This window comes from Dactylosporangium sp. NPDC005555, from assembly GCF_040605635.1.
Taxonomy (GTDB): Bacteria; Actinomycetota; Actinomycetes; order Mycobacteriales; family Micromonosporaceae; genus Dactylosporangium.
The window spans coordinates 457,581-549,875 of record NZ_JBEXDG010000001.1 but is presented as its reverse complement, the minus strand read 5'-3'; the positions used below and the strand labels follow the sequence as shown (position 1 = coordinate 549,875).

Sequence of the window (92,295 nt, the reverse complement as noted above, 5' to 3'; positions counted from 1 at the left end):
CGCGGGTCAGTATGTGCGCAGCCAGGCCGGACGGGACGCCGACGTTGCTGAGCGGACCGGCCGCGACAAGATCGTGCAGCATGCCGCCGGCCGGAAGCTCCGGCCACGGCTGATCGATGTCACAATGCACCAACAACGAAGCTCCCCACACACGTACTGATCTTGGTCGACAGCATGTGTAACGGGAGCTTCGTTGCTGCGCAAGCCGCCACGCGGCATCGACAACCCTCGACGCAAATCCTTAACTCACCGGCATTGCGCCAGAGCAGCACAAACTCTTCCGGATCATGAAGAACCCCGCCGAAGCGGCGCAGACGACACCAGCGCCCGGTCGCCCGACCCAGAATCCGCGTGCGCCCTACCCACCAACCCGCCGCACGCCCGATGTGCACGCCACCGAGGCGGACGTGACCCCCTCCTGCGCGCCAGGACGGCGGCTCAGGGGGCGGCGCGGTCACCGCAACCACGCGACCCGCGCGCCTCGGGCGTCACCCGTGCTGGGTCGCTCTCGGTGCCTTTCCGGACGGTCCGTCCTGCGCTTGCCGCCCATCCCGGTGGGCCGGCATCGGGGAGCCGGCCGTTGACGGGAGGGCCGCGGCGATGCAGTCGAGGACGCGCCGGAGCCCGTGCCGGAACTGGTCGTCGCGACTCAGGTGCGGCTGGCGCGCCTCCATCACGATCTTGGTGAAGATCGGGTATTCGCCGCTTTTCACCAGCTGGTCGACATGCTGGTGGCTTCGCGCCATCCACTCCGACTCGCTGAGCCCGCTGCGGCGGAACTCCCTGGCCGAGCTGATCTCCTCGCGGACGGTGCCCTCGGTGTAGCTGCTCAGCATGGCCACCAGGCCGAGGTTCTCGTCGATGGAGACGAAGGCGTCGAGCACTCCCATCAGCCGCTCGATCAAGAGCAGTTGGTTGGGGCCGAAACTGGGCAGTGACCGCTGCACGGCGGCGATCCACGGGTGCCTCAGCCACATGGCCCGCAGTCCGTCGGCGTAGCGCGTCAGGTCCGCGCGCCAGTCGCCCGAGGGCATGCCCGTGACGTCGATCTCGCCCATCAGCCGGTCGGCCATGAGCTCGACCAGGTTGTCGCGGCTCGGGACGTACCGGTAGAGGGACATCGCGCCGGCGCCGATCGCGGCGGCGATCCGCCGCATGGTGGCGGCCTCCAGCCCCTCGGCGTCGGCGATCCGGATCGCCGCCTCGGTGATCTGCGCGCGGCTGTAGGCCGGCTTCGGCCCGTAGGCCGGGCGCTCGGGTCGCATCCAGATGTTCACGTACTCGGCGTCGGCCACCGTTCCACCCTCCTGGTTGCGTACATGGTACCCAGTCTCCTAGCATGACCGCGTACAACGTACCCAGTGGAGGGATCATGACGGATCCGATCGTGGTCGCCGAGGGGCTGCACAAGTCCTTCGGCGGCACCCGTGCGCTCCGAGGCCTGGACCTGAGCGTCCCGAGAGGGACGGTCTGCGGCGTGCTCGGGCCGAACGGCGCCGGGAAGACGACCGCGGTGCGCATCCTGGCGACCCTGTCCGATCCCGACGCCGGGCACGCCCGCATCGCCGGATACGACGTCGTCCGCGAGGCCGGCAAAGTGCGTGAGCGGATCGGGCTCGCGGGCCAGTCCGCCGCCGTGGACGAGAAGCTCACCGGGCGCGGCAACCTGCGCATGTTCGGGCGCCTCTACCACCTGCCCCGCCGCCAGGCGCACCGGCGGGCCGACGAGCTGCTCGACCGCTTCGGCCTGATGGACGCCGCCGACCGCCCGGTCGCCGGCTACTCCGGCGGCATGCGCCGCCGGCTCGACCTGATCACCAGTCTCATCCTGCGCCCCGAGGTGCTCTTCCTGGACGAGCCCACCACCGGCCTGGACCCGCGCAGCCGCGGCGAGATCTGGGACAGCGTCCGCGAGCTGGTGGCCGAGGGCACCACGGTGCTGCTCACCACGCAGTATCTGGACGAAGCCGACCATCTGGCCGACGACATCGCCGTCATCGACCACGGGCGGGTGATCGCCACCGGCACGCCCGACGAGCTGAAGGCCACGATCGGGGACCGCCTCGACGTCACCGTCGAGAACCCCGCCGCGATGCCCGCGGCGATGACCGTCCTGAGCACCCTCGCCGGCACCGACCCCACGCAGACGGGCGTCGACGGGCTCAGCGTCGTCCTGCCCGCCGGCGGCCTCCGGCTCGCCGACATCGTGCGCGGGTTCGACCACGCCGGGGTCGCCGCAGCCGACCTGCGGCTGCGCCGCCCCACCCTCGACGAGGTGTTCCTACGCCTCACCGACCGCCTCACCGACCGCGTCACCGACCGCGAGGAGCCCGTCCGATGACCGCCGTCACCTCACCGCTGCGTCGCCTGGGCTGGACGCTCACCGACGGGCTGACCCTCGTCGGTCGCGAGCTGGGACGGCTGCGGCAGGAGCCCGGGCAGATCGTCGCCGCGCTGGTCTTCCCGGTCATCATGGTGGTGCTGTTCGGGTACGTCTTCGGCAGCGCGATCCAGGTGCCGGACGGTGGCGACTACCGCGAGTACCTCATGCCCGGCCTGTTCACGATGGTGACCTTCATCGCCTGGTCGGGGGTCATGACGCGGATGGCCGGCGACGCCGCCCGTGGGGTGATGGACCGGTTCCGCTCCATGCCGATGGCGCGCCTGGCGGTGCCGTTCGGGCAGACCGGCGCCGACCTGCTGATCGGCCTGCTGATGCTGGCCGTCATGGTGGGCGCGGGCCTGCTGGTGGGCTGGCAGCCGCACCGCGGCCTGATCCCCACGGCCCAGGCGTTCGTGCTGATCGTCGTGCTGCGGTACGCCCTGAGCTGGGTGGGCGTATACGTGGGCCTGGCGGTGCGGAACGACCAGGTCGCCGACGCGTTGGTGCCCCTGGGCCTGCCGTTCACGATGCTGTCGAACGCGTTCGTCCCGACCGGCGGCATGCCCGGCTGGCTGCGCTTCCTGGCGGACTGGAACCCGGTGAGCGCGCTCACCGCCGCCTTACGGGACCTGTTCGGCAACCCGGGCGCCCCGTCCGGAGCCGTGGCCTGGCCACTCGCGCACCCGGTGACCGCCGTCCTGCTCTGGTCGGCCGCGCTGCTGGTGATCTTCGTCCCGCTGTCGTTCCGCGCCTACCTGCGCGGAGGACGTTGACCGCTCCAGGTCGAGCAACCAGCGGCGGGCTGCCGGTCAAAGCAGTCAGCGGCGGGTCCTGCCGGTCAAGCAACAAGCGGCGGGCCCGGCCGCGAAGAGCGAAATGCGACCGGGCCCGTATCGAACAGTGAGAACTACACCGGGGCGGTGAAGGTGTACGAGCCGGCCGGGAGCAGGTATGTGCCCGAGCCGGACGGCACGGCCTGGCCGGGTGCCAGGATCGAGCCGGGCTGCGAGGTCGGGACCTTCACCGTCGCCGAGGCGCCGGCCGGGACCGTCACCCGCAGGGTCAGGGCGCCGGCCGAGATCGACCAGTCGCTGACCGCCAGGCCGTACGGGGTCTCGTACGAGGACTTCGCCGAGGTCAGGCCGCCACCGGGCTGCGGGGCGACGAGCAGCGACGCGTAGCCCGGGGAGGCCGGGCCCAGGCCGCCGATCTGGCGGTACAGGAAGTCGCCGACGGAGCCGAGGCCGTAGTGGTTGAAGGAGTTCATCCCCGGGTCCTGGAAGGAGCCGTCGGTGCGGATGCCGTCCCAGCGCTCCCAGATGGTGGTGGCGCCGCGGCTGTTCATGTAACCCCAGCCGGGGTAGCCGGGCTGGAGCAGGATCTGGTACGCCGTGTCCGCGTGGCCCGTGTCGGCGAGGACCGGCAGGAGGTTCTCGACGCCGAGGAAGCCGACGGACAGGTGGCCGCCCGTGGAGGCGACCTTGGCGACCAGCCTGTCGGCGAGCTGAGACGTCCGGGAGGACGGCACGAGACCGAAGGCCAGGGCCAGGACGTAGCCGGTCTGGGTGTTGCCGGACACGGTCCCGTCGGCGGCCACGAAGCGGGCCGTGAAGGCCGCCCCGACCTGGTCGGCGAGGGTGCCGTAGGAGGCGGCCTGCGCGGTGCGGCCGGTGGCGGCGGCCATCCGCGACACCAGGCGGGCCGACCAGGCGAAGAACGCCGTCGATATGACGTCCTGCGCGGTGTTGTCGTTGACGTTGAGCCAGTCCCCGTACGTGGGCTGGTTGCGGATCAGGTCGCTGCCCGAGGTGGCGCGCAGGTAGTCGACCCAGCGGGCCATCGCGTCGAAGTGCTCGTCGACGACGCGGATGTCGCCGTGGCGCTGCCAGAGGGTGTAGGGGACGATGACGCCCGCGTCACCCCAGCCGGCGGTGCCGGCGCCGCAGCAGACGGCAGGTGCGACGTCGGTGAAGGCGCCGTCGGAGCGCTGGGCGTCGACCAGGTCGTCGGCGAACTTGTCGAGGAAGCCCTGGACGTCGACGTTGAAGGTGGACGTGGGTGCGAAGATCGCGATGTCGCCGGTCCAGCCGAGCCGCTCGTCGCGTTGCGGGCAGTCGGTCGGGATCGACAGCATGTTGGAGCGCTCGCCCCACAGGATGTTGTGCTGGAGCTGGTTGACCAGGGCGTTCGAGGTGGTGAGGGTGCCGAGCTGGGCGCCCGACGTCCATGCGGCGCGGCCGGTGACGGTGTCCGCGGTCGGGGTGAAGCCGGCGGGCAGCCCGGTCAGCTCGACGTAGCGGTACCCGTGCACCGTGAAGCGCGGCTCGTAGACCTCCGCGCCGCCGGTGCCGGCGAGGGTGAAGCGATCCGTGGCCTGGGCGGCGCGAAGGTTGGTCGTGTAGAGCTGACCGCCGGTGAGCACCTCGGCGTGCCGGATCTGGACGGTGGTGCCGGCGGGGCCGGTGACGGAGATCCGGTTCCAGCCGGTGAAGTTCTGCCCCATGTCGAAGATCCACACGCCCGGCGAGGGCTGGGTGACGGCGACGGGCCGGAACTGCTGCTGCACGCTCACGCCGTTGTCGACCTGCGAGACCAGGTTCGGCTTGGCGCCTGAGCGGACGGCCACCGGGGCCCAGGAGCTGTCGTCGAAGCCGAAGCCGTCCCAGTTCGCGACAGCGAGACGGGCGTCGTAGGTTTCGCCGTGGTACAGGTCGTCGGCGCGGATCGGCCCGCTGGTGACCTTCCAGGTGCTGTCTGTGCGCACCGTGGAGGAGGTGCCGTCCGTGTAGGTGACGACGAGCTGCGCGGAGTACCACGGCTGCGTGCCGTACTTCTGGCTGCCCGCGAAGCCGAGGCTGCCCGAGTACCAGCCGTTGCCCAGCCAGGCGCCGAGCGCGTTCGCACCCTGGCGGATCTGGCCGGTGACGTCGTACACCTTGTACTGGACGCGCTTGTTGTAGTCGGTCCAGCCGGGGGCGAGGACGTCGGTGCCGACGCGGGCGCCGTTGAGGCGGGTCTCGTGCAGGCCGAGCGCGGTGGTCAGCAGCCGCGCCGAGGCGACCGGCTTGCTCACCGTGAAGCCCTTGCGCAGCAGCGGCGCGGCCTTCGCGATCGACACGTTCGCGCCCCAGGGGCCGGTGCCGTAGGTGGTGACGGCGCGGGCCGCGGGCCAGGAGCTGTCGTTGAAGCCGGTCTGCTGCCAGCCGGCGGGTGCCGTGGTGGAGGACTTCCACGACGTGTCGGTCACCAGACTGAAGCCGGTCACCTTGGCGATCATGCCGGCCGGGGACTGCGTGGTGTTCTCCGAGGAGATGGCGATGGTGTTGGCACCGGCGACGAGCCGGCTGCGGATGTCGACCGCGGTCGCCTGCTGCCACGACTGGTACACCCGCGGCGACGTGCTGACCTGGACGCCGTTGACCCACACGTCGGCGGTGTCGTCGCCGGTGACGACCAGGGTCGCCGCGGCCGGGACGGAGCCGAGGGTGAACGTGCGCCGGAAGTACCGGGTCGCGGCCGGCACACCGGCGGCGGGGTCGCCCTCCGGGTACCAGATCCAGGTGGCGCCGGACAGGTCGGCGGTGACGGCGGTCTGGCCGATGAAGTCACCGGTCCACTCGGTCGCCGGGGTCCGCAGGCCGGTCTCGAACGACCAGGTGGGGCTCCACGCGCTGACCCGGCCCTGGGTGTCCCAGACGCGGACCTTCCACGTGTAGCGCTGCATCGACTGCAGGGCCGGGCCGTTGTAGACGATGTCGATCTGCTGGCCGGACGGGACCCGGCCGCTGTTCCAGACGCCGTCGACGGACAGCTCGTAGGCGGCCTGCCGCTGCTGCTGCGCGGTCGAGGTGAGCTTCCAGCCGAAGCGCGGCTTGGCCGCGTCGACGCCCAGCGGGTTGGGCCGGTGCTCGACGGTGCCGCTGGCGACGGCGAGCGGCGAGGGCGCGCCGGGGTCGGGCGCGACGACGTCGGCGTTCCACGGGCCGATGCCGTAGGCGCCGAGGTCGGCCGCGGCGGGCCAGCCGCCGTCGCCGAAGCCGGGCTGCTCCCAGCCGGTCGGCACGGTCTGGAACGCCTTCCAGCTGCCGTCGGTGACGAGGTCGGTGGTGCCGCCGGCGGTGACGACGTGCACCTTGCCGATCATGCCGGCCGGCCCGGCGGTGCTGTTGCGCGCCGCGATGGCGAGGGTGTTGGTGCCGCTGACCAGGGAAGACTGCAGATCGACATAGACGGCGCTCTTCCACGAGTCGGTGACCCGGGGGGAGGCGGCGACGGGCTTGCCGTTGAGCCACACGTCGACGGTGTCGTCGCCGGTGACGACGAGCTGCGCCTCGGAGACCGCGCCGGCGGCGACGGTGAAGGTCTTGCGGAAGTAGCGGTAGGCGGCGGGTGCGCTGGTGGCGGGGGACCCCTCCGGATACCAGACCCAGTGCGCCCCGGAGAGGCTGACGGGCGTGGCGGCCGCGGCCGGTGACGACGGTGCGGCGAGGAGTGCGGCGAGCAGGACGAGCGCGGTGGCGCCCGCGCGGCGTCTCTTCAGGCGCATGGCGGTGCTCCTGTCAAAGGGATGAAACGTTTCATTAAAACGTTTCATAGAGTTGTGATGCACTGACTGTACGTAGACCCTGGTCAATAAGCAACGCCCGGCCGCGCGACGAACCGCAAGATGAGGGAAGTGTGGAGGTGGGATGCCGGGAAAGCTGCTCGTCATCGGTGGCGCGGAGAGCCACGACCCCGGTGATGACGCCATCCTCGAACGGTTCGTGCTGCTCGCCGGCGGCCCCGCGGCGCACCTCGTGGTGATCGCGACCGCCAGCGAGTGCCCTGAGCAGCGCGAGAAGGAATACGCCGAGGTCTTCCACCGCCTCGGCGCGGGTCGCGTCACCCCGCTGCGCCTCGAGGACCGCGAGGACAGCAACGGCCTGCGCGCCGTCTCCGCGATCGAGCGCGCCACCGGCGTCTTCTTCACCGGCGGTGACCAGTTGCGGATCACCACCGTGGTCGGCGGGTCCAAGGTCGACACCGCGCTGCACGCCCGGCTCGCCGAGGGCATGATCCTCGCCGGCACGAGCGCCGGCGCCGCCATGATGTCCAGCACGATGATCCTGGGCGGGAGCATCGCGTCGGTGTCCACGGACAGCGTCCGCACCGGTCCCGGCATGGAGTTCCTGCCCGGCGTGCTGATCGACATGCACTTCGCCCAGCGCGGCCGCCTCAACCGGCTGCTCAGCGCCATCGCGATGTTCCCGCACGAGCTCGGTCTCGGCATCGACGAGAACACCGCGATCCTCGTCGACGGCGACGTGTTCGAGGTCCTCGGCGCCGGCACCGTCACCGTCATCGACGCGGGGCAGGCCCACACGATCAGCGCCACCCTGTCCGACGTCGGCGAGCCGATCGCCCTCTGCGGGGCTCAGCTGCACGTGCTCCCGGCGGGCTGGCGGTTCAACCTCACCGAGCGGGCGGCCATCAAGAGATCGGATCCAGATCATGCGTATTGAGAGCAGCCGGCGCCTGCGTGGCCCCAACCGCTATCTCGCGCGCCCCGTCCAGGTCACCCGGGTCCTGCTCGACGGACTGACCGAACGCGAGAGCAGCGACTACCCGGACTTCACCGAGCGGCTCCTGGCCGCGTTCCCCGGCCTCGCCGAGCACCACTGCGCGTTCGGCGAGCCCGGCGGCTTCGTCAAGCGGCTGCACGGCGGCACCTACTTCGGCCACACCGCCGAACACGTCGCGATCGAGCTCTCCCAGCGCATCGGCCGCGAGATCAACTTCGGCCGCACCGAAGGCACCGGCGTGCCCGGCGAATACGACGTCATCACCGAATGCCCCGTCGACGAGCCGGCGGACTCCGGTCTCGCCGAGGGCCTGTTGTCATTGGCGATCGCGGGTGTACTGGCGGCGCTGCACGACGAACCCGTCCGGGTCGAGCCCGGGCTGGAAGCGCTGCGCCGCACGTACGAGCGTGAGAAGAGCGGGCCGAGCACCGCCGCCATCGCCGACGCCGCCCGCGCCCGCGGCATCCCCGTCGAGCGGGTCGGCGAGCTCAGCCTGCTGCGCCTCGGCTACGGACGGCACCGCCGGCTGGTGTGGGCCGCGCTCACCGACCAGACCTCCGCGATCGGCGTCGACATCGCCTCCGACAAGGAGCTCACCCGGCGACTGCTCGACGAGGTGGGCGTCCCCGTCCCCAGCGGCGGCGCCGCGACGTCCCTGGCCGAGGCCCTGGACCTGTTCGCCGAGCTCGGCCCGCCCGTCGTCGTCAAGCCCCGGCAGGGGCGGCAGGGGATGCACGTGTTCCTCGGCGTCGACACCCCCGACGCGCTGCGCGCCGCCTACGAGGCCGCCACCGCCGACGGCGACGACGCCGTCGTCGAACGCGAACTGACCGGCCGCGACTACCGCGTCCTCACCGTCGGCGGGCAGGTCGTCGCCGCCGCCGAACGGATCGCCGCACACGTCGTCGGCGACGGCGCCACCGACGTCGCCGGGCTCATCGCCCGCGCCAACGAGGACCCGCGCCGCGGCGACGGCCACACCCGGGCGCTGACCCGGCTCACCATCGACGACGTCGCCCGCACCCTGCTGCGCAAGCAGGGCCTCGACGCCGGCTCGGTCCCCGCCGCCGGGCAGGTCGTGCGGCTGCGCGAGAACGCCAACCTCTCCACCGGCGGCACCAGCGTCGACGTCACCGAGCACGTCCACCCGTCCGTCGCCGACCTGTGCCGGCGGGTCGCCGCGATCGTCGGGCTCGACATCGCCGGGCTCGACCTGCGCCTGCCGTCGATCGCCGCGCCGCTGCCACCGACCGGCACCCTGTCCGGCAGCGGCGTCATCGAGGTCAACGCCGCGCCCGGGCTCCGGATGCACCTCGACCCCAGCGACGGCACCGCCCGCGACGTCGGCGCCGCGGTCGTGGACGCGCTGTACCCGGCCGGTTCACCGGCGAGAATCCCGATCGTCGCCATCACCGGCACCAACGGCAAGACCACCGTCGCCCGGCTCACCGCGCACCTGCTCGACGGCGCCGGCCTGCGCGTCGGCGTCACCACGACCGACGGCATCGCCATCGGCGGCCGGCTCGTCCAGCGCGCCGACGCCACCGGGCCGCGCTCCGCCCGCGTCGTGCTCAGCGACCCCACCGTCGACGCCGCCGTGCTCGAGACCGCCCGCGGCGGCATGCTCCGCCAGGGCCTCGGCTACGACTGGAGCGACGTCGGCGTGATCACCAATCTCGCCAGCGACCACCTCGGCCAGGACGGCATCGAGAGCATCGAGGACCTCGTCGACCTCAAATGCCTCATCGGCGAACGCGTCCGCGAGGGCGGCGCCGTCGTCCTCAACGCCGACGACCCGCGTAGCCGCGGCCTCGCCGCCTACCCCGATGGACGCTTCGCCGGCCGCGAGATCATCTGGTGCGGCCTCGACCCGCGCAACCCGCTGATCCGGCGGCACTGGGACACCGGCGGCCGCGCGTACCTCCTGGCGGACGGCTGGCTCGTCGAGCTCGCCGACCGCCGCTGGATCCCGATCCTCGCCGTCGGCGAGCTCGGCGGCGGTTTCGGCGGCGCCGCCCGGCACCTCGTCGCCAACGCGCTCGCCGCGACCGCCGCCGCCCGGGTCCTCGGCGTCGCTACCGCCCGGGTCGCCGAACGCCTCCGCAGCTTCACCGACAACCCCGGCCGCGGCATGCTGCTGCACGTCGGCGGCATCGACGTCCTCGTCGACTACGCGCACAACCCCGCCGCCATCAGCGCCATCGCCGACCTCGTCGAACGGCTCTGGGGCGCCGAGCACGCCGTCGCCGCCGTCACGCTGCCCGGCGACCGCCGCGACGACCTGCTCCGCGAGTCCGCCCGCGAGGTCGGCGCCCGCTTCGGCCGGGTCGTGATCTACGAGGACAGCGACCGCCGCGGCCGGGCACCCGGCGAGGTCCCGTCGCTCCTGCACGACGAGCTGACCGCCACCGCACCGTCGACGACCTGCACCGTGGTCCGCACCGTCGACGAGGCCGTCCCCGCCGCCCTGGCCATGGCGCAACCCGGGGACGTCGTGCTGCTGCTGTACGAGAAGATCGAACCGGTCCTCGCGCTCCTGCACACCCTCGGCGCCGAGGCCGCCCCCGATCAACACGTGTCGTTTCCGCTCATCGGGGCATCTGTATGACGTGGAGCGTTACCGGCTGATCGAGCAACTCGGCGTGGGCGGCATGTCCGTCGTCTGGCGCGCCCACGACGAGGTGCTGGGGCGCCCCGTCGCCGTCAAGCACCTCGCGGCCGCCGCCGACCCGCGGTCCCGCCGCCGGATCCAGGGCGAGGCCCGCGCCGCCGCGCTGCTCAGCCATCCGCACATCGCCGCCGTGTACGACTTCGGCCACACCGGCGACGGCGCGCCCTTCGTCGTCATGGAGCTCGTCGAGGGTTCATCGCTCGAGGAGCGGCTGCTGCGCACCGGCGGGCCGCTCGGCGTCACCGAATCGCTGCGGATCGCGGCGCAGCTCGCCTCCGCCCTCGCCGCCGTGCACGCCCGCGGCCTCGTCCACCACGACGTCAAACCCGCCAACGTCATGCTCACCGGCGGCGGTGCCAAGCTCGTCGACTTCGGCGTCAGCGCGCTCGCCGGCGCCGAGGACGGGGAGGTCGTCGGCACGCCCGCGTACCTCGCGCCGGAGCGCATCCGGGGCATCCCGCCGTCGTCCGCCACGGACGTGTACGCGCTCGGCCTCGTCCTGTACCGGATGCTCGCCGGCGCCCTGCCGTGGCCCGCGACCACGACCGAGGAGATGCTGCACGCGCACCGCAAGCTGCCGCCGGCGCCGCTGCCCGCCGGCCTGCACCTGCCCGCGGCGGTGGCCGACGCGCTGCGGCGCTGCCTGGCGAAGGCGCCCGGCAACCGTCCCGCCGCCGCGGATCTGGCCACGCTGCTGGGCGCCCCGACGCCGACCAGGCAGTTGTTCGCCGTGCCCCGGCTTCGGAAGGCCGCCGCCATGCCCCGGGTGCTGGAGGCCGCCGCCGGTGGGGCGGCCCGGCTGCGGGAGGTCACGGTCGGTGGGTCGGCCAAGCGGCGGGCGTCCGTCGCCGCGGCGGCCGTGCTGTTCGTCGGGCTGGGCGCCGCGGGGGCCGCCGCGCAGGTCCGCGAGCCGGTCGCCGCCTGGACCCCCGCCTCGGCACCCGTCACGTCCGACCCGCAGCCGTCCGGCCCGGCCACCGACCCGGCCACCGACCCCGTCGCCCCCGCCACCGATCCGGCCGCCCCGACGACCGGGACCGCCGCGACCGGGGTCAAGAAGCCTGGTGTCGCGGCGCCTCCCGCCGCTGAAGATCAGGGAGGCCCGAAGAACGGCAAAGGGAAAGGCAAGAGCAAGAAAAAGTAGTGGCTGAACCTTTTCGTTGCTTATGGCGTGCAACCTTCCCGACTGGTACACAAGTCTGATCTCGGTGATGCCCTATGGTGTCCGGGTCGAGGGATGGGAGAGGCCGTGCGCTTTGAAGTCAGCCGGGTCATGGACACCATCGAGCAACGGCTGACGACCGACGTCACGCTCGCCCAGGCTGTGGTCGACCTGGCCGACGTCGCCCGGTTCGTGGCCCTCGACGGCGGCCGCCCCATCAACCTGCTGCGCCTCGGCATGGTGGTCGACGCGCTCAGCCGGTACCTCATCGACGCCGGAGCGATGCTCTATCCCGTGGTCGGCCGTGAGGCCCTGTCGGAAGCGGCGCTCACGTCGAAGGAGCGCATGGTGCTCGGCCGGTGGGCCGACGACGGCCTCATCGAGGTCACGCCCGTCGTCGCCGACCGGCCAGTCGAGATCGCCGACTTCACCGGCCTGCCGCTGATCGTGGTCAGGGACCAGGCGCAGTTCGCCGCCCGCTTCCCGTGGCTCGTCGACAGCCCCGAGCGGGTCCTGCGCCTGACCCCCCGCGCGGGCGGCGCCGTGCTGACCCCCGCCGCCGAGCCGGTCCCGCCGAAAGACGGCAAGGAACGCCTGGTCGTGAAGGGCACCGCGACCCTGCCGATCATCCCGCTCGAGCCGGCCGGCACCGAGACCGCCGCCGCGGAACCCGCCGCTCCCACCGCTCCCGCCGACCAGGGGGCGGGCGCTTCCCCGGCCGACGGAACCCCCGCCGCGGAGACCTCCACTGCCGGAGCGCCGGACGCTGCTGCCTCGGCCCCTGAGCCTGCGGACGGCTCCGAAATTCCGGATTCGGCGGACAAGGTGGAGGACGCGACGGCCGTCAAACCGTCGCCGCGGCCCGCCAAGCCCGCCGCCGGCTCGGCCGGTGCCGCGACTTCCGCCGCGCAGGAGCGGGGCGGGCGGCCCGACGGGGTGCAGACGTTCACCGCCCGCGGTTCGCAGCGGGCCGGGCGCACCCGCGTGATGCGCCGCAGGTTCACCCGTGCGGAGCCCAGTGGCGTCGGCGCGGCCCTGATGGCCCGCGAGTGGCGCTGCGCCGAGCCCGAGTGCCCCGCGTTCGGCCGCTTCCGCCGCATCGGCCAGCCGGTCCCGCGGATGCGCGCCGGCGTCCCGGCCTGCCCTCGGCACGGTGAGGCCGTCAAGGACATCGGTCCCCGGCCGTCCGCGTTCGCGGTGTCGGTCGTCGTCGAGGACCTCGCGCGGCGGCGGTTCGTCGTCGGCGTCGACCGTCCCGTGGTGGTCGGCCGCGACCCCGCCGACCCCGACGACATCGCCGTCGGCCAGTGGCTGCACGAGGCCGCGGCCGCCTGGATCGCCAAGGAGCACGTGAAGCTCGAGGTCCGCGACGGCCGGCCCGTCGTCACCGACACGAGTGAAAACGGCACCCTGATCTGGAAGCGTTCGGCCCCCGACATCAAGGAGGAGACCGAGCGGATCTACCGGAAGTCGTACGAGCTGACCGGGTGGGACTCCGTGGAGCTGTACACCGGCGTCGAACTCATCGTGGGCGATCACCGCCTGCAGACGGTCGTCGGCTCCGAGCCGGCATCGGTCCTGCTCGACGCGCCGACGGTCGCGCTCCGGCTCGTCGACTGACAGCGCTCCGGCCGGTCGACAGCAGGCGCTCCGACTGGTCGATTGAGCGCGCCGATCCGTTGAGAGGATCGCGCAGTGGTGTGCGGTCCGTATATTGGCGCTGTGGACGCTCGAGGTTACCGGCTTGGCATCGACTTCGGCACCTCGAACACCGCAGCGGTGCTGGCCTGGCCTGACGGCCACGTCCGGCCGCTGCTCTTCGACGGTTCGCCGACCCTGCCCTCATCGGTCTATGCCGATCAAGCGGCGGGCCTGCTCGTGGGGCGCGACGCGATGCACGCCGCCCGGGTCAGCCCCGAGCGGTTCGAACCCAACCCCAAACGACGCATCGACGAGCCCGCCGTCCTGCTCGGCGAGGCCGAGGTGCCGACCGTCGAGCTGTTCGCGGCCGTGCTCGCCCGCGTCAACGGCGAGGCCAGGCGGGTCGCCGGCGGCCCGATCGGCCAGGTGACCATCACCTGCCCGGCCGCCTGGGCGCACACCCGCCGCGGGGTGCTGCTCGCCGCCGCCGAGCGGGCCGGCCTCGGCACCGTCAACCTCGTGCCCGAGCCCGTCGCCGCGGCGGAGGTGTTCCGCACCCTCGAAGGCACCGACGTCCGCCCCGGTTCGGCCTTCGTCGTCTACGACCTGGGCGCCGGCACGTTCGACGCGTCCGTGGTCCGGCACGGTCCCGGCACGTTCGAGGTCCTCGCCGCGGAAGGGCTCAGCACCAGCGGCGGTCTCGACATCGACGCGGCGATCGTCGGCTACCTCGGCGCCAGCCAGTCCTCCCGGGACCCCCAGTCGTGGAACCGGCTCGTCCACCCCACGACCAGCGCCGAACGCCGCGCCAACCGGCTGCTCTGGGACGACGTCCGGGCCGCCAAGGAGATGCTGTCCCGCACCTCGTCGACGATGATCCACATCCCGATGTACGACGAGGACGTCCCCCTCGGCCGCGACCAGTTCGAGCAGCTGGCCCGCCCGATCCTGGCCGCCACCGTCACCGCGACCCGGGCCGCCATCGCCGCGGCCCGGCTGACCCCGGCCGACATCGCCGGCGTGTTCCTCGTCGGCGGCGGCAGCCGGATCCCCCTCGTCGCGACCCTGCTGCACCAGGCCCTCGGCAAGGCCCCGACCGCGGTCGAGCAGCCCGAGATGGTGGTGGCGCAGGGCAGCCTCGGCGCACCCAGCCAGCCCGGACCGGCCGGCCAGGCGGTGGGCCCGGTCTCCGGGGCGCCCGTGTCCGGCGCCGCGTTCCCGACCTCGTCCCCGCCGATCCCCTTCACCCCGTCCGGCGCGGCGCCGGCGGCCCCGACCTCCTCCCCGCCCGCGGCCTTCCCGACGTCGTCGCCGCCGGCGGCATACCCGACCTCGGCCCCGCCCGTCACCGGCTCCGCGAGCGTCCCCGTGTCGGGTGCGCCGATGCCGGCGTCGCAGGTCTCGCCGGGGTTCACCGCCGCACCGGTCTCCGGGCAGCCGTCGGTGCAGTTCGGGCAGGACCCCGGCTACACCCCGCCGTCGGGCTACGCCGCGCCGCCGCACGCTCCGGCGGCCCCGCATTCCCCGGCGCAGCAGTTCCCCGGGCAGCAGCCGCCCGGTCCGGCGCAGCAGTCCCCGGCCGCCCCGCAGTCGCCCCGGCCCGGCCGCGCCTCCGTGCCCGCGACCTATGGATCCGCGTCGTCGAGCACCCCGGCGATGGCACCGCAGAGCGGGCCCCCGGCGGTGCGCCAGGACACCCCCGCGGCCGCACCGGCGTCCGGCGGGCCACGGCGCACCGGGGTCCTCGCGGCGGCCGCCGTGGTCCTGCTCCTGGTCGTCGGCCTCGGCATCTACGGCATCACCAAGCTCGGCGACGACAAGACCGACACCAGCGGCCAGGGCGGCCAGACCACGGGCCAGACCGACGGCGGCAACGGTGACGGCTCTGGTGACGGCAGCGGCGACGGGGGCAGCACCGATGCGCCGGCCCAGGTCGACGTCGACCGCGACGAAAGCGACTGGAGCAGCGACGCCGAGGAGTACGTCGGCTACGAGGGCAAACTCGTCAGGTACACGTGCCCGAAGAACGGCAAGCCCGGCCAGGTCTGGGGCGCTGGTCCCTACACCACCGACTCGTCGGTCTGCACGGCCGCCGTGCACGCCGGATACTTCAGCCTGGAGGACGGCGGCAAGGTCATCATCCAGATCCAGAAGGGCACCGACTCCTACCAGAGCAGCACCCAGTTCGGCATCACGACGAACTCCTACAACGCCTACCCCTGGGAGTTCACGATCGCCGGTTAGCGCACCATCGGGATCTTCATCGATCGCGGGTCAGCGCAGTGCCCTGATCGCCGTCAGTGTGGTGTGCACGTTGAACTGGGCGCCGTCGTCGCTCTCCCAGCCGCCGTCGCTGCGCTGCGTCTCGTCGAGGCGCTTGCGGGCCGCGCTGAGCAGCCAGTCCTCCGGGGACATGCCGACCCTGCGCAGCGCCGCATACAGCGACGCCGTGTCGGCCGCGGTCATCTTCGGCACCCGGTCGGCGAGTGCGACCTGGATCTGCGCGGACTCGTAGAACCAGCCGAGGTGATACAGCACGGCGCAGCCGAGCCACCCGGCCACCAGGAACGACGGCCACGAGCCGTCGGGGCGCAGCGACGCCCGGAACGCCTCCGCGGCGCGGGCGACCCGGGTGGCGTGCTGGTCGTCGCCGTCGTTCGCGCCGCCGACCACCAGCCAGTAGGCCGCGTTGGTGGTCAGATACAGCTTCGCCTCGTCGTCCCCGGGCTGCGCCCACGGCGGAGCGATCCCCGCCAGGGACGGGTCCTCTTCCCACATGCCGTCGGGCCGCTGGCTGCGACCCAGCCAGCCGAGGGCCCGGCGGGCCGCCGGGCGGTCGATCGCGCCGAGATCGTCGAGCTCGCCGAGGCGGAAGCAGGTGGCGTCCACGGACGCGATGTCGGCACCCCAGAGCGCCGGCCAGCCGCCGTCGGGCGACTGGCCGATCTCAGCCTTCTCCAGCACGTCGGCCGGTGGATACTGGCCGGTGCGCAGCCAGGCGAGGCGGGCGCGATCCACGGCGTCGCCGTGTGCGACGACGTAGCCGATCGCGGCATCAAGGTCGACCATGGGCCGTACGCTACCGCCCGCCCGCTGTCTGCGTGTGGGACCCTAGTACACCGGCAGTGACGGATCGACGGTCTTCACCCACGAGACCACGCCACCCTGCACGTGGACCGCGTCCTTGAAGCCCGCCGCCTTGACCGCCGCCAATGCCTCGGCGGAGCGGACGCCGCTCTTGCAGTACAGGACGATCTGGCGGTCCTGCGGGAGGTCGGCGAGCGCGTTGCCGTTGAGGATCTCGCCCTTCGGCACGAGCCGCGCCCCGGGCACGCGGACGATCTCCCACTCCGCCGGCTCGCGCACGTCGATCAGGTCGATCGGCTTGCCCGAGTCCTGCCAGTCCTTGAGCTCCGCCGCGGTGATCGTCGAGCCGAGCGCCGCGGCCTGGGCCTCGTCGGAGACGGCGCCGCAGAAGTCGTCGTAGTCGATCAGCGCGGTCACCGTCGGGTTCTCGCCGCAGATCGCGCAGTTCGGGTCCTTGCGCAGCTTGATCTTGCGGTAGGACATCTCCAGCGCGTCATACACCATGAGGCTGCCGAGCAGGGAGTCGCCGACGCCGGTGAGCACCTTGATCGCCTCGGTGACCTGGATCGCGCCGATCGACGCGCACAGCACCCCGAGCACGCCACCCTCGGCGCAGGAGGGGACCATGCCGGGCGGCGGCGGCTCCGGGTAGAGGCAGCGGTAGCAGGGGCCGTGCTCGGCCCAGAACACCGAGGCCTGGCCGTCGAAGCGGTAGATCGAGCCCCAGATGTACGGCTTGCCGAGCAGCACCGCCGCGTCGTTGACCATGTACCGGGTGGCGAAGTTGTCCGTGCCGTCGACGATCAGGTCGTACTGCGCGAAGATGTCCATCACGTTGTCGTTGTCGAGGGCCTCGTTGTGCACCACGACATTGACGAGCGGGTTGATCTCGCGGACCGAATCGCGCGCCGACTCCGCCTTCGGCCGGCCGATGTCGGACTGGCCGTGGATGATCTGGCGCTGCAGGTTGGACTCGTCGACGGTGTCGAACTCGACGATGCCGAGCGTGCCGACACCCGCGGCGGCGAGATACAGCAGGGCCGGCGAGCCGAGCCCGCCCGCGCCCACACACAGCACCCGGGCGTTCTTCAGGCGCTTCTGCCCGGTGACACCCACGTCCGGGATGATCAGGTGGCGGGAGTAGCGGCGGACCTCGTCAATGGACAGGTCAGCGGCCGGCTCGACCAGTGGAGGCAACGACATGGTTCTCATTCTGCCGCGCCCGCCCCGCAAACCCACGTGACCTACGGCACTTTGGCCCCGGTGTATCGCTGACCGTCCACGAGCGGCCACGCGTTCGCGACGCAGCCCTTCAGCCCGTACGTCTGCTGCTGCATCACCGGGGCCGGCTTTCCGGGACCGGGGCAGGCCTCGTGGCCGTTGCCCAGCTCGTGGCCGACCTCGTGGTTGATGACGTAGTGCTGGTAGTCCGCGACGGGCGCGCCGTAGTCCGGCACGCCGGTCAGCCAGCGGGCCAGGTTGATGACGACCTTGCCGCTGATCCGGCACGAGCTGAAGCCCGCGGTGTGCAGGCCGGCGGTCGCGCAGATCTGCTCCGACGTGACCGGCGTCGCCAGGAAGATCGTGAAGTCGGCGGTGCCCTGGCCGGCCACCCGCTGCAGGCGCACCTGACCGGCCGCCGGCCAGCCGCGCGGGTCGGCGAACACCTGCTCGACCGCGGTGGCGAACGCGTCCGCCTGCTGGCCGCTGCCGTTCTCGACCGCGACCCGGTACTTCCGCACCGTGCCGGCGCCCCCGGCGACGGGCCCGGCGCTGCCCGCGTAGGCGAACGTCCCGGCGGCGCTGGACGGCCCGGCCTCCGGCGGCTGGCTCGCGGGGCGGCTCGGCGGGTCGAGCATCAACGCCGGCCCGCGGGTCGCGGCGACCGTCACCGCCGCCTCCTCGGAGCCACCGGAGAAGAACAGCTGGCGGCCCAGGCCTGCGGCGGCGATCACGAACGCGGTGCACATCACCCCGGCCACGATGTACCGCCGCCGGCGGATCTGCTCACGCCGGCGACGCTGCTCGCCCCGGACCACCTCACGGGCCTGCCGCGGGTCACTCGGCAGCGGGACCGGCAGCCGCCGGCGGTCGCTGCTCAGCCGGCTCGCCATCGATTGGTCAGCTTGCCATGCGCACCTGCGGCGCGCGCTGGCGCACCCCGTCCCGCACCTGGTTTGCAACCTGCCGGGCGGCGGACTCCTGGCCGCTCTGCAGCTCATCGAGCAGGCCGAGCACCGCGCGGGCCACCGTGCGGGGCACCTCCATCTGCGCCACGTGGCCGACGCCCTCCAGCATCATCAGCCGGCTGTCCGGGACGATGCGGGCGACCTGCGGCGCGGTGCGGATGTCCACGAGCTTGTCCTGCCGCCCCGCGATCACCAGCGTCGGCGCCTGGATCCGCGCGGCCATCTTCCACATGGAGCCCTCGCCGGGCAGGTACGCCCGCAGGAAGCTGCCGACGAGGCCGCGGAGGCTGCCCACGTACGCCTCGGCATACCACGGCACCGAGTGCCGCCGCTTCGCCTCCTCGATCGCTTCCAGGCGCCGCTGCTCCGGGTAGCGGGTGGGATCGGCATAGCAGGACTCGATGACCATCGCGGCGAGCTCCTCGGGGTCCATCGAGGACATCCGCCGCGCCGCCAGCTTCGCCGCGTTGGGCAGCAGGAGCAGCGGCACGATCGGCCCCTGCAGGGAGCGGCGCGGGTCGAGGAACGGCATCGCCGGCGAGATCAGCGTCAGGCTGCGCACCAGATCGGGGCGCAGTGCCGCGGCCACGACGACGGCCGCGCCGCCCATCGAGTTGCCGAACAGGTGGACCGGGCCGCGGTCGCCGTGCTCGATCCACCGGATGATGTGCGCGGCCATCGCCGGCAGCGAATAGCTGCGGGCGGGGGCGCTGTGCCCGAACCCGGGCAGGTCGATCGCCTGACCGTCGAGCCGCCCGGCGAGCACGCCCGCCAGGTCCGTCCAGTTCGTCGACGATCCGCCGAGGCCGTGCACGTAGACCGCGGGCTCCGCGCCGGGCGCCGTCGCCGGCGTGTCCCGCACGAACGCCTTCAACCCATCGAGCTCCACCTCACGTCCGGGCCACTGCTCCGGCAGCCGCTCAGGTGACGGAACGGTGAACTCCGGGACAAGGGAAGCTCTCTTCATGCTTACCAGTGTGCCTCAGGGGCGCTATGGCAGCAGGGCTTCCAATCGCCGGTTCACGGCCGCGAGAGTGGCCCGCACCACAGCTTGCCGCGGGTCGCCCGAGTTCACCGCCGAACCCGTCAACTGCTCGACCCAGCCGTCGTACAGCAGCAACAGCACGACGACGGCGACCTCGCACCCGCCGAGCTGCACGACCGCGGCGTGCTCGATGTAACACCGGGCCCTGGACGTCGCGTCGACATCGACCAGCAGCTGATCCACGGCGGAGGCCGCGGCGGCCGCGGACAGCCGCAGGATGTAACCGTCGACCGCCGGGCCGCTGGCGACACCGACCGCGGGATGCCCGTCGGCGATCAGCCGCACCTCCACCACCGCGTCGACGCCCTGGGTGCTGACCTCGACCTGGTCGATGATGACGCGCGGCGACACGATCGAACTGGACTGCGGCACCAGAGCCGGCGGCGCGTCCCGGTTGACCGGGATCGGGGGCTGCGGGCCGAGCAGGGGCTTCTCCGCCTGCGCCGGCGGCTCGGACCGGACGAACTGCTCGGGCCGGACGAACTGCTCGGGCCGCAGGACCGGCGGGGCGATGAGGCCCGGCGGCTGCGGTGCCTGGTGCGGCTCGCGGACCGGCGCCTCGGCAGGCGCCTCGGTGTGGGTCTGCCGCAGCTCGTCGAGGGCCGGGCGGGGCGCCTCGGCCGGGCGGCGCACACCGCTGACCGGGCGGCGCCTGCGGGCCTCGCGACCGTAGCCGGGCAGCGCGCTGTGCGGTGCGTTGCCCCTGGCCTGCGGGCGCGCCGACAGCGGGGTCAGGTCCGGAGGGTTCGGCTCAGCGGCCAGGCCCATCCGCTCGTTGAGCAGCCGCGCGACGGCCCGGCTCACCAGACCCGGATCGGCCTCGTCGAGCAGCTCGAGCCGCAGCGTGTGCAGTCCGTCGGCGTTCTTGCGCAGCGTCGCCTCGCGCACACCGGAAACACCCTGAACGGCGCGAAGGACCGCCGGGATGTCGAACCCGTCGGGGCGGTCGTCGAGGCTGGGCTCCTCGTCCTCGTCCTCGCGCTTCTCGCGCAGGAACGTCGCGATCTTCGCCAGATCGTCCCCGCCGGCCGGTGCCGCCTCGGCGACGAGTGGCTCGACCTCCACCTCGGGCACCTGCGGCACGTCGGGATGCGACGGTACGCGCTGCGGCAGCTCCGGCCCGTTCTCGACCTGCCCGTATGCGTCCTGCTCGTATGCGTCCTGCCCGTATGCGTCCTGCTCGTATGCGGTCCCGGCGTATCCGGTCTCCGGGTACGCCGTCTCGGAGTACGCGGTCTCCTGATACGGCTGGTCGGCATACGTGGACGGCTCGGTGGCCGGTGCGGCGGGCATGGCCGGCATGGACTGCGCATACGGCGGCTCGGACGCGAACGTCGGCATCGTCGGCTCGGCGGCGGACAGCGGCGTGGCATTGCCGAGCAGTTCGGCCGGCAGCGGGCCGACGAGCGGGTCGTGCTCCGGCACACGCTGGGCCGGCACCGCCACCGAGGGCGGCAGGGGGTGGACGGCGGGCGCGGGCACGATCGGCTCGTGCTGCGGCGCGGCCCAGTCGAACTCCGGGGCCGTCTGCTGCTGCTCGTAGGACTGGTAGCCGTCCTGCGGCCGGTACTGCTGCTGGGGATGCTCCTGCGACGGGAACTGCTGCTGGGGCTGCGCCTGCTGCTGGGAGTAGTCCCGCTGTTGCGGATATTCCTGCGACGGGAACTGCTGCGGCTGATAGCCCTGCGGCGCGTACTGGTCCTGGTACTGCTCCTGGGCCGGATACTGCTGCTGCCCCTGGTAGGGGTCCTGCTGCTGGTCCTGGCCCTGATACCTGTCCTGGGCCTGGTAGGCCGCGCCGTTGGCGGCCTGGGGGTCTTCCTGATACGCCCCGTCGCGCGAGCGGGCGTCGTAGCCCCAGGACTGCTCCGGATAGGAGCCATACGGCGGCCGGCCGCTGTCGCCGTGCACCCGGACCTGGGGGTCGACGGGCGCGGACTGGCGGGCGAGCCGGTCCAGGGCAGAGGGCTCCGCGCCCGGCTGGACGGCCTCGTCCCGCGGGTCGGCGGCGGGGGCGGCACCGTAGACGGTCCCGCCGGAGGACGCGGACGGCGTGCTCAGCGGGCCGGGGTGCGCGCCGTTGGCCTGACCGTTGACCTGGCCACTGCCCTGCCCGGCCGGGCCGGTGACCAGGGCGTTGAGCTGGGTGTGCTCCTGCGGGGTCATGGCACCGGTGGCGGGGAAGGACCCGCTGTGCTCCGGCTGGCTGACCGAGCTCGGCCAGCCCTGACCGTCGGGGCCGTAGTGCCCGTAGTGCAGCGACGTGGTCGGCTGCGCCGGGGGCGGGACCGAGACCGGGGGGCTCATCGGGGCGAGCATGTCGGAATAGGGACTGCGGACCTCCGCGCGGCCGCGCGGGCTGCCGGCACCGTTGACCGATGCGCGCCCGGCGATGGCTCCGGTGGCCGGCTCACGCCATGCGGAAACGATCGCCTCGAGCGCGTCATCGCTCGGCGTCGAACCGTTGGCGGTGCCGTTGCCTGAACCACTGACCGACGTGCCGTCCGGTGTCCTGTGCGGGTCCGTGTGTCCTCCTCCGCGATATGGGCCTGCCCCGTGCGGGCTTCCGGCTTGCCCCGTTTCGTCCACCGCGCGCTCCTCCGTCGCCTCTAGGTGAGGCTACCGTGTGGGCGGAAAGGGGGTAAGTTGCAATCTCGACCCAAATCCGGATGGTGAACATGTCCTCGGCGATGAGCGGCACCCAGTCGGCCGGACGGCCGGTGCGGCTGCCCCGGTCGGCGCGCCGCAAGCAGCTGCTCGCCGCGGCGCAGCAGGTTTTCGTGGCGCAGGGCTATCACGCCGCCGCGATGGATGACATCGCCGAGCGGGCAGGTGTCTCCAAGCCGGTGCTCTATCAGCACTTCCCCGGCAAGCTCGAACTCTATCTCGCGCTGCTCGACACCCACTGCGACGCGATGGTGTCCCGGATGCGCGCCGCGATGGAGGCGACCACGGACAACAAGGAGCGCGTCCGCGGCGCCATCAAGGCGTATTTCGACTTCATCGACCACGAGAGCGAGGCGTTCCGCCTGGTCTTCGAGTCGGACCTGCGCAACGACCCCGCGGTGCGCGAGCGGGTCGACCGGGTCGAGAGCGGCTGCATCGCCGCGATCACCGACACGATCATGGCGGACACCGACCTGAGCCGGGAGCGCGCGGAGCTGCTCGCGTCCGGTCTGGTCGGGGCGGCGGAGGTCGCGGCCCGCTTCTGGGTGGCCGGCGGCCGCCAGGTCGCGAAGCCCGAAGCGGAGGCGCTGCTGACCGCGCTGTCGTGGCGCGGCATCGCGAGCTTCCCCCTGCACGGCGAACACGCCTGATCGCGTTAGTCTTCAACCACACTGGGTGTGCGCGCCGAGGCACGGACGCGCCGCAGCCCGATCAAGGAGGAAGACGTGGAGGTCAAGATCGGCGTGCAGTATGCGCCTCGGGAGCTGGTGCTGGAGAGCAATCAGTCATCCGCCGAGGTTGAAGCTGCGGTCACCGACGCGATCGACGGTGGCGACAAGGGTGTGCTTTCTCTCGTCGACGAGAAGGGCCGCCGGGTGATCGTCCCGGTCGGCAAGATCGCCTACGTGGAGATCGCCGAGTCGTCGCCGCGGCCGGTTGGATTCTCTTCCGCGCGTTGACAGATAGCACTCAGGCCCTGCCCCGCCCGCGGGTCAGGGCCTGAGCCGGTTCCTCAGTTGTTGAGCCCGACCGCGCCCATGCGGGCGGTGTGGGCCGAGGTCAGGCGCTTGAGCAGGGCCTGGAAGTCGGTGCCGCCGCCGGCCAGGAGCTCCGCGAGCGACGGCCGCTCCGCCGCGACCCGCAGCGCCTGCGAGATGCCCTCGCCGACCAGCCGGCGGGACCACATCGACAGCCGGTTGGCCACCTTGGGGTCGACGGCGATCGCGGCCCGCAGCTCGTCGGCGGCGAAGTCGGCGTGCCTGGAGTCGTGCAGGACGTCCAGGATCAGGTCCCGGTCGGGCCCGGTGAGCACCGCCGCGACCTCGCGCGTGAAGTCGTCGGCGATGTTGTCGCCGATATACGCCTTGGCCAGGCCCTCCAGCCAGTCGGCCGGCTCGGTCTGCGCGTGGTAGTCCGACACCGCCTGCACATAGGGCCGCATGGCCTCTTCCGGGTCGGCGCCCAGCTCGGTGAGGCGGTCGGCGAGGCGGCAGTAGTTGCTGATCTCACGACCGGCCATCTCGCTGAGCACCGCCCTGCGGCGCAGGTCGGGCGCGAGCCGCGCGTCGTCCGCCATCCGGTCGAACGCGACCAGCTCGCCATAGGCCAGCATGCCGAGCAGGTCGACCACTGCCGTGGCGGGCGGAGTGAGATCGGACACGACGGCACACTACCTCGCCCGATCGGCTGGCGCGCTCTGTGCCGCTCCGGCGCGCTCAGGGTGGCCCTTCCCCGTGGCGCTCCCGTGGCGCTCCCATAGCGCTCCCGTAGCGCACCGTGTCGCCGCGAGCGGAACTGCCCGCAAGCCGGTACAATGGCTCCAATAGCCGTGGACGGACCCTAGTCCTGGCGTCCGGCGCTTGTAGCCCGCGACCTTGATCATTTCGGTTGCGTGTGGCCCGCGCCCTACCCATTTGAGCGCACCCGGCTTCACCAGGGGCGCTCCCGCGAGAGAGACACCCTGAGCACAACATGACGATCGACAACACTGAGGCCGCCGAAGCAGTGGCCCCGCGCGCACCCGTGCGCCCAGACGCACCCACGTTCGCCGATCTGGGAGCGCGGCCCGAGACCGTGGCCGCTCTCGAGGCCGTCGGCATCATCCACGCGTTCGCCATCCAGGAATATGCCGTGCCGATCGCGCTGCGCGGCACCGACCTCATCGGTCAGGCCCCGACCGGCACCGGCAAGACGCTCGGCTTCGGCGTCCCGCTGCTGGACCGGGTCACCGCCCCCGCCGAGGGCGCCGACGGCCTGCCGCAGGCCCTCGTCGTGGTCCCGACCCGGGAGCTCGGTCTGCAGGTCGCGCGCGACATCGCGGCCGCCGGCAAGACCCGCGGCGTCCGCGTGCTCCCGCTGTACGGTGGCGTCGCCTACGAGCCGCAGGTCGACGCGCTGCAGAAGGGCGTCGAGATCGTCGTCGGCACGCCCGGGCGGCTGCTCGACATGGCCAAGAGCAAGCACCTGCGCCTGCACGCCGTGCGGGCCCTGGTGCTCGACGAGGCCGACCGCATGCTGGACCTGGGCTTCCTCGACGACGTCGAGCGGATCCTGACCCTGCTGCCGGAGGACCGGCAGACGATGCTGTTCTCCGCGACGATGCCCGACCCGATCGTGACCCTGGCGCGGCGGTTCCTGCGCCACCCGATGACGATCCACGCGCACCACGACGCCAGCACCGGCGCGTCGCCGCTGACCAAGCAGGTCATCTACCGCACCCACCCGATGAACAAGATCGAGATCGTGGCGCGGATCCTGCAGTCGACCGACCGCGGCCTGACCATGATCTTCACGCGGACCAAGCGGGCCGCCGACCGGGTCGCCGAGGACCTCGACTTCCGCGGCTTCGCCGCCGCGGCCGTGCACGGCGACCTCGGCCAGGGCGCCCGGGAGCGGGCCCTGCGCGCGTTCCGGGCCGGCAAGATCGACGTGCTGGTCGCCACCGACGTCGCGGCCCGCGGGCTCGACGTCTCCGGTGTCACGCACGTCATCAACTACGACTGCCCCGAGGACCCGGACACCTACACCCACCGCATCGGCCGCACCGGCCGCGCGGGCGCGACGGGCGTCGCCGTGACGTTCGTCGACTGGGAGGACATGCCCCGCTGGCGGATCATCGACAAGACGCTGGGCATGGAGCTGCCGGAGCCGCCGGAGACGTATCACACGTCCCCGCACCTGCTCACCGACATCGGCATCCCCGAGGGCATCACCGGGTCGCTGCCGACCGCCGACCGCAAGCGCGCCGGCCTCGCCGCCGAGCAGCTCGAGGACATCGAGGGCAAGCCCCGCGGCCGTGGTGGCCGCACGGGTCGTGCCCCGTCGGGTCGCGGCCGGAGCGGCGACGCCGGTGCCCCGGCGGCTCCCGCGCCCTCGGAGGCGACCGGGGAGCCGCGCCGTCCGCGCCGCCGCCGGCGCCGGGGCGAGGTCGACCCCGCCGAGGTGACCCTTGCCGAGGGCGGCGAGACGGGCGAGACCACCGACGGCGAGGAGAAGCCGCGCGCGACCCGCGCCAGGACCCGCACGCGCCGCCAGGTCGAGGGCGCCGAGGCCGCGGACAGCGGCCCGGTCGTCACCGCCGAGGCCGGCGAGGAGGGTGAGGCCCGCACGGCGCGCGCCCGCACCCGCCGTCGCCGCCGGGGCGGCCGTGGCCGTGGTGGCGAAGGCACGCCCGAGGGCGGCGAAGCCACGGAGGCCTGACCCTCGGTCACATCCTCAGCGACACCTGCGCAGCGCGGTGGGCCCGGCCCGCCGCGCTGCTTCGCATCTACCCGCCCCCGTCCCCGTCCCCGCCACGTGATCCGGGATCAGGGGGTGCGGTCAGCGGACGTCGACGGTGAACTCGACGCGGTGGACCTGACCGGCGCGCTGGAACTCGAAGTACATGCGGTAGCGGCCGACGCTCGGCGCCGACAGCCAGAACTTCACCGCCCCGCCCACGAGCTGGTCCTCCGGGTGGACGTGCAGGTAGCCCATGTCGCCTTCGCGGAGGACGACGAGGTGCCCGTACGCGCCGAGATAGCGCTCGAGGTCGGTCACCGGCGATCCGGAGGCGAGGATCCGCAGCGACAACGGCTGGGTGGCGTTGACCACCGGCGTGCCCTCCATCGCCACCGTCATCCCGGCGACCTCGGCCGTCCGTGCCGGCGCGGCGAGCGCGACCGGCTGATAGTCCCCGGCGACCGTGGCGTCGACCGCCAGGGTGGTCGGCGCCTGCGTCCCGGCGGCGTCGAGCGCGACGAAGTCGGTGTAGATCCGCCAGATGCCCGCCGACGGGAGGGTCAGCGGGATCGACCAGGTGCCGTCCGGCGCCATCTCCGGATGCAGGTGCTGGAATCCGGACAGGTCGTGCCGCGCCACCACCAGGTGCATGAGCTTGTCGTGGTTGACCACGAAGCGGGTGACCGCCTTGCCGTCCGCGCCGAGGACCTTGAACGTGAACGGCTGCGCCGCGCCCGCGGTGAACGTCGTCGTGGAGGGGACGAGCGTGAAGCCGCCGGCGCTGAGCGACAGCCCGCCGAGGTCGCCCGAGGTGGCGCCGCCGTGCGAGTGGGACGGGATCGCGGTCGGCGCCGGGGCGGCCGGCGGTGGCGACGCTGTCGACCTGGCGATCACGAAGCCGAGCAGCAGTGCCAACACGAGTCCACCCGCGACGACCGGCCCCTTCATGCCCAAGACCGTAGCCGCCGCCGGCTCCGGCACTCCACTGGGGGACTTTTAGTCACGTTTGTCCAAAATGTTTCGTTAGTGACACGTGGGGTCAATCGGCAAGATGTGGACCGCGGCCGCAGGAGTCGCCGTCGCCTTGATCATGCCCGGCGTCGGGCACGCCGACCCGGTCACCGACCGGCAGCGGCAGCTCGCCACCGCGTGGCAGGAGCTCGAAGGCGTCATCGAACGGTTCAACGCCGTCCGCGACGACCTGCGCGCGACCGAAGCTCAGCTCGAGCGGGTGAACGCGCGCACCGGGCCGCTCCAGACGCGGATCGACGCCGCGCAGCGGGACACCGACGAGGTCGCCGCCACGCTGTACCGCAGCGGCGCCGTCACCAGCACCGCCGTGCTGATCAGTTCGCCGACGCCGGAGTCGTTCATGGACCAGCTCGCGACGCTGGACCACCTGCAGCGCCGCCGTACCGACGCGCTGCGACGGCTCAAGGCCGACAAGGACGCACTCAAACGGGAGCACGCGGAGCTCAGCGACCTCCGGGTCCGCCAGCGCACCCAGCAGCAGGAACTCGGCCAGCGCAAGACGACGATCGAGGCGCAGGTGAAGCGGCTCGGCGGCGACCGCGCGGCGCGCGCCGCGCGGACCCCGTCGGGCGCGCTGCGCGACGGCTACGTGCCGGTGTTCACCGACGACGCCGCCGGTCGCGCCGTGAAGTACGCCTTCTCCCAGATCGGCAAGGTGTACAAGTGGGGCGCCGACGGCCCGGACACCTTCGACTGCTCCGGGCTGACGATGGCGGCGTGGAAGGCGGCCGGCGTGGTCCTGCCGCACAACGCGGCCCGGCAGAAGAAGACCGTCACGCCGATCAAGCGCGAGGAACTGCGCCCCGGCGATCTCGTCTTCTACTACAAGGACGTCAGTCACGTCGGCATGTACATCGGCGACGGCCGGGTCGTCGAGGCGCCGCGCGCCGGCGAGCGCATCTCGATGCGGCTGCTCGACTACGCCCCGATCGTGGGTTACGGGCGGCCGAACTACGCCGCCGGATGAGGAACTGGGGGAGCGGTCCGCACGGCAAGTGATGATCTGAACGCGAAGCGCAGATCAACACCGCGCGGACAGGCTACGACGGTCCTGTTTGTGTCCTAACGGACGAGGCGCGCCAGTCAGCTTGGCGACAGCATCATCCAAGCAGTGGACATCTACTGACTGTTCCCCCAGCGCGTCCGCATCCAGGAGTGCTCTCATGAGGCGTCGTCGCCGCTCCCGTTTGACCTTGGGCCTCGTGCTCGCGCTCTGCGTCCCTGCCTCGGCCGCGCTGACCGCGCCCCAGGTGGCCGGTGCCGCGACGACGCTGCCGAACGGCTTCTCCGAGCAGATCGTCCTGTCCGGGCTGACGCACCCGACGAAGCTGGTGTTCTCCCCTGACGGACGGGTCTTCGTCGCGGAGAAGGGCGGCACGATCCAGGTCTACGACAGCCTCTCGGACCCGACGCCGACCCTGTTCGCCGACCTCAGCGCGCGCGTGCACGACAACGAGGACAAGGGCCTGCTCGGTCTGGCACTCCCGCCGAACTTCCCGTCCAACCCGTCGGTGTACGTCACGTACACCGCGACCCAGCCCATCGGCGGCGGCCTCGACATCGGCGACACCTGCCCGACGCCCGGCACCGGCTGCATCGTCAGCGGGCGGCTGTCGAAGCTCACCGCGAGCGGCGACACGTGGACCGGCACCGAGCAGGTGCTGATCAACGACTGGTGCCAGCAGTTCGAGACCCACTCGATGGGCGACGTGCGCTTCGGCCCCGACGGCGCGCTCTACGTCAGCGGCGGCGACGGCGCCAGCCCCGTCTTCACCGACTGGGGCCAGCAGGGCAACCCGGTCAACCCCTGCGGCGACCCGCCCGGCGGCGTCGGCGCGGCGCTCAGCCCGCCCAACTCCGAGGGCGGCGCGCTGCGCTCCCAGGACGTGCGGACGCTGACCGACCCGACCTCGCTCAGCGGCACCATCATCCGGATCGACCCGGTGACCGGTGCGGCCAAGACCGACAACCCGCTCTACAACGCGACCACCGACCCCAATGCGCGGCGGATCGTGGCGTACGGCCTGCGCAACCCCTACCGGTGGACGTTCAAGCCCGGCACCAGCGAGATCTGGCTCGGCGACGTCGGCTGGCGGACCTGGGAAGAGATCAACCGGCTGCCCAACCCGCTCGCCACGCCGGTGACCAACTTCGGCTGGCCGTGCTTCGAGGGCAACGCGCAGCAGCCCGGCTACCGCGACGCGAACCTGAACCTGTGCACGACGCTGTACAACACGAACACCGCGACCGGTCCGGTATACACCTACGGGCACCACCAGCAGGTCAACGACAACGACGGCTGCCCGACCGGCGGCTCCAGCCCGACCGGCGTCGCGTTCTACCCGACGTCCGGCGGCAGCTACCCGGCGCAGTACCAGGGCGCGCTGTTCTGGGGCGACTACGCCCGCAGGTGCATCTACGCGATGCTGCCGACGAACGGCACGCCCGACCCGAGCAAGATCCAGACGTTCGCGCCCGGCGCGGCCGGCCCCGTCGACCTGGAGATCGGCCCCGGCGGTGACCTGTACTACGTCGACGTCGACGGCGGCACGGTCCGCCGGATCAACTACAGCGCCGGCAACCAGCCCCCGGCCGCGGTCATCGGCGCCGACAAGACCTCCGGCCCGCCGCCCCTGGCCGTGCAGTTCACCTCGGCCGGCACCAGCGACCCGAACAGCGGCGACGTCCTCACGTACCAGTGGGACTTCACCAACGACGGCACCTACGACGCGACCGGGCCGTCGGCGAGCTACACCTACACGACGGCCGGCAACTACACGGCGAAGCTGCGGGTCACCGACGCCGGCGGACTGTCCGACACCAAGACGCTGCAGATCCTCGTCGGGTCCGACGCGCCCGTGCCGGTGATCGACACGCCTGCGGCCGGCTTCACCTGGGCCACCAACGACACGGTGAACTTCACCGGCCACGCCACCGACGCCCAGGACGGCAACGTCCCGGCGGCGAGCCTGCACTGGCAGCTGATCCTGCAGCACTGCGCCGCCCCCGACAACTGCCACCAGCACTACATCAGCGAGACCGACGGGGCGTCCGGCTCCTTCGTCGGGCCCGACCACGAATACCCGTCCTATGTGGAGCTGCGGCTCACGGCCACCGACAGCAGCGGCCTGAGCACCACGGTCAGCCGCCGGCTGGACCCGAAGACCGCGAACATGACGTTCAACTCCGTGCCGAGCGGCCTCAACGTGACCGTCGGCTCGGTCACCGGCGTCACCCCGTTCACCGCGACGGTCATCCAGAAGTCGACGCAGACCGTGTCGGCGCCGACGCCGCAGACGCTCAACAGCACGCAGTACACCTTCGGCTCGTGGAGCCAGGGCGGCGCCGCCACCCAGGTGATCACCGCGCCGGCCACCGCCACGACCTACACCGCCACCTACACGGCGACCGGCGGCGGCACGTGCTCCGACAGCTTCGGCTACGTGTGCACCACCGCCACCAGGGCGTTCGTCAACGCCGACACGACGGTGCTCGCCCTGACCGGCGACGACGCCGTGCAGCAGATCTCGCTGCCGTTCCCGGTCAAGTTGTACGGCCAGACCTACAGCACCGCGTGGGTGGACACGAACGGCCTGGTCAGCATGGTCAACCCCAACGGGTACAAGTGGGAGAACACCACGCTGCCGAACCCGGCCCTCGCGAACGCGGCCGTCTACGCCTTCCACGACGACCTGGTCATGGACGCCAGCGCGTCGGTGCGGACCACCACGATCGGCACCGCGCCCAACCGTCAGTTCGTCGTCGAGTGGCGCAACGGCTACATCTACGGCAGCACCAGCCGGCGCATCACGTTCGAGGCGATCCTGTCGGAGAACGGTGACGTGATCACCAACTACGCGAGCCTCGACAACGACATCGAGAAGGGCAGCGCGGCCACCATCGGCATCGAGAACGCCGACGGCACCGTGGGCCTCGCCTACTCCGTCAACACCCCCAAGCTGCAGTCCGGTCGCGCGGTCGTCTTCACCGCGCCGGGCGGCACGACCCCGCCGCCCCCACCGCCGCCGTCCACCGGGAGCGTCAGCGGCACCGTGACCGTGGCGGGCGGTGGCGCCGTCGCCGGGGCGACCGTGACCCTCACGGCCGGCACCACGACGACCACCAACGCGTCAGGTGGCTACAGCTTCTCGGGGGTGGCGTTCGGCTCGTACACCGTGAGCGCCACCGCGAACGGGCAGTCGACGTCCGCGGCGGTCACCGTCGACGGCACCGAGACGCTCAACCTGACGCTGCCCGCCCCGCCGCCGCCGGCCGGGAACTACGCGATCACCACGGCCGCCCTGCCGTTCGTCCCGGCCGACGCGACGGTGCTCACGCTCACCGGCGACGACAACATCCAGCAGGTCACGCTTCCCGCGCCGGTCACGTTGTACGGCGTCACGTACACCACGGCGTGGATCGACACCAACGGCAAGGTCTCGTTCGTCAACCCGGGCGGCGCCTACGTCGAGCACTCCGCGCTGCCGTCGGCGGCGGCGCCGAACGCGACCGTCTACGCATTCTGGGACGACCTCGTCGTGGACGGCTCCGCGTCCGTGCGCACCGCCGTCGTCAACGGCTCGGTCGTGATCGAGTGGCGCAACCCGTACATCTACGGCAACGGCGTGCACAACCGGGTGACATTCTCGGTCGCGTTCGCCCCCGACGGCGTGATCACCACGTACTACTCCGGTCTCGACAACGACGTGGAGAAGGGCAGCGGCGCCACCGTCGGCGTCGAGAACGCCTCCGGCACCGTGGCCGCGCAGTACCTGTTCAACCAGCCTCTGCTGGTCTCGGGGACCGCCGTCCGGTTCACACCCTGAGTTTTTTGTCCTACCCCCGGGCTAAGTTCATGGGGTGCGATCTGAGGCGTCTGCTGTTCTGAAGAAGCTCGCTGGTCCTTCCGCCGAAATGCGGGAGGACCAGTGGGCCGCCATCTCCGCCCTCGTCGAAGAGCACCGCCGCGTGCTCTGCGTGCAGCGCACCGGCTGGGGCAAGTCCGCGGTCTATTTCATCGCCACGGCCCTGCTGCGCGCCCGCGGCGCCGGCCCCACGGTGATCGTGTCGCCGCTGCTCGCCCTGATGCGCAACCAGGTCGACGCCGCCGCCCGCGCCGGCATCACCGCCCGCACGATCAACTCGGCGAATCTGGAGGAGTGGGACCAGATCACCGCCGAGATCGCGACCGGCGGCGTCGACGTCCTGCTCGTCTCGCCCGAGCGGCTCAACAACCCCGACTTCCGCGACAACGTGCTGCCCAAGCTCGCCGCGACCACCGGCCTGCTCGTCGTCGACGAGGCGCACTGCGTCTCCGACTGGGGCCACGACTTCCGCCCCGACTATCGGCGGCTGCGCACCCTCCTGCTCGACCTCGCCCCCGGCACCCCGGTCCTGGCCACCACCGCCACCGCGAATTCCCGCGTCACCGCCGACGTCGCCGAGCAGCTCGGCGACGCGCTCGTCCTGCGCGGATCGCTGGATCGCGAGTCGCTGCGCCTCGGCTCGCTGACCCTGCCCTCGGCCCCGCACCGGCTCGCCTGGCTCGGCGAGCACCTCGCCGGGTTCACCGGCTCCGGCATCATCTACACGCTGACCGTCGCCGCCGCCCATGAGACCGCCGCCTATCTGCGCGCCCGCGGCTACGAGGTCGCCGCCTACAGCGGCCAGAGCGAGCCCGCCGACCGCCTCGCCGCCGAGGAGGACCTCCTCGCCAACCGGATCAAGGCGCTCATCGCCACGTCCGCGCTCGGCATGGGCTTCGACAAGCCCGACCTCGGCTTCGTCGTGCACCTCGGCGCCCCGTCGTCCCCGATCGCGTATTACCAGCAGGTCGGCCGCGCGGGCCGCGCCGTGGACAAGGCCGACGTGCTGCTCCTGCCCGGCACCGAGGACCAGGCCATCTGGCGCTATTTCGCGTCGCTCGCCTTCCCGCCCGAGCACCAGGTCCGCGCCGTCCTCGACGTCCTCGCCGCGGCCACCCGCCCGATGTCCACCGCGGTCCTGGAGACCCGCGTCGAGCTGCGCCGCACCCGCCTCGAGCTGATGCTCAAGGTCCTCGACGTCGACGGCGCCGTCCACCGCGTCCGCGGCGGCTGGGAGTCCACCGGCGCCCCCTGGCAGCACGACACCGAGCGCTACACCCGCATCGACGCCGCCCGCGCCGCGGAGCAGGACTCGATGCGCGCCTACACCACCCTGACCACATGCCGCCTCGAGTTCCTGCGCCAGACCCTCGACGACCCGGGCGCGACCCCCTGTGGCCGCTGCGACGCCTGCGCCGGCCCCTGGTATCCGACGTCGGTCTCCCCGGACGCCCTCGCCTCGGCCCGCGCCCACCTCGGCCGCACCGGCGTCGAGATCGCCCCGCGCAAGCTCTGGCCCACAGGCCTCTCCGCCGTGGGCGTCAGCCTCACCGGCAAGATCCCACCCGCCGAGCAGTCCCTCCCCGGCCGGGCCATCGGCCGCCTCAGCGACCTCGGCTGGGGCGACAAGCTCCGCAAGCTCCTCGCCGCCGCCGACGCCCCCCTCCCGGACGACATCTTCACCGGCGTCGTCGCCACCCTCACCGAATGGGCCAAGGGCGAGGACCCCTGGCCCACCCGCCCCGCCGGCGTAGTCGTCCTCGGCTCACAGAGCACCCCCGAGCTGCTGCACTCACTCGGCACCCGCATCGCCGAGGTCGGCCGCATGCCCCTGCTCGGCACGATCGGGTCGTCCCACGCCGCGGACGCCGCCTCCCGCACGAACAGCGCCCAGCGGGTCCGCGCGTTGCACGACGCCTTCACCGTCGCCCCCGGCCTCGCCGACCGGCTCCGCGACCTGCCCGGCCCGGTCCTCCTCGTCGACGACCTGGTCGACACCGGCTGGACCATGGCGATCGCCGCCCGACTCCTCCTCCGCGCCGGCGCCCCGGCAGTCCTGCCGTTCGCCCTCGCCCTGTCCGCCTGACCCCCACCCCTCACCGCCAGCCTTACCGCGTGCCGGTCCGCACAACCCGGTGGATCGCTGTTGCGCTGGGGCCGGTAATCCACCGGGTAGTTCAAGATTTTTTCGCGTGGGGGCGTCTGCGGGGGTCAGGGGAGGGTGGGTGGGGGGTCGGTGGGCCACCAGGACGCTCGGCGCATGTCGACCTTGTCGGATTTGAGGGGGGTGTCCTCCTGGCGGTGGCGGCGGAGGGCTTCCTGCTCGTGGCCCGGGACGAGGCGGCCGTTGGCGGCTACCACCCGGTGCCAGGGGACGCTGCCGCCGTAGTGGGACATGACGGCGCCCACCTGGCGGGGGCCGCCACGGCCCAGGTACTCGGCGATCGCGCCGTAGGACATGACACGGCCGGGCGGGATGCGTTCCACCACGGTGAGGACCAGTTCGGCAAAGTCGTCGTCGGCCACGATATGGGAACCTACCGTGGCGGAAGGCCGGTGACGCGGCAAGATGGGCGGCGTGCGGGAACAGGTCATCGAGGCTCGACGGATCGTGGTCAAGGTCGGGTCGTCGTCGTTGACCACCGCGGCCGGCGGGCTCGACAAGCAGCGGGTCGACGCGCTCGTCGACGCGCTCGCGGGGAGTCCGGCGGAGGTCGTGCTGGTGTCGTCGGGGGCGATCGCGGCAGGGCTGGCGCCGCTGGGGCTGCGGAAGCGGCCGAAGGACCTCGCGACGCAGCAGGCCGCGGCGAGTGTCGGGCAGGGGCTGCTCATGCGGGCCTACAACGACGCGTTCGCCAGGCATGACAGGGTGGTCGGGCAGGTGCTGCTGACCGTCGACGACGTGACCCGGCGGGTGCACTACCGCAACGCGTACAGGACCTTGCGGCGGCTGCTGGACCTGCGGGCGATCCCGATCGTCAACGAGAACGACACGGTCGCCACGGAAGAGATCCGGTTCGGGGACAACGACCGGCTCGCGGCGCTCGTCGCCTCGCTCGTCCACGCGGACCTGCTGGTGCTGCTGTCTGATGTGGACGGCCTGTACACCGGCGATCCGGCGAAACCGGAGTCAACGAAGATTCTTGATGTGCGGTCGCCGGACGACCTCACAAGCATCGACGTGAAGCGGCCCGGCAGGGCGGGGGTCGGGACCGGCGGCATGGTGACGAAGGTCGAGGCGGCGCGGATCGCGACGACCAGTGGCATCCCGGTGGTGCTGACGTCGGCGCCCAACGCCAAGGCGGTGCTCGACGGGGAGCCGATCGGCACGCTGTTCCACCGGCAGCGGGAGCGGCCGCAGGCCCGGCTGTTCTGGCTCGCGCACGCGACGAGTCCGCGCGGTCGCCTGCATCTCGATCCGGGTGCCGTGCAGGCCGTGCGCCAGCGGCACGCGTCGCTGCTGCCGGCGGGGATCACCGCGGTCGACGGCCGGTTCGCGGCCGGGGATCCGGTGGACCTGGTCGACGTGGGCGGGGTGCCGGTGGCCCGTGGCCTGGTCAACTACGACGCGACGGAGCTGCCGCCGCTGCTCGGCCGGTCGACGGGAGAGCTCGCCGCCGCGCTCGGCCCGGCGTACGAACGTGAGGTCGTCCACCGGGATGATCTAGTACTCCTGTAGGACCCGCCCCACGCCGCCACGCCGCGGGTCGCCGGCCGCGCCGGCGAGACCGACGGCACTGACGCCGCCGAAGTAGTGGTCGAGCCGGTCCCACTGCTGGATCTTGAAGTCGGTGAAGGGCGACGGATCGCAGCCGGGTTCGAGGTGGACCAGCCGCGCCCCGTCGACCGACACGGGATGGAAGCGCGGCCGCCGGATCGCTGTGGTCATGTCGTCGCCGTGGACCAGGACGTTGCTGAGCGTGTGGATGATCGCGGTCCGGATCCGGGTCGCGCCCGCCGAGCCGATCGCCATGACGAGACCGCCCGCGGCGTCCAGGACCACGGCCGGGCACATGCACGACGCCATCCGCTCGCCGGGCAGCGTGCCGGGCCGGATGAGCTCGCCCTCGCCGAGCATCGAGTTGAGGTGGACGCCGAGGCCTGGCAGCCACACCCCGGCGCCGATGCCCAGCGTCATCGTGATCACGCAGGCGTTGCCCGAGCCGTCGACGACGGAGATGTTGGTCGTGTCGCCGAGCCGCTGCGACCCGTACACCAGCAGCGCCTCGGCGACAGAGGCAGGCGAGAAGTCGGGCGGCAACGCGGCAATGGTCCGGATCGTCTCGTTCAGGTCGTCACGAGCGAGCACGCGATACGGGCCGAAGGCCGCCGCCGACACGGGCACCTGCAGCACCCGGTACGACGAGAGATCCCGCGGACCGAGCACGCCCCCGCCGGCCTGGACCTGCGACAGCATGACCTCGCCGATCCGGCCGGTGTAGAAGGCGGCCGGTCCCTCCTCCGCCAGGATCCCGAACGCGGCGTCGAGTCCGGGGTGGTGCAGCAGCTCGCCGCCTTCGAGGAGGCGGCCCTCCGGCGCGTACACCGCCGAGCCGAGCCCCGGCAGCATCGCCGGCGCCAGCGAGACCAGGGTGCGCGCGTGTGGCCCAGGCAGCAGCACGCCGCTGCGGGCCAGGTTCAGCGCCGGCGCGACGACCCGCTGCCACGGCAGGCGGCCCCACCGCCGGTGGATCTCGCCGGCCCCGGCCGGAATGCCGGGCACGCCGACGCTCGAGGCACCGATCTCGTACCGTTGCGGAACACCGCCGAACGAGATCTTGATCGGCACCATCGGGGCCGCCGGGGCGGTGCCGCCGAGGCCGGGGACGGAGCAGAAGAAGTCGAGGCAGGTGGTGGTGCCGGTGGCCGCGTCGAAATAGGTGGCGAACCCACCGCCGGCCAGGCCGGTCAGGACGCTCTCCGCGGCGCAGCCGGCGAGCATCGCGGCCACGGCGGCGTCGGCGGCGGACCCGCCGGCGGCGAGGACCCGCAGCCCCACCTCGGTCGTGGCGGGGTGCCCCGCGGCGACCCCCGCCGGAACCCTGGACCGGGGGCGCGGCTGGGCCTGCAGCAGCGCGGTGGACAGCGGAGGTTCCTTTCCTGCAAGGCGATGGCTAGCATTCGTTGACCATGGCCCAAGACGTGCGAACCCAGGTCCTGCCGGGACGTGTGCGGGCGGGCTATGCGCTCGGCTCGCTGGTCACCGGCGCGTTCGGCACCGTGCCCGGACTCCTCCTGCTGCCTTACCTGACGGACACTCTCGGCGTCGCTGCCGGGGTCGCCGGGCTGCTGGTGCTGGCGCCGAAGGCGTGGGACGTGCTGATCAACCCGGTTGCCGGGAGGATTTCCGATCGTACCCGCACTTCGATGGGTGCCCGGCGGCCGTTTCTGCTCGTCGGCGGGCTCGCGCTCGCGGTGCTGTTCGCCGCGATCTTCGCCGCGCCCTTCCAGCAGGACAGCGCTCCCTACGCGGCGGTGATGTTCCTGCTCGCGGCGACCGCGTTCGCGTTCTACCAGGTGCCCTACGTGGCGATGCCGGCCGAGATGACCGACGACTACGCGGAGCGGACCCGGCTGATGACCTGGCGGGTGGCGATCCTCGCGGTCGCCATCCTGGTGTCCGGGGCGCTCTCGCCGATGGTGACGAAACAGTTCGGTGACGGCATCCCGGGACACCGCGCGATGGGGATCTTCGTCGCCGCATTGATTCTCGTGGGTACCTTCGGCTCCTTCTTCGGCACGCGCGCCGCCCCGACGGGCAAGGTGCTGCCGAGTGAGCCGTCCTTCGCCGCCCAGTTGAAGGTCGTGCGGGGCAACCGGCCGTTCCGGCTGCTGCTGACCTGCTACGTCGTGCAGGCCGCGGGCATCGCCACGATGCTCGCCGGGGTCAGCTACTTCGCCACGCAGATCCTGGTGTCCCCGGACACGGGCGCGACGCTGCTGTTCGCGTGCTTCGTCGGCCCGGCGCTGCTGGTCATGCCGATCTGGACGCGGGTCGGTCAGCGGGTCGGGAAGCTGCGGGCCTACGTGTTCGCGTCGGTGCTGTTCGCCGCCGCCGCGGCGCTGCTGGCCCTCGCGCCGTTCCTGCCCGCCGTCGCCGTCTACGTCCTGACCGGGCTCGTCGGCAGCGGGTACGCCGGCCAGCAGGTCTTCGGCATGGCCATGCTGCCGGACTGCATCGCGTTCGACGCGCACCGCACCGGACGCCGTCAGGCGGGCGTGTTCACCGGCCTGTGGACGGCGGGGGAGACGTTCGGCATGGCACTCGGCCCGGGCGTCTTCGCGGTCCTCCTGGCCGTGTCCGGCTACGTCTCCAGTTCGTCGGGGGAGGCCGCCCTGCAGTCGGACACCGCGAAACTGGGGGTCCTCCTCGGATTCACCGTCGTGCCCGCCATCGTCGTCGCATCGGCGCTCATCGGTCTGCGAGGCTACGACCTGGACGAACGACGACTGACCGAGGAGGTCTCGTGAAGGGTGTCCCGGCCGAGCAGGTGCTCGCGGAGCTCGCCGAGCTGCGCAAGGGCGACCTGCCCACACACGGCGGGCGGTTGTTCGCCTACGTCTACGACCCGGCGGTGCCCGGCCTCGACGAGCTCGCCGCCGCGGCGCACAGCTCGTCCGCGCACGTCAACGGGCTCGACCCGACCGCGTTCCCGTCGCTGCTGCGGATGGAGAACGACCTGGTCGGCATGGCCGCGGCGGTCCTCGGCGGCGGCCCGGACACGGTCGGCAGCGTCACCAGCGGCGGGACCGAGTCGCTGATCCTCGCCGTGAAGGCGGCCCGGGACGGCGCCCCGCACATCGCGGAGCCGCGCCTCGTGATGCCGGTGACCGCACACGCCGCGCTCGCGAAAGCCGCCTCCTACCTTCGGGTTGCGTTGGATGTGGTACCGGTCGGCGCCGACCTCCGCGTCGACCCTTCGGCGGTCGCGGCGGCCATCGGGCCCTCCACGGTGCTCGTGGCGTGCTCGGCGCCGTCGTACGCCCACGGCCTCATCGACCCGGTCGAGCCGATCGCCGCCGCGGCGGCCGCCGCCGGGGTCCGCTGCCACGTCGACGCCTGCTTCGGCGGGTGGACACTGCCGTTCCTGCGCCGCCTGGGCGAGCCGGTGCCGCCGTTCGACCTGTCCGTCCCGGGTGTGACGAGCATCTCCGTCGACCTGCACAAGTACGCGTACGCGCCGAAGGGTGTCTCCGTGCTGCTGCACCGCGACGAGGCGCTGCGGCTGCCGCAGTACTTCGGGTACGCGGACTGGCCCGGGTACACGATGGTCAACCCGGTCATCTCGTCCACGCGCTCCGGCGGGCCGATCGCGGCGGCCTGGGCGACGCTGCGGCACCTGGGCGACGACGGCTATCTGGCGCTCGCGTCGACGACGCTCGACGCGGTGCGCGGGCTCGCCGCCGCCGTCTCGGCCGTCGGGGGCCTCGTGCTGCTGCCGGTCGAGTCGACGGTCGTGGCGTTCCAGTCCACTGGTGTCGATCTCTTCGTGCTCGCGGACGAGCTCGCGGCCCGGGGGTGGCACACGCAGCCGCAGTTCCAGCACGGGGACATCGCGCCGTCGGTGCACCTGACGGTGACCGCGGCCGTGGCTCCGCGGGTTGCCGAGTTCGCCGCCGATCTCGCCGCGTCGGTGGCGGCCGCCCGCGCGCTCGGGCCCGTTGCGCTGCCTTCCGACATCTTCTCGCTGGTCGGCGATGTCTCGTCGCTTGCGTCGGCGCTGGGCGTCGGGTCGGGGTCGTCCGTTCTTCCCGACCGGATGGCCGTGATCAACACGCTGTTGAACTCGGCGCCGCCGGCCGTGCGCGAGCAGTTGCTGGTCGCATTCCTCAGTCTGTTGCAGCGCCCGACGAGCGTAGGCTGACGCTTATGTCGAGTGTCCTGGGCGACCCGATCAAGTTCGTGCTCAACTGGGGGCGCCGCTATTCGCTGTGGGTGTTCAACTTCGGTCTCGCGTGCTGCGCGATCGAGTTCATCGCCACGTCGATGGGGCGGCACGACTTCATGCGCCTCGGCGTCATCCCGTTCGCGCACGGGCCGCGCCAGGCCGACCTCATGGTCGTCTCCGGCACCGTCACCGACAAGATGGCGCCGGCGATCAAGCGGCTCTATGACCAGATGCCCGAGCCGAAATACGTGATCAGCTTCGGCGCGTGCAGCAACTGCGGCGGGCCCTACTGGGACTCCTACTCCGTGACGAAGGGCGTCGACCAGCTCATCCCCGTCGACGTCTACATCCCCGGCTGCCCGCCGCGGCCCGAGGCGCTGCTGCACGGCATCATGAAGCTCCAGGACAAGATCGCGGGGGAGCAGTCCGGGCTCGGCGGCGTCAACCGTCCCGACGTCAAGGCGCTGACCGCCCCGCCGGTGCGGAGGCCCTGACATGGACCTGGAGGAGCTCGGCACGCTGTTCGGCGACGGCGCCACCGTCAGCGAGTCCGCCGGGGGTGGGCGCTTCACCCGGCCGACCGTGGACGTGCCGCCGGGGCGTTGGGCTTCGGCGTTGCTGACCGCGCGTGATTCGTTGGCGTGCGACTTCTTCGACTGGCTGTCCGCGGTCGACGAGCTTCCCGACGGCTTCACCGTGGTGGCCCACGTCTATTCGACCTCGCTGTTCCATGGCCTTTTGTTGCGGGCGGTTCTGCCGCGGCTCGCGCCGGCTGTGCCGTCGGTCGTTTCCGTATATCCGGGTGCGGCATGGCACGAGCGCGAGACGCACGAGATGTTCGACATCGACTTCACCGGCAACGACGCGCTCGATCCGCTGCTGCTGCCGCCCGAGTTCGAGGGACACCCGCTGCGCAAGGAGTTCGTGCTCGCCTCCCGGGTCGCGAAGCCCTGGCCGGGCGCGAAGGAGCCGGGCGAGAGCGAGCACACCGCCGGCAAGCGCGCCCCGATGCGCCCGCCGGGCGTCCCGGACCCCAGCGAGTGGCCGGGAGGCCGGGTCTGATGCCGATCTGGTTGGAGCTGGCCCTGCGGGTCCTCGTCGTCGTCGGCGCGTTCCTGACCCTGCCGCTCATCGTCGGCCAGGCCGAGCACAAGGTGATGGCGCACATGCAGGGCCGCCTCGGCCCCATGTATGCCGGCGCCTTCCACGGCTGGGCCCAGCTCGTCGCCGACGGGGTCAAGTTCGTGCAGAAGGAGGACATCACCCCGCGCGCCGCCGACCGGCAGGTCTTCCGGCTCGCCCCGGTCGTGGCGCTCCTGCCGTATCTGGCCGTCCTGCTGGTGATCCCCCTGGGCCCGCACGGCCTGGTCGCCCAGCCGCTCGACATCGGGCTGTTCTTCGTCCTCGCCGTCGTCGGCGTCGGCGTGATCGCCGTGCTCATGGCCGCCTGGTCGTCGGCCAACAAGTATTCGCTGCTCGGCGGTCTGCGGGCAGCCGCGCAGCTGCTCGGCTACGAGCTGCCGTTCGTGCTGTCGGCGGCATCGGTCGCGATGGCCGCCGGCACCCTGTCGCTGTCCGGCATCGTCGAGGCGTGGCGCCCCTGGTGGCTGCTGTGGCAGTTCCCGGCGATGCTCATCTTCTTCACCGCCGGCCTCGCCGAGATCCGCCGCCCGCCCTTCGACATGCCGATCGCCGACTCCGAGCTGGTCTTCGGCTACCTCACCGAATACACCGGCCTGCGCTTCGCGTTCTTCCTGCTCGCCGAATACGTCGGCATCGTCGTCATCGCCGCCCTCACCACCGTGCTGTTCCTCGGCGGGTGGAAGGGGCCCTTCGACGACCAGCTCGGCTGGCTGTGGACGCTGCTGAAGATGTTCGCGGTCGCGTTCGTGGTCATCTGGCTGCGGGTAGCGTATCCGCGGCTGCGCGAGGACCAGCTGCAGCGCCTGTGCTGGCTGATCCTCGTCCCGCTCGCGCTGCTGCAGCTCATCCTGACCGCCACGGTGAAGGTTCTGACGTGAGGACGGTGTTCGGTGGAAATCCCCGGTAAAGGGCTCGTCAAGGGTCTGGCCGTCACGTTCGGCACGCTGACCCAGCGCACCCACACGCATCAGTATCCCGACGTCGAGCCGGACCTGCCGCCCCGCACCAGGGGCGTGATCGCGCTCATCGAGGAGAACTGCACCGTCTGCATGCTGTGTGCCCGGGAGTGCCCCGACTGGTGCATCTACATCGACTCCCACAAGGAGGAGGTCGTGGTCCCCGGCGCGGCGCGCGCCCGCCAGCGCAACGTGCTCGACCGGTTCGCGATCGACTTCTCGCTCTGCATGTACTGCGGCATCTGCATCGAGGTGTGCCCCTTCGACGCGCTGCATTGGACGCCGGAGTTCGAGTATGCCGAGCACGACATCCGCGACCTGCTGCACGAGAAGGACCGGCTCGAGGAATGGGTCGCGACCGTCCCCGCCCCGCCGGCCCACGACCACCGCGGCGAACCGGCCAAAGAGCAGACGGCAGCCGTAAAACGCTCAGGTCAGGCCTCGGGCTGACCGATCCGAGAGGTGAGCCGCGTCCGTCGCGTGGCTGACTGCTCGGAGGTGGCGGCATGTCCCGGCTGGGAATCTCGCAGAAGTTGTTCATCGGCTTCCTGCTCGTCGCGATCGTGACGGTGGTGGTCGGCGTCTACGGCATGACCAGGCTGCAGGTGCTGCACCAACGCACCAACGACGTCTACGCCACCGCCTCCGCGCCCGGTTATCAGGCGCAGAAGATGCAGAACCACTGGACCGAGACGCAGCTGCTCATGTACGCCGCGGCCACCGCTCCGCCGGCGAACCAGGACCAGATCATCGACGGGTACATCAAGCCCATCGACGCGGCCTTCGACAAGGCGTACATGGACTACCTCGCCAGCCGGCACACCGCCGAGGGCAAGACGGTCGCCGACGAGCTGGTGCGCCAGATCGCCGCGGTCCGCAAGATCCGCGACGAGCAGATCCTGCCGGCCACCCGGACGGGCAACACCGCCGCGGCCATGGGGGCGCTCTTCAACCCGGAGATGGGCAAGATCCTCGAGGCGCAGCAGAACGCCGGCAGCAAGATCGCCGACATCGAGCAGGCCAACGCGAAGAAGATCGCCGACGACGCCGGTGACACCTACGACGCCGCGCGGACCAGCCTCATCGTGATGCTGATCCTCGGCGTGCTGCTGTCACTGGCGCTCGCCACCCTGGTCGCCCGCTCGATCGTGCGGTCGGTGCGCAACGCCAAGACCGTCCTGGACGAGGTCGCCGCCGGTGACCTGACCGCCCGGATGAGCGTGACCAGCGGCGACGAGGTCGGGCAGATGGGCCTGGCGCTCAACGAGAGCCTCGACCGGATCGCCGAGATGGTCCGGCTCGTCGGGACGTCCGCGACGTCGCTGGCCAGCTCCTCGACCCGCCTCACCGGCGTGGCCCGCACCATCGCCTCCGGCGTCGACGACGCCGCCGAGCAGGCCACCGCCGTCAGCGGGTCGGCCGGCGAGGTGTCGCGCAACGTGCAGACCGTCGCCGTCGGCACCGACGAGATGAACGAGAGCATCCGGGAGATCGCGCAGAACGCCACCGAGGCCGTCCGCGTCGCCAACGAGGCCATGGACGCGGCCAACGAGACCACCCGCACCATGGCGAAGCTCGGCGAGTCCAGCGCCGAGATCGGCAACGTCATCAAGGTGATCACCGGCATCGCCGCGCAGACCAACCTGCTGGCGCTGAACGCGACCATCGAGGCGGCCCGCGCGGGCGAGGCGGGCAAGGGCTTCGCCGTCGTCGCCAACGAGGTCAAGGACCTCGCGCAGGAGACCGCGAAGGCGACCGAGGACATCAGCCAGCGGATCTCCGCGATCCAGGCCGACGCGGCCAGCGCGGTGGCCGCGATCAGCCGCATCAGCGAGGTCATCGAGAGCGTCAACGGCTACCAGACGACGATCGCCTCGGCGGTCGAGGAGCAGACCGCGACGACGAACGAGATGGGGCGCAACGCGGCGAACGCGGCGAGCGGCAGCACCGAGATCGCGGCCAGCATCGACCGGGTCGCGCGGGCGGCGCAGTCCACCAGCGTCGGTGTGCAGGAGACGGAGTCGGCGGCGGCGGAGCTGGCGGGGATGTCGCAGGAGCTGAGCCGGGTGGTGTCACGCTTCCGGGCGTAGCCGCTTCCGCCGCGTTCTGTGGTTTCCACGCCTGCTGGTTTCCTGGTTTCGGCGTCTGACGGCTTCTTGGTTTCGGCGTCTGCTGGTTTCCTGGTTTCGGCGTCTGCTGGTTTCCCGAGTTCGGCGTCTGCTGGTTTCCCGGGTTCGGTGGCTGACGGTTTCCTGGTTTCGGTGGCTGCCGGTCGATTGTGTCGGACCCTGGTGGCAGGATGTCGGCCATGAGGGTGGCATCGCGATGACGGCGGCGGACGTGCTGCTCGCCTCGCTCGGCGCCGTGGCCGTGGGTGCCGGCCTGCTGGTCGTGACGACCCGGCACGTCGTGCGCGCCGGGTTGTGGCTGGTCGTGACGCTGGGCGCGATCGCCGGGCTCTATCTGGTGCTGTCCGCCGAGCTGCTCGCCTGGGTCCAGGTGCTGCTCTATGTCGGTGCCGTCGTGGTCCTGCTGCTGTTCGCCGTGATGCTGACCCGCGCGCCGATCGGCGCCAGCGACGACCTCGACCGGGTCCGCTGGCCCGGCGCGCTCGTCGGCGCCGGCGCCGGCGCGGGCCTCGTGGCGCTGTTCGCCGACGCGTTCCACTGGAGCCGGGTCGGCCTGCCCGCGCCCGGCACCGCCGAGGCGATCGGCGGCGCGGTGTTCCGCACCTGGGTCCTGCCGTTCGAGCTGGTGTCGGTGCTGCTGCTGGCGGCGCTCGTCGGCGCGATCGTGGTGTCCAGGCCCGACGTCAGCGCCGGCTCCCGTCCTGATTCCCGGGGGCGTTGATGCATCCGGTCCTGCCGTTCACGATCGCGGCGCTCCTGTTCGGCATCGGCGTCTATGGCGTCATCGTCCGGCGCAACGCCGTGCTGCTGCTGATGGCGGTCGAGCTGCTGCTCAACGCGGTGAATCTGGTGCTCGTCACCGCCGACGCGACGATCAGGTCGGTCGTGCCGCACAGCGGGCAGTCGTTCGCCCTGTTCATCATCGTGCTCGCCGCCGCCGAGATCGGCGTGGGGCTCGCGCTGATCCTCCAGCTGTATCGGATGCGCCACTCGGTCGACGTCGAGGAGCTGCCGCTCACCGAGGCCACCCCTGTCGTCGTCCCTGTCGAGGCGGACCAGGAGGTGGCTCGGTGAGCGTCGACCTGCTCGGGCTCGCGCTGCCCGCGGTCCCGGTGGTGGCCGGCCTGGTGGGGCTGCTCCTGCGGTATCGGCAGCGCGGTGTCGCCGCCGTGCTCGGGGCCGGCGGCGCGGCCGTCGCGCTCGCGTGCGCGGTCGCCGTCGCGCTGCGCGGGCCGCGGGGTGCCGACCCCGGGATCGCCATCGCCGACTTCGGGCGGCTCTCCGTCACGCTCGGCACCTGGCTCGACGGCCCGGCCGGTCTCGTCGCGATCGCCGTCGGCGTCGTCGCGCTCTGCGTCCAGATCTACTCGGTCGCCTATCTGCACGACGACGACCGGTATGCGCCCTATGCCGCGCAGGTCAGCATCTTCACCGGCGCGATGCTGCTGGTGGTCGTCTCCGGCGACCTGATCACCCTGCTGGTCGGCTGGGAGGTCATGGGCATCTGTTCCTATCTGCTGATCGGCCACGACCGCCGCCTGCCGGAGGCGCCCCGCGCCGCGGTCAAGGCGTTCCTCGTCACCCGCGTCGGCGACGTCGGCTTCCTCATCGGCATCGTGCTGCTCGGCCTGCAGGCGCACAGCTTCCGCATCGCCGACATCTTCGCCGCCGACCTGCCGGCCGGCACCCTCACCGCCGCCTGTGTGCTGCTCCTCGCCGGGGTCGCCGGCAAGAGCGCCCAGTTCCCGCTGCACACCTGGCTGCCCGACGCGATGGCCGGCCCGACCCCGATCTCCGCCCTGATCCACGCCGCGACGATGGTCGCCGCCGGCGTCTATGTCGTCGCCCGCCTCTATCCGCTGTTCGAGCGCTCCGGCGCGGCGCTCACCGTCCTCGCCGTCATGGCGTCGATCACGATGCTCCTCGGCGCGCTCGCCGCCCTCGGCCAGGACGACATCAAGCGCGTCCTGGCCTGGTCGACGGTCAGCCAGCTCGGCTACATGACCGGCGCCCTCGCCGTCGGCGCACCCGGCGCGGCCCTGTTCCACCTGCTCACCCACGCCGCGTTCAAGGCGCTGCTGTTCCTCGCCGCCGGCGCCGTCATCCACGCCGTCGGCACCAACCTGATGGCCGCCATGGGCGGGCTGCGCACCCACATGCCGGTGACGTTCTGGACGATGACCGCCGGCCTCGCCGCCCTCGCCGGCATCCCGCCCCTCGCCGGCTTCTTCAGCAAGGACTCGATCATCGAGGCCGCCTGGCACGCGACCGGCCACGCCGCCGCACTGCCCGCGGCGGCCGCCTGGCTGGTGTTCGGCGCCGCGCTGCTCACCGTCGTGCTCACCGCGGCCTATGTGGTCCGGCTGTGGCGCCGCACGTTCCTCGGCGAGCCCCGGTCCGCCACCGCCCGGTCCGCGCACGAGCCGCCGTGGGCGATGCGCGGCCCCCTGCTCGTCCTCGCCGTGCCGACTGTCCTGCTCGGCTTCGCCGGCCTGTCGGCCGCCTTCGCTCCGCGGCTCTTCGTCCGCCTCGACGAGCCGGTCGCCGCGCTGGGCGCCTTCGCGCTCCTCCCGCTGGCGCTGCTGGCCGCCGGGGCCGCCCTCGCGTGGCGCCGCGACCCCGCCGCCGACCTGCCCGACACCGCACTCACCCGGCTCCTGGCCAACGCCTTCTATCTCGACGCCGTCCAGGACGCGCTGGTCACCCGCCCGGTCACGGCCCTCGCCCGGCTCGCCCGCCGCGCCGACGAGTCGGTCGTCGACGGCGCCGGCGACGCCACCCGCCCCCCCGCCCCGAGCCGCGGCCCCCACCACGCCCGCCCCCCCCCCGCCCCCCCCCCCGCCACCGGCACCGGCGCCACGAGCCTCGGCACCCTCCTGGCCCGCACGCACACCGCCGCCCTGCCCCGCGCCACCGGCGCCGTCCTCGGCGGCGCCGTGCTCCTCGCCGCTGCCGTCGCCCTCGTCATGGGGGTGCTCCGATGAGTCCGTCCCTGGCCGCCCGCCCGGCGCGGGCGATCCCTGCGGCGCCCGTCGCGCGTCCGGTGCCGGCGACCCCCTCGACGCCGGCGACCCGTCAGACGTCCACCATCCGTCCGGCGCGGGTGATCGCCGCGGCGGTGGCCGTCCGCTCGGCCGCGGTTCCGTCCCGGTCCGCTCGCCACCCGGCCGAGCCGCCCACACTCATCCCGGCCCGGCCCCGCGCCGCCGTTCCGGGCCGTTCCACCGTCCTGCCTCGCGGGGTCGATCTGCCCGGTCTCGGAGCAACCCGTGGCCGTCCGCGCGTTGCCGGAGTGGTCGCCACCGCTGTGGACGCCGCACGGTCGCGTGCCGCGGGGTCGTCCGGTGCGGTGCTCCTCGCGGCGTTCGTTCCTCTCCTGGGGGTGTCCTGGTGAGCACCGATCAGGGACTGCTCCTCGCCCTGCTGATCGTGCCGGCGATCGGTGCGCTCTTCGCCGCGGGGATGCCGGCCCGGCTGGACCGGGCCGCGAAGATCGGGGGGACCGCGTTCGCCGCCGCGACGTTCGGCATCGTGTTCGCGTTCCTGCCGGGTGGGCCGCCGCCGAGCTCCACGAGCGAGTTCCCGACCTTCAGAGCGATCAAGGCCAACCCCATCGCGCCGTGGGCCGAGATCGACCTGCCCTGGGCGCCCGACCTCAGCCTGCGGTTCCACCTCGGCATCGACGGCGTCTCCTATCCGCTGGTCGCGCTGACCGCCGGGCTGACGATGCTCTGCTGCGCGTATTGCCTGTGGCGGGTCCCCGACCCGGGCCGCGGCCGGCTCCTCGTGGCGCTGCTGCTCGTCCTCGAGGTCGGCATCATCGGCGTGTTCCTGGCCCTCGACCTGGTGCTGTTCTTCGTGTTTTTCGAGCTCGTGCTCCTGCCGATGTATGCGGTGATCGCCGTCTGGGGCGGCCCCGACCGTCGCCGCGCGGCGCGCAAGTTCGTGCTCTACACGTTGTTCGGCTCGGTCCTGCTCCTCGTCGGCGTCTTCACCGTCGTCTCCGCGGCCGGCACCGGCGACCTCGTCGCGCTGTCCGATCCGCAGAGCAGCACCCCGATGCGCGGCGGCGTGCAGCTGCTCGCGTTCGTCCTGTTCGCCGCCGCGTTCGCGGTGAAGAGCCCGCTCTGGCCGCTGCACACCTGGCTGCCCGCCGCGCACACGGAGGCCCCCACCGTGGGGTCGGTGGTGCTCGCCGGCGTGCTGCTGAAGATGGGCACCTACGGTCTGATCCGTGTCGCCGTCGGCGTCGCACCCGAGGCCGCCGCACGCAGCGCCCCGGTCCTCGGGATCCTCGCCACCGCCGCCATCATCGTCGGCGGGCTCGTGTGCCTCGCGCAGACCGAGCTGAAGCGCCTTATCGCGTATTCGTCCGTCGGCCACATGGGCTTCGTCCTGCTCGGCGTCGCCACCCTCACCGCCACCGGCTTCCAGGCCGCCCTGATCGGCAACATCGCCCACGGCATCGTCACCGGCCTGCTGTTCTTCGTCGCCGGCGGCATCAAGGACCGGGCGCACACCGGCGACCTCGCCCAGCTCGGCGGGCTCCGCGAGACGGCGCCCGCGCTCAGCGGCATCCTCGCCTTCGCCGCCATCGCCTCCCTGGGCCTGCCCGGCCTGGCCGGCTTCTGGGGCGAGGCGTTCGCCGTCGTCGCCGCCTTCGAGCGCGGTGGTCCCCTCTGGACCACCCTCGGCGTCCTCGCCGCCGTCGGCGCCGCCCTGGCCGCCGCCTACTTCCTGCGCCTGCTCCGCCGGGTCACCCACGGCGCGGCCAGCCCACCGGTCGCCGTCCTCGGCGCCACCGCCGGCCGCCTGCGTCCGGGCGAGCTGGTCGCCTGGTCCCCGCTGATCGCCCTCACCCTCGCCGTCGGCGTGGCACCGGTCGGCGTCCTCGCCTTCTCCCGTGCCGCCGCCGAGGCCCTTGCGGGCGTGGTCAGCCCATGACCACCCACACCAGCGCACTCGCGGGCGCCCTCGCGACCGGCCCGCGCCGTCGAGGCCTTGGCGAGGGTCGGCCCACTTCCGCCGGCCGTGGCGTGTTCACGGCTGATCCGTGCCGTCGTCGAGACCCTGGCAGGGGTCGGCCTATGGGCGCCGGCCGTGGCGTGTTCACGGCCGATCCGCGCTGCCGCCGAGGCTCCGGCGAGGGTCGTCCTACTTCCGTCGGCCGTGGCGTGTTCACGGCTGATCCGCGCTGTCGTCGAGGCCCTGGCGGGGGTCGGCCTATGGCCGCCGGCCGTGGCGCGTTCGCGGCCGATCCGCGCTGCCGCTGGGGTGCCGGCGGGTGTGGTCCGCGGATGACCGTCCACCGGGGTGCGTCGGGGGGCGCCGCTGCGGCTGATCCGCGCCGCCGCCGGGTTGGCGGCGGGCGCGGCCAGGTCATGACCACCCTCTTCCGCAGACCCGCGACCGAGGAGCCGCTACCCGGGACACCGTCCCGGGTGGTCGGCCGTGAGCCGGCCAGGGAGGTCGGGCGATGAGGATCGACCAGATCGCGCTCCTGCCGACCTACGTGGCTGCGGCCACCGCCGTCCTGGCCCTGCTCGTCGACCTGCTCGTGCCGGGCAGGCGGGGTGCCGTCGTCGGGGCGACCGCGTTCGGCATGCTCGCGACCGCGGCCACCGCGATCGGTGTCGGGCTCGGGCTCGGCGACGCCGGGCAGCGCACCGCCTTCTGCGTCGGGCCGGACCAGTGCTCGCTGGTCGCCGACCCGGCGGCCGCCGCGGTCGGCGCCGCGTTCGCGCTGCTCGCGCTCGGTGCCGTCGCGCTGTCGGTGCCGGTGCTGCGGACCGGCGAGGTGCCCGTCGGCGAATACTGCTTCCTGCTGGCCTGCTCACTGACCGGCGCCGTCGTCCTGGGCGGTGCCCGCGACCTGATCACGCTGGTCGTGGCGCTCGAGACGCTTACCCTGCCGCTGTACCTGCTGGTCGGCATCCGGCGCGGCTCCGCCGCGGGCGCGTCGGCGGCGGTCACGTTCTTCGTGGTCAGCGTCGTGTCGACGGCGGTGGCGCTGCTCGGCGCGGGCCTCGTCTATACCGCGACCGGCGGTGTGCACCTCGCCGACATCGCCCGCGCCGGGGCCACGGTGCCCGCGTTCGAGCCGCTGCTCAAGGCCGGCGTGGTGCTGTTCCTCGCGGGACTGGCGTTCAAGGTCGCCGCCGTGCCGGCGCACGCCTGGGCGCCGGCCACCTACGACGGCGCCCCGCTGCCGGTCGCCGCCTACCTGTCGACGGCCTCGAAGCTCGGCGGTGTGGTCGCGCTGCTGCTCGTCGGCGTGGTCGCCGGGGGTCCGGTCCTCGCCACGTCGGGCCTGACCCTGGCGGTGCTCGCCGTGCTCAGCATGACGGTCGGCAACCTCGTCGCGCTCCGGCAGCGGCGCATGGTCCGGCTGCTCGCCTGGTCGTCGGTGGCCCAGGCCGGCTATCTGCTCGCCCCGCTCGGCGCGCTCCTGGCGGTCGGCGGCCGCACCACGGAGGCGGTCGCGCTCGCCGTCGCGGCGACCGTCGCCTATGCCCTCTTCTACGTCGTGCTCGAGTTCGCCGCGTTCGCCGCCGTCACCGCGGCCCGCGGCAGCGCCGACGGTGGTGACATCGCCGACCACCGCGGCCTCGCCCGCCGCTCGCCATGGCTGGCGGCGGTGCTGGTGATCGCGCTGACGGGCCTCGCCGGCCTGCCGCCGGGCCTTGCCGGCCTGTTCGCCAAGGTCGCCGTCGTCCGGTCCCTGCTGGGCGGCGACGCGGCGTGGCTGGCGATCGTCGTCGCGATCAACGCGGTCATCGGTCTGGCCTACTACGTCCGGGTCGTCGCCACCCTGTTCGCCGCTCCCGAGCCGCTCCCAGCCGCCGCAGCCGGCACAACCGGCACAACCGGCACAACCGGCACAGCCAACGTCGCCGCCGGCGACGCGGTCGCCGCATCGGCAGTTCTGGAAGCGCGGGCACCTCACGACCCGCCGGCGCCGGCGCGGGTCGGATGGCCTGTCGCCGTAGCCGTCGGGGTGGCGGCGGTGCTCGCGGTGCTGCTCGGGTTCGCTCCGCAAGGGGTGCTCGAGCTCGCAGCCTTCTTCAGCTCCTGACGTCCGGACCGCCGCGGCCGAGCTGAGCGACGCGACGTTCAGCCAGCTCACAGCCGCCACTGGGAAGGGGTCCAGCGGGCCGCGGTGTTGTAGGAGGTATGCAGCACAGGCATCTCAACGGTCTCAAGACGGCGGCCCTGCTGGGGTTGCTGACCTCGCTGATCCTGCTCGTGGGCTACTGGCTCGGTGGCAGCACCGGGCTGGTCGTCGCCGTGTTCCTGTCGCTCGGCATGAACGCCTTCAGCTACTTCTACTCCGACAAGCTCGCCCTGCGGGCGATGAACGCGCAGCCGGTCACCGAGGCGCAGGCGCCCGAGCTGTATGCGATGGTCCGCGAACTCTCGGCGTCGGCCGGTCAGCCCATGCCCAGGCTGTACATCAGCCCGACCATGCAACCGAACGCCTTCGCCACGGGGCGCAACCCCAGACACGCCGCGGTGGCCGTCACGCAGGGCATTCTCGGCATCCTGACCCCGCGCGAGCTGCGCGGCGTGATCGGGCACGAGCTGTCACACGTGTACAACCGCGACATCCTCATCTCGAGCGTCGCCGGCGCGCTCGGGGGCATGATCACGATGCTGGCGCAGCTCGCGATCTTCCTGCCGCTCGGGGGCTCGTCGGACGACGACGGTCCGGGGATCGGTGGGCTGCTGCTGATGCTCATCCTCGGCCCGCTCGCCGCGACCGTGATCCAGCTCGCGATCAGCCGCAGCCGCGAATATCAGGCCGACGAGTCCGGTGCCAAGCTGACCGCCGACCCGCTCGCCCTGGCCAGCGCCCTGCGCAAGATTCATCGCGGCACGCAGGCGCTGCCGCTGCCGGCCGACGGGCAGCTCGCCAGCCAGGCCCACCTGATGATCGACAACCCGCTCCGGGCCGGCGGCATCGCGTCGCTGTTCTCGACGCACCCCCCGATGGAGCAGCGGGTCGCCAGGCTGGAGCAGATGGCGGGCGTGTCGCGCCGCTGACGCGAAATTCCGACCGGGTGACGGGAGCCTGCCGTTAGGATCGGCAGGCTCTTCACCCGTTACCCGGTTGCGAAATGAGGCAGTGCGTTGCGGCAGTACGCGGCGGTGTGGCGGCTCCCCGGCGCGCCTGTCCTGCTGGTCGTCGGGGTGCTCGCCCGGCTCGGCATCGGCATGGTCTCGCTGTCACTGCTGCTGCTCCTGCAACAGACGACCGGCCGGTACGCACAGGCCGCGGCCGCCTGCGCCGTGTATGCCCTCGCCGGCGCGGCGGCCAGCCCGATCGCCGGACGGCTCGCCGACCGGATCGGCCCGGGTCCGGTCCTGATCGTCACCGGCGTCGCGCACCCCCTGGCCCTCGTGGCGCTGATCATGGTCGCGCAGCGGCATTCTCCGTTGCCCGTCATCGTCGGCACGGCGGTGCTCGCCGGAGCGACGTTCCCGCCCTTGACCGCCGCGGTGCGGGGCACCTGGAACGCGCTGACCGCCGACCTGCCGCATGTGCGGGTCGTGGCCCTCGCCGCCGAGACGGCGCTGTTCGAGGTCGTCTTCGTGGCCGGGCCGATGCTGGTCGCGCTGTGCGTCGTGCTGTGGCAACCCGCGGTCGCGCTCGGCGCCGCCGCCGGCATCACCCTGCTCGGCACGCTGGTCGTCGCCCGCGGCCGGGCCATCCGGTCGTGGCGCCGGCACGCCGACCACGCCCACGCCAAGGGCCTCGGCCCGCTACGGGTGCCCGGCTTCGTGCCCCTGCTGGTGACCGCGTTCGGCCTCGGCTTCGCGTTCGGCGGGATGGGGGTCACCGTACCGGCGTACGCCACCGCGTACGTCGAGAACAACCCGGAAGGCGTCGGCGGGCTGCTGCTCGGCGTGTGGGGGATCGGCAGCGCACTGAGCGGCTTCTACTTCGGCACCCGGCCGCCGGGACGGCTCGGCTGGCTGCTCGCCGGGGTCTCCGCCAGCATCCTGGTCCTCGCCGCCATGCCCAGCGCGCCGGCGCTCGGCATCGCGCTCGTCGTCGGTGGCGCCACCATCGCGCCGGCCCTCACGGTGCAGAACTCGCTCGTCGGGCAGATCGTGCCGGGCTCGATGCTCAACGAGGCGTACACCTGGCTGGTGACCGTCTCGGTCGCCTCCAGCGCCGCCGGCGTCGCCGCGATGGGCCTGGTCGTCGACCGCCCCGGCGGTGTCGTCTGGGCGTTTCTGCTGGCCGGCACGGCCGTCGCGTTCGCCGCGCTGGTGGCGGGCAACCCGCGCGGTTCGATCGCGCGGGCCGCCACACAAGCATCACTCAGTTGAGCCAGGGCGGTCACTCACATGAGTGATGCCGGAAGCACGTCCGTGTATGGTCACGCCTCATGGCATTGCCGATCCACGCCGTGCTCGCAGACCCCGATCACCGGGAAGAGCCCGACACCGAGATCTGTGACACCGACAGTTTCGTGCTGATCCGCGCCGAGGAGACCCCGGAGCATCCCGAGCGCCGCCCACCGGCGCGCCGGGACTGAGCGGTCACCTGTAGTTCGTGAACTGCAGGGCGATGCCGAAGTCCTCGCCCTTGAGCAGGGTGATGACCGCCTGCAGGTCGTCCTTCTTCTTGCCGGTCACGCGCAGCTGATCGCCCTGGATCTGCGCCTGGATGCCCTTCGGCCCCTCGTCGCGGATCTTCTTGGAGATCTCCTTCGCCTTGTCCGACTCGATGCCCTGCACGATCTTGGCATCGATCTTGTACGTCTTGCCGGACGCGCGCGGCTCACCGGCGTCGAGGGACTTGAGCGAGATGTTGCGCTTGACCAGCTTCTCCTTGAAGACCTCGAGGGCCGCGACCACGCGCTCCTCGGTCTCCGCCTGGAGGCTGACCGTCTCCTCCCCGGCCCACTTGATCTCAGCGCCGGTGCCGCGGAAGTCGAACCGCTGCCCCAGCTCCTTGTCGGCCTGGTTGAGCGCGTTGTCGACCTCCTGCCGGTCGACCTTGCTGACGATGTCGAACGAGGGTGCCGAAGCCATGGCAGATGCTCCTGTGGTGCGGTCGGTTGGCGGTTACGGACGCGCCGAGGGTACCCGTTTGCGTTGCCCCCGGGGCGTACCGCTATTCTTGCTTCCGCCAGGCGGGTTGCCCGAGCGGCCAATGGGAGCGGACTGTAAATCCGTCGCGAAAGCTACAGAGGTTCGAATCCTCTACCCGCCACCGGCAGTGCAGAGAGGGCCGCTACCAGGGGAAACCCGGTGGCGGCCCTCTCTCGTCGGTCCGCCCGGTCTCACCCGTCGCGGCAGATGCGTGGCGAAGTCTCCGCCATGATCGGTCCGCCCGGCGGTTCGGCCTCCTCGACGTCGCCACATGTAGGCACGCTACGGGTTGAGGCCCGTCCATGAAGGCCCGAAATTGTCGTACACCCGTTCTAAGATGGACCCATGAACGAGCGGCAGTGGTGGAACGGGCGGTGGTCCCGGCTCGTGCGACGGGACGTCTTCGTGCGCAACGCGGCCGACGGCCGGTGGCAGGTGGAGCTCCGCCGCAGCGGGCCCGGGGGGCGGCAGCGGGTGCGGGCCTTCGATTCCGAGCACGACGCGGTCGTCTGGGTGGAGTCCGCGGTCATCGAAGCCGAGACGGGCTGGCGCGAGATCGGCGACGCGGCGGTCCCGTCCGTCAGGAAGCGGAAGATGGCGAAGTCTGACTCCCGGAGGCGCGGAAAAGTTGCGCCAGATCTTGATCAGGCAAGCTGATATGGCCGGACCGCCACTCCTGGAATCGGCCGAAAGGTCGATTCTTCCGGGCGGGCGCGTCATCCTGGCCGTCGCACTGTCGTTTGAGGTGTTGGCTGTGGCAGGATCGTGGGTATCCATACAGGGCCTGAGGTCACTGAGATCGCATAGGAGCTACACATGCGTGAGACGACGCTTGGTCGATGGATGGTCCGATTGGCGGTGACGGTCGGCATGGGCGCGCTCGCTTTAGGCGTGTCAGCGGCCGTAGCGCACGCAGACGTGGTCGCCGCCGGTGCAGCATCGGTTCGTTTGACCAGTTTTGCGCAGAATCTGCAGCCGAGCGTGGCCGGTCCGCAGTTGTTCGCCACTGAGGGCTTCGACTGGAGCTAGGCCCGGGCTTTCACGCCCGCCAGGCTCCTTGCCCGAACGATTGGGGAGCGGGTGCCAGCGCCAAAAGTTCCAGTCAGCCGCTCTGACGCGCACTCGTGGCTGATCACCGGCCCGCTCTTACTCTTCGGCGCGCTGCTGTCGCTGCCGATCCTGCTCTCCGAAAAGCCGCAACCGACTGACCATAAGTTCGGCTATGCGCTGGGCCTGCTGGCCTTGGCCGCCCTGGCGACACCCCTGGCACTGCGGTTCGACATCCGGCGCCAGGCGTTCACGACACGGATGGACGACATCCCGGTCGTCCTCGCGCTGTTCTACCTCTCGCCCTGGCTGGCCATCTTCGTGCGGGTCGGCGCCGGCCTGATCTGGAATGTCGCCGGCGTCCGGCTCGGACCGCACAAGCTGGCCTTCAACACGGCCAGCCATTTCGCGAGCATCGCCACCGCCAATCTCATCGTCTTCCAGTTCGGGCTCGGCGTGAACGAGTCGCCGGTCACCTGGCTGGTGCTCGCCGCTGCGGTCTTCGCCGGCAACGTGGTCGCCGTGACAGCGATCGCCGGCGTGATGGTGCTGCTGCAGGGCGTCAATCAGCTGTCGCACTTCCTGAAGTCGTCGCTGATCGGGTTCGCCGTCATCGGTGTCAACATCGTGCTCGGCCTGCTGATGTTGCTGACGCTGGAGGCCAGCCGGTGGGGCGGCCTGCTGCTGGTCGCCCTGGCCATCGTGCTCGGCGTCCTCTACCGGTCCTACTCCCAGTTCTTCCGCCAGCACCGCAGCCTGACCGAGATGTATGCGCTGACCCGGGACATCGCGGCGACCAACCACGACGGCACGCTGCCCGACGTGCTGCTGGGACGGGTGCGAGCCCTGGTCGCCGCCGACTCGGCCACGCTGTGGTTGCCCGAGCACGGCCGTCACCACGAGGTGCTGTTGTCCGCGCGGCTGGACTATCCGGGTCTGCTCGACAGCGCCACGACGCCCGACCTGTTCCGGCAGCTGGCGATGCGCTCCGGCAAGACCGTTGTCGCCGGGCCGAAGGCGGGCCCGCCGGAGCTCCAGTCCGCGCTGCAGGAGGCCCGCGTCAAGGACGTCATCGTGGTGCCGCTGCGCTCGAGCGGCATCGCGATCGGCACACTGGAGGTCGCCGGGCGGCTCGGCGAGAACGTCGCCTTCGGCAAGGACGAGGTCCAGCTGCTCGAAACGCTGTCGGTGCAGGTCAGTGCCGCGGTGGAGAACAGCCGCCTGGTCGACCGGCTCCAGTTCGACGCCAACCACGACGCGCTCACCGGCCTCGCCAACCGGCGGCGGATGCTCGGGGCGCTCGGCGAGGCGATGACCGGCCGCGGCCCGCGCGAGGTCGTCGCGGTGCTGCTGTTCGACGTGGTCGCGCTCCGGGAGGTCAACGACTCGCTCGGCCACGACGCCGGCGACGAGGTGCTCGTCCAGGTCGCCCGCCGGCTGCGAGACCTGGCGCCGCAGGGCGCGCTGGTGGCCCGGGTCGGCGGCGACGAGTTCGCCGTCGAGCTGCGCACCGCGAGCGCCGACGCCGCCGTCACGGTCGCCGATACCCTGCGCGCCGGCCTGCGCGACCGCATGGTCATCGACACGCTCACCGTCGACGTCGACACCAACGTCGGCGTCTCGATCTACCCCGACCACGGTTCGGAGCCCGAGGCGCTGCTCCAGCGGGCCATCGTGGCCACCTACGTGGCGAAGTCGCGGGGGATCGTCCAGCTGTTCAACGCAGGCCTGCAGTCACGGTCCGTGCGGCGCGTGGGGCTCGCCGGCGATCTCGAGGCCTCGCTCAACACCGGCGAGCTTGAGGTCTACTTCCAGCCCAAGGTCGCCCTCAAGGACCGCCGGCTCGTCGGCGTCGAGTGCCTGGCCCGCTGGGAGCACCCGGTGCACGGCCTGGTCGCCACGCCCGACTTCGTCTCCGTCGCCGAGCACACGGGCCAACTCTCCCGGCTCAACGGCGTCGTCCTCCGCGAAGGCATCCGCCGGGCCCGCGAATGGTCCGACGCCGGCCGTTCGCTCACCGTCGCGGTCAATATCTCGGTCCGCACCCTCAACGACGCAGACTTCCCACTCCAGGTGTCGGAGCTGCTGGAGGAGCACGGCGTCCCCGCCGACCGGATCATCCTGGAGCTGTCGGAGGAGGAGCTGCTCGCCAGCGGCCGCGGCATCCCCGCCCTGAAGCGCCTCCGCGACCTCGGCATCCGGCTCTCCGTCGACGACTTCGGCGCCGGCCGCTCCTCGTTCGCCGACCTCAGCCGACTGCCCGTCCAAGAGGTCAAGATCGACCGTACCTTCGTCCAGGGCATGGCCACCGCCCCCAGCGACCTGGCGATCGTGCGCACCGTCGTCGACATGGCCCGCCACTTCGGGTTAGCCGTGGTCGCCGAGGGCGTTGAGAGCGAACTCACACTCGGCCTGCTCGAAGACATGCACTGCGACATGGGCCAGGGCTTCCTGTTCAGCCGCGCGCTGCCCTACGAACGCTTCGAGTCCTGGCTCCAGATCCAGGCCGACGCCGACCCCACCGTCGCCCCCGCCGGCGAGGTCCGCTGGCTGCGCGCCGTGCCGTAAGGCCGCCCCGGCACGCCACAACGCCCTCCAAACCCTCCTACAACAAGATCAAACAAGAACGGCTTGACACAGGACACTCCCGCCAGCCGCCGGTCAGGCCGTGGACGGCCTTCCCTCTCCCGCCGCCTGCAGTTGCCCGCCCGCGGTGCCGCCCGGGAGCTTCCGCGCCTACCGTGGCGTGCCGAAGCGCCGGTGCGCCCTACCGCGGTGCCGCCCGCAGCGACTCCGCGATCCACTGCGGTGCCTTCCGTGGTGCGTCCACTCCCCACTGTGGCGCCGCCCGCAGCGTCTCCGTGCCCTGCCCGGCAACGGGGTGGGTGCATGGCCGCGTCGTGATCAACAGTCACATCTGGCCGCGATGGCAGCCGGACCTGTCCTTCGATCAAGGCGGTGCCGGCCAAGTTCGGCGCCTCGACCTCGCCGACCCGACACTGCGCGACTGGACGTGCGTCGTCCTGTATGCCGATGTCACCGACGGCATCGGGCTCGACTGCTCGGCTTCCACCCTGGCGGCGGCGGGGCGTGGCACCATCCGGTCCAGCAATCGACTCTCACCTCTTTCCCGTGATCCGGAAGAGATCTTGTCGCCAGGGCGACCACAGGTCTTCACAGATCATGAGCAGCGGCGAACGGCGCCGGGTCGCGCGACAGTGGGCTCATCAGCCTCGCCCGAACACGGCTTGGACGGTGACCACATGCCGTCCAGGGCGTGCGGGTTGTGTGCACGGGGGGGCTTCGTCCGATCCGGCCCCGCAGGGTCAATCTGACGCCTCTGAGGCGCCCGTCGGCCTACACACGTAGGCCGGCAATGGGTCAAATGCGGCGGATCTGAAGGCCCTGAGGGGGCTCTCTGGGCCGCCGCAGGCCCAGCTTCTACTCCGGCAGTTCTGAAGCCCTCGCGGGCCCCAGAAGGCGCCCCATGAACAGCGCCGTGTGATCAACGGCCGGATCTGGTCGTGATGGCAACCGGATCCGGCATCCGATCAAGACGGCGGTGGGGGAAGGCGCCGGGCCGGCCGGCGCCAGTGACCCGGTGGGACACGCCGGAAGAAGGCCGCAAGCTGCGACAACACCACTTCGGGGAAGTCGATTTCGCACCGCGGCGGGGGCCGTGTACGCTTAGCGAGCGCATGTGCCAGATGGCACGGGTTGCGCCCCCTTAGCTCAGTCGGCAGAGCGTCTCCATGGTAAGGAGAAGGTCTACGGTTCGATTCCGTAAGGGGGCTCGAGAGACCGGGCTTGAGTCATCGAGTCCGCCGCGGCGGTGTAGCTCAGATGGTAGAGCAAGCGGCTCATAATCGCTGTGTCGCCGGTTCAAGTCCGGCCACCGCTACAGACGCACCACAGAGGTCGCCGATTCGGCGACTGCCAGTGTGAGCCGCTATGCTCGTTCGCTGGACCTGAACCCCGCTCTGAAGGAAGGCACTTCGCCATGGCCAAGGCGACCGACGTTCGTCCGAAGATCACGCTGGCGTGCACGGAGTGCAAAGAGCGGAACTACATCACGAAGAAGAATCGCCGCAACGACCCGGACCGCATCGAGCTGAAGAAGTTCTGCCCCCGGGACGGCAAGCACACCGTGCACCGCGAGACGCGATAATCAGCTGACGACGAAGCCCCGGCCCACGGCCGGGGCTTTTTCGTGCCAGCGGTAAAGTTGCACAGCATGCCGTTGGATCAGTCGTTCATGGGCCGGGTGTATCCGCCGACCCCGCCGTATGAGGTCGCCCGGGAGAAGATCCGGGAGTTCGCCGACGCGGTCAGCGCCAGCGACCCGGTGCACCGGGATCTCGCCGAGGCGCGCGCCAAGGGCTACAAGGACGTGATCGCACCGCCCACGTTCGCGATCATCCTGAGTCAGAACGCCGGGCAGCAGTTGGTCGAGGACCAGTCGTTCGGGCTGGACTACAGCCGGGTGGTGCACGGTGGGCAGACGTTCCGGTATGAGCGGCCGATCGTCGCCGGCGACCACCTGGTGACGGTGATGGCGGTGGAGGAGATCAGCAGCCGCGCCGGGCACGGGTTCCTGACGACGCGGCACGAGGTGTCGACCGTCGAAGGTGAGCTCGTCGTGACGATCTGGACCCGCCTCGTGGTCCGTGGGGAGGGCTGAGATGGAAGCCGGCACCGTTTTCCCGCCGCAGACGTTCCAGGTGACCCGCGCCGATCTGGTGCGCTATGCGGGCGCCTCCGGGGACTTCAACCCGATCCACTGGAGCGACCGCGTGGCGACGTCGGTCGGTCTGCCGGGTGTCATCGCGCACGGCATGCTGACGATGGCCCTGGCGGGTCAGGCGGTGGCGTGCTGGGTGGGTGGCACCGCGGCGATCGTCGAATACTCCACCAGGTTCGCCAATCCGGTGGTGGTCCCGGACGACGACAAAGGCACCGAGATCGTGGTGAGCGGCGTCGTGAAGCGGGTAGGCGAGGACGGTGTCACGCAGATCGACATCACCGCCACGTGTAACGGCGACAAGATTCTCGGCGCCGCGAAAGCCCTGGTCAGAGCATAGGAGGCGACCCGGTGGAGGGGGGTGGTTGGGATATCCCACCCGAACCCGTACACTGGTCGCCCGTGGGGTGAGCAACCTCTCGGCACTCCTCGAAGAGGGGTCCGGGAGGCGCGATCACCACGAAGGGGTGTGGCGCAATTGGCAGCGCAGCGGTCTCCAAAACCGCAGGTTGCAGGTTCAAGTCCTGTCGCCCCTGCGCCGAAGGCCTGACCTGGGTCTGGGGTGCCCGATCCGCCGATCGGGTCGCAACCTCCAGCGGTCACGGGTTGGTCCCGCCGAGTGCTGCCGGCTCATCGCCGGTGGCCTGGTTGGGCGGATCCGCGGGCCACTCATCGGACCGAGCACTCGCGAGATCACGGAAGAGGGCGAAAGTGGCCGAACGCAGGCGACGCGGGACCGACCCCGCCGACGATCGCCGTGACGAGGAGCTCAGCGCCGAGGACGCGGCCATCGAGGAAGAGTTCGCCGACGAGCTCGATGAGCTCGACGACGACCTCGAGACGGACGCCGATGACGAGGACGCCGACGGCAAGCCGGTCCTGACGAAGTCCAAGGACGTGAAGTCGAAGTCCAAGGACGTCAAAGAGTCGGACAACAAGAAGACCAAGGTCAAAGAGGGTGGCTCGAACAACATCTTCGTGCGGCTCATCAACTTCGTCCGCGAGGTTGTCGCCGAACTGCGTAAGGTGATCTGGCCGACCCGCAAGGAGCTGACCACTTACACGGTCGTCGTCGTCGTGTTCGTGATCGTGATGCTGACGATCGTGGGCGGACTCGACTACGTGTTCGCCAAGGGCGTCCTCTGGACCTTCGGAAACAAAACGGAGTAGTCACGGCGGGCCGGCCGCAGACGCGAAGATTTGACAGACGGAAGTGAGCAGCGTGCAGGAATTCGACGAGACCGCCGGGACCGACGACGAGCAGCGCGAGGAAACGTCGACGGTGATGACGGCCGCCACGCCGAGCACGGCCCCCGAGCCGGCGGCGACGGCGACCGACGCCGAGGACCCCGTCGCCGAGCTGCGTGCCGCACTGCGCTTCGCGCCCGGTGACTGGTATGTGGTGCACTCCTACGCCGGTTACGAGAACAAGGTCAAGACGAATCTCGAGACCCGCATCACGAGTCTCGACATGGAAGAGTTCATCTACCAGGTCGAGGTCCCGACTCGTGAAGAGGTCGAGATCAAGAACGGCAAGCGCACGCAGGTGCAGAACAAGGTCTTCCCCGGCTACATCCTCGTCCGGATGGAGCTGACGGCGGAGTCCTACTCGTGCGTTCGCAACACGCCGGGCGTGACCGGCTTCGTCGGAGCGACCGACCGGGCGGACCGCCCGGCGCCGCTGTCGCTCGACGAGGTGCTCAAGTGGCTCGCGCCGGTCGTGCAGCAGGAAGGCAAGAAGGCCGGCAAGCCCGAGGTCAAGGTCCTCGACTTCGAGGTCGGCGACTCGGTCACGGTCACCGACGGTGCCTTCGCTTCGCTCCAGGCGACGATCAGCGAGATCAACGCCGACCAGCAGAAGCTCAAGGTGCTCGTCTCGATCTTCGGTCGCGAGACCCCGGTGGAGCTCAACTTCAACCAGGTCACGAAGATCTAAATCGTCTGCGGTACGCTTGAGCGTCCGGCCAGGTGCCGGGCGCTCAGTCGTGTGTAAAGACAGGCGCTGCGGCCACCAAGCGAGAGCAGGGCCGCGGAAGAAGCCGATCAGCACGAATCATTCCAGCCCAGGAAGACGAAAGCAGCCATGCCTCCGAAGAAGAAGCTCGTCAAGACCTTCACGCTTCAGTTGCCGGGCGGCCAGGCCACTCCGGCGCCGCCGGTCGGCCCCGCGCTCGGTCAGCACGGTGTGAACATCATGGAGTTCGTCAAGGCGTACAACGCCCAGACGGAGTCCCAGCGCGGCGACATCATCCCCGCGCAGATCAGCGTCTACGAGGACCGGACGTTCACGTTCATCCTCAAGACCCCGCCCGCCGCCCGCCTGCTGCTCAAGGCCGCCGGCGTGCCGAAGGGTTCCGGCGTGCCGCAGAAGGACAAGGTGGGCTCGATCACCAAGGCCCAGCTGCGCGAGGTCGCCGAGAAGAAGATGTCGGACCTCAACGCCAACGACATCGAGCAGGCCGAGAAGATCATCGCCGGCACCGCCCGCTCCATGGGCATCGTCGTCAAGGACTGACGAAGTCAGCCCTGGCCGGAGCCGAAAGGCCGGAGCCGAAGCGCCGAAGCCGAAAGGCCGGACCTGAGAAGGCCAAAGCTGAAAAGCCGGAGCTGAGAAGCCGAAGCTGAGAAGGCCGACGCCGGCGAGACGCAAAAGCCGAACCCGATCACCGTGGGAGGGCGCTCAACAGAAGCGCCCGCACGATCACCACAGGAGTAAAGCGACATGTCGCAGCACGGCAAGAACTACCGCAAGGTCTCGGACCTTGTCGACCGCAACGCGCTGTACAGCCCCGTCGCCGCCGTGAAGCTGGCGAAGCAGACCACGACGGTCAAGTTCGACCCCACCGTCGAGGTGGCCATGCGGCTGGGCGTCGACCCCCGCAAGGCCGACCAGATGGTCCGTGGCACGGTCAACCTGCCGCACGGCACCGGTAAGACCGCCCGCGTCATCGTCTTCGCGCAGGGTCCGAAGGCCGCCGAGGCCGAGGCCGCCGGCGCCGACGCGGTGGGCACCGACGAGCTCGTCGCCCGGATCCAGGAAGGCTGGCTGGACTTCGACGCGGCGATCGCCACCCCCGACCAGATGGCCAAGATCGGCCGGATCGCGCGGATCCTGGGCCCGCGCGGCCTGATGCCGAACCCGAAGACGGGCACGGTCACGATGGACGTCACCAAGGCGGTCAACGAGATCAAGGGCGGCAAGATCACCTACCGGGTGGACAAGCACTCCAACCTGCACCTGATCATCGGCAAGGCGAGCTTCTCCGAGCAGCAGCTGGTGGAGAACTACGCGGCGGTCCTCGACGAGGTCAACCGGGCCAAGCCGAGCGCGGCCAAGGGCAAGTACCTGAAGAAGATCTTCATCACCACCACCATGGGCCCCGGCATCCCGGTCGACCCGAACCGTACGCGCAACCTCCTCGAGGACGACGCGAACGCGGCCGAGTAAAGCCGAGTAAAGCGGGACGAACGAAGGCGGGCACCCGGCGGGTGCCCGCCTTCGTCTATGTTCGGGGCGTGCACCTGCAGGACGTCTGGTTCCGGTACGCCCGCAAGGCGGCCTGGACCCTCAGCAACGTCGATCTGGCGCTCGGACCTGGTGAGACCGCCGTCGTGCTCGGCCCCAACGGCTCCGGCAAGTCGACCCTCCTCCAGCTCGCCGCCGGCGTCCTGAGGCCCGGCAGGGGCACCGTGACGGGCCGCCCGGCCGTCGTGGGCTGGGTCCCGGAGCGGTTCCCCGCCGATCAGCCGTTCACCGCCCGGGCGTACCTGACCCATATGGCCGCCGTCCGGAACGCCCCGGCACAGAAGATCGACGAGTGGGCCGACCGCCTCGATTTCGCGGGGTTCCTGGATGTACGCCTGAGCCGCCTCTCCAAGGGCTCCGCCCAGAAGGTCGGTCTCGTGCAGGCGCTGCTGCACCCACCGGGCCTGCTCGTCCTCGACGAACCGTGGGAGGGCCTGGACGCCCGGACCCGCGAGCAGGTCCCCGCGATCGTCGCCGACGTCGTCGGCCGCGGCGGTTCCGTCCTCATCAGCGACCACCTCGGTGAGGTCTCCCGCCTCCCGGACGCCCGCCGCTGGCACGTCCGCGACGGCCGGGTCGCCGAGGGGGAGCGGCCGAGGACGAGCCGCAGGATCATCGAGCTGGCGGTCGCCGCCGCGCACGCGGAGCGGGCCCTGGCGAAGCTGCGCGCCGACGGGTTCGACGTCCTCGGCGTACGGGAGGAGCGGTGACCGGACTCGTCCGCATGCGGCTCGCGGGGTTCCTGCAGACGGGCCGGGCCGCGGCACCGTTGCTGGCCGCGCTGGTCGTGCTGTCCGTCCTGTACGGCGGAGGCCAGGCCCAGGCGGGCGAGGCCTACGGCGTGTCCGCCGCCGTCCTGTTCGCCGTCCTCGCGTGGCAGACCAAGATCCTGCTGGACGTGGAGCCCGACGTGCAGCGCCGGCTCGGCCGGGTCGCCGTCGGCGCGGCCCGGGAGACCGCCGCCGGCCTCGTCGCGGCCCTCCTCGCCGGCCTGCCCGTGATCCTGGTCGCCATGGTCCTGCCGTGGCTCGTCGGCGGCGTGACCACACCCGGCCCGCAGGACCCTCCCATCGCCGAGGGCGTCGCCCTGGGCGTCTGGGCGCACCTGCTGCTGCTCCTGCCCGCGGTCGGCCTCGGCGCTCTCGCCGGCCGCGCGGTGTCCGGTCAGGCGGCCCGCGGCCTGGCGATCCTCGTCGGCGGCGTGGTCATGGCGATCGTGCTGGGCCTGAAGCGCTCGCCAGCGCCGTGGCTGGCCCCGCCGCTGATGACGGCGGCCCGGGACACGGTCGGCGGCACGGATCTGACCCATGTGGCCGTCACCACCGTCTGGGGCCTCGCCTGGGCCGCGGTCGCCGTCGCCGCCTACGTCCGGCTGCGCCGCGACCGGCCGTGATTTGGCCATATCAAACCTGTCAAGTACAGTTCCATCCGAAACCCGAAGACCGCTGGTCATATCCGCGTGAGCGGATGTCGAAGGTCCTGCGTCAACGCAGGCGACCCGCGCAGGGCCGGACAAGCGCTGCCGACTGATGTCGCTCCGCCCCGTGCGCCCCTGCGCCGGGGCGTTTTTCGTTGCCGCGGGCAGGCCCGAGAGCGTGGCCAGCACCCGTAGCAAGAGAGAGGAGGGACATGGCGGACAAGCCGGTTCGAGATGACAAGGCCACTGCGGTCGCGGAGCTCACCGAGAACTTCCGGGGCTCGACGGCCACCGTGCTGACCGAGTACCGCGGCCTGACCGTGGCGCAGCTCAAGACCCTGCGTCGCAACCTGGGCCGCGAGACCACGTACGCCGTCGCGAAGAACACGCTCGCGAAGCGTGCCGCGACCGACGCGGGCATCAGCGGACTCGACGATTTGTTCTCCGGTCCTACCGCGCTCGCTTTCGTCTCCGGCGACCCTGTCGAGGCGGCGAAGAGCCTCCGCGAGTTCGCGAAGGCCCACCCGCTGCTCGTCATCAAGGGCGGCGTTTTCGAGGGCAAGGCCATCAGCGCGGACGAGGTCCGTCGCCTGGCCGACCTGGAGTCCCGTGAGGTGCTGCTGGCCAAGCTGGCCGGCGCGATGAAGGGCACCATGTCCAAGGCCGCCGCGCTGTTCCAGGCGCCGCTGTCGAAGGCTGCCCGCACCGTCCAGGCCCTGGCCGACAAGCGCGAACAGGAATCGGGCAGCGCCCAGGAATCCGGCAGCGCGGCCGAATAGGCCCGTGCTCCACATCACTTTTTCGAAAGGAACGCCAACATGGCGAAGCTGAGCACCACGGAACTCCTGGACGCGTTCAAGGAGATGACCCTGATCGAGCTCTCCGAGTTCGTCAAGGAGTTCGAGACCACCTTCGACGTCACCGCTGCCGTCGCCGTCGCGGCCGGCCCCGCCGGCCCCGCCGCCGTGGTGGAGGAGAAGGAGGAGCAGTCGGAGTTCGACCTCGTCCTCGAGGGTGACGGTGGCAAGAAGATCCAGGTCATCAAGGTCGTGCGTGAGCTGACCGGCCTGGGCCTCAAGGAGGCGAAGGACCTCGTCGAGGCCGCGCCGAAGGCCGTCCTCGAGAAGGTCAACAAGGAGACCGCCGAGAAGGGCAAGGCCAAGCTCGAGGCCGAGGGCGCCAAGGTCGTCCTCAAGTAGTTCTGCTTCGAAGCGAAGGGCGGTCGCCAGATCCCGGCGGCCGCCCTTCGCCATGTGGTGGATGTAAGGACCCAAGATCTAGGGGTGGGCACCACAACACCTTGTGATCGGAGTGCGAGATATCCGTCACGGTGGCCCGACGCGCGTGGGAACCCTTGACGCGATGACCAGGTGGCAGGCACGCTAATCAGGCACTGCCTTTCCGCGGACGCGGCGGCCGGTGGCCCGACTGATGTGCCCCGATCCTTCTTGGGTCCGGTTCAGCGCACATCGACCGGTGAGCCCCAGGCCTCGACCGACGCGAGCGGCTCGGCCGGTGGAACAACGATCTTCAAAAAGATCGTTGAAACATCGTGCACGGGGCCGCTCGACAGCGGTTAGCCTTTCGGCTACACTGCTAGTTTGCGCTGTCTTCTGACTTCACCTCTGGCGTGGAGTGCCTCTTCGTGGGCACTTTGCATCGGGGGTTGTCAGGCTGCACGCGAAACGGCCTGTCTGCACCACCGGTCCTCGGAAGGACGCATCTTGGCAGCTTCCCGCCCTGCGAAGACCAGTTCGAGCGCATACGCTCCCCGCCGGGTCTCCTTCGGCAGGATCACCGAACACCTTGAGGTTCCCAACCTCCTTGCCATCCAAACCGACTCGTTCGACTGGTTGGTTGGCAACGAGAAGTGGCAGAGCCGCTCGGCCGGTGATCCGCACGCCCGTTCCGGGCTCGCGGAGATCCTCGATGAAATCAGTCCCATTGAGGACTTCTCCGGCACGATGTCCCTGTCGTTCTCCGCGCCCCGCTTCGACGAGGTCAAGGCTCCCATGGAGGAGTGCAAGGAGAAGGACCTCACCTACTGCGCGCCGCTGTTCGTGACGGCGGAGTTCACCAACCACACCACTGGCGAGATCAAGAGCCAGACGGTGTTCATGGGTGACTTCCCGATGATGACGCCCAAGGGCACCTTCATCATCAACGGCACCGAGCGCGTCGTGGTGAGCCAGCTCGTCCGGTCGCCGGGCGTGTATTTCGACAAGCAGCCGGACAAGACCTCCGACCGCGACCTCACCAGCGTCAAGGTCATCCCGAGCCGGGGTGCCTGGCTGGAGTTCGACATCGACAAGCGCGACACCGTCGGTGTCCGAATCGACCGCAAGCGCCGGCAGGCGGTCTCCGTCCTGCTCAAGGCCATCGGTTGGTCCGCCGAGCGCATCCGTGAGAAGTTCGGCTGGTCCGAGCTCATGATGACGACGCTCGAGAAGGACCACATCGCCGGCCAGGACGAGGCGCTGCTCGACATCTACCGCAAGCTCCGCCCTGGCGAGCCGCCGACGCGGGAGAATGCGCAGACCCTGCTCGACAACCTCTTCTTCAACCCGAAGCGATACGACGTCGCCAAGGTCGGTCGATACAAGTTCAACAAGAAGCTCGAGTTGGACCTCCCGATCAACCAGGGTGTGCTGACCGAAGAGGACGTCGTCGCCACGGTCGAGTATCTCTGCCGCCTGCACACGGGCGAAGAGGGCTACGAGGCCGACGACATCGACCACTTCGGCAACCGGCGCCTGCGCACGGTCGGCGAGCTCATCCAGAACCAGGTCCGTGTCGGCCTGTCCCGGATGGAGCGCGTCGTCCGCGAGCGGATGACCACCCAGGACGTCGAGGCGATCACGCCGCAGACCCTGATCAACATCCGTCCCGTCGTGGCGGCGATCAAGGAGTTCTTCGGCACGTCGCAGCTGTCCCAGTTCATGGACCAGACCAACCCTCTCGCCGGTCTTACCCACCGGCGCCGGCTGAGTGCGCTCGGCCCGGGTGGTCTGTCGCGTGAGCGGGCCGGCTTCGAGGTCCGCGACGTTCACCCGTCGCACTACGGCCGCATGTGCCCGATCGAGACCCCTGAGGGTCCCAACATCGGTCTCATCGGCGCGCTGTCGACGTTCGCGCGGGTCAACCCGTTCGGCTTCGTCGAGACGCCCTACCGCAAGGTCGTCGACGGCCGGGTCACCGACCAGATCGACTACCTGACCGCCGACGAAGAGGACCGCTACGTCAAGGCGCAGGCCAACGCTCCGCTCAAGAGCGACGGCAACTTCGCCGAGGACCGCATCCTCGTCCGACGCAAGGGCGGTGAGGTCGACAACGTCCCCGCGGACCAGGTCGACTACATGGACGTGTCGCCGCGGCAGATGACCTCGGTCGCCACCGCGATGATCCCGTTCCTCGAGCACGACGACGCCAACCGTGCACTCATGGGCGCCAACATGCAGCGCCAGGCGGTGCCGCTGGTCAAGGCCGAGGCTCCGCTCGTCGGCACCGGCATGGAATACCGTGCCGCCGTCGACGCCGGTGATGTGGTCGTGGCCGAGGTCGCCGGCGTGGTCGAGGACATGTGTGCCGACTACGTGACGGTCCACCAGGACGACGGCCACCGCCGGACCTACCTGCTGCACAAGTTCCGCCGCTCCAACTCCGGCTCCTGCGTCAACCAGAAGCCGGTGATCTTCGAGGGCGACCGGGTCGAGGCGGGGCAGGTCATCGCCGACGGTCCGTGCACCGACGAGGGCGAGATGGCACTCGGGCGCAACCTGCTCGTGGCCTTCATGCCCTGGGAGGGTCACAACTACGAAGACGCGATCATCCTGTCCCAGAAGCTGGTGCAGAACGACGTCCTCACCTCGATCCACATCGAGGAGCACGAGGTCGACGCCCGCGACACCAAGCTGGGGCCGGAGGAGATCACCCGCGACATCCCGAATGTCAGCGAGGAGATGCTCGCCGACCTCGACGAGCGGGGGATCATCCGGATCGGCGCCGAGGTCGTGACCGGCGACATCCTGGTCGGCAAGGTCACCCCCAAGGGTGAGACCGAGCTGACCCCGGAGGAGCGTCTGCTCCGCGCGATCTTCGGTGAGAAGGCCCGCGAGGTGCGTGACACCAGCCTCAAGGTGCCGCACGGCGAGACCGGCACGGTCATCGGCGTGCGCACGTTCAGCCGGGAGGACGGCGACGAGCTGTCGCCCGGCGTCAACGAGCTGGTGCGCGTCTACGTGGCCCAGAAGCGGAAGATCCAGGACGGCGACAAGCTCGCCGGCCGCCACGGCAACAAGGGCGTCATCTCCAAGATCCTTCCGGTCGAGGACATGCCGTTCCTCGAGGACGGCACCCCGGTCGACATCGTGCTCAACCCGCTCGGCGTGCCGAGCCGGATGAACATCGGCCAGGTCCTGGAGACACACCTCGGGTGGGTCGCCAAGACGGGCTGGAAGATCGACGGTGACGACACCGAGTGGAAGCGGGCGCTGAAGGCCATCAACGCGGGGGAGTCCGAGCCGGACACCAACGTGGCGACCCCGGTCTTCGACGGCGCCAAGGAGGAAGAGATCGCCGGCCTGATGAGCAGCACGCTGCCCAACCGGGACGGCAACCAGCTCATCGGTGCCAGTGGCAAGGCGCGGCTGTTCGACGGCCGCTCCGGCGAGCCGCTGCCGGACCCGATCGCGGTCGGTTACATCTACATCCTCAAGCTCAACCACCTGGTCGACGACAAGATCCACGCCCGCTCCACCGGCCCGTACTCGATGATCACGCAGCAGCCGCTGGGTGGTAAGGCGCAGTTCGGTGGTCAGCGCTTCGGTGAGATGGAGTGCTGGGCGATGCAGGCCTACGGCGCGGCATACGCGCTGCAGGAGCTGCTGACGATCAAGTCCGACGACGTCCTCGGGCGCGTCAAGGTCTACGAGGCGATCGTCAAGGGCGAGAACATCCCGGAGCCGGGCATCCCGGAGTCCTTCAAGGTGCTCCTCAAGGAGCTGCAGTCGCTGTGCCTGAACGTCGAGGTGCTGTCCAGCGACGGTGTGGCTCTTGAGATGCGCGAGACGGACGACGAGGTGTTCCGCGCCGCCGAGGAACTCGGCATCGACCTCTCCCGGCGTGAGCCGAGCAGCGTCGAGGAAGTTTGATTCGTGGCACGGGCGCCGGCCAGCAGACCGGCGCCCACCACGACCTAGCAATTACCCGAGCAACTGAATCGTGAGGACATAGACGAAGTGCTCGACGTCAACTACTTCGACGAACTGCGCATCGGTCTGGCCACTGCTGACGACATCCGCCAGTGGTCGCACGGCGAGGTCAAGAAGCCCGAGACGATCAACTACCGCACCCTGAAGCCGGAGAAGGACGGGCTCTTCTGCGAGAAGATCTTCGGTCCTACCCGGGACTGGGAGTGCTACTGCGGTAAGTACAAGCGGGTCCGGTTCAAGGGCATCATCTGTGAGCGCTGCGGCGTCGAGGTGACCCGTGCCAAGGTCCGCCGTGAGCGCATGGGCCACATCGAGCTCGCCGCCCCGGTCACGCACATCTGGTACTTCAAGGGTGTGCCCAGCCGGCTCGGCTACCTGCTCGACCTGGCGCCGAAAGACCTTGAGAAGATCATCTACTTCGCGTCGTACGTGATCACCAGCGTCGACAAGGAGGCCCGCCACCGCGACCTCGCCACCCTCGAGAACGAGGTCTCGGCGGAGAAGCGTCAGGCGGAGAACGCCCGCGACTCGGAGATCGAGAAGCGTGCCGCGAAGCTGGAGCAGGACCTCGCCGAGCTTGAGGCCGAGGGCGCGAAGGCCGACGTGCGCCGCAAGGTCAAGGAGTCCGGCGAGCGCGAGATGCGCCAGATGCGGGACCGCGCGCAGCGTGAGATCGACCGTCTCGACGAGGTCATGGACACGTTCCGGAAGCTGGACCGCAAGAACCTCATCACCGACGAGCTGCTCTACCGCGAGCTGCGCGACCGGTTCGGTGAGTACTTCACCGGCGCCATGGGTGCCGAGGCGATCAAGGCGCTCCTGGAGAACCTGGACCTCGACGACGAGGCCGAGTCGCTGCGCGAGACCATCCGCAGCGGCAAGGGCCAGCGCAAGATCCGGGCGCTCAAGCGGCTGAAGGTCGTCGCGGCGTTCCTCAACACCGCCAACTCGCCGCTGGGCATGGTCCTGGACTGCGTCCCGGTCATCCCGCCGGACCTGCGTCCGATGGTCCAGCTCGACGGTGGCCGCTTCGCCACCAGCGACCTCAACGACCTGTACCGGCGCGTGATCAACCGCAACAACCGGCTCAAGCGCCTGATCGACCTGGGTGCCCCGGAGATCATCGTCAACAACGAGAAGCGGATGCTGCAGGAGGCCGTCGACGCGCTGTTCGACAACGGTCGCCGCGGTCGTCCGGTCACCGGCCCGGGCAACCGGCCGCTGAAGTCGCTGTCCGACATGCTCAAGGGCAAGCAGGGCCGCTTCCGGCAGAACCTGCTCGGCAAGCGCGTCGACTACTCCGGCCGTTCGGTCATCGTCGTCGGCCCGCAGCTCAAGCTGCACCAGTGCGGCCTGCCGAAGCAGATGGCGCTGGAGCTGTTCAAGCCGTTCGTGATGAAGCGCCTGGTGGACCTCAACCACGCGCAGAACATCAAGTCGGCCAAGCGCATGGTCGAGCGTCAGCGTCCGGTCGTGTGGGACGTGCTGGAGGAGGTCATCGCGGAGCACCCGGTGCTGCTCAACCGCGCGCCGACCCTGCACCGCCTGGGCATCCAGGCCTTCGAGCCACAGCTGGTCGAGGGCAAGGCCATCCAGATCCACCCGCTCGTCTGCACCGCCTTCAACGCCGACTTCGACGGCGACCAGATGGCCGTGCACGTGCCGCTGTCCGCGGAGGCGCAGGCCGAGGCCCGCATCCTCATGCTGTCCAGCAACAACATCCTCAAGCCGGCCGACGGCAAGCCGGTCACCATGCCCACCCAGGACATGGTCATCGGCCTGTACCACCTGACGCACATCCAGAAGAACCTGCTCGGCGAGGGGCGCACCTTCAGCTCCGACGCCGAGGCCCGGATGGCGTTCGACAACGGCGAGCTGCACCTGCAGGCCCTGGTGAAGATCCGCCTGCGCGGCATCATCGGCGTCGACAACGGTGCGGCCGGCCCGCAGTGGGAGGCCCCGGAGGGCTGGCAGTCCGGCGACACCGTCACGGTCGAGACGACCCTGGGCCGGGTGCTCTTCAACGAGACCCTCCCGGTGGGCTACCGCTTCGTCAACTACGAGATCCGCAAGGGTCAGCTGTCGGCGATCGTCAACGACCTGGCCGAGCGCTTCCCGAAGGTCTCCCTCGCGGCGACCCTGGACGCGCTGAAGCTGGCCGGCTTCCACTGGGCCACCTGGTCCGGCGTCACCATCGGCATGGAGGACGTCATCCAGCCGCCTCGTAAGCGCGAGATCCTCGAGCGCTACGAGAAGGAGGCCGAGCGGATCGACAAGCAGTACCAGCGCGGTCTCATGACGGCCGAGGAGCGTCGCGGCGAGCTCATCGAGATCTGGACCAAGGCGACCAGCGAGGTCGCCAAGGAGATGGAAAGCGCGCTGCCGCAGGAAAACCCGTTGTGGAAGATGATCAACTCGGGCGCCCGCGGTAACCTGCTCCAGCTCCGCCAGATCGCCGCGATCCGTGGCCTGGTGGCCAACCCGAAGGGCGAGATCATCCCGCGGCCGATCAAGGCCAGCTACCGGGAGGGTCTGTCCGTGCTGGAGTACTTCATCTCCACGCACGGCGCGCGGAAGGGTCTGGCCGACACCGCGCTGCGGACCGCAGACTCGGGTTACCTGACCCGTCGTCTGGTGGACGTGTCGCAGGACGTCATCATCCGGGAAGAGGACTGCGGCACCGACCGCGCCATCCCGATGACGGTCGGCGAGCTGCACGACGGCGTCATGCGCATCCACCAGCACGCGGAGACGGGCGTCCACGCTCGTACCCTCGCCGACGACGTCCGCGACAAGGACGGCAAGCTCGTCGCCGAGCGCGGCACGGACATCAACTCGATCACGGTCGACCTGCTGGTCGCGGCCGGGACCGAGACGGTGCGGGTGCGCAGCGTGCTCACCTGCGAGTCGAAGCTCGGCGTCTGCGGCGCCTGCTACGGCCGGTCGCTGCCCACGGGCAAGACGGTCGACGTCGGCGAGGCGGTCGGCATCATCGCCGCCCAGTCGATCGGTGAGCCCGGCACGCAGCTGACGATGCGTACCTTCCACACCGGTGGCGTCGCGGGTGAGGACATCACCCAGGGTCTGCCCCGTGTCCAGGAGATCTTCGAGGCCCGTGTGCCGAAGGGTAAGGCGCCCATCGCCGACACCCCCGGTCGCGTGCGCATCGAGGACGGCGAGCGCATGCGGAAGATCATCATCGTGCCGGACGACGGCAGCGAGGAGATCGTCCACGACAAGCTCAGCCGGCGCACCAAGCTGCGCTACCAGGACGGCGAGCACGTCGAGGTCGGCGAGAAGCTCACCGAGGGCACGATCGACCCGCACGAGCTGCTGCGCATCATGGGTCCCCGGGCGGTCCAGGTCCACCTGACCTCCGAGGTCCAGGAGGTGTACCGCTCGCAGGGCGTGCTCATCCACGACAAGCACATCGAGATCATCATCCGGCAGATGCTCAAGCGGGTCACGGTCATCGACTCCGGCTCCACCGAGTTCCTGCCCGGTGTGCTGGTCGACCGTGCGCTGTTCGAGGCGGAGAACCGTCGCGTCGTCGCCGAGGGCGGCGAGCCGGCGGCCGGCCGTCCCGTGCTCATGGGTATCACCAAGGCGTCCCTGGCGACGGAGTCGTGGCTGTCCGCGGCCTCGTTCCAGGAGACGACCCGGGTGCTGACCGACGCGGCGATCCACGCGCGCAGCGACTCGCTGATCGGTCTGAAGGAGAACGTCATCATCGGCAAGCTCATCCCGGCGGGTACCGGCATCAGCAAGTACCGCAGCATCCGGGTCGAGCCGACCGAAGAGGCGAAGGCGAAGGTCTACTCGATGACCGGCTACCCGGAGGCCGACTACGGCTTCGGCCCGGCCAGCGGGCAGGCGGTCCCCCTGGACGACTTCGACCTGGGCTCCTTCCGCTAAGCGGCACATCCACCACGAGGGCGGGGACCACATGGTCTCCGCCCTCGCGGTGTGTACCGGATAGGCTCGGGTGGTGACGTCATCGACGCGCCATCCGCTCGACCCGGACCCGGTCCGCGCCACCAAGGCCTCGGCCGTCTTCGGGCTCGGCCTGCTGTCCGTGGTGACCGGGCCGTTCCTCGGCGGGCTGATCCCGGCGACCCTGGCGCTGCTCATGGCCAAGGAGTCCCACCGCGAGCTGGTCGCCGCGGAGGGCTTCCTGCTGGGCGCCAGGAGGCTCCGTAACGGCGTGCGGCTCGCGTGGACGGGCATCGTGCTGTCGATCGCCGCGCTGGTCGTCCTGGCGATCCTGGGCCTGCTGGCCTATGCCCGTAGCCGCGGCACCGACTTCGACCCGTTGGTGAACTGACGTGACCTACCCGTATCAGCGGCAGCCGCCGCCCCCGCACGCCCAGCCGGCCGGGATGCGGATCGACCACGTCCAGGGGACCCCGTTCGGGGTCGCCTACCCGATGGTCCAGCCGGTCCCCAACGGCCCGGCGATCGGCAGCCTCGTCGCCGGCATCGCGTCGGTCTTCGTCGGTCTGACCGTCAGCTGCTTCGGCCTGCTCGGCGCGTCCGAGGGATGGGGCCCGGTCGCCGGTGGGGCGTTCACCATCCTGGCGGTCTTCCTGGGCCTCGGAGCCGTCGGCCTGGGCGTGTTCGGGATGCGGCAGATCCGCAGGGTGGGCCGCCTGGTGAGCGGCCGGGGGATGGCCCTCACGGGCGTCGTGCTCGGCTCGGTCGGCGCCGGCATCGGCGTCCTGTCACTCATCGCCGCGTTTCTGTTGGCCGCGACCACCTAAGGGGCCGGCGACCAGCACGGACACCGATGATGCGACCCCAAGGACGGGCGGATCAGACACCAGGTACTCTTGGTGTGAAGAGTGTTCCGTCTTGGGGCCGAGCCGTCGATTTTGACCAGCGTCCTCACGGTGGGTACTCTTTCCCCTCGTGCCCGGCTTTGCCGGGCAACTCGTGCGTGCGTCCACAACGGCCCGCCATCCGCGGGTTGAGGGTGGATGCAAACCGCGAAACCCGGTTGGCACTTCTTGGACCGGGTTCGCGCGGCGGGCGACACGCCCGACCGCGGGTGCCGGTCACGCCGTGGAGACAGCGAAGAAGAAGACGTGCGGCCGCGAGGCCGAAGGGAGACAGGCCCAGTGCCTACGATCCAGCAGCTGGTCCGCAAGGGCCGCCAGGCGAAGCTGAGCAAGACCAAGACGCCGGCGCTCAAGGGCAGCCCGCAGCGGCGTGGCGTCTGCACGCGTGTGTACACCACCACGCCGAAGAAGCCGAACTCGGCGCTGCGCAAGGTGGCCCGTGTGCGACTGAGCAACGGTATCGAGGTGACGGCCTACATCCCCGGTGTCGGTCACAACCTTCAGGAGCACTCGATCGTGCTGGTCCGTGGTGGCCGAGTGAAGGACCTCCCCGGCGTCCGGTACAAGATCATTCGCGGTTCGCTGGACACCCAGGGTGTCCGTAACCGCAAGCAGGCTCGCAGCCGGTACGGCGCGAAGAAGGAGAAGAGCTGACATGCCGCGTAAAGGCCCCGCGCCGCGCCGGCCCCTGGTGGCGGACCCGGTCTACAACTCCCTGCTCGTCACCCAGCTGATCAACAAGATCCTGGTCGAGGGCAAGCGTCAGCTCGCCGAGCGCGTTGTCTACAACGCCCTCGAAGGCTGCCGGGAGAAGTCAGGCACCGACCCCGTCGTCACGCTGAAGCGCGCGATGGACAACGTCAAGCCGACCCTCGAGGTCCGCAGCCGCCGCGTCGGTGGCGCGACCTACCAGGTGCCGGTCGAGGTGCGCCCTCCCAGGGCCGTGACGCTGGGTCTGCGCTGGCTGGTCAGCTACTCGCGGGCCCGTCGTGAGAAGACCATGGTGGAGCGGCTCATGAACGAGCTGCTGGACGCCAGCAACGGGCTCGGGGCCGCTGTGAAGCGCCGCGAGGACACCCACAAGATGGCGGAGTCCAACAAGGCCTTCGCGCACTACCGCTGGTAAGCGACGCTCTACCAAGCAATCCGACGAGAGACGAAGTAGGGATTCGAAGTGGCTGCCTCAGACGCTGCCCTTGCCAAGGTCCGGAACATCGGCATCATGGCGCACATCGACGCCGGTAAGACGACGACGACTGAGCGCATCCTGTTCTACACCGGCATCACGTACAAGATCGGTGAAGTCCACGAGGGCGCTGCCGTCATGGACTGGATGGAGCAGGAGCAGGAGCGGGGCATCACCATCACCTCCGCCGCCACGAAGTGCGAGTGGAAGGGCCACGTCATCCAGATCATCGACACGCCCGGCCACGTCGACTTCACGGTCGAGGTCGAGCGGTCGCTGCGGGTCCTGGACGGTGCGGTAGCGGTCTACGACGGCGTGGCCGGCGTGGAGCCGCAGACGGAGAACGTCTGGCGCCAGGCCGACAAGTACAACGTTCCGCGTATGTGCTTCGTCAACAAGCTGGACCGCACCGGTGCCGACTTCTTCCGCTGCGTGCAGATGATGATCGACCGGCTCAACGCGACCCCGCTGGTCCTGCAGATCCCGATCGGCCTGGAAGGCGACCACATCGGCGTCGTCGACCTCCTGGAGATGCGTGCGCTCACGTGGCGCGGCGAGACCCAGAAGGGCGAGGACTACGCCATCGAGGAGATCCCCGCGGATCTCGCCGACCAGGCGGCCGAGTGGCGCGACAAGCTCCTCGAGACGCTGTCGGAGACCGACGACGACATCATGGTCCGCTACCTCGACGGCGACACGTTCGACGTCAAGGAGCTCAGGGCCGCGATCCGCCGGGCGACCATCGCCGGCAAGCTCAACCCGGTCGTCTGTGGCTCGGCGTTCAAGAACAAGGGCGTCCAGCCCATGCTCGACGCCGTGGTCGAGTTCCTCCCGTCGCCGCTGGACATCCCCGCCGTCGAGGGCATCGCCACCGACGGCGAGACCCCGCTGCTGCGCAAGCCGGACAATGCCGAGCCGTTCTCGTCCCTGGCCTTCAAGATCCAGACGGACAAGCACCTCGGCAAGCTCACCTACGTGCGCATCTACTCCGGCACGCTCGAATCCGGCGCCCAGGTGGTCAACTCCACCAAGGACCGTAAAGAGCGGATCGGCAAGATCTACCAGATGCACGCGAACAAGCGTGAGGAGCGGCCCAGCGCTCAGGCGGGTGACATCATCGCGGTGCAGGGTCTCAAGCAGACCACCACGGGTGACACCCTCTGTGACCCGGCGCACCAGGTGATCCTGGAGTCGATGACGTTCCCGGAGCCGGTCATCCAGGTCGCGATCGAGCCGAAGAGCAAGGCCGACCAGGAGAAGCTGGGCACCGCCATCCAGCGCCTGGCCGAGGAGGACCCGACCTTCCGCGTCAAGAACGACGAGGAGACCGGCCAGACCATCATCGCCGGCATGGGCGAGTTGCACCTCGACATCCTGGTCGACCGGATGCGCCGCGAGTTCAGCGTCGAGGCCAACATCGGCAAGCCGCAGGTGGCCTACCGCGAGACCATCAAGGGCGTCGTCGACAAGATCGACTACGTGCACAAGAAGCAGACCGGTGGCTCGGGTCAGTACGCGAAGGTGGTCGTCAAGCTCGAGCCGCTGGAGATGACAGCGGACGGCCCGACCTACGAGTTCGTCAACGCGGTCTCGGGCGGTCGCATCCCGAAGGAGTTCATCCCTTCGGTCGACGCCGGCGCCCAGGACGCGATGCAGTACGGCGTGCTCGCGGGCTACCCGGTGGTGGGCGTCAAGCTGACGCTTCTCGACGGGCAGTACCACGAGGTCGACTCGTCGGAAATGGCGTTCAAGATCGCTGGCTCGATGGTGATGAAGGAGGCGGCCCGCAGGGCTACTCCCACCCTCCTCGAGCCGTTGATGGCCGTCGAGGTCACCACCCCGGAAGAGAACATGGGCGACGTGATCGGCGACCTCAACTCCCGGCGCGGCACCATCCAGGCGATGGAGGAGCGCGGCGGTGCCCGTGTCGTCCGCGCCACGGTGCCGTTGTCGGAAATGTTCGGCTACGTCGGCGACCTGCGGTCGAAGACCCAGGGCCGGGCGAGCTACTCGATGCAGTTCGACTCCTACGCCGAGGTTCCCGCGAACGTCGCCAAGGAGATCATCGCGAAGGCGACCGGGGAGTAGTTCCCGGTCCGCGGCCGCGAGGCTGCATCAGCGGGCCTGAGGCTTCAGCCGCCAGACCCAAGTCGACAGGGTGCGTTGACCGCTTCAGGCGTCAACGCACCGCGAACCAGAAGTCCACAGGAGGACACCAGTGGCGAAGGCGAAGTTCGAGCGGACTAAGCCGCACGTCAACATCGGCACCATCGGTCACATCGACCACGGGAAGACGACGCTGACGGCGGCCATTACCAAGGTGCTTCACGACCGCATGCCGGACGTGAACCCCTACACCCCGTTCGACGAGATCGACAAGGCGCCGGAGGAGAAGGCCCGCGGCATCACGATCTCGATCGCACACGTCGAGTACCAGACCGAGGCCCGGCACTACGCCCACGTTGACTGCCCCGGTCACGCCGACTACATCAAGAACATGATCACCGGTGCCGCGCAGATGGACGGCGCGATCCTGGTGGTCGCGGCGACCGACGGCCCCATGCCGCAGACCCGCGAGCACGTGCTGCTGGCCCGCCAGGTCGGCGTCCCCTACATCGTGGTGGCGCTGAACAAGAGCGACATGGTCGACGACGAGGAGCTCCTGGAGCTCGTCGAGCTCGAGGTTCGTGAGCTGCTGTCGAGCCAGGAGTTCCCGGGCGACGACGCTCCGGTCGTGCGTGTCTCGGCCCTGAAGGCCCTCGAGGGCGACCCGAAGTGGTCGGACTCCCTCATGGAGCTCATGGGCGCCGTGGACAGCGCGATCCCGCAGCCCGAGCGCGAGACCGAGAAGCCGTTCCTCATGCCCGTCGAGGACGTCTTCACGATCACCGGTCGTGGCACGGTCGTGACCGGTCGTGTCGAGCGTGGCATCCTCAAGCCGAACGAGGAGGTCGAGATCGTTGGCATCCGTGCCAAGTCGATGAAGACCACCTGCACGGCGATCGAGATGTTCCGCAAGATCCTCGACGAGGCGCGTGCCGGCGAGAACGTCGGTCTGCTCCTGCGTGGTATCAAGCGCGAGGACGTCGAGCGCGGCATGGTCGTGGTGAAGCCGGGTAGCAACACCCCGCACACCGAGTTCGAGGCGACCGTCTACATCCTCTCCAAGGAGGAAGGTGGCCGGCACACCCCGTTCTTCCAGAACTACCGGCCGCAGTTCTACTTCCGCACCACGGACGTCACGGGCGTCGTCACGCTGCCGGAAGGCACCGAGATGATCATGCCCGGCGACAACACCGCGATGACCGTGTCGCTCATCCAGCCCATCGCGATGGAGGAAAACCTCCGCTTCGCGATCCGCGAGGGTGGTCGCACCGTCGGCGCCGGCCGTGTGACGAAGATCCTCAAGTAAAGACCTGAGGCACCCCGATTTCACTTTGTCGCACCTCGTGCGGCATAATGGTCGGGTTGCGTCGCGGGGCGGTCGAGACTGCTCGATGCTGAGCTGTTACGCCACAAGTGGCAGCTCTTGGAGAAGTCTCGACCGCTTCCGCGCGGCGTCAGTCTTGCGACTGGCGCGCGCCCCTGCGTTTTGGGCGTGGCACGCCCTGGGGTAGGTCTCCGGAAGCCACCAGCAGTCCTGAGAAGGACGTCGGTGGCGGAGCCTGGCCCTTGGCCGCGACACGCCCGACCGCGGGGGTCGGACAGACCAAATAGGCGGCACCGGACCCTTCGGGGTTCCGCGAGGTCGAGAGACTTCGCATGAGAGAGGGAACTGAAGCCACCATGGCGGGACAGAAGATCCGCATCCGGCTCAAGGCCTACGACCACGAGGTCGTCGACTCCTCGGCGCGGAAGATCGTCGAGACGGTCACGCGCACCGGGGCTCAGGTCGCTGGGCCGGTGCCGCTGCCCACTGAGATCAACCGCTACTGCGTGATCCGCTCGCCGCACAAGTACAAGGACTCGCGCGAGCACTTCGAGATGCGCACGCACAAGCGTCTGATCGACATCATCGACCCGACCCCGAAGACGGTTGACTCGCTCATGCGGCTCGACCTGCCGGCTGGTGTCGACATCGAGATCAAGCTGTAGGGACCGGACTTATGGACAGGCAAGTCAAGGGCATCCTGGGTGAGAAGCTCGGCATGACCCAGATCTGGGACAACGGCAAGGTCGTCCCGGTGACTGTGGTGCAGGCCGGCCCGTGCGTCGTGACCCAGGTGCGCACGGCTGACAACGACGGTTACTCCGCGGTCCAGCTCGCGTGGGGCCAGATCGACCCGCGCAAGGTCAACAAGCCGCGGTCGGGCCACTTCGCCAAGGCGGACGTCGCCCCCCGTCGTCACATCGTGGAGCTGCGGACCACCGACGCCGGCGAATACTCGCTCGGCCAGGAGATCACCGCCGAGAGCTTCACCGCGGGCCAGCGCATCGACGTGACCGGCCGCACCAAGGGCAAGGGCTACGCCGGTGTCATGAAGCGGCACGGCTTCCACGGCCTGCGCGCGAGCCACGGTGTCGAGCGCAAGCACCGCTCGCCGGGTTCCATCGGCGCCTGCGCGACCCCGGGTCGCGTCTTCAAGGGCGTGAAGATGGCCGGCCGCATGGGTGGGGTGCGCTTCACCGTGCAGAACCTCACCGTCCAGGCGGTCGAGCTGGAGCAGGGTCTGATCCTGATCAGGGGTGCGGTCCCCGGCCCGAAGGGCAGCCTCGTGCTGCTGCGCAGTGCCGCGAAGGTCGACCTGAAGTCGCAGAAGGGTGGGATCACCAAGTGACCACCGTTGACATCAAGACGGTTGACGGCGCCACGAACGGCACCGTCGAGCTGCCGGACGCGATCTTCGACGCGCAGGCCAGCATCCCGCTGCTGCACCAGGTCGTCGTGGCCCAGCTCGCCGCGGCCCGCCAGGGCACGCACAAGGTCAAGACGCGGGGCGAGGTGTCCGGCGGTGGCCGCAAGCCCTACAAGCAGAAGGGCACCGGCCGCGCCCGTCAGGGCTCGATCCGCGCGCCGCAGTTCACCGGCGGTGGCGTCACGCACGGCCCCGTGCCGCGTGACTACACCCAGCGGGTGAACAAGAAGATGAAGGCCGCCGCGCTGCGCGGGGCGCTCTCCGACCGGGCCCGCGAGGGTCGCATCCACGTCGTGGAGAGCTTCATCAGCGGCGACGCGCCGAAGACCAAGGACGCTCTCAAGGTGCTGCGTGGGATCACCGACGCGCGCCGCGTCCTCGTGGTCCTGCCGCGCGACGACGAGGCCAACTGGCTGAGCCTGCGCAACGAGCAGTCGGTGCACCTCCTGGTGGCCGACCAGCTCAACACGCACGACGTGCTCGTCGCCGACCAGGTCATCTTCACGGCCGCGGCGCTCGACGAGTTCCTGGGCGTGCCGGCGGACAACAGCGCCGACGAGACCACTGAGGAGGCCTGATCATGGCGACGATCGCCGATCCACGCGACGTGATCATCCAGCCGGTGGTCTCTGAGAAGAGCTACAGCGAGCTCAACCGCAACTGGTACACGTTCCTGGTGCACCCGGACGCGAACAAGACCGAGATCAAGATCGCGATCCAGCAGATCTTCAGCGTCCGCGTCCTGTCGGTCAACACCATCAACCGCGAAGGCAAGCGCAAGCGGACCCGCACGGGTTGGGGCAAGCGCAAGGACACGAAGCGGGCGATGGTCAAGCTCGCCGACGGTGACCGGATCGAAGCCTTCGGCGGACCGGTCAGCTGAGGGGTATAGACGATGGCTATCCGTAAATACAAGCCGACGACCCCGGGTCGTCGTGGTTCGAGCGTTGCCGACTTCGCGGAGATCACCCGATCGACGCCGGAGAAGTCGCTCCTCGTCCCGCTGCCCAGCAAGGGCGGACGCAACGTCCACGGCCGCGTCACCGCGCGCCACCAGGGCGGCGGCCACAAGCGCCAGTACCGGTTGATCGACTTCCGGCGTGCCGACAAGGACGGGATCCCCGCCAAGGTCGCGCACATCGAGTACGACCCCAACCGGACCGCGCGGATCGCGCTGCTGCACTACGCCGACGGCGAGAAGCGCTACATCATCGCGCCGAAGGACCTGAAGCAGGGCGACCGTGTCGAGGCCGGGGTCGGCGCCGACATCAAGCCGGGCAACAACCTGCAGCTGCGCAACATCCCGGTCGGCACCACCGTGCACGCGGTGGAGCTGCGCCCGGGCGGCGGCGCGAAGCTCGCCCGTTCGGCCGGCGTCGGCGTCCAGCTGCTGGGCCGTGAGGGCCAGTACGCGACGCTGCGCATGCCGTCCGGCGAGATCCGGCGCGTGGAGGTGGCCTGCCGGGCCACCATCGGCGAGATCGGCAACGCCGACCAGTCGAACATCAACTGGGGCAAGGCCGGCCGCATGCGCTGGAAGGGCAAGCGCCCGACCGTTCGTGGTGTCGCCATGAACCCTGTCGACCACCCGCACGGTGGTGGTGAGGGTAAGACCTCTGGTGGTCGCCACCCGGTCAACCCGAAGGGCAAGCCGGAGGGCCGTACGCGGCGCAAGGGCCAGCCGAGCGACCGACTCATCGTCCGTAGGCGTTACGCCACCCGGAAGCGCGGCTAAGGAGCCTGAGCAATGCCTCGCAGCCTCAAGAAGGGCCCGTTCGTCGACGACCACCTCATCAAGAAGGTGGAAGTCCAGAACGCCAAGAACTCCAAGAACGTCATCAAGACCTGGTCGCGCCGATCGACGATCATCCCCGACATGCTCGGGCACACGATCGCCGTCCACGACGGGCGTAAGCACGTTCCCGTCTTCGTGACGGAGGCGATGGTCGGGCACAAGCTCGGCGAGTTCGCGCTGACCCGCACCTTCAAGGGTCACGAGAAGGACGACCGGAAGAGCCGCCGCCGCTAAGGCAGCCAACTAAAGGGGATTTCCCAATGCCAACAAAAGCAGCGGCGGCGCTGCCCGGTGCCCGGGCGATCGCGCGCCATGTGCGCGTGTCGCCCATGAAGGCGCGCCGTGTGGTGAACCTCGTCCGTGGGCTTCCCGCCCGCGACGCACTCACGGTGCTGCAGTTCGCCCCGCAGTCCGCGAGCGAGCCGGTCTACAAGGTGCTCGCGAGCGCCATCGCCAACGCAGAGAACAATGAGCGGCTCGACCCGGACTCGCTCCTGGTCGCCGAGGCATATGTCGACGAGGGCCCGACGCTCAAGCGGTTCCGGCCGCGGGCGCAGGGTCGCGCGTACCGGATCCGCAAGCGCACGAGCCACATCACCATCGTGGTCGAGAGCGTCCCGGCGACCCAGGCCCGCGCGGCGAAGGCCGGCGTGGCGAAGGCGACCAAGGCCGCCAAGGCCGTGACGCCGGAGACCGACGAGACCGACGAGGTCGAGTCAACGACGGCCAAGAAGGCCGCGCCGGCGAAGAAGGCCGCGGCGAAGAAGGCGGCGCCGAAGGCTGACGCCGAGGAAGGGACCGAGTAATGGGTCAGAAGGTTCACCCGCACGGGTTCCGGCTCGGCATCAGCACCGACTGGAAGTCCCGCTGGTACGCCGACAAGCTGTACAAGGACTACATCGCCGAGGACGTCAAGATCCGTCGGATGATGTCCAAGGGCCTTGAGCGCGCCGGCATCGCGAAGGTCGACATCGAGCGCACCCGCGACCGGGTCCGTGTGGACATCCACACGGCCCGCCCGGGCATCGTCATCGGCCGCAAGGGCGCCGAGGCCGACCGCATCCGCAACGAGCTGGAGAAGCTCACCGGCAAGCAGGTGCAGCTCAACATCCTCGAGGTGAAGAGCCCCGAGTCGGACGCGCAGCTCGTCGCGCAGGGCGTGGCCGAGCAGCTGTCCAGCCGGGTCAGCTTCCGCCGGGCGATGCGCAAGGCGATGCAGTCCGCGATGAAGAACACGCTCGTCAAGGGCATCCGGGTGCAGGTCTCCGGCCGCCTCGGCGGCGCCGAGATGAGCCGCACGGAGTTCTACCGTGAGGGTCGCGTTCCGCTGCACTCGCTGCGCGCCAACATCGAGTACGGCTTCTTCGAGGCTCGTACCACCTTCGGCCGCATCGGCGTGAAGGTCTGGATCTACAAGGGCGACGCCGTCCCGGGTCGTGAGGCGCCGGCTGAGGCCGCCGCTCCGCGCGGTGGCCGTCGCGAGCGCACCGACCGGCCCGAACGGCCGCGTCGTGGTCGCTCTGGTTCCTCCGGCACGACCGCCGGCGGCACCGAGGCCGGTCGGGCCGCAGCCGCGGCCCAGGCCGCCGAGGTGACCCCCGAGGCCGCCCCGGTGGAGCAAGCAGCGGCAGAGACGCCTCAGGAGGGCTGACGAATGCTGATCCCTCGTAAGCCCCCGAAGGGCTTCCGCAAGCCGCACCACCCGGACCGTCACGGTCCGGCCAAGGGCGGCACCCGCGTGGTCTTCGGCGAGTTCGGTATCCAGGCTCTCGAGCCGGCGTACATCACGAACCGCCAGATCGAGGCGGCCCGTATCGCCATGACCCGGCACATCAAGCGTGGTGGCAAGGTCTGGATCACGATCTTCCCGGACCGCTCCATCACCAAGAAGCCGGCCGAGACCCGCATGGGCTCCGGCAAGGGTTCCCCCGAGTGGTGGGTGGCCAACATCAAGCCGGGCCGGATCCTGTTCGAGATGTCGTTCCCGAACGAGCAGATCGCCCGCGAGGCAATGCGCCGCGCGATCCACAAGCTTCCGCTGAAGTGCCGGATCGTCACGCGCGAAGGGGCTGATGTCTGATGGCCGCCGGAATCAAGGCGACCGACCTGCGCGAGCTGTCCGACGAGAGCCTGGTCGAGAAGCTTCGGGAAGCGAAGGCGGAGCTGTTCAACCTCCGCGTCCAGTCGGCCACCGGCCAGCTGGACAACCACGGGCGGTTGCAGATCATCCGCAAGGACATCGCCCGGATCTACACGATCATGCGCGAGCGCGAGCTGGGTCTCTCAGCCGCGCCCGACGCTGTGGCTGAGGTGGCATGAGCATGAGCGAGCAGACGACCGAGAGCACCGAGGTCCGCGGCCGCCGCAAGGTCCGCGAGGGCCTCGTGGTCAGCGACAAGATGGACAAGACCGTCGTCGTGGCGGTCGAGGACCAGGTCAAGCACCCGCTGTACGGCAAGGTCATGCGCCGCACCAACAAGCTCAAGGCGCACGACGAGCAGAACGCCTGCGGTATCGGCGACCGGGTGCTGCTCATGGAGACCCGGCCGCTGTCCGCCACCAAGCGCTGGCGGGTCGTGGAGATCCTCGAAAAGGCCAAGTAAGGCCGTCGTTCCGCCAAGCTCGGCACCGGGCCGCGTGCCCGGTGCCGAGAACTGGCAGACATTAGGAGACAAGCGTGATTCAGCAGGAGTCGCGGCTGCGCGTCGCCGACAACACGGGTGCCCGGGAGATCCTGTGCATCCGTGTGCTCGGTGGCTCGGGTCGCCGCTATGCAGGCATCGGTGACATCATCGTCGCCACCGTGAAGGACGCCATCCCGGGTGCCGGGGTGAAGAAGGGCGATGTGGTCAAGGCCGTCATCGTCCGGACCACCAAGGAACGGCGCCGGCCGGACGGGTCGTACATCCGGTTCGACGAGAACGCCGCCGTGATCATCAAGGATGGCGGTGACCCCCGTGGTACCCGCATCTTCGGCCCGGTCGGGCGTGAGCTCCGGGACAAGCGTTTCATGAAGATCATCTCGCTCGCGCCGGAGGTGTTGTAACCATGAAGGTCAAAAAGGGCGACACCGTCCTGGTCATCGCGGGCAAGGACAAGGGCACCCGGGGCAAGGTCCTCACCGCCCTCCCGCGCGAGGACAAGGTCATCGTCGAGGGCGTCAACCGGGTCAAGAAGCACACCCGTATCCGCACCACCCAGCGTGGTTCGAAGACCGGTGGCATCGTGACCCAGGAAGCCGCCATCCACGTCTCGAACGTGATGGTGATCGACTCGGACAACAAGCCGACCCGCGTCGGCGCCCGCATCGACGAGGACGGCGTCAAGACCCGCACGTCGCGTCGCTCCGGTAAGGATCTGTGATGACGACGGTCGACAAGGTGAACCCGCGCCTCAAGCAGCGCTACCGCGACGAGATCGCGGGCCAGCTGCGGGAGCAGTTCAAGTACGACAACGTGATGCAGATCCCGGGCGTCGTCAAGGTCGTCGTCAACATGGGCGTCGGTGAGGCGGCCCGCGACTCGAAGCTGATCGACGGCGCGGTCCGCGACCTCGCCACGATCACCGGTCAGCGGCCGCAGATCCGCAAGGCGACCAAGTCCATCGCGCAGTTCAAGCTGCGTGAGGGCATGCCGATCGGTGCCAAGGTCACCCTCCGCAACGACCGCATGTGGGAGTTCCTCGACCGGCTGCTGTCGATCGCACTGCCGCGTATCCGCGACTTCCGCGGTCTCGACGGGCGCAAGCTCGACGGCAACGGCAACTACACCTTCGGTCTCACCGAGCAGTCGGTGTTCCACGAGATCGACCAGGACCGCATCGACCGGCCGCGAGGGATGGACATCACCGTGGTCACCACCGCTCGCACGGACGAGGAAGGTCGCGCGCTGCTCAAGCTGCTCGGCTTCCCGTTCCGTGAGAACTAGGAGAACTGACCAATGGCGAAAAAGGCCCTAGTCCTCAAGGCCGCCGCGAAGCCCAAGTTCGCGGTCCGCGCATACACCCGCTGCCAGCGCTGCGGCCGGCCCAAGGCCGTGTACCGGAAGTTCGGGCTCTGCCGCGTGTGCATCCGTGAGATGGCGCACCGGGGCGAACTGCCCGGCGTTTCCAAGGCCTCCTGGTAAACCTCCTTCGCCGTAGGCCCGCCCACAGCGGCGAGGAACCGCGGCGAGAAAGGCTGACAAAGCAATGACCATGACCGACCCGATCGCAGACATGCTGACGCGTCTGCGTAACGCCAACCAGGCGTACCACGACCGCGTGACCATGCCCTATTCGAAGATCAAGGCGAACATCGCCGAGGTGCTCAAGTCCGAGGGCTACGTGTCCTCGTGGCAGGTTCAGGAGCCGGACGAGGGCAAGGTCGGCAAGACGCTGATCGTTGAGCTCAAGTACGGCCAGAGCCGCGAGCGCAGCCTCGCCGGCATCCGCCGGGTCTCGAAGCCCGGTCTGCGGGTGTACGCGAAGTCGGTGGAGATGCCGCGCGTGCTCGGTGGCCTCGGTGTGGCCATCATCTCGACGTCCCAAGGGCTGCTCACCGACCGGCAGGCCCGCAAGCGAGGGGTGGGCGGGGAAGTCCTCGCCTACGTCTGGTAAGGGAGAGCCTTCAATGTCTCGAATCGGACGTAAGCCCATCGCGGTGCCCGCCGGCGTCGACCTCAAGATCGACGGCCAGGTCATCACCGTCAAGGGACCCAAGGGCGAGCTCAACCACACCCTCGCCGAGCCCATCACGCTGGAGAAGGCCGACGACGGCTCCTTCAACGTCGTGCGCCCCAACGACGAGCGCAAGGCCAAGGAGCTCCACGGCCTGTCGCGCACCCTGATCGCGAACATGGTCATCGGCGTCACCGAGGGCTACCGCAAGAGCCTCGAGATCGCCGGCACCGGTTACCGCGTCACGGCGAAGGGTGCCGACCTGGAGTTCGCGCTCGGGTTCTCCCACCCCGTGCTCGTGACGCCCCCTCCGGGCATCACGTTCACCGTCGAGCGGCCGACGCTGTTCCACATCGCCGGCATCGACAAGCAGCAGGTGGGCGAGGTCGCCGCCAACATCCGCAAGATCCGCCCGCCGGAGCCGTACAAGGGCAAGGGCGTGAAGTACCAGGGCGAGGTCATCCGCCGTAAGGCTGGAAAGGCAGGCAAGAAGTGAGCGCCACGCTGCTCAAGCGCCGCAACACAGGCGGCTCCGCCGCGGCGCGCCGAGTCGGGCGCGCACGCCGGCACTTCCGCATCCGCAAGCACGTCAGTGGCACCGCCGAGCGTCCGCGCCTGGTCGTCACCCGCTCGCTGCGGAACATCACCGCGCAGATCGTCGACGACCTCAAGGGCCACACGCTGGCCTCGGCCTCGACGCTCGACACGACCATCCGTGGCACCGACGGCGACAAGAAGGCACTGGCCGGCAAGGTCGGCACCCTTCTCGCCGAGCGGGCGAAGGCCGCGGGTGTCGGCAAGGTCGTCTTCGACCGTGGCGGAAACCGTTACGCCGGCCGCATCGCGGCCCTGGCTGACGCCGCCCGCGAAGCCGGACTCGAATTCTAGGAAAGGGAACGTTCATGCCTGGTCCTCAGCGCAGGGGCGGCGGGTCCGGTGGGAACACCGAAGGTGGCGGCCGTCGCGAGAATCGTCGCGAAGGTGGCGGCCGCGGCAACGCGCCCGCCGAGAAGACCCCTCACCTCGAGCGGGTCGTCGCGATCAACCGTGTCGCCAAGGTCGTCAAGGGTGGTCGGCGCTTCAGCTTCACCGCCCTCGTCATCGTCGGTGACGGCGACGGCACTGTCGGCGTCGGTTACGGAAAGGCCAAGGAGGTGCCCGCGGCCATCGCCAAGGGTGTCGAGGAGGCCAAGAAGCACTTCTTCAAGGTGCCGCGGATCGCGGCCTCGATCCCGCACCCGGTGATCGGCGAGGACGCCGCAGGCGTCGTGCTGCTCAAGCCGGCCTCCGCCGGTACCGGCGTCATCGCCGGTGGCCCGGTGCGTGCCGTCCTGGAGTGCGCCGGCATCCACGACGTGCTCTCCAAGAGCCTCGGCTCCTCCAACGCCATCAACATCGTCCACGCGACGGTGGCGGCGCTGAAGAAGCTCGAGTCGCCGGAGGCCGTCGCGGCTCGCCGTGGCCTGCCGGTCGAGGACGTCGCTCCGGCGGCCATGCTGGCCCAGCGGGCCGGGGTCGGTGCATGACATGGCGCGCCTGAAGGTCACCCAGATCCGGTCCGAGATCGGCACCAAGCAGAACCAGCGCGACACGCTGCGTTCGCTCGGGCTGAAGCGGATCCGTGACGTCGTCGTCAAGGAAGACCGTCCGGAGATCCGCGGCATGATCCACACCGTGACGCACCTGGTCACCGTGGAAGAGGTGGAGTAATCCGATGACGATCAAACTGCACCACCTGCGGCCCGCCCCGGGCGCCAAGACCGCGAAGACCCGTGTCGGTCGCGGTGAGGGCTCCAAGGGCAAGACCGCCGGTCGTGGCACCAAGGGCTCCAAGGCCCGCAAGAACATCTCGCCGGCGTTCGAGGGTGGGCAGATGCCCCTCCACATGCGCCTGCCGAAGCTCAAGGGCTTCAAGAACCGCAACCGCATCGAGTTCCAGGTCGTGAACCTGGCCCGCCTCGCGGAGCTGTTCCCCAAGGGCGGCACGATCGGGGTCGACGAGCTCGTCGACGCCGGTGCCGTCCGCAAGGGCGAGCTCGTCAAGGTCCTCGGTGACGGGGAGCTCGGCGGCGTGAAGCTGCAGGTCAGCGCGCACAAGTTCAGCGCGTCGGCCCGCGAGAAGCTCGAAGCGGCGGGTGGCACCGCCACTCTCCTCGGCGGCTCCGCAGCTGAGTGAACAACGCGCTACCGTGGCGTCCACCGGAGCACATCGGGTGGGCGCCACGCGGCGCCTCAGTACCAACTGAAAAGCTGAGGGATCGCCAGGGCGTGATGTGCTGCGGGCATGCTGTTAGAGTCCGTTGCGGTAACACGCTCGTCACCCGCTCAGCAGTAACACCAGCACCACCCAGACCCCACCTCGTCGGCCGCCCGGCCGCCTTGCGCAGGAGGAAGAACGTTGCTCTCCGCCTTTGCCAGCGCGTTTCGCACGCCTGACCTGCGCAACAAAATTCTGTTCACATTGCTGATGATCGGCCTCTATCGGGTGGGTGCCACGCTCCCCAGCCCCGGTGTGTCGTTCGGCAATGTGCAGAAGTGCCTCGACATCGTCGAGAGCGGCGCCGACAACCAGGTCTTCACTCTGCTGAACCTGTTCTCCGGCGGCGCGCTGCTGCAACTTTCAGTCTTCGCGCTGGGCATCATGCCCTACATCACCGCGAGCATCATCCTGCAGCTGCTGACGGTCGTGATCCCGCGCCTGGAGCAGCTCCGCAAGGAGGGTCAGTCCGGCCAGGCGAAGATCACGCAGTACACGCGCTACCTCACCCTCGGGCTCGGCGTCCTGCAGGCCTCGGCGTTCGTCGCCCTGGCCCGGTCCGGCCAGCTCTTCGGTGGCGCCTGCGACCAGAGCCAGTTCCCGGTCATCCCCGACACCGGCAAGATCCCGCTGTGGCTCACCCTCACCGCGCTGGTCATCACGATGACCGCCGGCACGGGCATGGTCATGTGGTTCGGCGAGCTCGTCACGGACCGCGGCGTCGGCAACGGCATGTCGGTCCTCATCTTCACCTCGATCGCCGCCCGCCTCCCCAACGAGGGCATCACGATCTGGCAGGACGACAAGACCACGTTCTTCGTGGTCGTCGGTCTCGCGGTCGTCGTCATCGCCTTCGTGGTCTTCCTGGAGCAGGCCCAGCGGCGCATCCCGGTGCAGTATGCGAAGCGCATGATCGGCCGCCGCATGTACGGCGGGACCTCGACCTACATCCCGCTGAAGGTCAACCAGGCCGGCGTCATCCCGGTCATCTTCGCCTCCTCGCTGCTCTACCTGCCGCAGTTGGCGACCTCGTTCGCCGGTCAGGACACGACCAACCGCACGATCCTCTGGATCAACCGGAACATCGTCGCCCAGGACAAGCCGGCGCACATCATCCTCTACTTCATGTTGATCATCTTCTTCACGTACTTCTACGTGTCGATCACGTTCAACCCCACTGAGGTCGCGGACAACATGCGCAAGTACGGCGGCTTCGTCCCCGGCATCCGCCCCGGCAAGCCGACCGCCGAGTATCTCGACTTCATCCTCAGCCGCATCACCCTTCCCGGCGCGCTCTACCTGGGCATCATCTCGATCCTGCCCAACCTGCTCATCGGGATCGTCGGTGGCGGACAGGCTCTGCAGAACTTCCCGTTCGGCGGCACCGCAGTACTGATTATTGTTGGTGTGGGCCTCGAGACGGTGAAGCAGATCGAGAGCCAGCTCATGCAGCGCAACTACGAAGGGTTCCTCCGGTAGTGAGGCTGGTGCTGGTAGGTCCCCCCGGGGCGGGCAAGGGGACCCAGGCCGAGTTCATCGCCGCGCACCTCGCCGTGCCCAAAATCTCCACCGGCGACATCTTCCGGGCCAACGTCGGGCAGGGCACCCCGCTCGGCGTCGAGGCGAAGCGCTACATGGACGCAGGCCAGCTGGTCCCCGACGAGGTCACCATCAACATGGTGTCCGACCGGCTGGCCGAGAGCGACGCCGCTGACGGCTTCCTCCTCGACGGCTTCCCGCGCACCGTCCCGCAGGCCAACGCCCTCGACAAGCTCCTCGCCGACCTCGGCACCGGACTGGACATCGTCCTGGAGCTCGTCGTGGAGAACGAAGAGGTCATCCGGCGGCTCTCGGGCCGCCGGACCTGCCGCGGCTGCGGCAAGATCTGGCACGTGGAGTTCGACGCCCCCACCCACGAGGGCGTCTGCGACCGCTGCGGCGGCGAGCTCTTCCAGCGCGACGACGACAAGGCCGAGACGATCGCCGAGCGCCTGAAGGTCTACGCCCGCGACACGTCCCCCCTCGTCGACTACTACGGCGCGCAGGGCAAGCTGGTGGGCATCGACGCCACCGGACCGGTCGAGGACATCACGGTCCGCGCGATCGACGCACTGCGCTCCTACGGCGGCTGACCTGTGGCGCACCAAGTCGAGATCGAGCTCAAGACGCCCGAGCAGATCGGCCACATGCGCCGCGCCGGTCTGGTCGTGGCCGACGCCCTGGCCCGCATGCGGGCCGCGGTCGCACCCGGCGTGACCACCGCCGACCTGGACGCGATCGCCGAGGAGACCATCCGGGCCGCCGGCGCCATCCCGTCGTTCAAGGGCTACCACGGCTTCCCGGCCTCGATCTGTTCCTCGGTCAACGACCAGGTCGTGCACGCCATCCCCAGCTCCCGGCAGGTCCTGCGGGCCGGCGACCTCATCTCGATCGACTGCGGCGCCGAGCTCGACGGCTGGCACGGCGACGCCGCGATCACCGTGGGCGTCGGCGACATCAGCAACGACCTGCGCCGCCTCGTC

The 92,295-nt window shown here is 70.4% G+C and carries 86 protein-coding genes, 4 tRNA genes and 1 pseudogene (1 of these 91 cut by a window edge); 79 read left to right on the top strand and 12 right to left on the bottom strand.

The window, feature by feature from the left end:
• Positions 1 to 488 precede the first annotated feature (488 nt).
• On the bottom strand, positions 489 to 1,295 hold the full coding sequence (locus ABZS58_RS02615; RefSeq protein ID WP_354776760.1) for a TetR/AcrR family transcriptional regulator C-terminal domain-containing protein: 807 nt from the start codon (positions 1,293 to 1,295) through the stop codon (positions 489 to 491).
• 77 nt (positions 1,296 to 1,372) lie between these two features.
• Here ABZS58_RS02615 and ABZS58_RS02610 point away from each other — a divergent pair, with 77 nt between their 5' ends.
• Both ABZS58_RS02610 and ABZS58_RS02605 read left to right on the top strand, forming a co-directional pair.
• Positions 1,373 to 2,341 carry an ATP-binding cassette domain-containing protein gene (locus ABZS58_RS02610; RefSeq protein WP_354776758.1) on the top strand — a complete coding sequence of 323 codons (969 nt, stop codon included), beginning with the start codon at positions 1,373 to 1,375 and terminating at the stop codon, positions 2,339 to 2,341.
• Positions 2,338 to 3,156, top strand: coding sequence for an ABC transporter permease (locus tag ABZS58_RS02605; protein ID WP_354776756.1), 819 nt, complete (start codon positions 2,338 to 2,340; stop codon positions 3,154 to 3,156). Before ABZS58_RS02610 ends, ABZS58_RS02605 begins: the two co-directional genes overlap by 4 nt.
• A 134-nt stretch (positions 3,157 to 3,290) precedes the next feature.
• Here the strand turns inward: ABZS58_RS02605 and ABZS58_RS02600 are convergent, their stop codons facing one another.
• Complete coding sequence (locus tag ABZS58_RS02600) at positions 3,291 to 6,929, bottom strand: family 78 glycoside hydrolase catalytic domain (RefSeq protein WP_354776754.1); 3,639 nt, start codon at positions 6,927 to 6,929, stop codon at positions 3,291 to 3,293.
• Between the two features lie 142 nt (positions 6,930 to 7,071).
• Here ABZS58_RS02600 and ABZS58_RS02595 point away from each other — a divergent pair, with 142 nt between their 5' ends.
• The 5 genes from ABZS58_RS02595 to ABZS58_RS02575 all read left to right on the top strand — a co-directional run bounded on the left by ABZS58_RS02595 (position 7,072) and on the right by ABZS58_RS02575 (position 15,662).
• The gene (locus tag ABZS58_RS02595) at positions 7,072 to 7,884 is read left to right on the top strand and encodes a cyanophycinase (RefSeq protein WP_354776752.1); all 813 of its coding nucleotides are present in this window, start codon (positions 7,072 to 7,074) and stop codon (positions 7,882 to 7,884) included.
• Positions 7,874 to 10,552 (top strand): cyanophycin synthetase, encoded by a 2,679-nt coding sequence (gene cphA / locus ABZS58_RS02590; RefSeq protein ID WP_354776750.1) that lies wholly within the window; start codon positions 7,874 to 7,876, stop codon positions 10,550 to 10,552. Before ABZS58_RS02595 ends, cphA begins: the two co-directional genes overlap by 11 nt.
• Before the next feature lies 1 nt (position 10,553).
• Positions 10,554 to 11,759 (top strand): serine/threonine-protein kinase, encoded by a 1,206-nt coding sequence (locus ABZS58_RS02585; protein WP_354776748.1) that lies wholly within the window; start codon positions 10,554 to 10,556, stop codon positions 11,757 to 11,759.
• A gap of 105 nt (positions 11,760 to 11,864) precedes the next feature.
• Positions 11,865 to 13,397 carry a hypothetical protein gene (locus ABZS58_RS02580; protein WP_354776746.1) on the top strand — a complete coding sequence of 511 codons (1,533 nt, stop codon included), beginning with the start codon at positions 11,865 to 11,867 and terminating at the stop codon, positions 13,395 to 13,397.
• Between the two features lie 102 nt (positions 13,398 to 13,499).
• Entirely contained in the window at positions 13,500 to 15,662 is a 2,163-nt protein-coding gene (locus ABZS58_RS02575; protein WP_354776744.1) for an Hsp70 family protein, read from the top strand.
• 30 nt (positions 15,663 to 15,692) lie between these two features.
• On the opposite strand, the gene ABZS58_RS02570 is transcribed toward ABZS58_RS02575, so the two are convergent.
• From ABZS58_RS02570 to ABZS58_RS02550, 5 genes are read right to left on the bottom strand one after another with little or no spacing between them, the layout of a single operon-like run.
• Positions 15,693 to 16,487 (bottom strand): prenyltransferase/squalene oxidase repeat-containing protein, encoded by a 795-nt coding sequence (locus ABZS58_RS02570; RefSeq protein ID WP_354776742.1) that lies wholly within the window; start codon positions 16,485 to 16,487, stop codon positions 15,693 to 15,695.
• 42 nt (positions 16,488 to 16,529) lie between these two features.
• Entirely contained in the window at positions 16,530 to 17,708 is a 1,179-nt protein-coding gene (gene moeZ / locus ABZS58_RS02565) for an adenylyltransferase/sulfurtransferase MoeZ (RefSeq protein WP_354776740.1), read from the bottom strand.
• A gap of 41 nt (positions 17,709 to 17,749) precedes the next feature.
• Positions 17,750 to 18,619: a DUF3152 domain-containing protein gene (locus ABZS58_RS02560; protein ID WP_354776738.1), complete on the bottom strand. Its 870-nt coding sequence runs from the start codon at positions 18,617 to 18,619 to the stop codon at positions 17,750 to 17,752.
• A gap of 7 nt (positions 18,620 to 18,626) precedes the next feature.
• The gene (locus tag ABZS58_RS02555; protein WP_354776736.1) at positions 18,627 to 19,661 is read right to left on the bottom strand and encodes an alpha/beta hydrolase; all 1,035 of its coding nucleotides are present in this window, start codon (positions 19,659 to 19,661) and stop codon (positions 18,627 to 18,629) included.
• A gap of 24 nt (positions 19,662 to 19,685) precedes the next feature.
• On the bottom strand, positions 19,686 to 22,046 hold the full coding sequence (locus ABZS58_RS02550) for a hypothetical protein (RefSeq protein ID WP_354776734.1): 2,361 nt from the start codon (positions 22,044 to 22,046) through the stop codon (positions 19,686 to 19,688).
• A gap of 371 nt (positions 22,047 to 22,417) precedes the next feature.
• On the opposite strand from ABZS58_RS02550, the gene ABZS58_RS02545 reads away from it, so the two are divergent.
• Both ABZS58_RS02545 and ABZS58_RS02540 read left to right on the top strand, forming a co-directional pair.
• Positions 22,418 to 23,056 (top strand): TetR/AcrR family transcriptional regulator, encoded by a 639-nt coding sequence (locus ABZS58_RS02545; protein WP_354776824.1) that lies wholly within the window; start codon positions 22,418 to 22,420, stop codon positions 23,054 to 23,056.
• 75 nt (positions 23,057 to 23,131) lie between these two features.
• On the top strand, positions 23,132 to 23,365 hold the full coding sequence (locus ABZS58_RS02540) for a DUF3107 domain-containing protein (RefSeq protein ID WP_203845037.1): 234 nt from the start codon (positions 23,132 to 23,134) through the stop codon (positions 23,363 to 23,365).
• A 53-nt stretch (positions 23,366 to 23,418) separates the two neighbouring features.
• Here the strand turns inward: ABZS58_RS02540 and ABZS58_RS02535 are convergent, their stop codons facing one another.
• The gene (locus ABZS58_RS02535; protein ID WP_354776732.1) at positions 23,419 to 24,066 is read right to left on the bottom strand and encodes a ferritin-like fold-containing protein; all 648 of its coding nucleotides are present in this window, start codon (positions 24,064 to 24,066) and stop codon (positions 23,419 to 23,421) included.
• 311 nt (positions 24,067 to 24,377) lie between these two features.
• On the opposite strand from ABZS58_RS02535, the gene ABZS58_RS02530 reads away from it, so the two are divergent.
• Positions 24,378 to 26,105 carry a DEAD/DEAH box helicase gene (locus ABZS58_RS02530; protein ID WP_354776730.1) on the top strand — a complete coding sequence of 576 codons (1,728 nt, stop codon included), beginning with the start codon at positions 24,378 to 24,380 and terminating at the stop codon, positions 26,103 to 26,105.
• A 120-nt stretch (positions 26,106 to 26,225) separates the two neighbouring features.
• Here the strand turns inward: ABZS58_RS02530 and ABZS58_RS02525 are convergent, their stop codons facing one another.
• Positions 26,226 to 27,074, bottom strand: coding sequence for a hypothetical protein (locus ABZS58_RS02525; RefSeq protein WP_354776728.1), 849 nt, complete (start codon positions 27,072 to 27,074; stop codon positions 26,226 to 26,228).
• Positions 27,075 to 27,177: 103 nt separating this feature from the next.
• Here ABZS58_RS02525 and ABZS58_RS02520 point away from each other — a divergent pair, with 103 nt between their 5' ends.
• The 3 genes from ABZS58_RS02520 (at position 27,178) to ABZS58_RS02510 (ending at position 34,109) form a co-directional block, all read left to right on the top strand.
• Positions 27,178 to 28,125: an NlpC/P60 family protein gene (locus ABZS58_RS02520; RefSeq protein WP_354776726.1), complete on the top strand. Its 948-nt coding sequence runs from the start codon at positions 27,178 to 27,180 to the stop codon at positions 28,123 to 28,125.
• Positions 28,126 to 28,360: 235 nt separating this feature from the next.
• Positions 28,361 to 31,984: a PQQ-dependent sugar dehydrogenase gene (locus tag ABZS58_RS02515; RefSeq protein WP_354776822.1), complete on the top strand. Its 3,624-nt coding sequence runs from the start codon at positions 28,361 to 28,363 to the stop codon at positions 31,982 to 31,984.
• An 88-nt stretch (positions 31,985 to 32,072) separates the two neighbouring features.
• Complete coding sequence (locus tag ABZS58_RS02510; protein WP_354776821.1) at positions 32,073 to 34,109, top strand: DEAD/DEAH box helicase; 2,037 nt, start codon at positions 32,073 to 32,075, stop codon at positions 34,107 to 34,109.
• A 125-nt stretch (positions 34,110 to 34,234) separates the two neighbouring features.
• On the opposite strand, the gene ABZS58_RS02505 is transcribed toward ABZS58_RS02510, so the two are convergent.
• Positions 34,235 to 34,549, bottom strand: a complete 315-nt coding sequence (locus ABZS58_RS02505; protein WP_354776724.1) for an MGMT family protein — start codon at positions 34,547 to 34,549, stop codon at positions 34,235 to 34,237.
• 52 nt (positions 34,550 to 34,601) lie between these two features.
• Between ABZS58_RS02505 and proB the strand changes: the two genes are divergently transcribed.
• Positions 34,602 to 35,702 carry a glutamate 5-kinase gene (gene proB, locus ABZS58_RS02500; RefSeq protein WP_354776722.1) on the top strand — a complete coding sequence of 367 codons (1,101 nt, stop codon included), beginning with the start codon at positions 34,602 to 34,604 and terminating at the stop codon, positions 35,700 to 35,702.
• Here proB and ABZS58_RS02495 read toward each other — a convergent pair.
• Positions 35,688 to 37,022, bottom strand: coding sequence for a gamma-glutamyltransferase (locus ABZS58_RS02495; RefSeq protein ID WP_354776720.1), 1,335 nt, complete (start codon positions 37,020 to 37,022; stop codon positions 35,688 to 35,690). The two genes, proB and ABZS58_RS02495, sit on opposite strands and share 15 nt — an antisense overlap.
• A gap of 143 nt (positions 37,023 to 37,165) precedes the next feature.
• Here ABZS58_RS02495 and ABZS58_RS02490 point away from each other — a divergent pair, with 143 nt between their 5' ends.
• The 15 genes from ABZS58_RS02490 to ABZS58_RS02420 all read left to right on the top strand — a co-directional run bounded on the left by ABZS58_RS02490 (position 37,166) and on the right by ABZS58_RS02420 (position 53,685).
• Positions 37,166 to 38,494 (top strand): MFS transporter, encoded by a 1,329-nt coding sequence (locus ABZS58_RS02490; protein WP_354776719.1) that lies wholly within the window; start codon positions 37,166 to 37,168, stop codon positions 38,492 to 38,494.
• A complete protein-coding gene (locus tag ABZS58_RS02485) occupies positions 38,491 to 39,888 on the top strand; it encodes an aminotransferase class V-fold PLP-dependent enzyme (RefSeq protein WP_354776717.1) in 1,398 nt (465 codons plus the stop codon). Before ABZS58_RS02490 ends, ABZS58_RS02485 begins: the two co-directional genes overlap by 4 nt.
• Positions 39,889 to 39,893: 5 nt before the next feature.
• Positions 39,894 to 40,406 (top strand): NADH-quinone oxidoreductase subunit B family protein, encoded by a 513-nt coding sequence (locus ABZS58_RS02480; RefSeq protein WP_354776715.1) that lies wholly within the window; start codon positions 39,894 to 39,896, stop codon positions 40,404 to 40,406.
• A 1-nt stretch (position 40,407) separates the two neighbouring features.
• Positions 40,408 to 40,974, top strand: a complete 567-nt coding sequence (locus ABZS58_RS02475; RefSeq protein ID WP_354776713.1) for an NADH-quinone oxidoreductase subunit C — start codon at positions 40,408 to 40,410, stop codon at positions 40,972 to 40,974.
• Positions 40,974 to 41,933: an NADH-quinone oxidoreductase subunit NuoH gene (gene nuoH, locus ABZS58_RS02470; RefSeq protein ID WP_354776711.1), complete on the top strand. Its 960-nt coding sequence runs from the start codon at positions 40,974 to 40,976 to the stop codon at positions 41,931 to 41,933. The genes ABZS58_RS02475 and nuoH overlap by 1 nt, the downstream gene beginning before the upstream one ends.
• A gap of 12 nt (positions 41,934 to 41,945) precedes the next feature.
• A complete protein-coding gene (locus ABZS58_RS02465) occupies positions 41,946 to 42,461 on the top strand; it encodes an NADH-quinone oxidoreductase subunit I (RefSeq protein ID WP_354776710.1) in 516 nt (171 codons plus the stop codon).
• Positions 42,462 to 42,517: 56 nt separating this feature from the next.
• Positions 42,518 to 44,101 (top strand): methyl-accepting chemotaxis protein, encoded by a 1,584-nt coding sequence (locus ABZS58_RS02460; protein WP_354776708.1) that lies wholly within the window; start codon positions 42,518 to 42,520, stop codon positions 44,099 to 44,101.
• Positions 44,102 to 44,336: 235 nt separating this feature from the next.
• Positions 44,337 to 44,861, top strand: a complete 525-nt coding sequence (locus ABZS58_RS02455) for an NADH-quinone oxidoreductase subunit J (RefSeq protein ID WP_354776706.1) — start codon at positions 44,337 to 44,339, stop codon at positions 44,859 to 44,861.
• Positions 44,861 to 45,214, top strand: coding sequence for an NADH-quinone oxidoreductase subunit NuoK (gene nuoK, locus ABZS58_RS02450; protein WP_354776704.1), 354 nt, complete (start codon positions 44,861 to 44,863; stop codon positions 45,212 to 45,214). The genes ABZS58_RS02455 and nuoK overlap by 1 nt, the downstream gene beginning before the upstream one ends.
• The gene (locus ABZS58_RS02445) at positions 45,211 to 47,124 is read left to right on the top strand and encodes an NADH-quinone oxidoreductase subunit L (RefSeq protein ID WP_354776702.1); all 1,914 of its coding nucleotides are present in this window, start codon (positions 45,211 to 45,213) and stop codon (positions 47,122 to 47,124) included. Before nuoK ends, ABZS58_RS02445 begins: the two co-directional genes overlap by 4 nt.
• A gap of 406 nt (positions 47,125 to 47,530) precedes the next feature.
• Positions 47,531 to 49,084: an NADH-quinone oxidoreductase subunit M gene (locus tag ABZS58_RS02440; RefSeq protein WP_354776700.1), complete on the top strand. Its 1,554-nt coding sequence runs from the start codon at positions 47,531 to 47,533 to the stop codon at positions 49,082 to 49,084.
• Positions 49,085 to 49,616: 532 nt separating this feature from the next.
• On the top strand, positions 49,617 to 51,215 hold the full coding sequence (locus tag ABZS58_RS02435; RefSeq protein ID WP_354776698.1) for a proton-conducting transporter membrane subunit: 1,599 nt from the start codon (positions 49,617 to 49,619) through the stop codon (positions 51,213 to 51,215).
• 98 nt (positions 51,216 to 51,313) lie between these two features.
• On the top strand, positions 51,314 to 52,183 hold the full coding sequence (gene htpX, locus ABZS58_RS02430) for a zinc metalloprotease HtpX (protein WP_354776696.1): 870 nt from the start codon (positions 51,314 to 51,316) through the stop codon (positions 52,181 to 52,183).
• A gap of 87 nt (positions 52,184 to 52,270) precedes the next feature.
• Entirely contained in the window at positions 52,271 to 53,476 is a 1,206-nt protein-coding gene (locus tag ABZS58_RS02425) for an MFS transporter (RefSeq protein WP_354776694.1), read from the top strand.
• A 59-nt stretch (positions 53,477 to 53,535) separates the two neighbouring features.
• Positions 53,536 to 53,685, top strand: coding sequence for a hypothetical protein (locus ABZS58_RS02420; RefSeq protein WP_354776692.1), 150 nt, complete (start codon positions 53,536 to 53,538; stop codon positions 53,683 to 53,685).
• Positions 53,686 to 53,689: 4 nt separating this feature from the next.
• Here ABZS58_RS02420 and ABZS58_RS02415 read toward each other — a convergent pair whose 3' ends face one another.
• The gene (locus ABZS58_RS02415; RefSeq protein ID WP_203845059.1) at positions 53,690 to 54,184 is read right to left on the bottom strand and encodes a YajQ family cyclic di-GMP-binding protein; all 495 of its coding nucleotides are present in this window, start codon (positions 54,182 to 54,184) and stop codon (positions 53,690 to 53,692) included.
• 100 nt (positions 54,185 to 54,284) lie between these two features.
• On the opposite strand from ABZS58_RS02415, the gene ABZS58_RS02410 reads away from it, so the two are divergent.
• The 50 genes and pseudogenes from ABZS58_RS02410 to map all read left to right on the top strand — a co-directional run.
• Positions 54,285 to 54,365 (top strand) — tRNA-Tyr (locus tag ABZS58_RS02410).
• Between the two features lie 224 nt (positions 54,366 to 54,589).
• Positions 54,590 to 54,901, top strand: coding sequence for a hypothetical protein (locus ABZS58_RS02405; protein WP_354776690.1), 312 nt, complete (start codon positions 54,590 to 54,592; stop codon positions 54,899 to 54,901).
• Between the two features lie 159 nt (positions 54,902 to 55,060).
• Positions 55,061 to 55,273, top strand: a complete 213-nt coding sequence (locus ABZS58_RS02400) for a hypothetical protein (RefSeq protein ID WP_354776688.1) — start codon at positions 55,061 to 55,063, stop codon at positions 55,271 to 55,273.
• Between the two features lie 51 nt (positions 55,274 to 55,324).
• On the top strand, positions 55,325 to 57,859 hold the full coding sequence (locus ABZS58_RS02395) for a bifunctional diguanylate cyclase/phosphodiesterase (RefSeq protein WP_354776686.1): 2,535 nt from the start codon (positions 55,325 to 55,327) through the stop codon (positions 57,857 to 57,859).
• Between the two features lie 1,153 nt (positions 57,860 to 59,012).
• Positions 59,013 to 59,085 (top strand) — tRNA-Thr (locus ABZS58_RS02390).
• A 34-nt stretch (positions 59,086 to 59,119) separates the two neighbouring features.
• Positions 59,120 to 59,192 (top strand) — tRNA-Met (locus ABZS58_RS02385).
• A 99-nt stretch (positions 59,193 to 59,291) separates the two neighbouring features.
• Positions 59,292 to 59,459 (top strand): 50S ribosomal protein L33, encoded by a 168-nt coding sequence (gene rpmG, locus ABZS58_RS02380; protein ID WP_033357682.1) that lies wholly within the window; start codon positions 59,292 to 59,294, stop codon positions 59,457 to 59,459.
• Positions 59,460 to 59,525: 66 nt separating this feature from the next.
• The gene (locus ABZS58_RS02375) at positions 59,526 to 59,972 is read left to right on the top strand and encodes a MaoC family dehydratase N-terminal domain-containing protein (RefSeq protein ID WP_354776684.1); all 447 of its coding nucleotides are present in this window, start codon (positions 59,526 to 59,528) and stop codon (positions 59,970 to 59,972) included.
• A gap of 1 nt (position 59,973) precedes the next feature.
• On the top strand, positions 59,974 to 60,372 hold the full coding sequence (locus tag ABZS58_RS02370; protein ID WP_354776682.1) for a MaoC family dehydratase: 399 nt from the start codon (positions 59,974 to 59,976) through the stop codon (positions 60,370 to 60,372).
• Between the two features lie 123 nt (positions 60,373 to 60,495).
• A tRNA-Trp gene (locus ABZS58_RS02365) sits at positions 60,496 to 60,568 on the top strand.
• Positions 60,569 to 60,743: 175 nt separating this feature from the next.
• Positions 60,744 to 61,202: a preprotein translocase subunit SecE gene (secE, locus tag ABZS58_RS02360; RefSeq protein ID WP_354776680.1), complete on the top strand. Its 459-nt coding sequence runs from the start codon at positions 60,744 to 60,746 to the stop codon at positions 61,200 to 61,202.
• 52 nt (positions 61,203 to 61,254) lie between these two features.
• A complete protein-coding gene (gene nusG / locus ABZS58_RS02355) occupies positions 61,255 to 61,968 on the top strand; it encodes a transcription termination/antitermination protein NusG (protein WP_354776678.1) in 714 nt (237 codons plus the stop codon).
• 147 nt (positions 61,969 to 62,115) lie between these two features.
• A complete protein-coding gene (rplK, locus tag ABZS58_RS02350; protein ID WP_203845065.1) occupies positions 62,116 to 62,547 on the top strand; it encodes a 50S ribosomal protein L11 in 432 nt (143 codons plus the stop codon).
• 207 nt (positions 62,548 to 62,754) lie between these two features.
• Complete coding sequence (gene rplA, locus ABZS58_RS02345; RefSeq protein WP_354776676.1) at positions 62,755 to 63,480, top strand: 50S ribosomal protein L1; 726 nt, start codon at positions 62,755 to 62,757, stop codon at positions 63,478 to 63,480.
• 68 nt (positions 63,481 to 63,548) lie between these two features.
• Positions 63,549 to 64,268 carry an ABC transporter ATP-binding protein gene (locus tag ABZS58_RS02340; protein WP_354776674.1) on the top strand — a complete coding sequence of 240 codons (720 nt, stop codon included), beginning with the start codon at positions 63,549 to 63,551 and terminating at the stop codon, positions 64,266 to 64,268.
• Entirely contained in the window at positions 64,265 to 64,951 is a 687-nt protein-coding gene (locus ABZS58_RS02335) for a hypothetical protein (RefSeq protein WP_354776672.1), read from the top strand. The genes ABZS58_RS02340 and ABZS58_RS02335 overlap by 4 nt, the downstream gene beginning before the upstream one ends.
• 236 nt (positions 64,952 to 65,187) lie before the next feature.
• Entirely contained in the window at positions 65,188 to 65,754 is a 567-nt protein-coding gene (rplJ, locus tag ABZS58_RS02330; protein ID WP_354776670.1) for a 50S ribosomal protein L10, read from the top strand.
• Between the two features lie 39 nt (positions 65,755 to 65,793).
• The gene (rplL, locus tag ABZS58_RS02325; protein WP_354776668.1) at positions 65,794 to 66,174 is read left to right on the top strand and encodes a 50S ribosomal protein L7/L12; all 381 of its coding nucleotides are present in this window, start codon (positions 65,794 to 65,796) and stop codon (positions 66,172 to 66,174) included.
• 525 nt (positions 66,175 to 66,699) lie between these two features.
• Positions 66,700 to 70,125, top strand: coding sequence for a DNA-directed RNA polymerase subunit beta (locus ABZS58_RS02320; protein ID WP_354776666.1), 3,426 nt, complete (start codon positions 66,700 to 66,702; stop codon positions 70,123 to 70,125).
• 87 nt (positions 70,126 to 70,212) lie between these two features.
• Complete coding sequence (locus ABZS58_RS02315) at positions 70,213 to 74,100, top strand: DNA-directed RNA polymerase subunit beta' (protein WP_354776664.1); 3,888 nt, start codon at positions 70,213 to 70,215, stop codon at positions 74,098 to 74,100.
• Between the two features lie 73 nt (positions 74,101 to 74,173).
• Positions 74,174 to 74,509: a hypothetical protein gene (locus tag ABZS58_RS02310; protein WP_354776662.1), complete on the top strand. Its 336-nt coding sequence runs from the start codon at positions 74,174 to 74,176 to the stop codon at positions 74,507 to 74,509.
• A gap of 1 nt (position 74,510) precedes the next feature.
• Positions 74,511 to 74,945 carry a hypothetical protein gene (locus ABZS58_RS02305; RefSeq protein WP_354776660.1) on the top strand — a complete coding sequence of 145 codons (435 nt, stop codon included), beginning with the start codon at positions 74,511 to 74,513 and terminating at the stop codon, positions 74,943 to 74,945.
• Between the two features lie 357 nt (positions 74,946 to 75,302).
• A complete protein-coding gene (gene rpsL / locus ABZS58_RS02300) occupies positions 75,303 to 75,677 on the top strand; it encodes a 30S ribosomal protein S12 (RefSeq protein ID WP_033357671.1) in 375 nt (124 codons plus the stop codon).
• A gap of 1 nt (position 75,678) precedes the next feature.
• Positions 75,679 to 76,149, top strand: a complete 471-nt coding sequence (gene rpsG / locus ABZS58_RS02295) for a 30S ribosomal protein S7 (RefSeq protein WP_354776658.1) — start codon at positions 75,679 to 75,681, stop codon at positions 76,147 to 76,149.
• Positions 76,150 to 76,197: 48 nt separating this feature from the next.
• Complete coding sequence (gene fusA, locus ABZS58_RS02290; RefSeq protein ID WP_354776656.1) at positions 76,198 to 78,297, top strand: elongation factor G; 2,100 nt, start codon at positions 76,198 to 76,200, stop codon at positions 78,295 to 78,297.
• A gap of 130 nt (positions 78,298 to 78,427) precedes the next feature.
• Positions 78,428 to 79,621: an elongation factor Tu gene (gene tuf / locus ABZS58_RS02285; protein ID WP_203845076.1), complete on the top strand. Its 1,194-nt coding sequence runs from the start codon at positions 78,428 to 78,430 to the stop codon at positions 79,619 to 79,621.
• A gap of 374 nt (positions 79,622 to 79,995) precedes the next feature.
• Positions 79,996 to 80,304 carry a 30S ribosomal protein S10 gene (gene rpsJ / locus ABZS58_RS02280; RefSeq protein ID WP_018347762.1) on the top strand — a complete coding sequence of 103 codons (309 nt, stop codon included), beginning with the start codon at positions 79,996 to 79,998 and terminating at the stop codon, positions 80,302 to 80,304.
• Positions 80,305 to 80,315: 11 nt separating this feature from the next.
• Positions 80,316 to 80,987, top strand: a complete 672-nt coding sequence (rplC, locus tag ABZS58_RS02275; protein ID WP_354776654.1) for a 50S ribosomal protein L3 — start codon at positions 80,316 to 80,318, stop codon at positions 80,985 to 80,987.
• Positions 80,984 to 81,643 carry a 50S ribosomal protein L4 gene (rplD, locus tag ABZS58_RS02270; protein WP_354776652.1) on the top strand — a complete coding sequence of 220 codons (660 nt, stop codon included), beginning with the start codon at positions 80,984 to 80,986 and terminating at the stop codon, positions 81,641 to 81,643. The genes rplC and rplD overlap by 4 nt, the downstream gene beginning before the upstream one ends.
• A gap of 2 nt (positions 81,644 to 81,645) precedes the next feature.
• Complete coding sequence (rplW, locus tag ABZS58_RS02265; RefSeq protein WP_354776651.1) at positions 81,646 to 81,948, top strand: 50S ribosomal protein L23; 303 nt, start codon at positions 81,646 to 81,648, stop codon at positions 81,946 to 81,948.
• A gap of 12 nt (positions 81,949 to 81,960) precedes the next feature.
• Positions 81,961 to 82,800: a 50S ribosomal protein L2 gene (gene rplB, locus ABZS58_RS02260; RefSeq protein WP_354776649.1), complete on the top strand. Its 840-nt coding sequence runs from the start codon at positions 81,961 to 81,963 to the stop codon at positions 82,798 to 82,800.
• 12 nt (positions 82,801 to 82,812) lie between these two features.
• Entirely contained in the window at positions 82,813 to 83,094 is a 282-nt protein-coding gene (gene rpsS / locus ABZS58_RS02255) for a 30S ribosomal protein S19 (RefSeq protein WP_203845081.1), read from the top strand.
• Positions 83,095 to 83,120: 26 nt separating this feature from the next.
• A pseudogene (gene rplV, locus ABZS58_RS02250) lies at positions 83,121 to 83,483 on the top strand (50S ribosomal protein L22); the annotation flags it as partial.
• A 182-nt stretch (positions 83,484 to 83,665) separates the two neighbouring features.
• Complete coding sequence (rpsC, locus tag ABZS58_RS02245; protein ID WP_354776647.1) at positions 83,666 to 84,511, top strand: 30S ribosomal protein S3; 846 nt, start codon at positions 83,666 to 83,668, stop codon at positions 84,509 to 84,511.
• A gap of 3 nt (positions 84,512 to 84,514) precedes the next feature.
• Positions 84,515 to 84,940: a 50S ribosomal protein L16 gene (rplP, locus tag ABZS58_RS02240; protein WP_203845084.1), complete on the top strand. Its 426-nt coding sequence runs from the start codon at positions 84,515 to 84,517 to the stop codon at positions 84,938 to 84,940.
• Complete coding sequence (rpmC, locus tag ABZS58_RS02235; RefSeq protein WP_354776645.1) at positions 84,940 to 85,179, top strand: 50S ribosomal protein L29; 240 nt, start codon at positions 84,940 to 84,942, stop codon at positions 85,177 to 85,179. The genes rplP and rpmC overlap by 1 nt, the downstream gene beginning before the upstream one ends.
• A 2-nt stretch (positions 85,180 to 85,181) precedes the next feature.
• On the top strand, positions 85,182 to 85,463 hold the full coding sequence (gene rpsQ, locus ABZS58_RS02230; RefSeq protein WP_354776643.1) for a 30S ribosomal protein S17: 282 nt from the start codon (positions 85,182 to 85,184) through the stop codon (positions 85,461 to 85,463).
• A gap of 74 nt (positions 85,464 to 85,537) precedes the next feature.
• The gene (rplN, locus tag ABZS58_RS02225; protein WP_203845087.1) at positions 85,538 to 85,906 is read left to right on the top strand and encodes a 50S ribosomal protein L14; all 369 of its coding nucleotides are present in this window, start codon (positions 85,538 to 85,540) and stop codon (positions 85,904 to 85,906) included.
• Positions 85,907 to 85,908: 2 nt separating this feature from the next.
• On the top strand, positions 85,909 to 86,223 hold the full coding sequence (gene rplX, locus ABZS58_RS02220) for a 50S ribosomal protein L24 (RefSeq protein WP_033357656.1): 315 nt from the start codon (positions 85,909 to 85,911) through the stop codon (positions 86,221 to 86,223).
• Positions 86,223 to 86,786, top strand: coding sequence for a 50S ribosomal protein L5 (gene rplE / locus ABZS58_RS02215; RefSeq protein ID WP_354776641.1), 564 nt, complete (start codon positions 86,223 to 86,225; stop codon positions 86,784 to 86,786). The genes rplX and rplE overlap by 1 nt, the downstream gene beginning before the upstream one ends.
• Before the next feature lie 12 nt (positions 86,787 to 86,798).
• Positions 86,799 to 86,984 carry a type Z 30S ribosomal protein S14 gene (locus ABZS58_RS02210; RefSeq protein WP_190249376.1) on the top strand — a complete coding sequence of 62 codons (186 nt, stop codon included), beginning with the start codon at positions 86,799 to 86,801 and terminating at the stop codon, positions 86,982 to 86,984.
• Between the two features lie 64 nt (positions 86,985 to 87,048).
• Positions 87,049 to 87,456 (top strand): 30S ribosomal protein S8, encoded by a 408-nt coding sequence (gene rpsH, locus ABZS58_RS02205; protein WP_354776639.1) that lies wholly within the window; start codon positions 87,049 to 87,051, stop codon positions 87,454 to 87,456.
• Positions 87,457 to 87,469: 13 nt separating this feature from the next.
• A complete protein-coding gene (gene rplF, locus ABZS58_RS02200) occupies positions 87,470 to 88,012 on the top strand; it encodes a 50S ribosomal protein L6 (RefSeq protein ID WP_354776637.1) in 543 nt (180 codons plus the stop codon).
• 8 nt (positions 88,013 to 88,020) lie between these two features.
• Positions 88,021 to 88,404: a 50S ribosomal protein L18 gene (gene rplR, locus ABZS58_RS02195; RefSeq protein WP_354776819.1), complete on the top strand. Its 384-nt coding sequence runs from the start codon at positions 88,021 to 88,023 to the stop codon at positions 88,402 to 88,404.
• 14 nt (positions 88,405 to 88,418) lie between these two features.
• On the top strand, positions 88,419 to 89,042 hold the full coding sequence (gene rpsE, locus ABZS58_RS02190) for a 30S ribosomal protein S5 (RefSeq protein ID WP_354776635.1): 624 nt from the start codon (positions 88,419 to 88,421) through the stop codon (positions 89,040 to 89,042).
• Position 89,043: 1 nt separating this feature from the next.
• Positions 89,044 to 89,226: a 50S ribosomal protein L30 gene (gene rpmD, locus ABZS58_RS02185; protein WP_033357651.1), complete on the top strand. Its 183-nt coding sequence runs from the start codon at positions 89,044 to 89,046 to the stop codon at positions 89,224 to 89,226.
• 4 nt (positions 89,227 to 89,230) lie between these two features.
• Positions 89,231 to 89,692 carry a 50S ribosomal protein L15 gene (gene rplO / locus ABZS58_RS02180; protein WP_354776632.1) on the top strand — a complete coding sequence of 154 codons (462 nt, stop codon included), beginning with the start codon at positions 89,231 to 89,233 and terminating at the stop codon, positions 89,690 to 89,692.
• A gap of 222 nt (positions 89,693 to 89,914) precedes the next feature.
• The gene (gene secY / locus ABZS58_RS02175) at positions 89,915 to 91,252 is read left to right on the top strand and encodes a preprotein translocase subunit SecY (RefSeq protein ID WP_354776630.1); all 1,338 of its coding nucleotides are present in this window, start codon (positions 89,915 to 89,917) and stop codon (positions 91,250 to 91,252) included.
• Positions 91,252 to 91,905 (top strand): adenylate kinase, encoded by a 654-nt coding sequence (locus ABZS58_RS02170; RefSeq protein WP_354776628.1) that lies wholly within the window; start codon positions 91,252 to 91,254, stop codon positions 91,903 to 91,905. Before secY ends, ABZS58_RS02170 begins: the two co-directional genes overlap by 1 nt.
• A 3-nt stretch (positions 91,906 to 91,908) precedes the next feature.
• On the top strand, positions 91,909 to 92,295 hold the 5' end (the start) of the coding sequence (gene map, locus ABZS58_RS02165; protein WP_354776626.1) for a type I methionyl aminopeptidase. 453 nt of this gene lie beyond the right edge of the window; only the first 387 of its 840 coding nucleotides appear in the window; its start codon is at positions 91,909 to 91,911; the stop codon falls past the right edge of the window.

Excerpts from the sequence above, each read along its gene's own strand:
- rpsC (WP_354776647.1), top strand. The coding sequence starts at position 83,666 with ATGGGTCAGAAGGTTCACCCGCACGGGTTCCGGCTCGGCATCAGCACC.
- rplO (WP_354776632.1), top strand. The coding sequence starts at position 89,231 with ATGACGATCAAACTGCACCACCTGCGGCCCGCCCCGGGCGCCAAGACC.
- rplE (WP_354776641.1), top strand. The coding sequence starts at position 86,223 with ATGACGACGGTCGACAAGGTGAACCCGCGCCTCAAGCAGCGCTACCGC.
- rpsG (WP_354776658.1), top strand. The coding sequence starts at position 75,679 with ATGCCGCGTAAAGGCCCCGCGCCGCGCCGGCCCCTGGTGGCGGACCCG.
- rplB (WP_354776649.1), top strand. The coding sequence starts at position 81,961 with ATGGCTATCCGTAAATACAAGCCGACGACCCCGGGTCGTCGTGGTTCG.
- ABZS58_RS02415 (WP_203845059.1), bottom strand. The coding sequence starts at position 54,184 with ATGGCTTCGGCACCCTCGTTCGACATCGTCAGCAAGGTCGACCGGCAG.
- rplL (WP_354776668.1), top strand. The coding sequence starts at position 65,794 with ATGGCGAAGCTGAGCACCACGGAACTCCTGGACGCGTTCAAGGAGATG.
- ABZS58_RS02370 (WP_354776682.1), top strand. The coding sequence starts at position 59,974 with ATGGAAGCCGGCACCGTTTTCCCGCCGCAGACGTTCCAGGTGACCCGC.
- ABZS58_RS02560 (WP_354776738.1), bottom strand. The coding sequence starts at position 18,619 with ATGGCGAGCCGGCTGAGCAGCGACCGCCGGCGGCTGCCGGTCCCGCTG.
- ABZS58_RS02375 (WP_354776684.1), top strand. The coding sequence starts at position 59,526 with ATGCCGTTGGATCAGTCGTTCATGGGCCGGGTGTATCCGCCGACCCCG.
- rpsQ (WP_354776643.1), top strand. The coding sequence starts at position 85,182 with ATGAGCGAGCAGACGACCGAGAGCACCGAGGTCCGCGGCCGCCGCAAG.
- ABZS58_RS02460 (WP_354776708.1), top strand. The coding sequence starts at position 42,518 with ATGTCCCGGCTGGGAATCTCGCAGAAGTTGTTCATCGGCTTCCTGCTC.
- rplJ (WP_354776670.1), top strand. The coding sequence starts at position 65,188 with ATGGCGGACAAGCCGGTTCGAGATGACAAGGCCACTGCGGTCGCGGAG.
- ABZS58_RS02605 (WP_354776756.1), top strand. The coding sequence starts at position 2,338 with ATGACCGCCGTCACCTCACCGCTGCGTCGCCTGGGCTGGACGCTCACC.
- ABZS58_RS02435 (WP_354776698.1), top strand. The coding sequence starts at position 49,617 with ATGAGGATCGACCAGATCGCGCTCCTGCCGACCTACGTGGCTGCGGCC.
- rplF (WP_354776637.1), top strand. The coding sequence starts at position 87,470 with ATGTCTCGAATCGGACGTAAGCCCATCGCGGTGCCCGCCGGCGTCGAC.
- ABZS58_RS02530 (WP_354776730.1), top strand. The coding sequence starts at position 24,378 with ATGACGATCGACAACACTGAGGCCGCCGAAGCAGTGGCCCCGCGCGCA.
- ABZS58_RS02545 (WP_354776824.1), top strand. The coding sequence starts at position 22,418 with ATGTCCTCGGCGATGAGCGGCACCCAGTCGGCCGGACGGCCGGTGCGG.
- rpsH (WP_354776639.1), top strand. The coding sequence starts at position 87,049 with ATGACCATGACCGACCCGATCGCAGACATGCTGACGCGTCTGCGTAAC.
- ABZS58_RS02555 (WP_354776736.1), bottom strand. The coding sequence starts at position 19,661 with ATGAAGAGAGCTTCCCTTGTCCCGGAGTTCACCGTTCCGTCACCTGAG.
- rplC (WP_354776654.1), top strand. The coding sequence starts at position 80,316 with ATGGACAGGCAAGTCAAGGGCATCCTGGGTGAGAAGCTCGGCATGACC.
- ABZS58_RS02595 (WP_354776752.1), top strand. The coding sequence starts at position 7,072 with ATGCCGGGAAAGCTGCTCGTCATCGGTGGCGCGGAGAGCCACGACCCC.
- nuoK (WP_354776704.1), top strand. The coding sequence starts at position 44,861 with ATGCATCCGGTCCTGCCGTTCACGATCGCGGCGCTCCTGTTCGGCATC.
- ABZS58_RS02570 (WP_354776742.1), bottom strand. The coding sequence starts at position 16,487 with ATGGTCGACCTTGATGCCGCGATCGGCTACGTCGTCGCACACGGCGAC.
- ABZS58_RS02525 (WP_354776728.1), bottom strand. The coding sequence starts at position 27,074 with ATGAAGGGGCCGGTCGTCGCGGGTGGACTCGTGTTGGCACTGCTGCTC.
- rpsE (WP_354776635.1), top strand. The coding sequence starts at position 88,419 with ATGCCTGGTCCTCAGCGCAGGGGCGGCGGGTCCGGTGGGAACACCGAA.
- ABZS58_RS02400 (WP_354776688.1), top strand. The coding sequence starts at position 55,061 with ATGCGTGAGACGACGCTTGGTCGATGGATGGTCCGATTGGCGGTGACG.
- ABZS58_RS02520 (WP_354776726.1), top strand. The coding sequence starts at position 27,178 with ATGTGGACCGCGGCCGCAGGAGTCGCCGTCGCCTTGATCATGCCCGGC.
- ABZS58_RS02475 (WP_354776713.1), top strand. The coding sequence starts at position 40,408 with ATGGACCTGGAGGAGCTCGGCACGCTGTTCGGCGACGGCGCCACCGTC.
- rpmC (WP_354776645.1), top strand. The coding sequence starts at position 84,940 with ATGGCCGCCGGAATCAAGGCGACCGACCTGCGCGAGCTGTCCGACGAG.
- ABZS58_RS02600 (WP_354776754.1), bottom strand. The coding sequence starts at position 6,929 with ATGCGCCTGAAGAGACGCCGCGCGGGCGCCACCGCGCTCGTCCTGCTC.
- ABZS58_RS02420 (WP_354776692.1), top strand. The coding sequence starts at position 53,536 with ATGGCATTGCCGATCCACGCCGTGCTCGCAGACCCCGATCACCGGGAA.
- rpsJ (WP_018347762.1), top strand. The coding sequence starts at position 79,996 with ATGGCGGGACAGAAGATCCGCATCCGGCTCAAGGCCTACGACCACGAG.
- ABZS58_RS02550 (WP_354776734.1), bottom strand. The coding sequence starts at position 22,046 with ATGAGCCCCCCGGTCTCGGTCCCGCCCCCGGCGCAGCCGACCACGTCG.
- rpmG (WP_033357682.1), top strand. The coding sequence starts at position 59,292 with ATGGCCAAGGCGACCGACGTTCGTCCGAAGATCACGCTGGCGTGCACG.
- rplK (WP_203845065.1), top strand. The coding sequence starts at position 62,116 with ATGCCTCCGAAGAAGAAGCTCGTCAAGACCTTCACGCTTCAGTTGCCG.
- moeZ (WP_354776740.1), bottom strand. The coding sequence starts at position 17,708 with ATGTCGTTGCCTCCACTGGTCGAGCCGGCCGCTGACCTGTCCATTGAC.
- cphA (WP_354776750.1), top strand. The coding sequence starts at position 7,874 with ATGCGTATTGAGAGCAGCCGGCGCCTGCGTGGCCCCAACCGCTATCTC.
- ABZS58_RS02405 (WP_354776690.1), top strand. The coding sequence starts at position 54,590 with ATGAACGAGCGGCAGTGGTGGAACGGGCGGTGGTCCCGGCTCGTGCGA.
- htpX (WP_354776696.1), top strand. The coding sequence starts at position 51,314 with ATGCAGCACAGGCATCTCAACGGTCTCAAGACGGCGGCCCTGCTGGGG.
- ABZS58_RS02480 (WP_354776715.1), top strand. The coding sequence starts at position 39,894 with ATGTCGAGTGTCCTGGGCGACCCGATCAAGTTCGTGCTCAACTGGGGG.
- ABZS58_RS02455 (WP_354776706.1), top strand. The coding sequence starts at position 44,337 with ATGACGGCGGCGGACGTGCTGCTCGCCTCGCTCGGCGCCGTGGCCGTG.
- rpsS (WP_203845081.1), top strand. The coding sequence starts at position 82,813 with ATGCCTCGCAGCCTCAAGAAGGGCCCGTTCGTCGACGACCACCTCATC.
- rpmD (WP_033357651.1), top strand. The coding sequence starts at position 89,044 with ATGGCGCGCCTGAAGGTCACCCAGATCCGGTCCGAGATCGGCACCAAG.
- ABZS58_RS02610 (WP_354776758.1), top strand. The coding sequence starts at position 1,373 with ATGACGGATCCGATCGTGGTCGCCGAGGGGCTGCACAAGTCCTTCGGC.
- rplX (WP_033357656.1), top strand. The coding sequence starts at position 85,909 with ATGAAGGTCAAAAAGGGCGACACCGTCCTGGTCATCGCGGGCAAGGAC.
- rplP (WP_203845084.1), top strand. The coding sequence starts at position 84,515 with ATGCTGATCCCTCGTAAGCCCCCGAAGGGCTTCCGCAAGCCGCACCAC.
- nuoH (WP_354776711.1), top strand. The coding sequence starts at position 40,974 with ATGCCGATCTGGTTGGAGCTGGCCCTGCGGGTCCTCGTCGTCGTCGGC.
- rplW (WP_354776651.1), top strand. The coding sequence starts at position 81,646 with ATGGCGACGATCGCCGATCCACGCGACGTGATCATCCAGCCGGTGGTC.
- ABZS58_RS02210 (WP_190249376.1), top strand. The coding sequence starts at position 86,799 with ATGGCGAAAAAGGCCCTAGTCCTCAAGGCCGCCGCGAAGCCCAAGTTC.
- rplA (WP_354776676.1), top strand. The coding sequence starts at position 62,755 with ATGTCGCAGCACGGCAAGAACTACCGCAAGGTCTCGGACCTTGTCGAC.
- ABZS58_RS02510 (WP_354776821.1), top strand. The coding sequence starts at position 32,073 with ATGCGGGAGGACCAGTGGGCCGCCATCTCCGCCCTCGTCGAAGAGCAC.